The organism is Acrocarpospora macrocephala (genome assembly GCF_009687865.1).
GTDB lineage: Bacteria > Actinomycetota > Actinomycetes > Streptosporangiales > Streptosporangiaceae > Acrocarpospora > Acrocarpospora macrocephala.
The window spans coordinates 1-114,511 of record NZ_BLAE01000015.1; the positions used below are offsets into that span (position 1 = coordinate 1).

Sequence of the window (114,511 nt, forward strand, 5' to 3'; positions counted from 1 at the left end):
GCCCATTCCCGCGCCCATTCCCGCACGTGCACCAGCGGAGCCGGAGAGGTCAACCGGTTGGCCACCAGCGTCTCGATCACCTGTCCGTGGGTGAGTCCGGCCAGGTCACGCACCGGGCAGGCGGCATCGACCACATCACGGATCTTCAACCGGGAGCAGAAACCGGCCACCACCGGCAACGCCCCCAGCAGTTTCTCGACCGACGGGATACCGAACTGCGCGGGTTGTCTCACACGCCAGCAGGCTGCCGACTGCTGAGCCCACGACCAACCCGACACACCGAAGAATCCCAAAGATCCTCATGTGCGGAAAACGGGGCTAGACTGTGGACCCCTGGACCCGCAATCGCCCGGTGGCTTATCGGCTTGAGCCGATCAGTCGTGGACCTGGGCGCGTGGCCTGCCTGATGAGACGTGGGGGTCGCGGCTCTCGGCGATGTCGCTCAGCACCTCGGAGGCAGCGAGCTCGTCGCGCGCGGCGAGCTGGTCGAAACCGCTGACCGCGGGGTAGATGTAACGGCCCAGTGTCGCGATGAGGATGGCTCCGATGACGAGGATGCCCATCAGTACCGGTATGACCGGGTCGTAGGAGCCCAGCTCGTCGTACCCCAGCCCGAGGAGCAGCGGCCCGAAGGCGGAGCCGAGGAGGAACACGGCCTGGACCTGGCCGAGGATCCTGCCGAAGTTGCGGGTGCCGAGATACCGGGTGATGAGGAGGGCGAGCAGATCGCCCTCGATGCCGAACGCGATGCCGATGAAGGCGACCGCAACGGCGGCGCTGCTGAACGGCGGGTGCAGGAAGAACATGCCTGCGATGGGGGCGAGCATCACGATCGGACCGACGACGGAGCCGTGGACGCGGTCGATGATGAAGCCACCGACGACCCGGCCCACGAGCGACGCCAGGCCGAAGACGACCAGCAGTGAGCCCGCCTCGTCGTTGCTCAGCCCGCGGTCGGTCATCATCGGCACGAGGTGCACCTGAAGGCCGTAGACGACGACCCCGACCAGGCCCAGCCCGAGTGCGATGCCCCAGAACTGCCGGGTGCGGACCGCCTCGCGGAACGTCAGGCCCGGGAGCTCGAGGCTGACGTCACGGCCCTCCACCGTGGTCTCCTGGACGAGCCGTCCGCGGACGTGTCGTTCGGCCCGGGCCCGCACGAACAGGACCACCATGGTGACCGACACCACCGCGGAGACCAGCGCCATCGATCCGTAGGCCAGTCGCCATCCGACGCTCTCGATGAGCGCTCCGGCCAGCAGCGGAGCCAGCGCCGCGCCCAGGCCGATGATGCCCGTCACGATCCCGACAGCGAGGGCGCGATTGTTGTCGAACCAGCTCACCACCGCCCGGGCGGCGGGGACCGCCGTCCCGGCCCCGAAGAACCCCACGAAGAAGCACGGGACGAGATAGACCCACTCGATCGGCGGCACCAGCCCGATCAGCGCCATCGACACCGCGAACAGCACGAACCCCGGCACGAGGATGTAGCGCGCGGCGAAGCGGTCGACGAGCTGCGCGACGATGACCAGACCGATCGCCATCCCGACCCCCGCGACCGAGAACGCCCCTGTCACCGTCGTGCGGCTGAAGCCGGTCTCCTCGGCGATCGGCAGCACGAACAGGCTGATGGTGGCCAGGTACATCTGGGGGCCGACGGCACCGGCCGTGCCACCACCGACGACCACCCACCAGGGGCTTCGTCGCTTGGCGATGGGACGGGTGACAGAACTCATGTGACGGCTCCTGTGGCTCGCGGTTCTCGGGGCGGGAATGTCAGGCGGTCGGGAAGGAGGTCTTCGTCAGCGCCTCGGAGATTCGCCAGATGCGTGCGGCGTCGTCGCTGCTGCGCAGCGGTGGGTAGAGCCGCTGCTCGGCGGGCGGGCCGCCGAGGTTGCCGGGTCCGCTGGGGCCGTAGAAGGCGCCGGGCTTGGCGCCGGGGTCGGTCGCCGCCAGGAGGGCGGGCAGCTTGGCCGTCTCGACGGTGCCCAGCAGGATGCCGCGGGCCGAGAGCGTCCGGATCAGGCGGACCTGGGGCGTGTCCTGGCTGCGGCCGAGCTCGGGGCGGGCGGCCAGGAGGCTGGTGGGGGCGACTCCGGGGTGGGAGAGGTTGCTGGTGATGCCCCACCCATGGGCCTTGCTGCGCCGGTCCAGCTCCAGACCGAACAGCCCGAACGCGATCTTGGACTGGCTGTACGCACGCATCCCGTGGTAGCTGCGTTCCCAGTTCAGGTCGTCCCAGTTGATGGTGCCGCGACGGGCGGCGACACTGACCTGCGAGGTCACCCGGGCGCGGCCGTCGCGCAGCAGCGGCAGGACATGGCCGACCAGAGCGAAGTGGCCAAGGTGGTTGGTGCCGAACTGCAGCTCGAACCCGTCGGCCGTGGTCTGCCGGTTCGGCGGCCTCATGACGCCGGCGTTGTTGATCAGGAGGTGGATCGGGCGGCCCTCCTCGCGCAGGGCGTCGCCCAGGGCCGCGACGGACTCCAGCGAGGACAGGTCGAGGCTGCGCAGCGAGACCTTCGCGCCGGGCGCGGCCCGCCGGATCGTGGTGATCGCGGCCTCGCCCTTGCGCGGGTTGCGGACGGGCATGATCACCTCCGCGCCGGCCGCGGCCAGGCGCGTGGCCATGCCCAGGCCCATGCCGTCGCTCGCTCCAGTGATCACGGCGCGCTTTCCGGACAGGTCGGGGATGGTGATGTCGATCTGTGTGCGTGGCATTGGTTCTGCTCTTTCATGTTGTGGCCGTGGGTTTGTCGTCGAACTCTGGTCACGCCGCCAGCGTGGCCGCCCACCGCGTGAAGATCTCGGTGTACCGGGGCGGATCGAACTGGTGCATCACGTGCAAAGCGTCCGGCACCGACTCGTAGTCGACCTTCGACTCCATCAGCAGCCTGGCCCGAGCACCCTGCTCGTCAGAGAGCGCGCCGAGCAGGGTGCCGGTATCGGGGTCGATCGCACGCATGTGGTGTGTGAGGAGCACCGGTGCCTTGATCTCGGTCAGCAGGCGCTCGTGCGGGCAGTGCAGCGCGACGGTGCCCTCGTAGGTTGCCCGCGACGACGACGGGGCGCTTCACCACGAGGGGCGATGAAGCGGACCAGGTCGTTGCCGAAGTTGTCGAGGCTGTAGCGCTTCGGGGTCCAGCTGCTGCGCCCCTGTCCCCGCAGGTCGACGGCGTAGACGTGGAAGTCCTCGGCGAGGAGGGCCATCGTCTCCTCATACCCCCACCACGAGCCGGACTGCTCGGGGATCAGCAGCACGGGAGGCTTGTCCGGGTTGCCGGCCTCGGCGTAGTTCATCGTGATCTCACCGAGGTCAACCTGCTGCTCGGGATAAGCGTGCGGAACGTAGACGTCGCGCTGGGCAGGGTCAGTGGTGCTCACTGGATCGCTCCGCCCGCGACGAGCAGGGACTGGCCGCTGACCCAGCCAGCCAGTTCGCCGGCGAGGTACTGGGCGGCGTCGGCGACATCCTCAGGGGTGCCGCCGCGTCCCCCGAGGGGACGTATCTGGGCGTTCATTCGGTGAAACTCGTCCCCTTCAGTCACGTCGGTGAACACGCCGGCACCGGCGGTCGCGGTGGGCAGGATGGTGTTCACCGTGACGTTTCGCGGGCCCAGCTCCAGCGCGAGGATCCGCACCAGGTTCTCGGCGACCGTCTTCGACGACGAGTACAACCCCATGCCCGGGTACGGGCTGACGGTGGTGCTCGATCCGATGTAGATCAGCCGCCCCCCGTCGGAGACCAGCTGTGCCGCCTTCTGCAGCGTGAAGAACGCACCCTTGGCGTTGACCGCGAAGACACGATCGAACTGCTCCTCGGTGGCCTCTACCACCGGCTGGGCGATGACCTCGCGCCCGGCGTTGGCAACCACGATGTCAAGACCGCCGAACGCCTCGATCGCGGTCGCGTACAACCGGTCCAGGTCGGCCGGCGACGACGCATCGGCCCGCACCGCGATCCCTCGCCCCCCGGCCGCCTCTACCTCAGCCAGCGTGCGCCGCGCGTTGTCCTCGTCCGCAGAGTAGTTGATCACCACGCTCGCGCCCAACGACGCGTATCGCAGCGCGATCGCCTTCCCGATCCCGCGTGCCGAACCGGTCACGACAGCGACCTTCCCCGACAGATCAGTCATCTTCCGCTCCTTGCCTACTCGGGGCCTGCTCGGGCCATGGCATCGATCCTCAGCGGACCGCCCGGGCGTATCCAGGACCTTCCGATCACAGGCTCGCCAGGCCACCGCTCCGCTCCGGATGGGGGGATCGACGGGCCGTGGCTACCTCCGCCCGCAGGCGCTAGAAACGAGGCAGTACTCGAGAAGGAGGATCGTCGTGATCGATCGCACCGGGCTGGCGAAGTTCCTCCGCAATCGCCGAGAGGCACTGCAACCCGAGGACGTCGGCCTGCCGCGCGGGCCGCGTCGCAGGACCAACGGGCTACGGCGCGAGGAGGTCGCGTCGCTGTGCCACATGTCGGCCGACTACTACTCCCGCCTGGAGCGGGAACGCGGCCCGCAGCCGTCGCACATGATGCTCGCCTCGATCGCCCAGGGGCTGCACATGTCGCTCGACGAACGCGACCACCTGTTCCGCCTCGCCGGGCACAACCCACCGGCCAGGGGAGCGTCCACCGAGCACATCAGCCCCGGCCTCCTGCGGGTGTTCGACCGCCTGAACGACACACCCGCCGAGATCATCACCGAGCTCGGCGAGACCCTGCGGCAGAGCCCGATGGGCGTCGCACTCACCGGCGACACGACGCAATACACCGGGCCCGCCCGTAGCACGGGATACCGGTGGTTCACCGACCCCGCCACCCGGCAGATCTACGCGCCGGAAGAACATCCGTTCCTCACCCGGATGTGGGCCTCGGGACTGCGCGAGCTCGTCACCCTCCGCGGTCCCGGCTCCCGAGCCGCGCACCTGGCCGACCTGCTCCTGGACTGCAGCGAGGAGTTCCGACGCGTGTGGGACGACCACGAGATCGGGATACGCCCCCACGACGTCAAGCACTTCAACCACCCCGAGGTCGGCGCGCTGGAGCTGACCTGCCAGCGGCTGGTCGACCCGGGCCAGGCCCACTCGCTGCTCGTCTACACCGCCATACCCGGCAGCGAGAGCTATGAGAAGCTGCAGGTGCTGTCCGTCGTCGGAGCACAGACGTTCCGCTGAGACCCTGGGGACACCCACACCCGGCGCAGTACGGCTGCCCGCCGACAGCGTCGACGACTTCCTGCTGATCGGTCTGGTCGAGCGTCGTGGCCCAATTCGCGAGAAACTCACCGAGATCGGCAACCTCGACTGAGCCGCGCCCCGCGATCGCATGACCAAGGACCATGTCCCACCGGACCTGAGTCTTCGCACCCACCAACACCTCACCGCCTGCCGGATCACCGCGGCCGGATTCAGGGGCGGTTTGTCCGTGGATACCGGTGACCGGTCTTCGTCAGGCCAGGCACCCGCGCCCGGCCGAGAGGACTGGGTCGGCGCGTTCGCGCCGTTAGGCGGCCAGGACGTCGCGGTGGCGGGCATTGGCGTTGCGCCAGCACAGGTAGGTGTGCGGGGCCCGGGTCCCGGTTCGGGGACCGAGTACACCGCTGAGCGACTTCTGGCATGCGCCTGAGGTACGGCCACTCCGCTTGACCTGTACGAAACTGTATCGTACCGTTACGGGATGCAGCAGGACTCCCCACCCCGTTCCCGCATGTCGCCCGAGCGTCTCGCCGAGTTGTTCGAGGCCGTACGTGCGTTGCTGTTGGAAGCCGGCTACGAACGGTTCACCTTTGATGCGGTGGCGGCCCGTGCTCGAACGAGCAAGGCGACGCTGTACAGGCATTGGGGGGGCAGCAAGGCCGACCTGGTCATGGCCGCCCTCACATATCAAGGTCCGGCCCTGCCTGACTACGCTGCGGCGACCTCGCTCGACGAGGTGTTCGCGCAGATGGCTCGCGACGGCGCGTCGGCCAGCGACCTGCGCCTGGGATTCATGCTGCTGCACGCGGCAGCGACCGACCCTGACCTAGGCACCGCGCTGCGCAGGGAGATCATCGCGCCGATCGTGGACGCGCTGGCCGCCGGTTTCGAGGCTGCCGCCGACCGCGGCGAGGTCGTGCGCGACTCGCCACTGTTCCGGCGGCTGGCCCACCTGATCCTCGCCGACCTCGCCTTCTCCCCCCTGATCAGCGGCCGGGAGGAGAACGCGGCGTCTCGACAAGAGCTGTTCCGGACGATCGTCCGGCCAGCTCTCACCTTCACCGATCCCAGCAGAGGGTTGTCATGAAACTTCTTGTGTACGGCGCCGGGGTTGTCGGCAGCCTGTTCGCCGCCCGCCTGCATGAGGCCGGGCACGACGTCTCGCTCCTCGCACGGGGCGAGCGCCTGGCCTCTCTGCGGCGGCATGGCGTGCAGCTCGCCGAGGCGGACGGCCCGGCTGTCAGGCGGGTACCGGTGCCGGTGGTCGAGCACCCGGCCGGCGGGTATGACCTGATCGCCGTCTTCGTCCGCACCCATCAAGTCGACGCGGTGCTGGAGTCACTCGCCGGTGTCGAAGGCGACGTGCTGTTCATGCTCAACTGGGCGGCCGGTGCGCAGCCGCTGGGCGCGGTGATAGGCCACGAGCGGGTGCTGCTCGGCTTCCCCACGGCCGCCGGCACGATGGACGGCGACGTGGTGCGCTACCGCGCGACCAACTTCATGACCCGCCGGGTCGCGATGCCGTTCGGCGAACCCGACGGCCGTACCACCCCGCGACTGGAATGGATCGTGGAGGCGTTCCGCGCCGCCGGGATCAACGCCAAGGCCGAGCCGCGGATGGATGCCTGGCTCAAGACGCACGCCGCGTTCGTGGTGCCACTCGGGCAGGCGGTGCTGGCGGCGGGCGGCCCGGTGGCGCTGGCCGACGATCCGGACGCGGTCCGCGGCATGCTCCGCCTCATGCGGCAGAACCTGGCCGCCATGCCGACGCCGCCGGTTCCTCGCGGGTTCGCCGCGTTGCGGACTCTGCCGGAAGGGCTGCTCGTGGCCGTGCTGCGGCGCTTTCTGCGGAGCCCGACGGCCGCACACAGCGGACTCAGCAACGCCTCGCCCGCGGAGGCGGCCGAACTCGAGCGGCTGGCCGAACAGATGCGTGCCTATGCGAGGGTCCGGTAGGCGACAGGCGGCTGTGCCTGCTCGGCCGAATCGCACGTAAGTGCTGCTGGCCCACTCCGGGCACTCCTCCGTTCGCCAGCCTCGCCCTACACCCGCGTCTCGCCCCACGCCCTCATCCACTGGCAGGCCCGCCGACCCCCACCGCCGACGCTGATCGCTCTGTCAAACGCCCTAGTTGAACTGAGGAAACGTCACAGATGTCGGTCGGTGGTAGTTGTCTTACAGGCAACCCGACCACCGTTACTCGTCGATGGTGGCGTCCGGGTCGCGCAGGGGTCGCAGGCCGCCGGGCAGGTCCGGGAGCTGGAAGGAGTACCGGCCGCGTTGTCCGGCAGGCGGCCCGCCACCTCCCGGTAGGTACCGTCCAGCAACGCGGCCCGCGCCGCCAGGTGCTCGCCCGTCCGAACTGCTCCAGCACGCAGAACCCGTACTCCATGCCTCTCGGACATTGCCCACCAGCCGCGACAAGCGGCTCGACCCCGGAAGTAGCGCCCTGCGCTCGCGCAGCCACCCACACAGTTCGACCGAAGTCTCGACGAAGTCCCGCCAGCCCCCGGCCTCCTGGATCTCACCCGCGTGGGTGCGGGCGTCCCGTCCCGCTCGCCGTACTCCTTCAGTGACCTGCGCGCGGTCCGGCATCTGAAACAGTCGACCCTGCGCAACTACTCCGAGGCCATCCGGTCGTTCTGCGCCGTCCTCACCGATCCCGCCTACGGCTGGGCCGCCGAGTGCGAGCGCCGGTTTGGCATGCACCCCATCCAGGTCTGTCACGAGCGGAACACCGCCACCCACCTACAGGAGTCCGAAGCCGATCCGGCCAAGCGCGCCTTCACCCGCGATGAACTGCAAGCCTTCTTCGACCATGCCGACGAGCAAGTCGAGCGGATCAGCGGGGCCGGCCGCAAGGGATGGCTGCCCGCCTTCAGAGACGCCACCTTGTTCAAGACCGCCTACGCCTACGGACTGCGCCGACGGGAAACCCGGATGCTCGACTTGGCCGACTTCGGCCCCAACCCTCACGCCCGCGTGTTCGGCGACTTCGGCGTCTGTTACGTCCGCTTCGGCAAGGCCATGAAAGGCTCCCCGCCCAAGCGGCGCAGCGTGCTGACGGTCGGCCCGCGGGACGACGTCGGCGGGATGGACTGGATCGTGGAGATCCTCACCCAGTGGACACAAGAGGTCCGCCCGGCTTTCACCCACGCGGACTCGCCGGCGCTCTGGCCCTCCGAACGCAGCCCGCGGATCGGGTTCTCCCAGATGAACACCCGCTTCGCCGCCTACCGCGACGCATTAGGCCTCGACCCGGGCCTGGACCTTCACTCCTTCCGCCGCTTTCTCTCTGCTTAGTCGTCGTGTTGCGATTCGGGATGGACGGGCTGGTAGGGGCGGGTTTGGGGCTTGTCCTGGACCGTGTTGTGTTTCTACGGTCTGTCCCCATGATCTTGAGCTTCTTCTCGTCTCGGGGCTGGGAGTCCTGGGGCGGACGCCGGGACCGCCAAGGTTCAGCGCAGCGACCGGGAGGTGCTCAACTTGCTGACCAAACGTGCCAACACCCTGCACCTCGGCACGGCGAACTACTGCTGGTTCACCGACCCGTCCCGGGCCCTGTGCTTGAAACTCGCCGGCACTCCGAACGCCGACAAGCCACTGGCCGGGATGTGTGACTCGGCCCGCTGTCCGCAAGCCACCCACCACCCCGGTCACCGGCAGGTCTGGGCCGAGCACGCCGACAAGACCAAGACCTTCCTCGGCGACCTCGGCCCGACCCGAAAAACTGAGAAGGTTCGGCTCCAAACCGAGTACGACCGGGCCGTTCGTGTCCTGGCCGAGATCGACGCGGCCGCCGTCACGGGAGAGCAGACATGCGGCTGACCGCCCAGCAGCGCCATCACAACGAGACCCGGATCAGGGCTCCTTAACGCGATCGGCATCCCCGCGGCCGCCGCCCGGGGCGCCGCCATCCGGCAGCAACTCCTGGAGATCCCCGCTCCCGTTGTCGCCGATGCCCTCGGCTACCACGAAGCCACCGTCGCCCGCATCCTTCGAGAAAGCGGCGGAGTGTGGGACCGCTATGCCGCAGGAGACCACGAAAAGTCACCCTCAGGCCTTCGAGGATCGACAACTCGCGATAGTTGAATAGGCGAACCCACTAGTAAACGCCGTGGAGAACCCGGACGAACCCGATGTCATCCGGCCTGAGTTCGACGCGGAGGACGGGATGCATCCCAACAATGCCGGCGCCCGCGTCCTGGTCGCGACCGTGGACCTCGCCGACCTGGGGCTGTGAACCGAAACGTCGGTCGTGATGGATACCTTCACCTACCATGAGCACCCCATACGCGTGGTCCACCCTCTTCCCGGAGCGGGACCGGGTACCCGAAGGTTCTGACCCGTCACCGACGGACACGTACGCCCTGCGCCCCCCGGCCGGCGAGGCGGACGTCCGCCGGCTCGAAGAGCGGCTGGGCATGGAGCTGCCGCCGAGCTACCGGCAGTTCCTCCTGTTCGCCAACGGCTGGGGCAACGCCGACGACGAGTACTGCCTGCGGTCCGCCGCGACCGCCGGCTGGCTCCGCGACATCGAGTCCTGGTTCGTCGAATACTGCTTACCCGAGGGCCACACGCCCCGGAGCGTGCCTGACGAGCTCTACTTCGTCTATGGCGAGAAGCAGGACTGCATCAACCTCAGGGAAGAGTACTTGCCCGACCTCCTCATGGTCGGGCACTGGGACGACGGGTGGACCCTTCTCAATCCCCGCGTCAAGAGCGCCGAAGGCGAATGGGAGGCCTGGTTCCACGCGCCCTGGCTGCCCGGCGCGAACCGCTACAGGTCGTTTTGGGACCTCATGGAGTACGAGGACCGGGGTTGAGGAACGAGCGGAATCCGCAATCAGGCCCACTTCACGCTTCCGCGCGCACCTGCTGTTTGAGAGCGACCTACTGGCGCAGGGATCACAGAAAGTCACTACGGCGGCCCTCGGCATCGAGAACTCGCGATAGTTGAATACGTGACTCCACCAGTATTAAGTCGCTACGCGCAGCGGCGACGAGGCCGTGGGGTGCCCACGTCTCCACCGTACCGACCGATGTCCGGTTTGCCCGGATTTTCTGGAGTTCAACTTGCGGAACTCGTGTTCCCATGAGTTCGGAAGACGCCCGTTGATGAGGGCCTGAAATGGGAAAACGCTCTACTTTGCGGCTCACCGGAGTTTCGGGAGTGCTGGGCCGAATCGGCGGTCAACGCAGGGCTCGTCCCGGCGGTGGAACTGATCGGCAGCGGATGGCGCGCGAGCCTGACCAATATCAACGACGAGATCGAGCGGCAGGCCACCGCCATGGCCACCGCAGCCGCCGACGTACCGCTGCTTCTCTACCTGTTCCGCACCGCCCCCACCGGCGGAATGAGCGTCGGGACCGTGCTGAACAAGCTGGCCGAGACCGCCAAGCACGTGGGCGAGTTCGCCCGCGAGTTCGGCGAACAGAACTGGGTCGACATGGACGAGGACGAGACCGGACTGGCGCAAGGCGCACGTCCTGGTGGAATGCGGCGATCCAGGAGGGATAAGCGTGGTTAGGCTCGCGGCATGATTAACGGTGCGCATGTCATCCTCTACAGCCGCGATGCCGAAGCCGACCGGGCGTTCTTCCGGGACGTGCTCGGCTACCCGAACGTCGACGCGGGCGGCGGCTGGCTCATCTTCAAGCTGCCACCCGCCGAGGTCGCCGTGCACCCGGGCGACACCCAGGCGCACGAGTTGTACCTGATGTGCGACGACGTCGAGGCCACGGTCAGCGAGCTCACGGCCGAGGGGATCGAGTTCACCAAGCCAGTCACCGACGCCGGGTGGGGGCTGCTGACCGCGTTGCGGCTGCCCGGGGGCGGCGAGGTGGGCCTCTACCAGCCACGCCACCCGACCGCCTACGACCTTTAACTCACAACCCCATTCCGCAAAGAAGATCCTTTGTGAGCAATCGTCAAGTTCTGTGGATCAGGTTCTTCTAAGCAGCGGCGGATGATTCCTGGTCGTCGGGCCGTTCGAGGAGTTTTGCCGTTGACGAAGGTTGCCGGCGCGGACCAGGGCGACCAGGTGGGGTGCGTTGACCGCGCGCCAGGCAGACGATGATCACGGGATTGACATAGCCGGGCACGAGGTCGAAAACCTGATTGCACTGCCTCCTGAGCGGGAGGTAACTCGATTCGGCCTTCTCCGGTTCCCAAGGCTGGCCGTGCTTGAGCGAGCAGGCTTCTTCGATGTCCCACGCGGGTGTTCGGCTGGTGAGAAGATCGGGGGTGCTCCGAATAGCAAACGCCGTACTCGCAAGATTGCCGGAACCGCTGCACGCGCTTGCGCCGAAGCACCGTGAACTGCTGAAGTTCGTGGTGGTGGGTGGAACAGCGTTCTTAGTGGACAACGCGCTGTTCTATGGGCTGAAGCTGACCATTTTGGAACCGAAGCCGGTGACCGCGAAGATCATCGCGGTGCTCGTGGCGACGATCGTGTCCTACGTGTTGAACCGCGAATGGTCGTTCCGGACCAGGGGCGGCCGCGAGCGCCGTCACGAGGCGGCGCTGTTCTTCCTGGTCAGTGGCGTCGGTCTAGTGCTCAGCTCCGCGCCGCTATGGATTTCTCGGTACGTATTTCATCTGGAGACCCCGGATGTGAGCCTGGTGACCCAGGAGATCGCCGACTTCATGAGCGCGCAGATCATCGGCACGCTGATCGCCATGGTCTTCCGCTTCTGGGCGCTCCGGAAGTGGGTCTTCCCCGACGAGAAGGCCCAGTCCGGCAGCGTGCGACTGGCTCCCACTCCCGATTCCGCGGACGAGGCGGCTTGATGGCAGCGAATCCAGAAGCCGTTTCGGTGGCTGGACCGCTTCATGCCACTGCTGCGCCCCACGAGCCCGGCCCCGCAGATGACCGCCGAATAGATAGCGAACAAAAGTTCCGTAAGTCCGACATCACGGAGCGTTATCAAAACGCCGCTCGGCGGCGCCGGTTGGGCGCTGTCGGTCGGCGGTTGCGCGACGGCGGCCAGGTGCCGTTCCGTGGCCATCGGGACCCCGCTCCCCTCAGTTGTCAGATAACACGCATAAAGGGGTGTCGCCGCCGGAGCCGCTGACGCTGAACAGCAGGCCGCGGACTTCGTCGAGCGGGTGCGGGACCGGCCGGGCAAACACGCCACCGGACAACGACGCGAAGCTGTGGGGTACTACGGGGACCCCACCTCGACATCGAGGGTGTGCCCGACCCGGAGCACGTCCCCTGGATCGACCCGACCCACCCGGCCTGACGAACGGCCTGGTGTCAGCGGCTTCACCGATCAGAAATCCTCCGCCACGTCGTCAGTTCTGGTAGCCCCTCGCACCTGTGGAAGGATTGATGACCATGACCGACGCCAGACTGCTGGGCGCCGACGAGGCCACGTTCATCGCCGCGGTCCGCTCAGACGACACGGCGAGGTTCGCGCTCCTCACGGAGCGCCACCGCCGTGAGCTGCAGGTGCACTGCTACCGGATGCTCGCGAACTACGAGGACGCCCAGGACATGACGCAGGAGACGTTCCTGCGAGCGTGGAACAAGCGGGAGTCGTTCAAGGGCCATGCCGCGCTGCGGACCTGGCTGTACCGGATCGCGACGAACGCCTGCCTCGACTTCCTGGAGAAGCGCAACGACCGCACATCCGTACCATCCGAGCTGCCGGACCCCAGCTCCGAGGTGCTGTACCTGCAGCCGTACCCCGACCGGATGCTCCCCGAGGACCCGCAGGAATCGGTGGTGGCGCGGGAGACGATCGAGCTGGCGTTCATCGTCGCCGTCCAGCACCTGCCGCCGCGGCAGCGGGCGGTGTTCATCCTGCGCGACGTCCTAGGCTGGCCGGCGTCGAAGACCGCCGACGCACTCGAGCTGACCGTCGCATCGGTGACCAGCGCACTGCAGCGGGCGCGCGTGACGATGCGCGAGCAGCTACCCGACCGCCGCCTCGACTGGCGGAGACCCGCCACCCACGAGCTGTCGAATGACGAGCGCGGCGTGGTGAAGTCGTATATCGACGCCCATGAGCGCAACGACCTCGACGGGCTGATGTCCCTACTGCGCGACGACCTGCGCTTCGCGATGCTGCCCGAGCTGGGCACCTTGATCATGACGGCCAAAGACGCGGTGGACGGCTGGGTTTCCGGTGGGCTCTTCCAGCGCGGCTACGACGACTGGCGCTGTATCACCACGACGGTCAACCGCATGCCTGCCGCCGCGCTGTACCGCCGCACCCCCGACGACCCGGAGTACCGGCTATTTACCATCGCGGTCCTGCACATCGTCGACGGGAAGATCGCCGAGCTCACCGGATTCGACGCCACCGACAAACCATGGCTGGGCCTGCCCCCGACACTGTGATCAGACAAAAGCCCCATTGTCGACGAGTCCAGCGCACGGGCCGCCGTCACCGAAGTCACCGCGGAATGAGCACCCCGACCAGCTGAACACCAACGCGACAACTCGAACACCACCGCCCCGCCGGCGTTGCCGGCGGGGCATCTTTATGCCCCCGAAGAACATCGTCATGATCAACGACGCCGTCGTCCTCATCTCCAGCGAGTCGGTCAACAGCTCACTCGGAACGCAAGGAAGGGGCCGGGGAAGGTTCCCTCATAGCCGAGGGTCACGGTGAGCACACCAGGAAGGATTTCGACCCGGCCTCACGAGCCGAGCATTTGGCCCGTGCTCATCGCTTCGTCTCGTATCGAGTCAGCACCACGCCGCCGGGAAACGTCCGCGTCTCCACCAGGGTCAGGTTCACCCAGCTGTCCAGCGCCGTGAAGAACGGCGTGCCGCCGCCCACCAGGACCGGGTAGGTGGCCAGGGCGTACTCGTCGATCAGCCCGGCCCGCATGGCCGCCCCGGCGAGCGTTGCGCCGCAGATGCCCATCGGGGCGCCGTCCTCGGCCTTGAGCCGGGTGATCTCGGCGACCGCGTCGCCGGTGACCAGGCGGGTGTTCCAGTCGACCTTGTCGACCGTCGAGGAGAACACAACCTTCGGCGTGTCCCGCCAGTTCCGCGCGAACTCGATCTGCGCCGGGGTAGCGTTGGGCTGCTGGTCGCCGGTCGGCCAGTAGGAGCTCATCGTCTCCCACAGCTTGCGCCCGTACAGCGACAGGCCGCTCGCCCGCTCCCTGTCGAGCCACCACTGGAACAGCTCGTCGCTCGGCGGCCCGCCCCAGCCGATGTCGTCGCCGGGCGCGGCGATGTAGCCGTCCAGGGTCACGTTCATGCCGAAGATCAGTTTCCGCATCGTGCCAGCCTCTCGTGAGTCGATCTCACACGTACAGACGGGCGCGGCGCGGAAACCTAATCGGTGCGCGATCTGCGTCCGCAGATAGTCCCCCGGGTTCCGGACTCAGCACGGCGTACCCGGCGGGCTCGAGCACCACCCACCGGATCTCGATTTCACCCTCGCACGGGCAGCGGCGCACCCATGGCCAACTCTCCCCGACCGCTGCTGCCGTCGGACGGCCTTCCCCCGCCCCAACACCTCGGCCGGTACGCCGAGCCATCGCCAGGCCCTCGGCTCAGAACAGGGTGTCGCGCACCCGCAGCGGCCGGTATCCGGTCGGGCCGAGCTGCGCGAGTTCGCCTTCGATGTCGACCTCGATGGCGCCGATGGCGTTGAGTTCCCGCAGGATCTCCACCGCTTCCAGCAGTCCGGCCGCCGCGGTCCCGCCAGGAACCGGACGGCGGCCTGGAACCGGCGCCGCTCGGCCGGGAGCACCGACAGGTCCAGGGCATCGGCGCCCAGGCCGCGTAGGAACGCCAGCTTCGCGACCTCCGCCTTCATCGCGGCCGGGGACGCCTCGACCGGGCCGGTGGCCAGCCATCGCAGTCGTGTGGCCTTGACCTCGGGTCGGTGACCTGCAGCCCGTCCAGCGCGGCGCGCCGAACGTCGGTGAACTCGTGCGCCAGCCGGGCGAACGTCTCCCGCTGCGCTTCCTCGCGGGCGTGCGCGACCCGCTTGACCACGATCACCGGTCCAGGCCGGATCACCCGCGCGGAGATCAGGTACTCGCACGCCAGCCGGAACAGCAGCGTCGGCGAGTCGTGCTCCATCGCTCGCGCGAGCAGGAACTCGTCGAGCTCCTTGAGCTCCAGCGTCGACGGCGGGCGCCACCCCAGGTACTGCGCGACCAGAGGTGGGGCCAAATCTCGCTGAACAGTAACCACCCGGCTACACAGTGGGGCCATGAATCGCTCTTAGAACCAGGCGTTCGCCGGCCGCGCCCAGGCCCTGTATCCCTGGCAGGTGCGGGTAGCGCCTCAGCACCGAGGAGTTGGGTCAGGCGTTGACGTGACCCATAGCCATGCGGCAGGGCCGAAGCGCTCACCCGCTCGCCACCACAAGGACTGGGACAGTAGGTCATAATATGTTCACCTGTATAACCCTGCATCATCGCAGAGGACGCGGTGAGTCAGCGTGCGGTGAGCGTGGAGGGGTGAGAATGTCCGGTGCGGGTGCCGGTCCGAAGACCCGACCCTAGTCAGGTACCGAGCAATGGAGAAGACGGCATGGACACGAACGGGAAACACCCGATGACGCGTGGCCATCCCGCCATACCCGTGGCGGGTAGGTCGAGTCCCAGCGCACCCGGCCGTGCGGTGATCCGAAGCCCGGGTCGATGCGGCGACCATAGACTGCGTCATCGACGGCCGTGAACCGAGGAGATCGGAAGATGAGTGACGGCTTTGAAGGATTCTGGCATCAGGCTGACCCGGTACAGCTGGGCGCGAAGACCGCTACCTCGGGCGCTCCGGACAAAGCGGCCGAGGAAAGAATCCTCGAAGCCGCGGAACGCCTGATACAGCAGATCGGCGTCAGCAGAATGAGCATGGCCGACGTGGCGCGCAGTGCAAGGGTCGCCAGAGGGACGCTGTACCGATACTTCGAGTCGCGAGAGGTGCTCCTGGAGGCGCTGAGGCAGCGTACGACGGACCGGTTCTTCGCAGACGTCGCCAAGGCGATGGACGGCCGGTCACTTCTCTCCGAGCAGTTGGGAGAGTTCTCGGAAAGGATCATCCGATCGATCCATCCGGAAACCGAGGACCCGCGCAATAACCAGATCGCCATGGTCCATATGCTGGCCACGCAGAGCACGCAGGCCTTGCGCCGGACGGCCAAGTTCATCCGGCCCTATATCGAGGCGGCCCGCGAACGCGGAGAGGTCCGCAAGAACCTCGATGTGGGCGACGCGAGTGAATGGCTCGCGAGAATCCTGCTCTCGTTCACCATCTTCCAGGCTTCGATAGCGCACGCTGGCGACGATCCGCACTCGGTCGGCCTGTTCGTTCAGCGGTACGCCATCAGCGGCCTGACCTGAGATCGACGGCCGGGTTCCTTTCTTTCGCAGCGTCTTATGCCCAAGAACAGCGACGGCCGGGCACCCACACGTCCGAGGACGTGCGCGTCGTGGCGACGGCGTGCACGTCCCCGCGAAAAGCTGGCAGACGGCGTTGCTGTGACAGGTCGGCCGCGTTCACGTGGACGCCGTCGAGCCGGCCGTAGGCACGTGTTCCGCTGCTCGACCGAGACACCGGTCGCGGCATTTAGGACAGGGCGCGGGAGTTCGCGACGCCCCGGCCCGCAGGCTAGTCGGCCACGGGCGGCCGAGCTCTCATATCAGCCACACGGGCACCCCGGTCGCCTGCTGCGGAGGCATCCGGACAAGGCCGTCGGCGAGCGTGCACAGGGAGGAGACCGTGAGGTCGCCAGGGCCGAAGATCACGAAGCCGACGCCCTCGGTCGGAACCTGGGCCCACAGCCGCGTGCTTCCGGGGGTGGCGGCCGGACGGCGCACGAGAATGGAGCGGCCGTGTCCCCAGGTGGCGAAAAACCAGCCGTCCCCCTCCTCAGAGATGGTGCCGTGCAGCGCCTTCACCAGCAGGTCCTCGGCCCGCCCGAGGTCCGAGGCGGTGAGTCCGAACCACGCGACCTCGCGTGGTTCCACGCCGGCGGCCGGGAAGTCGGCCGGCCGCCCGACTTCCGCGTGACGGGCGATGGACTCCTCATCGCTTTCCACGATCTGCACCAGCGTGCCGATGCCAGAGTGCTTGGGATGTACGAAGGCCTCCCGCCAGACCGGGATGTCCGGCCGGCCGCCAAAGGCCTCGAAGCCGAGACGGGAGAGCTCCCGCCTGGTCGTGTCGAGCGAGGAGACCTTGAAGGTGACGTGGTGGGCGGACGGTCCATGGCGTTCCATGAACCGCCACATGAAGCCGTCAGGTGCGTGCGGCGAGATGAACTCCAGCCGCATGCCCGCGCCGAAGACGAGCTGGTAGGGGGCGAAGTCTCCCGCCGGTCCCCCGTAACCCCACCTGCCGCCCAGTTCCCGCACAAAGCGTTCGTAGGCGTCAGACCATTTCCTGACGCCGATCGCCAGATGATCCAGCACCGGCTGTTTGGCGGTGCGGGGGTGCGCGGTCGCCGCGGCGGCGGGGAGATCGTCGTCGGGCGCGTGATCCTTGATGAGCATGCGTGTCCTTCACTGGCTGCGGATGAGGGCGGCCACATGGGCTAGTGCCGCGCGTGGGACGAGCGTGCTGCCGAGGTCCACGTCTCGGCGAACACCGCCAGGTCCATGACAGTCCTGGCTCGCAGGGCACCCCCATCCGGCCGTACCCGCAGGTCGACCGGGACGGCGGCACGGGCGGCACGGGCGGCGAACGCCAGCGAGTCGTCCAGCAGGGGGTCGTTTCCCGCGGCGAGGAGCTGGATCGGGGGCAGGCCGTGCAGGTTCGCGTAGAGCGGGCTCAGCAGCGGGTCGGTCGGTGGCGTGCCACCCGCGTACCGCGTGACCTGCCGTTGTAGTTCGGCGACGTCGAAGGTGGAATCGGCGCCGGCGTTGAGCAGCAGGCTCGGCGCTCCCAGGGTCAGGTCGAGCAGTGCCGACACCAGCACCGCGCACCGGGGCGGCGCGACGCCCAGGTCGCGGAGCCGGATCAGCAGGGCGGCCGCGAGCCCGGCTCCCAACCGCTCGCCGACTACCACCACGGGAGCCATGGCCCGGCTGTGGTCGTAGGCGACGTGGACGTCGTCTAGAGCGGCGGGGAACTCCGGCCGGTAGCGGGGACAAAGCACGGCGGCTCCCGTCCGCAGGGCCAGCCGGCCGGCGAAATCGAGGCCCGGCTCCGGTGCGCCCGACATGTCCCGATTGCCGTGCAGATAGATGACGGTGAACTCGACGGGGCCGGGCCGGCGCACGATCGGGCCGACAGGGCTCTCCTCGACCAGCACGTCACTCGCCGCGGCGCTTCCTCGCTCGAAGGCCTGCGGCACCTCGGTTCGCGCTCCGGTCGGATCCTCGTACGCAGGGGTGATCATCATGTTTGTCCTCCGATCAACTGGGGCTGCCCACTACGGCCAAGGCGACCTGCCGAGGCAGCCACACCGGCAGTGCGAGCTCAAGGCGTTGGCGCGGTCTCAGGCGAGTCGGCCGTCTTCGGCTGCGGCCGCCAGAACGCCGCCAGCATTCCGGCCGTCGCGGCGAGAGCCACTCCGATGGCGATACCGCCCCCCGCCCAGCCGGTGACGGCGATGGCGGCGGCGTCGTCGATCGACCAGCGTCCGGGGCCCAGGATTGCCAGGGCGAGCGAGGTCACCGCGAGCACCAGCACGTACTCGTAGCCATCCCTGAAGACGAAGAATCCGTTGGGGCGGTGGGCGAGGAGCCCCGCGATCAGCATCACGGCGATGACCGCGGCGCAGGCCAGTGATGTGAGCAGGCCGACCAGCAGCAGCACGCCGGCGCCGATCTCGGTGATCACGCTCGCCCAGGCCTGCAGCCTCCCGTGGCGCAGGCCCAGGCCGGTGAACCAGTCGGCGGTGCCCTCGACGCGGCCGCCACCGCGCCAGTGGTTGACCCCGTGCGCGATCATCGTGACGCCCACAACCACGCGCACCAGGAATAACGCCAGAACATCGGCGTCGGTCATCTCGCTCTCCCATCCGCGCGGCCGTCTCCCGGCCGCGCCCGACGTGCGGGAACGGGACGTCCCGGCTGGCCGCGGTACCCCCGCGGCAGGCTCGGCACCCGTTCGCCGGCTGCTCTCCTCGCCCAGTTCCGCCGGTCGGCACCGCGCGGGCGGCTGCCGCCGGACACTGGACACTCATACACATAGTGTTCTACTGTCCTGGCAACGGCAAGGGCAATGAAGGCGAAAGGGCCGAAGGTCGGCCCCGACGAAGACGCCGGTATCGACCGCGGGCAAGCGCTCATGCCGATCCTGATGACCTTGACCGGGGACGCACCCGCCCGGCGGGCGTCGTGCGGATCCGACCGCCGAGTGACCCGCCCCAGCACGAGAGGGGATCCCATGACAACGGTGGACAGAGCCATCGACTGCCTGGTGAACGTCAGCATGGGAGACGCCGAGCCGCCCGACTGGCTCGTGCGGGTCAAGGAGGACTACTTCAAGGCCGGCACGGCCATGTTGCAGAACACCGACTTCGACGAGATGGTCGACGAGATGGACCGGCTCGGCGTGCGCCGCGCGATCCTCGTCAGCACCATCGGCTCCAAGCGGGCACTGGAGTTCGCGGAGCGGGCACCCGAGCGCTTCTCGCTCGCGATCGGCGGTCTGGACCTGCTGCGGCCGATGCCCACGCTCCGCACCCTGAGCTCGATCGTGGCGAGCGCGCCGGTCTCCTACGTCTCGGTCGGCCCCAGCTTCTGGGGCGATGGCAACTACCCCCCGAGCGACGCGGTTTACTACCCGCTCTACACCAAGGCGTGCGAGCTGGAGCTACCCGTCTGCATGAACGCGGGGCTGCCCGGACCGCCGCTTCCCGGTGAGGCGCAGAACCCGATCCACCTCGACCGGGTCTGCATGCGCTTCCCCGAACTGAAGGTGTCCATGATCCACGGAGCGGACCCGTGGTGGGACATCGCCATCCGCCTGATGATCAAGTACAAGAACCTGCACCTGATGACGTCGGCCTGGGCACCGAAGTACCTGCCGCAGTCGCTGTTGCACTACATGCGGACCCGCGGCAAGACCAAGATCATGTTCGCTTCTGACGCGCCGGTGCTGACCATGACGCGCACCGTCTCCGAGGCGGCGCAGCTGGATCTGGAGCCCGAGGTGCTCGACAACTACCTGTACCGAAACGCCGAGCGTTTCTTCTTCAACGGAGGAGAGCCGAAATGACGATCACCGCCCCCGAACAGCAGAGCAACGCGGCGACGTACGCCCTGCCCTTCGACTGCGACAACCACTACTACGAGAAGATCGACGCCTTCACCCGGCACCTGGACCGCGAATACCGGCACCGCGGCATCGAGGTGATCAAGCGGGGGACGCACACCGAGCTGCTGGCGGGAGGCCGCCTGTTCGAGTTCGTACCCAACCCGACCTTCGACCCCATCATCGTCCCGGGTTGCCTGGACCTGCTGTTCCGCGGTCAGATCCCCGACGGGGTGGACCCGCGCAGCCTCACCAAGGTGCAACCGCTCAACCCCGCCTTCCAAGACCGCGACTTGCGCGTAGAAGTGCTGGAGGCGCAAGGCCTGTCGGGCGCGCTGCTCCTCCCGACGATCGGCTGTGGCGTGGAGGAGGCGCTCAAGGACGACATCGGCGCCCTGATGGCCAGCGTCCAAGCCTTCAACCGCTGGCTGGAGGACGACTGGGGATATGCCTACAAGGGCCGGATCTTCGCCACCGCGATGTTGTCGCTGGCCGACCCGGACGAGGCCGTGAAGGAGGTCGACCGGCTCATCGGGCAGGGGGTGCGGATCGTGTCGGTGCGCCCGGCCCCGGTGCCGGCGCCCTACGGCCGCTCCAGCTCCCTCGGGAACCCGATGTACGACAAGGTGTGGGCCAAGCTGGCCGAGGCGGGCATCCCGGTCGCCTTCCACCTGAGCGACAGCGGCTACAACCGGTTCGCCGCCGCCTGGGGCGCACCCGACCGGTTCGTGCCCTTCCGCAACCCCAACGTGCTGGCCTCGCTGGTGGTCTCCGACCGGGCCATCCACGACACCATCGCCAGCCTGATCATCGACGGCGTCTTCACCCGCCACCCGGCGCTGCGGGTGGCCAGCATCGAGAACGGCTCGGACTGGGTGCACCTGCTCATCAAGCGGCTGCGCAAGCAGGCCAACCAGACGCCCTGGGCCTTCACCGAGGACCCGGCCGACACGATCCGCCGGCACGTGTGGGTCGCCCCCTACTACGAAGAAGACGTCCGCAAACTGGCCGACACCATCGGCGCCGACCGCGTCCTGTTCGGCTCGGACTGGCCGCACGGTGAGGGCTTGGTCAACCCGATCGACTTCCGCGACGAACTCGACGGCTTCACCGAGTCGGAGACCGACCAGGTCATGCGGACCAACGTGCTGGACCTCCTCGGCATCGACCACTGACCCACCGTCGGCCGGGACGCGGACCGGAGCGTCCCGGCCGCGATGGGCTGCCGACCGAGTCGCAGGCCGCGATCGCCGGTGGCGGCAGCCGGATCCAGCGCAATATCATCGCTGCACGTCTGCTGGGGCTGCTTCCCGACCGAGCGCCCCGGATCTGGAAGACAGCCGCTCACAGAGCAGCGCGCCCGCGCGGCGGCGCTGACGATGTTCCCCCAGTCAGCCATCGGAGTAGCCGGCGTCGCGTCGGCACCGCACCCGGCCAGAAGGGCAGCCGAACCAGAAGGACGCGACACACACCGGCCGACAACATCGTCCCTTCGTCTCACATCAAGGCTGTGTGCGCTCAAGGAGGAGCTCAGTCGTGGCCAACTTCAGTGTTCGTGCCGGCGACGGCGTATTCGTCAGTTCCTACGACACCGATCCGCGCCTGCGGGCTCTGCTCGGTCCGGGCGCATCCTTCGAAACCGAGGAGATCGAGGTCGACGGCGTCACCGTGCGGTCGTTCGTGCGGGCGCTGGACACGATCGTGGACGCCTTCCAGTCAGCCCAGGCACACGCGGATAAGGTGCACCTCGTCTTCGAGGACGAGCGGCTGACGTTCGCGGATGTCCGCCGGCAGGCGCTCAGCGTCGCGCAGCGGTTGAAGTCCGACTTCGGGATCGCCCAGGGCGATCGCGTCGCGATCGCGATGCGCAACTTCCCGGAGTTCGTGGCCGCCTTCTGGGGAGCGGCGGTGCTGGGTGCGATCGTGGTACCGCTCAACTCCTGGTGGACCGGGTCGGAGCTGCACTACGCGATCCGGGACTCCGGCGCCGAACTGGTGTTCGCCGACGAGGAGCGGATCGAACGCCTCTCCTGCGCCGAGGACGCCGCCACGGGCCTGGCCGTCGTCGGGGTGCGAACGCAGGCCGGTGACGTGGCCTTCGAGAACCTGGCGAACGGCCGCCGGCTCGGCGAAGCCGAGTTCGCGGTGCTCGGCCCCGACGACCCGGTGACGATCCTTTACACGTCGGGGACGACCGGGCGCCCCAAGGGTGCGCTGGGCACCAGCCGCGGCACCATCGTGAGCATCATGAACATGGGGTTCATGGCCGCCCGCGCCGCCCTCATCGGCGGGCACACCCCGGCCTCGGTCCAGCCGGCGTCGCTCGCCGTAGCGCCCTTGTTCCACGTGGGCGGCATCGCCTCGATCGTCGGCGGCGCGATGTCCGGGCTGAAAATCGTGCTCATGCGCAGGTGGAACGTCGAAGAAGGGCTGGCCCTGGCCGAGCGGGAGCAGGTGACCAGCCTCGGCGGAACCCCGACCATCGCACGCCAGATCCTGGAGCATCCGGACCTTGAGAAGTTCAAGCTCCAGGTCAACGCGTTCGCGATGGGCGGCGCCAGCGTGCCGCCCGACCTGCCGCAGCAGGCGCTGGAGGCCTTCGGCGCGTCCGTCCAGCTCCTCAACGGCTACGGCGCGACCGAGACGACGTCCGGCGTGGTGGGCAACGTGGGCTCTGAGTATGCCGAGCACCTGGACAGCGTCGGCAGGCCCAACCCGACCACCGACCTGCGCGTGGTGGACCCGCACGGGTGTCCCCTCAGCACCGGGGAGATCGGCGAGCTGTGTTTCCGGTCACCGCAGATCGTCAAGGGGTACTGGAACAATCCGGCCGCGACGCGGGCCGCCTTCGTCGACGGCTGGTACCACTCGGGCGACCTCGGCTACGTGGACGGCGACGGGTTCGTGTACGTCGTCGACCGGCTCAAGGACGTCGTCATCCGCGGCGGTGAGAACGTCTACTCCGCCGAGGTGGAGGCCGTGCTCTTCGAGCACCCGGAGGTCGCCGACGTCGCGGTCGTCGGCGTTCCCGAGCGCGCGATGGGAGAGCGGGTCTGCGCCGTCGTGGTGCCGCGCCCCGGCTTCCAGCCGCGACTCGACGAGCTGCGGTCGTTCACCGGCGCGCGCCTGGCCGCCTTCAAGTGCCCGGAGGCCCTGTACCTGACCGGGGACGTCCCGCGGACAGCCACGGGCAAGATCGCCAAGAAGGTTCTCCGGGAAGAGGTGGCGAACAACACCGCGAAGATCCAGCAGCTCTGGTGAAGCACCCGGGAGGGTAGCTGATGCGGCCGGTCCGCCGACGTCACGGCGGACCGGCCGAGCCCATGACCGATCAAGCGGACAGCGCGACCGGCGACGCGTCCTGCCCGTCTCCCGCGTCGCCCCGCGCCGCCCGGCGACGCTGCGCGCGACGCCGTCGCTGGGCCTGCGGATCCGGCAGTGGGACCGCGTCGAGGAGCGTACGGGTGTAGGGATGCTGCGGATCCCGGTACACCGTGGCGGTCTCCCCTCGTTCCACGATCTCCCCCGATCGCAGCACCACGACGTCATCGGCCAGGTTGCGCACGACGGACAGGTCATGGGTGATGAACAGGTATGTCATCCCCATGTCCGTCTGGAGGTCCCTGAGCAGGTTCAGCACCTGGCTCTGGGTCGACACGTCCAGCGCGCTCACGGCCTCGTCGAGGATCACCAGCTCGGGCTCGATCACGATCGCGCGGGCGATGGCGATGCGCTGGCGCTGCCCACCGGAGAACTCGTAGGGGTAACGGCCCAGGTGGTGGGTGCTGAGCCCGACCCGCTCGAAGGCACTGGCCACGAGCTCGCGACGGCCTGCGGCGTCCAGATCGCGACGATGCACCCGCAGCGGCTCGGCCACGCTGTCCCCGACGGTCGACGACGGGTCTAGTGAGGAGTAGGGGTCCTGCAGCACGATCTGCATGTCGCGCCGCCGGCGGCGCAGCTCCCGCCGGTCGAGGCTGAGGATGTCGGTGCCGTTGAGCAGCACCCGCCCGCCGCGCGCCTCGACGAGGCGGAGAATCGCACGGGCCGCGGTGGACTTGCCCGAGCCCGACTCCCCCACCACGGCGAGGGTCTTCCCCCGCTCCACCGAGAAGGAGACGTCAGCGAGCGCGTGCATGGACGTGGACCGCCTGCCCCGCCCCCCGTAGGTCACCGACAGCGACTGGACATCGAGCAAGGGCTGGTTCACAGGTGCGGTCCTTCCAGGTCAGCCGCGGTGGTCCGCAGACAGCGGCTGGCGGCGTCCGCGGCGCCGACGGGGATGAGCGGGATCGGCCCCTGGGTGCAGTCGGAGCCGGCCATGGAGCAACGCGGGGCGAATCGGCAGCCGGAGGGGAAGTCCCATGGCGCGGGAGGAGCGCCCGGGATGGCGAAGAACGTCTCGGTCGCCTCGTCCGCCCGCGGCATCGACCGCATCAGGCCGCGGGTGTAGGGGTGCGACGGGCGGGCGAACAGCTCGTCGGCCGAGGCGGTCTCGACCAGCTGCCCGGCGTACATCACCGCGACCCGGTCCGCGATGTCGGCGATGACGCCCAGGTCATGCGAGATGAAAAGCAGCGCCATGCCGAACTCGGCCCGCAGGTCGTGCAGCAGGTCCAGGATCTGGATCTGGGTCGTCACGTCCAGCGCGGTCGTGGGCTCGTCGGCGATCAGCATCCGCGGCGAGCAGGCCAGCGCCATGCCGATCATCACGCGCTGCCGCATACCGCCGGAGAACTCGTGCGGGTAGGCCCTGGCGCGTTCGCGTGCCCGGGGGATGCCGACGGTGTCCAGCATGTTCACCGCGCGTTCGGCGGCCTGCTTGCGGGACAGTCCGTCGTGACGCCGGACGACCTCGGCGATCTGCTCACCGACGGTGAAGCTGGGATTCAGGCTCGTCATCGGCTCCTGGAAGATCATGGCGATCTTCTTGCCGCGGACGTCCTCCATCTCCCGCCAGCTCAGCCTGTCCAGGCGGACGCCGTCGAGGGTCACATGCCCCCCGCTGACGCGCCCGGGGTGCTTGATGAGAGCCATGGCGGCGAGACTGGTCACGCTCTTGCCGGAGCCGGACTCGCCGACGAGGCCGACCGACTCCCCCTCACCGATGGTCAGCGACAGGGAGTCGATGACGGTCACCCAGCCGTGCTCGGTGAGGAACTCGACGCTGAGGTCCTCGATCTGCAGGACGGGTGGACGGGTGGACGCCGGCGTCCCCGCGAGGGCGGTGGACGGTGCGGTGGATGGTTGCATCACTCCGACCTCACTTCTCGGCCGATCGACTCGCGCAGCCCGTCACCGACGACGTTGCAGGCGAGCACGGTCAGCGCAATGGCCACGCCAGGGAAAACGATCATGGTGGGGCTCTGGCCGAGGCTGGAGAAACCTTGCGACAGCATGGAGCCCCAACTTGCCTGCGGAGGCTGCACCCCGAGGCCGAGGAAGCTCAGCGACGCCTCGGCGAGGATGGCGAAGCCCGTGGCCAGCGACACCTGCACGATCAGCGGCGGCAGCGCGTTGGGGATGATGTGCCGCACGATGATCGACGGCGCCGCGACACCGATGCTCCTCGCCGCCTCGATGTAGGGCTCTTCGCGCAGTGCGAGGACGACGCCGCGCACCAGCCGGATGAACCGCGGGGCGAACACCACGCCTAAGGCGAGCATGGCGTTGGTCAGGTTGGGGCCGAGGGCGGCGACGATGGCCAACATCATGACCAGCGGCGGGAAGCTCATGAGGGCGTCGGTGAACCGCATGACGATCATGTCGGTGACGCCGGAGAAGTATCCGGCGAGCAGCCCGAGCGGCAGGCCGATCGCCAGGCCGACGACCAGGGCCTGCACGGCGCCGAGCAGGGACACCCGTCCGCCGTCGAGCACGCGGCTGAACAGATCACGGCCCAGCTCGTCGGTTCCGAACCAGTACTCGGCGCTCGGGCCCTGCAGGACCGCCGCCAGATGCTGTTCGAGCGGGTCATAGGGTGAGATCAGCGGGGCGGCGACGACCGACAGGACGAGCAGGGCCAGGAAGCCGAGGGCGACCATCGGGGCCCGCTGGCGGCGGAACCGGCGCACCATGCGGCGGATGGCGCCGGCGTGCAGGCGGCGTTCCGGGCCTCCGCTTCGCGGTTCGGGCCCGGTGGCGGTGCCGGTGGCGGCGTTCTTGGTGGTCATGCCGGGCGCACCTTCGGGTTGAGCAGCGGATACAGGGTGTCGACGATGAGGTTCGTGACGATCACCACCACCGTGGCGACGATCACCACCCCTTGGATGACGGGGATGTCGCGTACGTACACCGCGCTGATCGCGAACTGGCCGAGGCCGGGGATCCCGAACATCCGCTCGATGATCACCGTCCCGCCGAACAGGTAGGCCACCTGCAGACCCGTGACCGTGATGGCCGGTACCGAGGCGTTCTTGGCGGCGTGCTTGAAGATCACCGCTCGCCGCCGCAACCCTTTGGCGGTGGCGGTTCGCGCGTAGTCCTGCTCAAGCTCCTGGATCATGGCGCTGCGGATCTGCCGGGTGATCTCCGCCCACCCGGCGACGCCGAGACACAGCGCCGGCAGGAGGAGGTGCAGGAACCAGTCGCCCGGGCTCTCGGTGAACGGCACGTATCCCACGGCCGGCAGCCAGCCCAGCCCGAAGGCGAACAGCAGGATCAGCAGCATCCCCAGGAAGTAGTTGGGGATGGCCACGCCGGCGGAGGACACCAGCGTGATGGCGCGGTCCCAGATCGACCCTCGTCGAGTCGCGCTGATGACCCCGGAGGGGATCGCCAGCGCGGCGGCGAAGAGGACGGCGAGCACGGCCAGGCCGAACGTGACCGGCACCCGCTCCAGGATGGAGTCGACGACGGGACGCTGGTCGTACAGGGACTCGCCGAGGTCGCCCTGCAGCGCGCCGCCGAGCCACCGGCCGTACTGGACGTAGATCGGGTCGTTGAGGCCGAGCCGCTCACGGGTCTGGTCGACCTGCTCGGGGGTGGCGTTCTCCCCGGCGAGGGTCACGGCCGGGTCGCCGGGGACCAGCAGCGTGACGCCGAAGGTGAGCAGCGACACGATGAACAGCACAGGCAGCGCGGCGAGGAGCCGCCGACCCACTAGGCGCGGCATTTCTTTACCTCCGGACTCGTGTCACTGCTCACCCTCATCGCGGTGTCAGCCCTTGGTGGTGAGGCCGAGATCGCGCAGATTGATGTAGCCCGAGATCCACGGCTCCATCCCGACGACCTTGCCGGTGTAGGCCAGCGGCGCGGTGTAGTAGTAGATCGGCACGTCGAGTGCCTGCTCCATCAGTTGCCTGGTGACGGCCTGGACGGCCTTGGCCTCGGCGTCCTGGCTCTCCTGCGGCTTGTTCGCCTCGGCCAGCAGCTTCTCCACCTCGGGGGTGGTGTGGCGGCCGGGGTTCCCGTAGCCCTGGGACGTGAACAACTGGGAGAACGTCTGGCGGGCTTCGGGGCGGCCGGTCCACTGGAGGATGCCGACCGGGATCGTCGTCTTGCCGCCGAAGAAGGTGGGGGCGAACTGCGTACCCTCGACCGTGTTGATGTTCACGGTGACGCCGATCGCGCCGAGCTGGCTCTTGACCGCCTCGGCGATCTTGACCGACCCGGGCGTCGCCGGGACGATGACGTCGAAGGCCAGGTTGCCGTTGAAACCGGCCTCGGCGAGCAGCGCCTTGGCCTTGCCGGGGTCATAGCCGTAGAGGTTCGCGGCCTCCTCGCTGTAGGCCCAGTAACCCGGCGGGAAGGGCTCGGTGGTCGGCCCGCCGAAGCCGAATCCGAGGGCGTTGAAGATGGCCTGGCGGTCGATCGCGAAGTTCATCGCCTGGCGGACCTTGACGTTGTCGAACGGCGGCAGGGATCGGTTGAGGTGCAGGTGGTAGTAGCCGAGGCCACCAGTCGCCTTGATGGTGAAGCCCAGGCTCTCGGCGTTCTTCGCCTCGTTCGGCAGGATGCTCGCGATGTCCAGCTGGCCGGACCGCAGGGCGTTGAACGTGGCCGTGCTGTCGCTGTTCAGCATGAGCTCGATCCGCGCGGCTTTGGCGGCCTTGGCGGAGTCCCAGTAGCCATCGAACCGCTCGAAGACCATCCGCCGGCCGGTCTCGTGCGTCGTCAGCTTGTACGGACCCGTGCCGACCATCGTGGTGTTCAGGTCCGCGCTCTTCAGGGCCGCCGGGCTGACCATCATGCCGGCGATGTTCGACAGGATCAGGGGCAGTGACGCACCCGGTTCCTTCAGGTTGAGCTGGACGGTGCGCTCGTCGATGGCGTTGACGCCTTCGATGGCGGCGAGGTCGCCCTTGACGGTCGACTCCGGCAGCGTCAGGGCACGGTCGAGGTTCGCCTTCACCGCCTCGGCGTTGAACGGCGATCCGTCGTGGAAGGTGACCCCGTCCTGCAGGTGGAAGGTCAGCGTCTTGCCGTCGGCGGAGAACTCCCACGACTTGGCCAGCCCGGGCACCGGTCGGCCGCCGGCGTCGCGCGCGACGAGCGTCTCGTAGACCGGTCCCAGGTGGACGATCTCGCAGGCGCAGGTGGTGCGGTGCGGGTCGATCGCGGCCGGCGGCAGCGTCGCGTAGCGAATCGTCGCGTTCGGATCCAGCTCGGTCGACGCGGCGGAACTGCTGCCTGCCTTCGGTTCGCTCGCGCCGCCCCCGCACGCCGCGAGGCTCACGCCGAGCAGAGCGACCAGCAGCAGGGGCAGCATTCGAGTCGGCTGACCCGTTCGGAGCCGTGGATATGTCTTCAACGGGATCTCCAGAGGTGAGGGGTGGCACACGCGGTGCGTGGCGGAGGCGGATCACCACCCGTCAGGTGGGCGGTGGTGAGAAGCCGTCAGGTGGTGCCGGGGGAACCGCCGGCCGTGGTGCTGACGGTGCTGATGGACGTGTCGGGTCGGCGGTGCGGGATGGCAGGGGCGCTGCTCAGGGAATCGGGCACCCGGGCTGCCGGATGACGCCGGAGATCTCGGCCGACTTCAGCCGCGAAATCTCGATCTCCTCCTCGCTCAGGCGGAACCGCTCCTCCCACCCGGGCGGGGTCTCCGCGCCGAGACCGCGGATGCAGAAGCGGATGAACCGCTCCTGCGCGAGAGGCGCGCCGCCGACCGCGCTCCCGAGGTAGCGGTCGTTCTGGAAAGCCAGGTAGCACCGCGTGATGGTGCCCGCCAGCTCCTCCGGATCGCCCGGCTCGATGCATTTCGCGTCGACCAGCGGCCGGATCAACGCCGCAAAGGCGGCGATCAGCGGCCGGCGCGCCCGCCCGACCGCCTCCCCGGCGTTGACGCTGACGCTCAGGATGAGCCGGGTCATGGCGGCGTTGTAGGACGCGTCGGTGTGCTGGCGCGCGTCCGTGGCGAAGAACAGGGCGGCACCGAGGCGGTCCAGCGGGTCGCTGAAGCGCTTGGCATGCTCGCGGACGAGCCGGGCCAGAACGAGGTTCGTCTCCTCCACCAAGGCGACGAGGAGGTCGTCCCGTCCGGTGAAGTGCCGGTACAGGATTCGTAGCGATACGCCGGCCTCGGTCGCGACATTCTGCACGCTGAAGTCGGCGCCGCCCGAACGCATGATCAGTCGGCTGGCCGCCGCGATCAGCGCCCGGCCGCGTTCCACCGCCTTGTCCGTCGCGTCGCCCAGGGAGTGACCCACCACGCGCGACCGCCAGTCCCCCGCCTCGGGGGATCGGCCGTCGCCGTACCAGGTCGCTGCCTCGGCCAGCAGCGGGTCGCGTTCAGTCATGGCTGGAAGGCCCGGTATCTGGGCGTAAGGAAGAGGTCATTGGATCCACCTCTCGTCGTGCCGGCATCGATGCCGGGTTCCTGCGTCACACTGCGGTGAAACAGGATTCTCGATAGAGAGTATGTTGGAACTATATTCACGTCAATGACGTGTGCGGGTTTGGACACATCCGGTTTACAACGGTAATACGGCAGAGGACGACGGCTTCTCCGCCGTCGTCCAGATCTGCCGTGTCGCTCAGCGGGCGACCGGCTCCACCCCGGCACTGTGGCGCGCACCCGGGACCTCCCGGCGGCCATGACGCGCGTCGAGGAGCGGGAGGCCCAGGACGTCGGAACCCGGCACGGGCGCCGCGCCGGCGATCTCCTGGAGCCTGGGCAGCGGCTCCTGCGGCTCCGAGAAGAGGACGTGGTCCACGCCCGGACTGCCGTCTCCGCGCCCGAGCGCCGCACCCGCGCCGCCGTCGAGCAGGAGCAGCCGACGGCCCGGCGCCCATTCGAGGAGCACGTGCCGGCCACGGCCCGAGTCGCCGCTCATCAGGACGGTTCCGCCGAGGACCCCGGTGAACAGGGCCATGGCCCGATCGAGTTCCGGCACGACGAGCGCGACCCACGCGACCCGCAGCGCGGGCCTGGAGGGGGCGGGAACCTCGGCGGGCCGCGGCGTCGTCACGCTGAACCGCTCGTGCTCCTCGATCGCCTGCAGCAGCGTCCCCATCCCGCTGGCCCGGGGGTGTACGAAGATCTCCGTGCGGCCGGGGACGTCGAGGTGGGCAGGCAGCAGGTCGTATCCGAGCTCGGCACATGCCGAGCTGAACTCGGCCATGCTGCGCACCTTGAAGGTGAGGTGGTGCGCCGCCGGGCCGCGCTCGGTGAGGAACCGGCTCACGAAGTTCTCACCGGCGGACCCCGGTTGCAGGACCTCCACCGTCATCTCCTCGGCGAACCGGAACTGGCCTGGCGAGAACGTCTCCGTGACCCCGCCGAGGCACCAGGCGCCGCCGAGTTCCTCGACGAGCGCCGGGTACGCGTCCGACCACCGGCGGACGGCGATCGCGACATGGTCGAAGTGGGTGTGGTCAGCCATGATTTCCTTCCGTGCTCCCCACACCCTGCGAAGGTGCGGCCAGCCCTCGTGCCGTCCCTCAGACGCGGTGATTCCAGGTGTGGGCCGCCCGCACGACCTCGGCGAACGGTTTCGCCTGATCGAAGCTCGGTTCACGGGGCAGTCCGAGCACCCGCTCGCCGATCCCGTTGCGCTGCATCTCGTTGGTGCCGGATGCGATCGCCACCATGCGGCCGTTGAGGTAGTTCATCGCCACGTCCGAGGTGTCCTCGTCGCCGGGCCAGAGGACCGCCGCCGCGCCGCCGATCTCCGCGGCGATCCGGGCCCGGACCGGCGCGAACGTCCCCGAGGCGAGCTTGGCGTACCCGGCCACGGCGGGGTTCGGGGTGTCCGAGCCGGCCAGGCGCGCCCTGATGCGTTCTCCCAGGCACGACAGCGCGACGTCGATGGTGTGCGCCCGGGCGATGAGCTGGCGCACCAGGGGGTCGCCGGTGCGGTCCACGGCGCGCGCGAGCGCGACCAGGTCAGGTGCCAGCTCAGGCCGGCCGGACGCCGTCAGCCCCGCCATCGGGGTGCCGCCGCCACGCTCGTAAACGAGCATCGTCTGGGCGACCGTCCACCCCTGGCCGAGTTCGCCGAGCATGTCGTCGTCGGTCACGATGACGTCGTCCAGGAACTCCTGGCAGAAGCCCGCGTTCCCGTCGATCTGGGTGATCTTCTGGATCGTGACGCCGGCCGCGTCCGTCGGGATGACGAACCAGGTCAGCCCTTGGTGCTTGGGGACGTTCCAGTCCGTTCGCGCCAGGCACATCGCCCAGTCGGAGTAGTAGGCCCCGGTCGTCCAGATCTTCGAGCCGTTGATGACCCACCGGTCGCCGTCGCGTTTCGCCGTCGTCCGGATTCCGGCCAGATCAGAACCAGCCTCGGGCTCGGAGTAGAACTGGCACCAGACCTCCTCACCGGACAGCATCTTCGGGATGTGCCGCCGCAGAAACGCCGGCGAGGCGTGCGCGAGCATCGACTGGGCGATCGCCGTCATGGTCATCGCGCCCGCGCCGCCGAGGTCCGGCAGCACGAACTCGGCGGCCTCCGCGCGGAACGCCCGCTCGTACGCCGGCGTCAGCCCCTGCCCGCCGTACTCCTTCGGGAAGGTGATGCCGGCGTAGCCGCCCTCGAACAGCACGCGCTGCAGAGCGCGGTTGCGGGCGATGTCCTCCGCGCTCCTGGTCTCGCTGCGGACGATGGGCGACCGGCCGCCGGTGGCGCGGCGCGCCAGGTTCCCGGTGAGCCAGGCGCGTGCGTTGCTCCGATACTCCCGCAGGTCAGGATCTTCTGAATCCATCGGGCCGACCTCCCGTCCGGCGCTCACAGCGGCCGTCCCTCGGCGTCGAGGTAGTCCTCGCTGAGGTGGCCTTCTCGGCGCAGCCGCTCGTATTCCTCATCCGTCACCTGAAGCACTTCCTTGTAGAGGTAGTCGTTGTCCTCACCGAGGCCGGGCGAGGCGCGCTCCCACCGGAAGGGCGGTCCCGACCAGCGCACCGCGTGGGCGGGGTACTCGTGCTCCCCGGTGTGCGGCGACGACATCGGCCGGAAGAACCGCCGGTGGCGCAGCGACGCGTCGGCGAACAGATCCGCCTCGTCGGTCACGGGAGCCGCCGCCACCCCCTCGGCCTGGCAGCGCTGGAACACCTCGTACCGGTCGAGCTCCCCCGTCCACGACGCGATCCGCTCGTCGAGCTCGTCGTGTGCCGCCATCCGGCCGCTGGCGGTGCCGAACCGCGGGTCCTCGGCCCACGCAGGCGCACCCATGGCACGTCGCAGGCCGTCCCACTGGTCGTCAGAACCGACGCTGATCGCCGCCCACCGGTCCTGCCCCGCGCATGGGTAGACACCCTGCGGCGCGTGCTGGGCATCGCGGTTGCCCAGCGGCCCGATGTCCTGTCCCCGGGCGGCGGCCAGCACGACCTCGCCGATGTGGTGCATGAGGTTCTCCAGCTGAGGCAGCTCGACCAGCCCCCCTGCGCCGGTTCGCCGCTTGCGCCGCAGCGCGAGCATCACGGCGTAGGCACCCGTGGTCCCCGCCGCGGCGTCCATGTGCAGGGACATCGGGCTCGCCTCCGGCGGCGTGCCCGGCTGGCCGCGGATCGAGCGGAGCCCGACGAGACCCTCGAAGCTGCTGCCGAACCCGATGAAGTCGCGATAGGGGCCGTCCAGGCCGCCGGAGGACATCCGGAGCATGACAAGCCCGGGATTGCGCTCGGCGAGGCGGTCGTAGCCGAGGCCGAGCCGGTCCAGGGTGTTCGGCGCGTTGTTCTCCACCAAGACGTCGCTGAGCTCGATCAGACGCAGGAACACCTCCTTGCCGTGCTCCTGGCGCAGGTCGAGCGTCATCGAGCGCTTGTTCCGCCCGTGCCAGTTGAAGATGGCGCTCCGGTTCCACGGCCGCTCCCCGGGGTCGAGGTCCGGGTAGCCCGACATGTTGAGGTTCGTCGCCGCGGCCACCGCCTGGGCGGATGGCCGCGGCATCACACCCCTCGTGCTGGTCGGGAAGATCCGCGGGTTCTCGACGCGGATCACCTCGGCGCCGAAGTCGGCGAGCAGCATCGTCACGTACGGCCCGCTCCACGCCACGGTCATGTCGAGCACGCGCACCCCGTCGAGAGGCAGCTTTCTCATCGAATCCCCTCAGATAACGCCGGCGGCGCGGTACGCGGCCAGTTCCGTCCGGCCCAGCCCCAGCTCGCCGTACACCTCGTCGTTGTGCTCACCGAGCCGGGGCGCGGGACGCCGGAGCTGCCAGCCGCCGGCCAGCCGGATCGGCGGGCCGAGCTGGGCGATGCGCCCTGCCTCCGGGTGCTCCGCCTGGAAGACGGCGCCGCGTGAGCTGAAGTGCGGGTCGTCGAGGAGCTCCGCGGGCGCCTGGATGGCGGTGACCGGCCACCCCAGAGCCTGCGCCTGGAGCATGGCCTCGCGCTTGGTGCGGCCTCGGAACCAGCGCGCGACGATGTCGTCGACCACGGCCGCGGTGCCGGGCTCGGCCAGCCGGGCGGGATCGGAGAAGATCTCCGCGAGGACCGGGTCGTCGACCACCTTGAGCATGCGGGGCACCCACTGGTGCACCGTCGAGACGGTCACCGTCCCGTCGGCGCACGCGAAGGCGCCGTTCGGGAGCGGTCCCAGCCCGGTCACCTGCGGGCCGGCCGAGGCAGGGGGCGGGGACGAGGTCCGGCCGTTGTAAGCGTGCGCCGTCAGGAACACCATCGTGCTGTCCGCCGAGGCGGCTTCGGCCGCCATGATCGATATATCCACGTGCTCGCCCTCGCCGTTCTCCTCGGCGGCGAGCAGGGCGCCCATCGTGGCCGCGGCCGCGAGGCAGCCGGCGTGGTACTGGCTCAGGTTGCCGCCGGGTGCGACCGGGCGGCGGTCGGCCCCCCGGGTCGCGTTCATGCCGCCCAGCGCGGCGTACACCAGCTCGCTGCCGCGATAGCCCGCGTAAGGACCGTCCTGGCCGAAGGGGGTCACGCTGGTGAGGACCAGCGAGGGGTTGATCTCCCGGAGCGCCTCGAAGCCCAGCCCCCACCCGGCGAGCGCGCCGGGCGCGAACGACTCCAGGCAGATGTCGGCGGAGGAGACGAGACGCCGGATCAGGTCCTGGCCGCCCGGCGTGCCGGCGGCGACCGTGACGGCGCGCTTGTTGGCGTTGAGGTGGAGGAACAGCGCACTCCACTCGCCATCGGGAGCCGAGTCTAGGAACGGGGCGCGGCCGCGTGACTCGTCTCCCTCGACGGGCTCTGCCTTGATGACCTCGGCGCCGTAGTCCGCGAGCAGCTTCCCCGCGTACGGGCCGGCGATCCCGGTGGCGAGTTCGAGGATCCGCACCCCCGCCAGGGGCCTTTCCATCGTTTCTCCAGTCACGGGAAGAGCGCGTCCCGCTCCTTGACGGCGGCACGCACGCCGTCCTGGCGCAGGCGCCCGTTGAACTCCGCCGCCTCGGGTGCGTTGTGGCCGAGCACGTCGTGGATGGCCGCGATGGCCTGCATCGTGCCGCGCCCCATGAGCTCGACGCCCAGGTTGACGATCCGCTTGTTGTGCACCAGAAGGTCGTGCCCGATGTGCGACATGCGCGTCGCCAGCGCGAGCACGTGGTCGTCGAGCTGCTCGGCGGGCACCGATTCGAGCACGAGGCCGATCTCAGCGGCCTTCGCCCCCGAGATGGTGTCGCCGGTGAGGAGGAGCCGCTTGGACCACTGCGGTCCGGCGTGGTACACCCACATGTGGGTGGGCGGCCCGCCCTGCGAGCGGACCGGCGGGAAGCCAAGCTTGGCGTCATCCGCGGCGATGACCATGTCGCAGTGCAATGCCAGGTCGGTCCCGCCTGCCACGCAGTACCCGTGCACCTGGGCGATGACCGGGACCCGGCAGTTCCACAGCTTGCCCCACTTCTCGCCGAAGGTCAGGCACAGCGCGACGTCTTCCTCCACGGTCATCGGCGGGGCGTATTCGCGGCCCTGACCGGCCTTGTTGGGGTTGATGTCGTAGCCCGCGCAGAAGGACGGGCCGGCACCGCGGATGATGATCGCCCGGATGTCCTTGTCGAGCTGGGCCACCCGGACGGCGTCGACGAGCTCGTCCTGTAGCTGCGGCGAGAGCGCGTTGCGGCGCTCCGGGCGGTTGAGCGTGAGCCGCCGCACCTTCCCGATGCGCTCGATCACGAGCGTCTCGTACGGCTGCGCGACCTCTTGGTCCTGCTGCGCGATCTCGGTCATAGCCCTCGTCCTGAGCAAATCGCGGTGCGCGAGCGGCCTGGGACGCCGCGCGAGACCGCTAATCGTATAATCTCGATGACCATATGTTAGAACGTCAATCTCGTCAATAAACAACTGAATTCTTGCTATGTGGATCGGCGTTTCCTATTGTTGCAGACCGGACACCCGGACAAGGTGCGACATATGGGGGCATAGCATGACCGACGCTGAGGCCGAGCACGCCGATCACCGCGCGGCAGCACCGATCGCCCCCAGTACTGAGACTCAGGTCGGCGTCACGCGGTGGGCGTGGTTTCTCACCTCACCCCGTGGCCGCGGCATCCGCGCGCTTGGCTACCGGCCGTTCCGCCGGGTGTGGGCGACGTTGTTCGTCGGGCAGCTCGGCTTCTGGATCGCGATGGTCTCCATGCAGACGTTCATGGCACGGCTGACCCACAGCGACCCTCGCTGGCTGGGACTGCTGTTCTTCATCAGCTTCATCCCGATGCTGGTGCTGACCTCGTTCGCCGGGGTGCTGGCGGACCGCGTGGATCGCAAGGTGATCCTGATGGCCGGGTTCGGCGCGACCACCGTCACCATGGGCACGCTCAGCGCGCTGCAGTTCGCGCGACTGATCACGCCAACGCTGCTGCTGCCGTTCGCCTTCATGGTCGGTACGGTGTTCGCGTTCAATGCGCCGGCTCAGCAGGCCATCATCGCCGCGACGGTGCCGGCGAAAGACCTGACGAGCGCCGTCTCGCTGATGTCCGTGGCCTCCAACCTCTCCCGCGTGGTCGGGCCGACGCTGGCGGCGCCGGTCATCGTGCTGGCCGGCGAAACAGTCGCGTTCACGCTGTACGCCCTGGCCGGCCTCGGCCAGCTGGCGATCCTAGCTCGGGTACGGGTATCCCCGTACGAACCGGAGCCGGCGGCCCCCTTTCTCCAGCAGCTCAGCGACGGAATCATGCACGCCCGGCGGCGGCCGCCCATGGGGGCGGCGCTGACCGTGGTCTGCCTGTCTTCCCTGTTCGCCGGTGCGTACACCGCGCTACTCCCGGTCGTCGCCGACCGCGCCTTCGGAAAGGGACCGGACGGGTTCACCGCCATGGTCGCCATCGCCGGGCTCGGCTCGATGGCCGGGGCGCTGTTCACCGGGTTCCGGGAGTCGGCCCCGACGCTGCGTACGGGGGCGCTGCTGACCGGAGGCTTCGGCGCGACGCTGGCCCTGTTCAGCCTGACCTCCAACTGGCCGCTGGCGCTGTTGCTGCTCGCCCTCAGCGGGGGCACCTACTTCGCCGCCATGACGACGCTGAACACCCTGATCCAGTTGCTCGCGGCCGAGAACAAGCGCGGGCGCGTCATGGCCCTGTTCATGATCGGATGGGGCGGGCTCGTGCCCTTGGGCGGCCTGTGGCAGGGCCAGGTGGCCACCGCGCTCGGCACGATGCAAACCCTGGGGCTGGCCGGCGCCGTCACCACGGTGGTCTCGGTGGGGATCGCCGTATTCTCCCGGCGCCGGACTCCCCTCGCCGACTGAGCACTCGCCCGGTGCCCGCGTGACACGAGGCGGCACGAAGCCGCATGGCCCTCGTGCCGCCCCGAGCGTGAACGGGTTCACCGGAGACCGGAACGGCTCACTGCGCCGGCTCGGCCCCGAGGTACTCGATGACGTTGTCACGCATGATCTTGCGGACGTCACCGGCCGAGAAGCCGGTCAACTCCTTGGTGAACGAGACCGGGTCCGACAACCCCTCGCCGTGCGGCCAGTCGGAGCCAAAAAGGATCTTGTTGGCCCCGATCGTCTGCGCCAGCATGGGCAGGTCCTCCTCGTAGTAGGGCGACACCCACACGTTGCGGCGAAGGACGTCCAGCGGGTCCTCCGGGAAGAAGGACGGCGCCTGGTTCGCCTTCTTGCGCAGCCGTTTGGCGAGGATGGCCACCCAGTCGGACCCGTTCTCGATGCTCGCGACCCGCAGTGTCGGGAACCGGTGGAAGACACCGTGCACGATCATCGACGCCATCGTGTCGTAGATGGCCCGGTCGTCGACTAGGACCTGGTCCAGCGCGTCGTGCTTGCGGCCGAAGGGGTCCATCTCGGACTCCCCGCCCCAGGCCGCCGAGTAGTGCATGTACCCGCTGTCGCCGAGGTGGAAGGCGACCGGGATGCCGGCCTCCGCCAGCCTGGCCCAGACCGGGTCGTGGGCGGGGTGGCCGAACGAGCGCGGGCCGGCGGCCGAGGGCACCGGGGCGGGTCGCAGGTGGATCAGCTTCGCGCCGCGCTCGATCAGCGAGTCCAGTTCCGCCAGGGCGGCGTCGGGGTCGGCCAGCGACAGCAGCGGTGCTGCGAAGATCCGGCCCTGGTAGGCGAACCCCCAGTCCTCCTCCAGCCACCGGTTGAACGAGGCGAGGCAGTGCGTCGCGGCTTCGGTGTCGCTGATCAGGGCCTGCTCCACCCCGACACCCAGAGTCGGGAACATGAGCACCGCGCCGAGCCCCTGCTCGTCCATGACCCGGATGCGGGCGTCACGGTCCTGGTACTCGGCGTGGATCGGCTCGACCTTTGACAGCGACGCCGGGTCCACCCCCTCGGGCACCTGCCCGCGGAACATCAGCTCGGTGCTCCCCGGCACGATGACCGGGTTGAAGGTCGGGTTCGCGATGAAGCGGAGGATCTTGCCTCCCACCAGGATGTACGCCCGCTTGCCCTCCCGCAGGACCTGCACCCCGCGGCGCGCCATCGCCTTGGCCTGGTACCGCGTGAACGCGTCCAGGCTTTCGTAGTAGTGGTTGTCGGCGTCGAACGGCTTGTAGTCCAGTTTCATGCTTACCTTCCGGATGTGTCCACACCGCCGCGCGTGTCCCCGCCGGCGGTGCCTGGATAACGGGATGTGCGTGCCCCGGTCCCCGCGGCTGCCGCTCCGAGGACCGGGGCCGCCGGTGGCTAGATCCGCTGGATGCGCTCCGGCTCGTCGGCCACGAGCTTGCGCAGCTCGTTCTTAGCGATCTTGCCGGTGGCGGTCTTCGGCACCTCGTCCGTCACGATCAGGGCCTCGGGCGCCTTGAAGTAGGCCAGGTACTGCGTGAGGTAATTCCGCAGGGCCGCGAACTCGATCTCGGCGCCGTCGCGCGGCACCACGACGGCGCAGACCCGCTCCCCCATGACCGGATCGGGCACGCCGAGGACGGCCGCGTCGGCGATGTCCGGGTGCTTGAAGAGGATGGCCTCGACCTCGGCGCAGTACACGTTCTCGCCGCCGCGGATGACCACGTCCTTGAGGCGGTCGACCACGTACACGAAGCCGTCCTCGTCGACGTAGCCCAGGTCACCGGTGTGGAACCAGCCGTCGACGATCGCTTCCCGCGTCGCCTCGGGGTTGTTCCAGTATTCCTTGACGATCTGCGGCGAGCGGAAGCAGAGCTCCCCGATCTGGCCGGGTCCGACGGGCAGGCCGTCCGGGTCCTCGACGCGCAGGTCGGCCGTCAGGTTGGGCCGGCCGATGCTCCGAGGGTGCTGGGCGTACTCGTCACCGACGTTGGCCACCACCGCGGAAGAGGTCTCCGTCGAGCCGTACCCGTTGAGCAGCTGCACGGAGCCGAAGGCCTCCAGGGCGCGGCCGGGAAGGTCCGGGGGCACCGCGGCGCCGCCCATGGTGAATCCGTTCAGCCGGAGCTTGTAGTCGGACAACCTCGGGTAGTCCAGGATCTGACGAGCCGTGGTCGGCACACCGCCGAAGCTGGTCACGCCTTCCTTCTCGGCCAGCGTCAGGGCCTCCACGAGATCCCACTTGCGCACGAGCACCGTCTTCGAACCGTGCAGCTGCCCGCCGAGCGCGATGGCGACACCACCGATGTGGAACAGCGGTGCTGAGCCGATGCTCGCCGGCTGCCTGGGCTCCCCGGTGGTGCGGCCGGTGATGATCATGTCGCGGGCGGCCATGAAGGACATGTTCAAGAAGCTCGCGATGTGGCCCCGGTTGGTACCGAGCGCCCCCTTGGGGTGACCCGTCGTCCCGGACGTGTAGAGGATCGTCACCGGGTCGTCCGGCCCCAGGTCGGCGAACTCGCTCTCAGCGAGCGGTTCGCCCGCCATCAGGTCGGCCGCGTGCACGAGCCCGTCCCCGGCGGACCGGTCGGTCCGGACGGCCACAACCGCGACGCCCGAGGTCTCGACGCCGGTCGAGGCCAGGCGCTCGATGCGCTCCTGGTCGGCGAAGACGACCTTCGCCCCGGCGTCCTTCAGCGCGTAGGCCAGCTCGAACCCGGTCCACCATGAGTTCAGCGGGACAATGACGGCTCCGAGCGCGGCGGTGGCCCAGAAGCCGATGAAGAACTCGGGGTAGTTGCGCATCGCGATGGCGACGCGGTCGCCGGGCCGCACGCCGTAGCGCGTCTTCAGTTCTCGCGCCGTGCTAAGCGCCCGGCGTCGCACGTCCGCGAACGTCCACCGCTCGTCGTAGTACACCAGGTGGACGAGGTCGGCGTGCGCCTTGCCCAGCTGGAAGATCTCCATGATCGTCCGGGGCGCGCGAACGAAGGACCGCACAGGGACGCCATCGAGGATGATCTCCTCCACCTCGAACGGCCCACCGGGACCGATCAAGGACTGGAGTCGAGGATCAGAGAAGTAGGGGTCGACTGCCATCGCGTCCTCGGCACCCGTTTGGGTCATCACTCCGACCTTTTCCCTTCGTGCACCTGCCTGGCGCAGTGTCACTTGTCGCTGAGGCGGCTAGCCGGCCGACACCGCACTCACGTAGAGGTGGACCGGGGTCCGGCGGCCAACTTGGGATGATTCGGAGGCTACCTGCTACTGCAAAGGATGTATACGGTTATAGAGAACATAGTTTCTGCAATGCCACCATCACATCGCCAGATTGCGCAAAGACGATCCTCTCAGCGCGGCGCGCAGGTGCCCTGCGATCGGGAACTCCACCAACACGCCCAGGCGCGTCGAAGGGCCCGGATCGCCATGCGGCACAGGGTGATCTCCCGAGCCATCGCCACATGGCATGACAGCCGTCCGCCCTGTGGACTTACGTTTCTTATTGATGAGAACGTGGTTATCAAGTAGCGTGCACGCAGCAGGACGTCAGTGCCGTTGGAGCCCGACGTCGCACCTACACCGCAGCCTCCAGCGTCTTTGCGACCCCCGCCATCACCGGAATGAGGGAAAGTTATGGATCGTGACGTGACCCAGGACCAGCGGTACCTGCTCGATGCCTCTGCCCGCTTCATCGAGCAGACGTACCCGCTGGAGCGGGTGCGGGAGAAGCCCTTCCGCGACGCGGACTGGGCAGCCGACTACCGCCGGCGGGCGGCCGAGCTCGGCTGGTTCTCGATGCTGGTCCCTGACGAGTTCGGTGGTGGCAGCGTGTCCGGCAACGGTGCCGTCGACGCGACGCTCGTCGCCTACCTGCGCGGCGGCATGCTGCAGCCGGGTGCCTTCGTCGCGACGAACGTGGTCGCCCACGCGCTCAGCGTCGCGGGGAACGAGGAGCAGCGGGAGAAGGTCCTGGCCGCCCTCATGTCCGGCGAGCAGTCGGCGGCCTGGGCGGTGGGCGCGCCTGCCGTACACGGCCCGGTCGGCGGCACGGTGCAGGCGAAGGCCACCGGCTCCGGATACGAGCTGACCGGGTCCACTAGCTTCATGGTGGACGCCGACACGGCGTCCTGGCTGCTCGTGACGGCGGAGGTCGAGGACGGCGTGTCGCAGTTCCTCCTGCCCGCGGGCCTGCCGGGCGTGTCCGTGACGTCGCTGGAGTCCCTCGACATCACGCGCGCGTTCACCGAGGTGCGCTTCGACCGCGTCCAGGTCAGCGCCTCTGATGTGGTCGGCGAGCCGGGGCGGGCAGCGGAGCCGGCCGCCCGGCAGCTGGCGATCGGGTGCGTGCTCACCGCCGCGGAGTCCGTGGGTGCCATGGATCACGACTTCTCGATGGCCGTCCAGTACGCCAAGGACCGCATCGCGTTCGGCCGGCCCATCGGGTCCTTCCAGGCGATCAAGCACCTCCTGGCGGACACCAGCCTCCTGCTGGAGATGAGCAAGGCGGTCACACTCAGCGCCGCCGAGAACCTCGGCACGGACGACGGCTACGCCCTGGAGTCGGCCAGCATCGCGAAGGCCTTCGTCGGCGAGCACGGCGTCGATCTGGCGCAGAACTGCTTCCAGGTGTTCGGCGGGATCGGCTTCACCTGGGAGCACAACCAGCACCTGTACCTGCGTCGTCTCACGACGGACGCGGCGCTGTACGGCGATCCGGCCTGGCACCGCGAGCGGCTGTGCCGACTGTCGGGTCTGTGACGAGGAATCGGAGATGACAAAGCATATGGTCGACCTCGATGAGTTCCGGGGTGAGGCCCGGACGTGGATTCGCGCCAACCTCGAACGCCGGCCGCAGTCCGACGCCCGAGCGGCCGGGTCCGACGACAGGACCCCCGAGGAGATCGCCGAGAGCCGGGTTCTCCAGCGCAAGTTCTTCGAGGCGGGATTCGCCGGAATCTCCTACCCCGCGGAGTACGGAGGACGCGGCCTCACTCCGGCGCACGAGCAGGTGTTCCGCGAGGAGGCCGCGGGCTATATCACCCCGGATTTCGGCGGCGCCGGCCACGTGATGTTCACCGCGATCGGCCGCTCCCTGCTCGCGCACTGCACCCCTGAGTTCCTGCGGCGCCACATCCCGAAGATGCTGGCCGGCGAGGAGCTATGGTGCCAGTTCTACTCCGAGCCCGACGCGGGATCCGACCTGGCGGGCATCCGGACCCGGGCCGGCCGCGAGAACGACCGCTGGGTGCTGAACGGCGCCAAGATCTGGAGCACCGGGGCCCACCACGCGGACTACGCCATGTGCCTGGCCCGCACCAACTGGGATGTCCCCAAGCACGTCGGTCTGACGTGGTTCGCCGTACCGACGAACGCTCCGGGAGTGCTCGTGCGGCCCATCAAACAGATCACCGGGAGCACGGGGTTCTGCGAGGAGTTCCTCGACAACGTCGTGCTGACCGACGACGACGTCATCGGCGAGGTCGACCAGGGGTGGACGGTCGCCCAGACCATGCTGGTCTACGAGCGAGGGGCCGGCTCGTCCGGATCCGCACCGATCGAACCCCGGATCCTCGCCTCCGACCTGGTCGCGGCCGCCCGCCAGGCCGGACGTGCCGACGATCCCGTCGCCCGGCAGGCCATCGCCCGCGCGCACGTCAACGACTACGCGCAATACCACCTCGGCAAGCGGATCTCCGCCCTCCTGCGGACGTCCAGCAAGCCGCAGCCGGCGATCGCCGCCTACGGCAAGCTGGCGTCGGGCACCCTCGGGCCGATCCGGGCCCGTCTCGCCGTGGAGATCGCCGGACCGCTCGGGCTGCTCTGGCGGGAGGACGACGAACTGGGCGCGGCGACATCGGCCGGCTACCTCAACGGCCGGGTGAGCTCCATCGCCGCGGGCACCAACGAGATGCAGCGCAACGGCATCGGTGAACGAGTCCTCGGCCTGCCCCGGGAGCCCAGTTTCGACTCGACCAAGCCCTTCTCCCAGGTAGTCCGGGACGCACGGAACTGGAGCCACCGGGTCGGCTGACGGCGGAGGACGGACGCGACGAGTGGTGTCGCGCCCGTCCTCACTGTCCGGAAGCTGCCTGCGGCGTTCTTGACGAACTCAGTCGGCCCGGCGTTTCCGAGGACGGCTCGTGTAGCGTTCGACCTTCTCCTTGTAGGGCACGATATCCTCCTCGCTCAGCCGGAACCGCTCGTTCCAGCCTTCCTCGACCTCGACGCCGAGCCCCGCCAGGCAGAAGCGGATCAAGCTCTCGCTGGAGGGCAACGGACCACCCATGAAGTTCCCGAGGTAGATGTTCGTCTGGTAGTTCACGTACGTCAGGAGGAGGTTGACCGCTGCGTTCTCGGGGTCATCGGCCCTGGCGAGGCCGGCTCGCATCACCTTGTCGATCAGCTCGGCGAAGAACTGGGTCACCGGACGCCGCGCCCGACCGAGCTGTTCGGGTGAGACGACGGCGGCCTGCATGGTGTAGGACGCCATCGCGCGGTTGAAGCCCTCGTCGGTGTGCAGCCGCTTGTCGGTCGCGAAGTAGAGCGCCGCGCCCAGCCGGTCGAGCGGCTCGGTGTACTGCTCGACGCGCTGCCTCATCAACTGCGTGAAGGTCCGTTCCGCTTCTTCTACGAGCGCCACCAGCAGGTCGTCCTTGCTAGCGAAGTGCTGGTACAGCACGCGCAGCGACAGACCCGCCTCGGCGGCCACCTTCTGCATCGTGAGGTCCTTGGCGTCGCCCCCGCGGATGAGCCGGCTCGCCGCGCTGATGAACGCCTGGCCGCGCTGCACGGCCTTGTCGGCGGCGAGGCCGAGAGATCGGTTGACAACCCGGGAACGCCAGTCCCTGGCGGCGTCCTCGGACGCGGCGGGCACAAGGGCGGCATCCGCCGAACCCTCAGGGGGCGACGACGACGGGGGCGATCGGCGGAAGGCGGTTCGATCGTCCCCACCCTGCGTGCGCGACTGTGTCACCGTGCGAGTTTCCTTTAGCTCGAGGTTGTAGAACCAGGATATCCGCTGGCGTGAGTCGCGTTGGTCGCAACCGGGAATCGGCTCGCATCCGCATGATGCTCCACGGCAGCCGGGGAGGCGGGCGCCGGCCGGGTGTTCGCGGCAGACGCCGGCCCCGGTCTGCGCCGCGAGATCCATGGCGGTCTCCAGGTCGTGGAGAAGTGGAACAGCGCGAACACTCCCACTCCCTGTTACTGCACTTCTGTCCCACTCCTCACAGGGATACCAGGAGAGGAGAGCAGTCTTTGGACGACGTACGCATGGCTCTGTTGGAGGGGCGTATCGACCTGCCCCCCATCGGCGAGGTTCGGGCAGGGGATCGTCCCTCCATGCCCTACCTGGTCGTCGACGCCAATGGCACCGAGGTTGACCCGATCAGTAAGTACCTGCGGGATCTCGTGCTCGGCGACGCGAGCCCACTGACGTGCCGGTCCTATGCGCAGTCCAGGGTGGACCACACGGGTCTTGGACTCCGACAGCCGCAACCCCAGCGGGGCGAGCACATCGGCGACCTCTTCCCACAGTGCGTCCGCGTGAGCTTTGGCACCACACACCATGATCGCGAGGAGAGTAGGCCGGGGGAATCGCACTAATAAATAACCTCTGAGTTCCCTGGGGTCGCTCCAGCCTGTCGAGCCCCTGGAGCAGGGGGTTCTTGTCCGAGTCATGCTGGTTTTGTCCTCTGAAGAGATCTCGGGATTCCTGAGGTCCTATCGTCTGGGTTGCCGGTCTTGCTGGATCGGTGAAGACGAGGGGGCCCGGTTGAGCCTGGCGGTCGTGCGGGATCTGCGTGAGGTGCGTGCCCCGGCAGGGCCGCAGGTGCTGGCGGCGTTCGAGACCGATGTGCTGGCCGGGTTCGTGCTGGCCCGGGCGGCGGCGGGCATGGCGGATACGACGATCCGCTCGGACGCGCTGCACCTAGAGCAGGTGAGGGCGTGGTTCGGTCGGCCGTTGTGGGAGATGGAGCCCGCTGACGCCGACCGATACTTCGGGAAGGTATTGCGGGCGACGGCCAAGGGCACCCGGCTGGCCCGTTCGCAGGCACTCCGCACGTACTTTCTGTTCTTGGAGATCCGCCACAAGATCGAGATCCATCAACTGACCGGCCGAGTCGTGCAATGCCCGATCGATGAGATGAACCGGCCTCGGGGTGCCGGCCGGGCGGCGTTACGGATCCCGCCCTCGGCGGCGCAGGTGGAGTTGCTGTTCGCCGGATGGCGCCAAGAGCTGGCGACCTGCCGGAAGTACGGGCCGGCGGCCCGTAATTACGCGGCGGCCCGGCTGATGGCCGAGGTCGGGCTGCGGGTCAACGAGGCCAGCCATCTCGACCTGAACGACGTGAAGTGGGAGCTGGGCCGGTTCGGGAAACTGCATGTCCGCAAGGGCAAAGGAGCCCGCGGGTCCGGGCCCCGTGAACGCATGGTGCCATTGATCAACAATGCGGGGGCGACGCTGCGCTGGTTCGTCCAGGACGTGTGGTCCTGCTTCGACGACGATCACGCCCGGCATGGCGCCCCGCTGTTTTGTTCCGAGCGTCGCGACGCTGACGGGAGCGCGGCCCGGGTCGGCAATGAGACATTGCGGGCCGCGCTGGCCGCGGCGGCGGTGAGGCATCTGCCGGACTGGCCGGACCGGGTGACGCCGCACGTCTTGCGGCATTTCTGCGCCTCGCAGCTCTATCTGGGCGGGATGGATCTGGTCGCGATCCAAGAGACCCTCGGCCATGCCTGGGTCGCCACGACCATGAATTACATCCACGTCCATGCCACGCATGTCGAGGACGCCTGGATCGCGGGGCAGCAGCGGGCGGCGACTCGTTTGAAAGGGCTCAGCCCGTGAAGTGGAACCTGCGGCTGGCCGCCGCTCAACGCGGCATCTGGAAGGCCAGCGAGTTGCAGCGAATGCTCGCCGAGGCGGGCCTGGTGATCAGTGCCGGGAAGATGTCCGGCCTGTGGTCGGGCAGCCCGGCCAGCATCAAACTCCAGGACCTGGACGTCATCTGCGCCGTGGTGGGCTGCGGGGTGCAGGAGCTACTGATCGCTGAACCGGTCCAGATCGCCCAGGCCGAAGACCGGCCCGGCCTGGGCGACGTCGGAGAACAGACGGGCTCCTCCCCATCTGCCGGCAGGCCTAGGCCACCGGTTACGCCGCAACGCCGTGACCGACGCTCCCTTCCGCCCGCCTGATGGCTGGACGGATCCGCGCCGACACTCCGATCGGCAGCTGCCCGGGCTGCTTTTCCTGGGGATTCTCCTATGGATCGCAGTCCTACTGCCGGGCCTGCTACGACTTCGTCCGCCGTTACCGCTCCCGCGAATGCGAAGGCTGCGATCGGATCATCGCGATCAAGAAGGGGTACTGCCGTCTGTGCTGGCTGCAGGCCGGCCTCACCGCGACCGGCGGACGCAGACTCGCCCTAGAGGACTTCAAGCCTGCCGGCTGCTGGCAGCTGTCCTTGGCCGGAATGAACCGCCTCGGCAACACCGGCCCGGCCCCCCAGATCTCGGCGGCCGAACCCGCTCTGATCCTCGACCCGGCTATCGGGACGCAGCTGGAGCTGCGTGCTCCCGGTGAGTCCCGGCATTTCGACGCACGGCATTGGGTCGCCGCCACCATCGTCAACGACGCCCTGTCGCAGACCAGGCGCATCGCAGCCGAACTCGCCGAGACCCGCGGCTGGAACAGCCGGATCGTCATCGAGACCGGCCGGGCGCTGGCCGTCGTGCTCGCCGACCACCAGGCCGGAGACCTGATCGCCTGGAGCGGGTTGTCGGCGACCTTGCACTCCCGGGACCTGAGCGTCACCCGCACCGCCCAGATCCTGGACCTTGCCGGGCTCCTGGACGACGACCGGATCTCTTCCTTCGCCGCCCTGAGGCGGGAACGGCTGCAACTCCTGCCCTCGCCGATGGCCGCCGATGTCGAGCACTGGCTGCTCACCCGCAGCAAGGGCGGACCTCGCAGCCGCCCCCGCAACGAACACACCGTCCGCATGAACCTCAACCGGGTCCACCCGCTGCTGCTGGACTGGGCCGGACAGGACTACCTGCACTTGCGTGAGGTCACCGCCACCGACGTGGTCGCGGCCACCGAGTTCCTGCCCTCGACCCGGCGCCGCCAGACCCTCACGGCCCTGCGATCGCTGTTCGGCCACTGCAAGAAGACCGGCAGGATCTTCCGCGATCCGACCCGAGGCGTCCACGACGGCCAGCGCCCCCTGATTCTCATCCAGCCGCTGCGACCCGAGGAGATCGACCAAGCCACGGCCGCCGCCCTCACCCCTGCGGCCCGTCTCGCTCTGGCCTTGGCCGCCGTCCACGCAGCCCGGCCCAAGACCATCCGGGAACTGCATCTTGATGACGTCGACCTCGGCAACCGGCGGCTGACCCTAACCGGTCGAGCCCGTCCGCTCGACGACCTGACCCGCACCCTGCTCCTGGCCTGGCTGCAGCACCGCAGTCTTCGCTGGCCCGGCACCGCCAACCCGCACCTGATCATCAACCAGCAGACCGCCATGGCCACCCGGGCCGTCAGCGAGAACTGGCTGACCGAGAGCTGCCGCGGTCTCACCGCCACCCTGGAAGCGCTCCGGGTCGACCGGCAACTCGAGGAAGCCCTCACCCACAACGGCGACCCCCTCCACCTGGCCGCCGTGTTCGGGATCGACGACACCACCGCCATCCGCTACGCAACCATCGCCCGACAGCTCCTGGAAACCACCGCCGAACAGCACGATCCCGCCGGTTCCCGCGAACCCAAGGGTCAGAACGGCCCATAGAGCATGAAGACCCTCGGGTTCATCCCGAGGAACCTTCAGTTCGCCCGAACTCTGGGGAAACCCCCGGCCTCTCGCAGAACCGGACGTAAACCTCTCGGCTTATCCGGCTCCCATCGCCCAGCCGTCAGGACGCGCGTCGAGTCGCCAGTGCGCGAACAGGCGGGGAGATCGCCGAGCGATCTCGGCCAGCCATACCATCGCGCGCCGTTCCCGGCGTTTGAGCCGCTTGTATTTCCGGCACGCCCAGCCCACCAGGAGGGTGTTGAGGTGCCGGAGGAAGGAGAGCAACCGGGACCGGTAGAAGCGCCCGTAATAGTTGATCCACCCCTGCACGATGCTGTTGAACATACGGGCAAGGTCGTCCAGAGACTTGTCACTGCGCCGGGACAGATGCCAGGAGCGGACCACCGCTCCCATCGCCTTCATCGCCTGCGTGCTGACCGCGGGCAAGAACGACACGAAGTGCTTGCCGTACTTGTTCTTGGCCAGCCGGGGCCGGAACTCATACCCCAGGAACGTGAACCGGATGTGCTCATACGAGCCCATCCGATCGGCGTCCTTGCAGTAGACGATGCGGCCGCATAGCGTTCGTCGCAGAGGTCATGCAGGGAGATGTGACAGGCGCTGACGCGCTGGTCGTCAGCGTGGGCAGTAGACGGAGTGGTAGATGCCGCGGACGGGGTTTTGGGCGTATTCCTCACCGGCGTGTGCGATCCATCCGGTAGATCGGGCGATTGCGAAGATCGCCTCGGCCGCGCCCGGCACCATCTGGCCGACGTTCGCCAGTACGGTCAGGACGAATCCGATGTTCGGGGGCGGCAGGCTCGAAAGCGGTGCGCGGTGCAACGCTGAGTTCACGGGGTCCAGAGCGTCGGGGTCGACGCCGGTGAGCAGGTTCAGGAGAATCCGGGCCCGTGGGTCGCCGTCCGGGTAGGACGCGTGACCGAAACCGGGGACAGGCTCCCCCGTGCGCGGGCGATAGGGGTCGGCCGCGGACCGGGCGCCGTCCAGCAGCGCCGACAGCCCCAGGACCGTCGCGCTCTTGACGGGGCCGCCGTTGATGTCGAGACCGAGGCGGACGATGCCGGAGATACCGACGCCGGCCCGGGCCGCCATACGGACGACCCGCGTCGACTCCGGAAGATCATGGTCGGCGAGCAGGATGAGGGCGGCGTCCAGGACTCCGACCACCGCCGGAGTCGGCTCGCGGGAGCTGAGGCGCGACCACAGCATGGACGCGAACCGGCTCTCGTCACCCGGCCCCTTGCCGGACGCATGAGGCAGCGCGCGTACGGCGGTGGTCAGGAACTCGGCCGCATAGCGGCGGCTGTCGGCGGACCAGCCTTCACCCCGAGGCGGCTTCAGCATCGAGCCCGCACAGGCGGCGGTCATCCGGAGACGATCGAGCGGAGTCGCGTCCGCCGGCAGCACGCGGGCCGCCGCGCGGCACTTTTCCACCAGATCGGCGTCCGCCTCCCAGGGCCCTGCGCTCTCGTTCTCCTCGTCGTCCCACAAGGTGAGCGCAACCTGTTCGAATGAGGAGTCGCGGACCAAGGTCGAGACCTCATGGCTGCGGTAGTAGAGGCAGCCGTTCTTGATCAGTGTGATCGCGGACTCCACCGGCCGGGGGATGTACGAGCGCCGCCAGGCCGTGAGGCTGGCGAGGTGCTCCACGTCGTCGGCGCGCACCTCGCTGCCCCGGCCACTGGTGGACCTGCGGCTGCGCAGGCGGCCACGGCTCACGTACGAATAGACCGTTTCTCGCTTGATGCCGAGCCGCTGGCACGTCTCCTCCATGGTCAGCCACTCACCGTCGATCGTCTTCGCCACTGCGACTCCCTCCTCCATATCGAGTCAGCGGGGCTGGCCGCGTTCCAATCGAACGGGAGGTCCGGGTCAGCTCGCCGCGGCGCGGGGGGCGATGAGGCCGCGGCGCTCAAGCAACTCGATGACGCCCCCGCCGAGCATGATCTCAAGGGGGGTGTCCGCCGCCGGAGTCACCGGAAGGACGTTGCCGTCACGATGGTTGGTCACGGTCCAGTCATCGATGTCCACGGTGATCGAGTCGCCTTCCTGGACCAGGCTGGAGATGCCAGGACACTCGAACGCGGGGAGGCCGAAGTTCATGGCGGTACGGTGAAAGAGCGTGTTGATCGATTCGGCGACGACCACGCCGATCCCGCACGTGCGGAGGGAGAGCGCGGCCGGGCGGGACGAGCCGATTCCGAAGTTGTGTCCCGCGACGAGCGCGTCGCCCTGCTTGACCTCGTCCACCCAGCCGGGGCGATTGGCGGAGAAGACCACTTTCGCGCGGTCCGCTGGGGACCGCCAGAGGTAGGGTCCCGGCAGCATCAGATCAGTGTCCATGTTGTCGCCGAACACCCAGGTGCGGGCGGTGAACTGAGCCCTGGCCATGTTTCAGTCCCTCTCGAAGTAGCCGGAGGCGCGCGCGATACGCCCCTCGATGGCCGACGCGGCGACGGTCGCCGGAGACGCCATGTAGATCTGCGCGCTCGACGCGCCCATCCGCCCCTTGAAGTTGCGGGTGCTGGCGGTGATGCAGACCTCGTCCGGGGCCAGGACGCCGAGGTTGCCACCGAAGCACGCGCCGCAGGTCGCCGGGGTCACAATCGCTCCGGCATCCATCAGAACCTCGACGATCCCCGAACGCACGGCCGCGAGGTAGACCGCCTGGCTCCCTGGAGTGACGATCAGGCGGGTGCCCGGCGCGACCTTGCGGCCACGCAGCACCTGCGCGGCGGCCTCGAGGTCGTCGAGCATGCCGTTGGCGCAGGACCCGATGAACGCCTGGTCGATCCTGCGGCCCTCGACCTCGGCGATCGCCACCGTCTGGTTGAGCACCCCGTCCGGCAGGGCGACGAGCGGTTCCACGGCGCCGAGGTCGATCTCACGGCGCGCCACGTAGCGGGCATCGGGGTCCGGCATCGTCGGACGGGGCACGGCCCCGGGATTCCGCTCGGCGAGGTAGCCGAGCATCAGGTCGTCCGGTTCGAAGACGCTGAAATTGGCCGAGAGCTCCGTGCCCATCGTCGCGATCGTCCTGCGGGCGTTCATGTTCAGTGACGCGATACCGGGCCCGCCGTATTCGATGTTCTGGCCGGTGTGCGCGCCCCAGCGGCCCGCGATCATCAAGAAGACGTCCTTGGCGGAGACTCCGGGGCGGAGGCTGCCGTGCAGGTCATAGCGTACGGTTTCACCGGCGACGAACCAGGTCTGTCCCGTCACCGCGGTGTAGACCATGTCAGGTCGCCCGACCGCGATCGCGGCGCAGTTGAACGCGCCGAGAGCGCAGGCGTGGGAGTCACTGTTGACCAGCACGGTTCCCGGGATGGCGTAGCCGTTCTCGGCGACGATGACATGGGAGATGCCCTGGTCCGCGCCGACGTCGTGTAGTCGTGTGATTCCGAAGCGGGCGGCGAACTGCCTGGCGAGACGGTGGGCTTGCGCCGTCATCTCGGTGTTCGCGGGTACCAGATGATCGAGGACGATGGCGATCCGCTCGGGATGCCGGACACTGATCACGTCGTCCCAGCGCTCTTCGGAAAGCCTGGCCGGCTGGAACGTGGAGTCGAGCATCACGATGGTCTCCACGTCCACCGTCACCGTGTCGCCGGCTCTGACTTCCTGCACCCCCGCGGAACTCGCGAGGATCTTCTCGGTCATCGTCATGCCCATTGGCGTCACTTCCTGTCAGTAAATCGAAGTCGATCTCAATTTACTTGTCATGACGACAAGTAAATTTAGCATGCTTATGCCACCGTTGACCAGCATGTTCTCGCCGGTGAGCGGGGCTTAGATCTCGCCGTACGCCTTGACGCGGTCGACGAATTCGCGAAGAGTCTCGTGGAGGAGTCTGCGCCGGTCGCCCGGCATGTCGGCGGCGGCTCGCTCGATTACCGTGCCCTGAAGCACGCGCATCGTCGCGAACAGCGACTGGCCCTTGGGAGTGACGCGGACCAGGATCTGACGGGCGTCGCCGCCGCTTCTCCCGCGAACGACCAGACCCTCGGCGACGAGCCGGTCGACCAGCCTGCTGACGGAGGACGGCGAAAGGCCCATACCCTGGCCGAGCTGGGTCTGAGTCCGGGGGCCGTGCCGAAGTCGGCGCAGCATCCGAGCCTGAACCAAGGTGATGTTGGCGCGCTGCTCCAATTCGTACTGGAACGGCTCGATCAGAGTTACCGCGTCCAGATAGACCCGGAGCAGGTCCCTGCTGGTGAGCTCGCCCTCGGCCGGCTCCGACATGACCGAATCATACGTCGTCACGCCTCGACCCCCATCGCAGGCTCAGGCCGGTGTGGCACGGCCGAGCCTGAGCAGGTTGCGGGCTCGCTCCGCGACGGGCGCGTCGACGAAGTCACCGGCGGGCGTCCGGGTGGCCGCCTGACCGGCCGCGTCGAAGGCCCGTACGATCTCGCGGGCGTGCGCGAGTTGCGACTCGGACGGGGTGAAGACCTCGTTGATGACGTCGACCTGACCGGGGTGGACGGCCACCTTGCCGAAGAACCCCAGTTCGCGGGCCGCGACGGCCTCCCGGCGCAGCGCGTCCAGATCCCGGATGGCCGCGAAGGCGCTGTCGACGGGGGGCACGGCCCCGGCCGCGCTCGACGCCATGACGACCTGGCTTCGCGCCAGGAGCATGGACTCCCAGCCCGTTCCCGACCTCAGATCCCTGCTCAGGTCCTGGATACCCATCGAGAGCCCCGCGACGCCGGGCGCCGCCGCGATCTCCCGAGCGGCCAGCACGCCACGTGCGCTCTCCAGGATCGGGTGGAGCCGAGCGTCCGGCGCGCGGGCGGCGACCCAGGCCAGATCCTCGGCCGACTCGACCTTGGGGACCTTGATGTCCGCGCAGAGACCACCAATGGCTTCGAGGTCCCGCTCGGCCTGCTCGGTCCGCACCGCGTTGATGCGGACGTACGCGGGGCGGCGCCCGAGCACCTCGGCGACGAGCTTGCGCGCCTCGGCCTTGCGCTCCGGCGGGACCGCGTCCTCCAGGTCGAGGATGACCGCGTCCGCGCCGCAGTCGAAGACCTTCCCGAGCAGCTTCGCCGAATGTCCCGGCGCGTAGAGATAACTTCGATGCACGGCCAACGCTCCCGTCTCAGAGCACGTCGACGGAGGCCGTGCCGGCCATGACGACGGTGCCCTCCCCCGTCACGCAGCTGACCGCGAGCTGGACCCGGCTGCCGGGCGCGCTCTTCGCCAGCCCCGTGACCTCGACGCGTCCGGTGATCGTGGCACCCGGCCTGACCGGGGCGAGGTAGGCGACGGAAAGAGCGCCGCTGGTCAGCCAGGAGCGGGGAAAATGGCGAAGCAACAGATCGTCGACAAGGGCCAGGGCGAAGGGGCCGGAGGCGATCGGCCCGCCGTACTCGCTCTTTCCGGCGAAGTCGCCGCTGTAGTGGATCGGGTTCCGGAAACCCAGCGTGTCGGTGTACTCGACCATCAGGTCCTGGGTGATCTCGCGGGACGTTCCCTCGATCACGGTCTCGGCCTCGCTCTCGTTCGTCGTTGTGTCTGCGGTGACGGCCATAGTGAAATCCTTCAGCTCGGCCAGATACGGGTCCGGCGTCCCCAGATGACCGGGCTCCCGACGTTCCTGGTGGTCTGCGAGTCCATGACCACGTACAGGCGCCCGCGCTTCTCGTACTTGGCGTGCACGGTGGTCCGGGTGGTCAGGGTGTCGCCGACGTAGCACGGTCCCTGCATCCGGAGCTCCTGCTTGGCGTACACCCCGCCGGGAGGCAGCAGCACGCCAGGGACCGCCGCGACGAACTGGTAGGCGGCGGCATACGCCGGCGGCATCACCGCCTGCTCGTGCCCGCTCGCCCGGGCGGCCTCGGAGTCGACGGCGACCGGTGCGGTGTAGGCGAGAATGCGAATGACGTCGCGGTAGCGCTCTGGGGTGAGCTCGAACTCGGCCACGAACTCCTGGCCGATCGTGAAGTCGTCGTAGTGGTGGACCTTGCTTTCGGCCGGAATGGCCGTCGGGGTGTTCACAGGTGGGGATCCTTCCTGCTCGTCTCTTGTCGTTTGTTCGCGGAGCTCAGTCCGCCGCGTGGACGGTGCCGTCGGCGATCAGCTGATCGATCTCCTTCGCGCCCAGACCGAGAGAGCCGAGGATCGCCCTCGAGTGCTGGCCCAGGTCAGGAGCGCCGACGCGGACCCGAGCCGGGGTCCGGTCCATGGTGAACGGTGGGGCGAGTTGCCGGATCGGGCCGGCAACCGGGTGGTCGGCATGCGTGGTGAGCTTCGAGTGGATGGCCTGCGGATCCTCCAGGGCCTCGGCGATGGTGTTCACCGGACCGCAGGGGCAACCCGCACGGTTCAGCGCGTCGATCCACTCCGCCGCGCTCTTCGTGATCAGCACGTCCTCAAGAGCGGAGATCAGCTCGCGGCGGTGCGCGACCCTGCCCCCGTTGTCGCGGAAACGCTCGTCCGCGATCAGCTCGGGCTTGCCGATCGTCGTGCACAGGCGGGCGAAGGAGCGGTCGTTGCCGCACGCGAGCAACATCGGGCCGTCGCCAGCTCTGACCAGCTGGTACGGGGCCAGCACACGGTGCGCGGAGCCGTTCGGGTTGGCCACTTGCCCAGTCGCCCACAGGTATGCGGTCTCGGTGACGGTGAAGGCGAGCCCGGCACGCAGGAGCGACGTCGCCACCCGTTGGCCCAGGCCGGTACGGGTCCGCTCATGCAGGGCGGAGAGGATGGCGATACAGGCCAGCATCCCGGCACCGAGATCGGTCAGCGGGACTCCGATCTTGGCCAGTTCGCCGTCCTCGGAGCCGGTCATGCTCATCAGTCCTGTGGCGCCCTGGGCCACGAGGTCGAAGCCGGGGCGGTCGCTCGACGGGCCGTCCTCGCCGAACCCGGTGATCGAGCAGTAGATGATTCCCGGGTTCCGTGCCTTCAGCGCGTTGTAGCCCAGGCCGAGCCTGTCCATCACCCCAGGCCGGAAGTTCTCCAGGACCACGTCCGCCCCCGCGACAAGGTCGAGGAACAGGGTACGGCCGTCGCCGGTGCGGATGTCCAGTGCCAGACTGCGCTTGTTCCGGTTCACCGCGTGGAACTGCGGAGAGGATCCCGCGATGGAGACGGTGCCGGCGCTGCGCACGTCATCGCCGCCGCGGGGGCGCTCGACCTTGATCACATCTGCCCCAAGGTCGCCCAGCAGGGCTCCGGCGTACGGACCGGACAGGATCTGGGTGCAGTCGAGGACGCGGACCCCGCTGAGGGCCCCGTCCGGGAAAGCCGCTGTGTTCAAGGTGAAGTCGTCTCCTTCGGACGCATCGGTGCCGGTGAACTCGGCTGCCATCACGAGGCCCGCAGGTCGCGAAGCTCCGACAGCCGGGCGGCCGGCGTGATCAGGTCGGGGTCGAGGACGGCGTCGATGATCGTGACCCCGCCCTCGTGGTGGCCGAGCCGCAACGCGTCAGCGAGCGCGCCGCCGTCGTCCACGCGGATGCCTCTGGCCCCGAAGGCGCGGGCGTACTGCGACAGATCGACGTCGCCGATCGCGGTCGCTGCGGGCTTGACGCCCCGCAGCGCCTGATGCATGGCGATGGTCCCGTGGAGGCCGTTTCGCATCACGAGCACGGTGAGCGACAGGTTCTCACGGACCGCTGTTTCGATCTCCTGGCCGGTCATCAGAAAACCACCGTCGCCCACGACGCTGATCACGTGCCGGCCGGTCGTCGCCAGCGCACCGGCGACGCCGGCCGGCACCGCGTACCCCATCGCGCCGTTCGTCGGCGCGAGCTGGCTGCGCGGGTGATCGAAGGTCCAGAAGCGATGCAGAGATGCGGCGAAATTGCCCGCGTCGCTGGCCACAATGGTGTCGCGTGGCAACACCGCCGTCATGGTCGCGACGACCTCCACCGGATCCAGACCCACCGACGCCCGGCTCGGCGCGGGGCGGGTGGACGCCACGAACGCCGACCGCTCCACGTCCCAGTCGCGCGGCGTCGCCGGTCCGCCGAGGCGCCGGAGCGCCCGCACCGTCTGCCCGACGTCCGCGACCACGGCGAGATCGAGCGCGGCATGGGCGGCCAGCGTGGCCGGCTCGGTGTCGACCTGGCAGACGTAGCTGGTCGGCGCTGGGAGCGTGAACCGCTGGCTGGTCACCTCGGTCAGCCGGGTTCCTAGCACGAGGACGACATCGGCGCTCCGCAGGGCCGCCAAGGTGCTGGGGACCGGCGCCAGACCGAGGTGGCCCAGGTAGTTGGGGTGGTTGTTGGGAAAGGCATCTTGACGCCGGAACCCGGTGTAAACCCCTACCCCGAACTCCGCGGCGAACCCGACGAGGTCGTCGCGGCAGGCCACGGCGCCTTCGCCCACGATGGCCACCGGCGCGTGCGCCTGCCGGAGCCTGGCGGCCAGTGCGGACATGGATTCCGGATCCGGGGCACCCGGGGATGTGGCCGGCACGGGCAGCGAGCTGATCGTCGCGAATTCGGCGTCCAACACGTCCTGCGGGACGGTGATCGCCACCGGCCCCGGGCAGCCGGACGTCGCGACGCGAAGCGCGTACGAGGTCAGCTCGTCGAGCCGGTCCCCCCGGGTGGCCCGCAGGGCCATCTTGGTGATCGGAGCGTACATCGTGGCGAGATCGACCTCTTGGAACGCGCCGCGATAGCTCAGGTCGGTCTCGACGTCGCCAAGGACCACCAGCATCGCGGTGGAACCCTCGTGCGCGGTGTGCACGCCGATCGACAGGTTGCAGGCACCGGGCCCGCGGGTCGCCATCGCGACCGCGGGTGCCCCGGTGAGTCTTGCGTCCGCCTCCGCCATGAACGACGCCCCCGACTCGTGCCGGGTGGAGATCAGCTGGATCTCGTCATGATTGTCCGCTGCCTCCAGGAGCGGCAGAAAACTCTCGCCGGGCACTGTGTAACAACGCCGCACCCCGTGTGCGGCCATGGCTTCCACCATGGCGGCACCGGCATTCTTCTTCGTCAATTCATCTCCAGAAAGTCCGTTGCCGACTGCGCGACGGCTAGTTGGCCGACATCACGATGGGTTGTTCCGCCGGTCCCGCCGGTCCGTCGTCAGAGGTGCGGTGGCGTCGCCTGCGCAGTGCGGGCATGATCAACTGGAGGACCAGGATGGCGAGCACGACGATCACCACGATGAGACTGAAGGGCCGTTCGACAAAGATCAGCAGGGATCCGCTGGAGATGAGCAGGGACTGGCGGATCGCCGACTCCGCCAGCGGGCCGAGCACCATGGCGATCACCGTAAGAGCCGGCGAGTAGCCGTTGACACGCATGAAGAAGCCGATGACGCCGAACACGTACATGATCAAGACGTCGGCCACGCTGGTATGCGAAAGGTAGGCGCCGACGGTGGCGATGACGACGACGATCGGCCCGATGTACTTGAAGTGCACCCGGACCACCCGGGCAAGCAGCGGAATACCGGCGATACAGATGATCAGCAGGACCACGTTGCCCAGGTACATGCTCGCGATCACCCCCCAGGCGAACTCGGGGTTCTCTCGCATCAGCAGCGGGCCAGGCTGTAGCCCAACCACCAGGAACGCGCTGAGCAGGACCGCGGTCGCGGCCGAACCTGGAATCCCGAGGCTCAGCAGCGGCATCATCGCGCCTGACGTCGCGGCGTTATGCGCTGCCTCCGGCGCGGCGAGCCCCTCGACCGCACCCTTTCCGAAGCGCTCCGGACGCTTCGATACGGACTTCTCGATCGAGTAGGCGCTCAACGACGCGACGGTCGCGCCGGCCCCGGGCATGGCGCCGAGCGCGAAGCCGATGAGCGTCCCGCGCAGGGTGGCGAACCGCGAGGATTCGACCTCCTCCCTGCTTGGGCGGAAGGTCAGCTTCGGAAGCGCGGCTGCCGCCTCAGGCCCTTTGCGGTGCTGGCCGGTGTAGATCGAGTAGAGCACCTCGCCGATGGCGAAAAGGCCGACCGTCACCGGGACCATGTCGATTCCGCCGAGCAGGAGCGGGTTACCGAAGGTGAAGCGCGACTGCCCGGTGACGAGGTCGATCCCGACGGTGGCGATGGCGAAGCCGAAGAGCGCCGAGAGCAGGCCTTTGATCTTGTCGTCCCCCACGATTCCGGTCATCAGCGCGAGTGCCAGGATCACCAGCATGAAGAACTCGGGCGGTCCGAGTGAGCCGGCCAGACGCGACCCGATCGGCGCGAGGAGGCACAGCAGTACGAGGCCGAGCGTGCCGCCGAGGAACGAGGTCACGGCGTGGATGACCAGTGCCTGCCCTGCGCGGCCGCGTGCGGCCATCGGGTAGCCGTCGAAGGAGGATGCCACCGCGTTGTCGTGGCCGGGCATGTTGATGAGAATGGCGCTGACGCTGCCGCCGTACATCGCCCCGTAGTAGACGGCCGCCAGCATGGCGATGGCCGGGAGCGGGTCAAGTGTGAACGCCAGCGGAAAGAGCAGGACCATTCCGGCGATCGAGCCGAGGCCCGGGATCAGCCCGATCATCATGCCCACCATCACACCGATGGCGAGGTAGCCGAGATTGGCCCAGGTCAGCACGTCGGAGAAGCCGTGCAGAAGGTTAGACATGTGGATCCTAAGGAACCGCGCGGGCGGTGGAATCGAAGTTCGGCTCGGTGCGGCGGCCGCGAGCCTAGAAGGAGATCAAGGCGCCGTTCGTCAGGGCGTTGAGCCCGAACACGATCACGATCGGGATCGGCAGGACGATCAGTATCGACCTGATCCGTCGTTCGCTGACCAGGAACATCACCGCGGCGACGCAGAACAGGATCGTGGCGATGAGAACGCCGGCGGTGAAGAACAGGACGATATAGCCGAGGGCGAGCGCGGCCAGTACGGCGCAGTCCCTGGCGTGGACGCGCGCCGTGCCGGAAGCTTCCTGCCCGGCGGACTGGTCCGAGCGGGCTCGGAGCAGTTCCTTGACCAGGCCGGCCAGCGCGAAAGCCGAGAAGAGCACACCGAGAATGAGCGGGAAGAAACCCGCGCCAGGCTGGTCGTCAGCCCAGAAAACAAGCGTCGTACTGAGCAGCGTGTAGGTCACCGCGACGGCAAGGACCACCCCGGGGAAGATCGCCCGCAGACGGCGGCGTGACGGCCCTATCCGCCGCACCGGGTCCGTTTCCGGCGCCGCCATCTCAGAGCACCCCCGCCTTTGTGAGAACGGTCTGGTAGGTCGTCTTCAACTCGGTGATTCGGGTGCCGAAGTCAGCGGCGTAGGCCTGTTCCGATGTCACAAATCTGGCCGACAGGTATTCCTTCCATTCCGGCGTCTGCGCGATGAATTTCATCATGTCGACCCAATAGGTCTGCACCTTCGGGTCAGTCTTCGGCGGCAGCACGATTCCGCGGGGAGCGTAGGCGTCGACGGCACCATAGCCGGCTTCGGTGACGGTGGGGACGTCCGGGATTTGAGGTAGGCGACGTGGTCCGCCGAAGACAAGCGCCCGGATATCACCGGATCGCAATTGCCCGCTGATTTCACCGGGGTTTGTCACTATCGCTTCGAGGCTGTCCGACAGCAAGCCGGTGGTCAGCGTTCCTGACGTTTCGAAGGGGACGAAGTTGGTCTTGCATCCGGCCGCGCCGCACAACTCCTGGGTAAAAATGAATGCTGCGGAGACCTTACTCGTGCCACCCACGGAAAGGGCTGACTTACGGGCCGCGGAGAGGAAGTCGTCAAGCGTCTTGTAGGGGGAGTCACGTTTGACCGCAAGGACGTAGTCGTCCCGTCCCATCAGTGCGACCGGCGTGAAGTCGGTGATGCTCCACACGGTGTCGGCCTGCAGTGGAACCGTGATCGTGCTGCTTACGGTCGGGCTGAGCACGTACGGATTTCCCGCGCTCTGGTAGAGCTTCGTGTAGCCGGTCGCACCGCTTCCGCCCTCGACGTTGTCGACCTCCATGGGCTGCGGATATTTGCCGTACTTGTTGATGATATTGACCATCGTCCGGACCATGAGGTCGGCGCCGCTGCTGGAGCCGTATGGGACGAGCCACTGAAGTTTCTTGGAGGGGTAATTGTCCGGATTGGCAGCTGTGCTGTCGGGTACGCCGCAGGAGGTCACCGCCACGATTCCGAGAAGAACAACCGGAAGCGCCTTCGAAGATCGGGACACGACGCTATTTTTGATGCGATTGATTGATGACTTCATATAACTGATCTTTCCTTCCAGTGCTCAGCCAATTTGCGGCCGCATTCCGGTGAGCGGCATAAAATCCGCCTGGACGGCCTCGTTTGAATTCGGGCCTTAGTGCCACTCACCGGGCCTGGAAACATATGGTGTTACCAACAAGTGAACGGGTCAAGATTGATCGGCGCAATCAATGTTTCGCCACTCTAACACCACGCCTAGACGAATGGTGATCAACGATGTGGGGCTTCGCGGTGGCCCGGGGTCATCCCTGCCTCCCCGCGAGACGGCGGGTCCGCCGTGACAACGCCTCAGCTACGTGCGGCCAGGGCCGTCGCGGAGCCGGTCGGCCAACCTGGAATTTCCGGTTACTCGGTCCGGCCTAGCGATCACGGACCGCCCACACGATGCCGGCGCACGCGTTCGAACGGGACTGGTGCGCCGTCGTTTCGTTCGGACTTGGGACGAGCGCGATGCTCTCGTCGGCGAGCAGTGGCGTTCAGCGCGTTCCAGGTCGAGGTCCCGCGGCGAGAAGTCCCTCGCGATCTTCCAAGACGCGAGGGACCTCCGCCCAGACATACGCGGGTACAAACCCCCGGATGGTGTTATTCAAAAGTTCGCCCCTGATGGCGTACGGCGCGTCACGGCAATGAAGGCAGTCCGCCACCTGTCTGGAGCGACCGAGATGGCAGCATCGGTAGGTTGAGCCGAGAGTCGAACACCACATTATGCTGCACGTCGTACACGCCATTTTCCAGCGTGCTCAGCTGTGGCTCGTTCGGGAAGGCGCAGGTGGAGACACCCGGATCCCGACAAGTGTTCAGGTCCGACTGAGTTGTCAGAACCAGTCGCAGCCGGTGTCCGGGCTTCAGCGCAAACATCCGGGCATTGAACTGGATGTCGTACCGGGTGACTTTTCCAGGTACGACGGGCACCGCTTGCGTGTAGGTCTGGAATGGCCTGATGCTATCGCCATTCGCGTCGAACCACGATCTGGTGTGGTCGACCGTGCGCATCGAGCCGATCATCGCACCCATGGTGAGCCGCGCCGTGGTTCCGTCTGGAGCGACGTCGAATAGTTCCGCGATAAGTTCCAGATTCGCGTTGCTCGAACTGGCGTAGATGGTCGCGACAGGCGATCCGACGAGGGTGACGCCATGAGTCAGCGGGTCGCTCGTGTATTGAAGGACGGCACCGGTCTGTGGTGCAGCCCAAGCGATACGGTCACTTCCCGCCGCAGGCCTTGGCTTGGACTTGGTCAGCCTGCCATCTGAGTTAAGATACAAAGGTTTGTAGTCGGTAACCGTCGGATAGCGAGATGGCGCATCGACCCACCGATCTGTGCCCATCTCGTAGAGGTGGACAGGTGTCGCAGTCTCACTGAGACCGTCGCCAATGCCCTTCAGCCAGAAATCGAACCACGCGAGGACCGCCGGGTCGTTCGCGAATGCGCAATGGCGCTCGGGACCCATAATCAACTGGTACCGCGGTGTCGCCTGCCGGCCAGGACGCATCGGGGCCCAGACATCCCTGCCCGCCGCAGCGTTCTGGAGCATCGAATATGTCTCGACTGAGCTCGAACTGTAGTACTCGTCGTACCAGGACGACCTGATCAATACGGGAATTCCGCTCCTCACGACGTCTTCGATGACATAGGCAGGCTCGCGCTCCTGCCACCATTGCCGGTTGAATGAGCGATCTCCGCCGGTGTCGAGTTCCGCACCGACTTGCAGTCCCAACTCGGCGGCCGAGGCACTGCCGGCAAGTGCCCCCCAACCTGCGATCAGCGTCCGCACGGTGCCGTTTGGCATCCCCCCGAAGAACTCCGCCTGGCGATACAGGAACCCGCCGGCGCCGGTCGGCACCATGGCCTTCACCGGCGAGCCGGGGCCGAGCCTCGCAGCGGTGAAGTACTGGTTCAAGCCCATGTATGAGCAACCGGCGAGCCCGACCGAGCCATTGGACTCGGCGAGGCGGGAGGCCCAGTAAACGAAGTCAACGCCGTCTTGCTTCTCTCGATCACAGAGGAAGCAGTTCACACCGCCGGCCCCCCACGAGCCGCGGGCCTGCCCGACGACGTATATGTAACCGCGGGATACCAGAAAGCGTTGGTACGCGACTGGATCCGGCGCCCGGCGGGCTGCGGGGTTATACGGGGTTACCTCGACCAGCACCGGAAACTTTCCCTGCGCCCGCTGCCCGGTGCTCGAGTTCGTCGGGTACCAGATATCCGCATAGAGAACGACCCCGTCGCTCATCTCTACTGGAACGTCGGTTTGGTACCCAACCCCGTACTGCTCTGGACGCGGCTGGGGATCACCTGCCACCCGAGAGTCGGCCGCGCGAGTGGCCGCCCCGTTCTCGGGAGCAAGAGCGCTCCCCATGGCGTTGGCCGGGACCGCCATGATGGCGGACATCGTCAGCAGAAGGGCTACGAGGCATAACCTCGTGCGGCGCCCACGCCGAGCCGCCCGTCTCGGCCGTTTCGCGTTGTTTCCTATGACCTCGAACTCGATCATTGGCACATCCCGTTCCTGTGCAAAGATTGTAATCTATGTAATCATCTAACAGATAGGAGAAGACAGGTCAAGATACCTGCTGAGCGAACAGGGCTGTCGACCGCGTCGGGATCACAGGGTTCGCTCAGAGCGGCTAACGCGAGCTGGTCAGGCGATTCTCCGGAACCGCGCCCAGCGCCTGGACAGGCTGCCGAGCGGCACCGCCACCGGGCCGGTCACCATCGCCCGCTGCCCAACTCCACCCGGCGGAGGCCGCATCCTATAGCTGATTAGTACTCTGTCCGATCAGGAGGTGAAGATCGCCACAGCAGCGGCCACTCCCGGTACGCGAACTGGAGCTCTGTCCGGCCGCCAAGAGATCTCTGAGTCGACAGTTCGAGGATCGCCAACCTCGTGAAGCGTGCCCCTACACGGCCATCTCCCCGGGCTCGCTCGAGCGGATCGGCGGGAGGCGGCAACCCGCCGCGCGGCGCGACCCGCACTCGCCCTGGCAACGCGGATCGAACGAGAACACCAACGGCCAGTACTTCCCCAAGGGCACCGACCTATCCGTCCACAGTCCCGAGCACCTCGCCGCCGTTGCCGCACGCCTCAACGGCCGACCACGCAAAACGCTCGGCTGGGAGAATCCCGCCGAGCGTCTCGCTAAGCTTCTGGCGACAACCAGTTGATCACTTGTGTTGCAACGACCCCTTGAAACCGCCGAGGAGCGTTCGGGCCGAGATCGCGGCCCGAACGCTCTCCCTTCCTGACGCTCAGAGCGTCGAGGGTCTCACCGCGCTGCTGACTTCGGCGGGGAAGCGCTGAGGTCGAGACGGTTACCGCTCCCGGACTTCGTAGGTCAGGTGGGTCACCCGCTGCGTCGGCTCCGCGCGGACCGGCTCCAGGGCCACGCGGCCCGCGTCCACGCCCTCGAACAGGCGGATTCCGGAGCCGAACAGCACGGGTGAGAGCGCGATCGAGAACTCGTCGATCAGGCCGGCGTTCACGTACTCCAGGATCGTCGCGCCGCCGCCCGCGATGCGGACGTCTCGGTCGCCGGCGGCCTCGCGGGCCTGGTCGAGCGCGGTCTCGATGCCGTCGTTGACGAAGTGGAAGGTGGTCCCACCCGGCCGCTCCCAGGGGTCACGCTTCTCGTGCGTCACGACGAAGACCGGCGTGTGGAACGGCGCCTCCTCCGGCCACATCTGCTCGCCGGCGTCGAACATGCGCTTGCCCATCACGCTCGCGCCGGTGCGCTCGAACGTCTCCCGCACGATGTCGTTGTCGCGGCCCTCCTCGCCGCCCTCGCCCAGCTTCAGGTTCTCCCGGATGAACCGCAGCGGGAACATCCACTGCTGCAGCGCTATCCATTGCCGCCCCATCAAATCCTCGAGGGACTCGGGTGCGATGAAACCGTCCAGCGACATCGACACGCTGAAGAACACTTTTTTGGCCATTAGTTTTCAACTTCCTTTCGAACGATCTCGGTGACGTAGGCAGCCAGGTTGCTCAGGGTCTGCTGGCCGCCCTCGATCGCGTGGTACTTCTCGACCGCCTCGTCGCGCAGCTCCTTGGTGGGGAACACCGTGCGCATCTCGATCCGGGTCGCCGCGCCGTCGGGCGCGAACGTGAGGACCGACTCGAAGGCGTTCGGGTCGCCGCGGGACTCACCGTGCAGCAGCGCGATCCGCTCCGGCGGGGCGATCTCGGTCCAGGTGATCCACTCCTGGTAGTCCGTCCCGTCCGGTCCGTGCATCACGAAGTCCCACTCCCCGCCGACCCGGAACTCGAACGCCCGCGTGGTGGTGGTGAACCCCTCCGGTCCCCACCATCGCGACAGGTGCCGGACTTCGGTGAACGCCTCGAACACCAGCTCTCGTGGGGCGTCGATGACCCGGGAGATCACGATCTCGCGGTCGGCTGTCGCTGACTGCGCCGGCGCGTCCCGTCCTGTCGCTGCCATCGGTTACTCCTCCTGCCTTGCCTGCTTGAGGTCCTGCACGTACGCGTCCAGCCGGTCGAAGCTCTCGTTCCAGAACCGCTCGAACCCGCCGGTCCACTCGTGGATCGGTCGCAGCCCGCGGGCGTCAAGGCCGTACAGGCGCTGCTTGCCTGCCTTGCGGTCCCGCACCAGCCCCACCTCCCGGAGCACCCGCAGGTGTTTGGACGCGCCCGGCTGGGTCATCCCCAGCTCCTGGGCCAACTCGGTCACCGGCCGCTCACCCGCCCGCAGCAGTGCCAGGATCTCCCGGCGCTGCGGCTCGGCGATCGCGTTGAAGACGTCCGACGTCGTCGCTGCTCGTGCCATGGGCAGCATCATATGCCGATATCGGCATGCGTCAAGCCGGAGGAATCAGGCGGGTCTTGTCCGATGACGATCGTGACCCTTGTCAGCGGGCTGCGGAAACGCGCATCCCGGAGACGGCACGCGCGACGGCGGCGGACAGGGAGGTCGAGGGGAAGTTAGGAGAGCTCCAGCGAACTCAACTCAGGAACTGTTGCGCACCCAACTCCGCCACGCCCACGCCACCGAACTCATCAACAACGGCATCTCCATCGAAGCCGACGCAGTGCGCGGTCTGACGCCCGCATCCAGCGCTTCGGCGGCTACGCCACCGACGAGGTTGCCCACGCGCCCGAGCCGTTCGACGCCCGCCACCACTGGTCAGGATCTTCGCGATCGACCTGGTCCACGAGCTTGTCCGCGCTGGGCGCGCTTGAGGAGGTGGAGCGCAGTCGCTGCGACACTGTCGTGCTATCGGATCGATGACGACCGGCGTCCGGAAATTCTTCAAAGAAGTCCGGGAGGAGGTGTCGGATCGGGGCGGTGGTGTTCGTAGCAGGGGTGAAGCCGCCCGCAAGGGGCGGCGCCAAGGCTAAGGAACCGCGATCATGAAGCTGACGACCGTGACTCAGGTCACCATCGATGGAGTGATGCAGGGAAACGGCGGTGCGTCGGATGAGGACCGCAGGAACGGATTCGAGCGCGGCGGATGGGCCCTGGGGGCGGGTGACGACGAGACCAGGACGTTCATCACGCAGACCTACCAGCGCGCCGAGGCGTTCCTGTTCGGCCGGCGCACCTACGAGTTGTTCGCCGGCTCCTGGGGATCAATCGACCAGATGCGCGCACATCCCATCGGCGTGGCCTTGAACGAGGCCCCCAAGTACGTTGCCTCGACCACGCTCACCGCGCCGCGTTGGGAGGACACGACCGTTCTCCGCGGTGACCTCGCGGCGGCCATCAGCGAGCTGAAGGCCAAGCCCGGGGGTGAGCTGCAGGTGCACGGAAGTGGCGCCCTGACCCGGTGGCTGCTGGAGAACGATCTGGTCGACGAGATGATTCTGATCGTGATCCCGGTGATCCTCGGCCAGGGCGCGAGACTGTTCCCGGAGACCGGTCCGGATCTTGCGCTCGATCTGGTCGAGTCGCGGGTCGACTCGAAGGGCGTGACGATCCAGATCTACCGGCCGGCCGGGCGCCCTCGGTATGCAAGGGCCTGAAGTCCCTACCACCGAACCACGCTGTCTTGACACCACAGGAGATGATCTTCAGATGCAGTATCTGGTTTCCGTGATCGATGACAAGAGCAATCCCGGCAGCACGGACAGGCGGCCTGCCATCAGCGCGTTCAACGAACGACTGATCGCCGAGGGCTACTGGGTTTTCGCGGGCGGACTCGCGGACACCGACGCGGCCACGGTCATCGACAACCGGGGCGAGCAGGCGGTGTTCAGCGACGGGCCTTTCGTGGAGTCGAAGGAGTACCTCGCCGGCGTCTGGGTGTGGGAGGCCCCCGATCTGGATGTGGCGCTCAAGCTCGCCGCCGAGGCGTCGAAGGTCTGCGATCGGAAGATCGAGGTGCGGCCGTTCCAGTGAGCGACGTCGAGGAGGCGATCACTCGGGCCCACCACGCCGAGTGGGCGCGGGTGGTGGCCGCCCTGACCAGGCGCTTCGGCGACCTCGGCAGCGCCGAGGAGGCAGCGGCCGAGGCGTTCACGACCGCCGTCGAGCGGTGGCGGGCCGACGGCCTGCCCCCCAACCCGGGCGCGTGGCTGACCACCACCGCCAACCGCAAGGCCATCGACCGGATCCGGCGCGAGAACAAACGCGACGACAAGCACAAGGAGGCTCAGGTGCTGCACGACCACACCCCACCCGAGCCGCTGGGCGCCATCGACGACGACCGGCTCCGGCTGATCTTCACCTGCTGTCACCCGGCGCTGGCGGTGGAAGCGCGCGTGGCGTTGACGCTGCGCATGGTCGGCGGTCTGACCGTGCCCGAGATCGCCCGTGCCTTCCTGGTGCAGGGGACCACCATGGAGCAGCGCATCACCCGCGCGAAGGCCAAGATCAAGGCGGCGCGCATCCCCTATCGGATGCCGTCCGCCGACGATCTGCCGGCTCGTGTCTCCGGCGTCCTGGCCGTCCTGTTCCTCGTCTTCAACGAGGGCTACCTGGCCAGCGGCCCCGACACCGATCCCGTACGACACGACCTGACCGCCGAGGCGATCCGGCTCACCCGCCTGATCCGCGCGCTCCTGCCGCAGGACGGAGAAGTGGCCGGCCTGCTGGCGCTGATGCTGCTCATCGAGGCCCGCCGTCCCGCCCGGGTCTCGGCCAGCGGCGAACTGGTCGCGCTCGACGAGCAGGACCGCGGCGCCTGGGACGCGGAACTGATCGCCGAAGGTCATCGGCTGGTGCGCGAGCGCCTGGCTGCTGCCGCTGCCGGGGTGGCTCCGGGTCGCTATCAGATCCTCGCCGCGATCAACGCGGTGCACACCTCCGCCCGCGACATCCGCGACACCGACTGGTCGCAGGTCCTCGCCCTCTACGACCAGCTCGTCCGCCTCGACCCCTCGCCGATCATCGCCCTCAACCGGGCCATCGCCGTGGCCGAGCTCGACGGGCCGGAGGTGGCACTGGCCATCGTTGACCGCCTCGCCGAGGCGTTGGCCGGCTATCACGCCTACCACGCCACCCGCGCCGACCTGCTGCGCCGGCTGGGCCAAAGTCAGCAGTCACGCGCGGCCTACGACCGGGCCATCGAGCTGGCCGGCAACACCGGTGAGACCGCCTACCTCACCCGCCGCCGCGACCAACTGCAGGAGCGCCCGCGACCGTCAGAACCCCACCAGTGAACAACCGGCCATCCTCGCCGCGTGGCTGACACCCCCATTGAGTGGATCTTGAAAGGCGTTCCTGCTAAGCAGGGTCGGGCTTGGTGAATGCTTGTCGGCTGTGCACGAGCAACTCACGCACTGCGGGGCTGCGCGTGCTCTTCCAGATCAGGGCGAGCAGGGCCGGTGTTTCGACGTCGTCGATGGCGAGGGCGGTGAGCCGGTCGCGGTAGCGCGCGGCCATCGAGTCGCTGAGGATGGCGACGGCGAGTCCGCGGGTGGCGAGGTCGGCGATGGCATCCGCGGCGCTGGCCTGCAGCGCGATCACCGGTTGGAGGCTCTGTGCGGCGCAGGCCTGGTCGAATACCGTGCGCAGGCCGGTGCCGGGTGGCATGCAGACGATCGGGTAGGCGCCCAGGTCGCGCAGGGTGATCCGCCGCTGTTTCGCCAAGGGGTGTCCGGCCGGGACTGCCGCGACGAGCCGTTCGCTGATGATTGTCAGCGCGTTCAGCCCGTCGGGGGTGGCGGTTGCGGTCCCGACGAGGGCCAGGTCGATGGTGCGAGCGCGCACCCCCTCGACGAGCCGGTCGGAGTTGTCCTCCAGCAGCGAGATCTCCACACCGGGATGCGCCCGGTGGAACGCGGCGAGGGCGTCGAACAGCGGCGTGACGGTGCAGCCGATAACCATCCCGACCGTGAGCCGACCCCGGATCAGGTCGGTCACCTCACCGACCGCCTGGCTGATCGCCCCAGCGGCGGCGAGCGCGGCGCGGGCGTGTTCGAGCGCGGCTTTTCCCGCGACGGTAAGGGTGGCGGCGCGCGCCGACCGATCGAACAGCTCGGCACCGAGTTCACGTTCCAGCTGGCGGATCTGGGCGCTGACGCCGGACTGGCTGATGTGCACCCGCTCGGCCGCCCGGGTGAAGTTCTGCTCCTCGGCGACCGCGACGAAGTATTCCAGCTGCCTCAGGTCCATGACTGGAGATTCTAGCTTCTAGCAGATCCATCTGTTGGACTTCTGATCAATGGGCGATCACGCTGGGAAGTGCTGAAGCCCAACGCCAGGAGGAATCAATGCCGGAGTACGAGAAAGCCATGCGGCCCGAAGACATCACCCGCTTGTTCGTCGAACGATCCAACGCCGGTGACGCGGCCGGGGTCGCCGCACTCTACGAACAGGACGCGGTGCTGGCCTACCCGCCGGGCGGCCAGACGGTGGGCCGGGATGCGATCCGCGCGCTGTGGGAAAAGGTGCTGGCTAACCGTCCCCGCTTCGAGCCGGAACAACCATTGCCGACGCTGATAAGCGGCGACATCGCCCTCACCTCGACTCCGCCGAAGGACGGGACCGGCGCCCGCGCGCAGGTCGTCCGGCGCCAGCCTGACGGAAGCTGGCTACGCCTGCTCGACCAGCCCGAGTTCGTCCCTCCCACCCGCTGACCCACCCGCCACCACCGCGAGAAACGAAGGTATCGACATGCGCAAGTGGCTGCCGCTGATGACGGTCTGCCTGGGCACGTTCATACTGCTGATCGACGTCACGGCTCGGCGGTGACCTGCCGCGACCCGGTCACCGCGTCGCCAGAGCGGGTGAATGGTGATGGGCGAGCCCGACAGCCGGTGCATTGGCGGGCTACGAAAACGGGCGTCGAGCTGTGATTCCGATAACTCGAAATACATCCGATCTGTAGTCCACCTTATCGGGATCAACCGGTCAGAAATCAGCTCCCACTCCTGGAAACATCGGATGCAAAGCCTTGTTTCGGGGGTGTTTCGATGCTATTTCCTTGATTGACCCCTCACCTGACCGGAGGACCCCGTGCGCCGAAGATTAGGCATTGCCGGACTGGCCGCGTTGGTCATGCTCACGGGCATGACCGCGATCACCCAAAGCCAGGCGGCGGCGCTGGCGCTTCCCCCGACCGACGACCTGACGTTGTGGTACAACTCGCCGGCGACGAGCTGGGAGACCCAGGCGCTGCCGATCGGCAACGGCCCGCTGGGCGCCAAGTTGTTCGGCGGGGTGGCCTCCGAGCAGATCCAGTTCAACGAGAAGACCCTGTGGACCGGCGGCCCCGGCGCCTCCGGCGGCTACAACCACGGGAACTGGACCTCCCCCCGCCCGGGGGCCATCGACAACATCCAGGCCCAGATCGACCAGAGCCAGCGGATCGCCCCGCAGACCGTCGCGAACGCCCTCGGCCAGGGCAAGACCAACTTCGGCTCCTACCAGACCTTCGGCGACCTGTTCCTCGACTTCGCCAACCCGCCGTCGAGCACCACGGAGTATCGCCGGGAGCTCCGCCTGCGCGAGGCGGTCGCCCGGGTCGGCTACACGGCCGGCGGTGTCGAATACACCCGCGAGTACTTCGCCAGCAACCCCGGCAACGTGATCGTGGCCCGCATCTCGGCCAACCAGACCGGCCGCGTCTCCTTCACACTGCGGCACACCTCACCGCGTACCGACAAGACCGTGACCGCCTCGAACGGCCGGTTGACCATCAAGGGCGCGCTGGCCGGCAACGGCCTGAAGTTCGAGGCCCAGGTCCAGGTCGTCAACCAGGGCGGCACCCGCACCGACTCCGGCGACCGGGTCACCGTCACCGGCGCCAACAGCGTGATGCTGGTGCTGTCGGCGGGCACCAACTACTCCGATCAGTACCCGACCTACCGGGGCACCGACCCGGCGGCGGGCGTCACCTCGCGGGTCACCACGGCGGCGGCCCGGAGCTACGACGACCTGAAGGCCGCCCACCTGGCCGACTACAAGAACCTGTTCGACCGGGTGACGCTGAACATCGGCCAGACGAACCCGACCGTGCCGACGAACACGCTGCGGAGCAACTACGCGGGCGGCTCGTCGACCCAGGACCGGGCGCTGGAGGCGATGTTCTTCGCGTACGGCCGCTATCTGCTGATCTCCTCGTCCCGGGAGAACGACATCCTCCCGGCCAACCTGCAGGGCGTGTGGAACAACGTGGTGAACCCACCCTGGGACGCCGACTACCACGTCAACATCAACCTGCAGATGAACTACTGGCCGGCCGAGCAGACCAACCTCCGCGAGACCACCCGCCCCTACGACCGCTACGTCACCAGCATGATCGCCCCCGGCCGGGTCACCGCCACGAACATGTACGGCGCCCGCGGCTGGGTGGTCAACAACGAGACCAACCCCTACGGCTTCACCGGCGTGCACAACTACCCGCAGTCGTTCTGGTTCCCCGAGGCGGCCGCCTGGACGACCCAGCACCTCTACGACAGCTACCGCTTCAACGGCGACCTCAACTACCTGCGCACCACCGCCTACCCGGCGATCAAGGGCGCGGCCGAGTTCTGGCTGGACTTCCTGCACACCGACCCGCGCGACAACCGCCTCGTGGTCTCGCCCAGCTACTCGCCGGAGAACGGCGACTTCTCGGCCGGCGCGTCCATGTCGCAGCAGATCGTGAAGGAGGTGTTCACCAATGCCCTGAACTCCGCCCGCGCGCTGAACGTGGACACCACGCTGCAGAGCGAGCTCACCACCGCTCTGTCCCGCCTGGACCCGGGCCTGCGCATCGGCCGCTGGGGCCAGCTCCAGGAGTGGAAGACCGACTGGGACTCCCAGACCGACACCCACCGCCACGTGTCGCACCTGTTCGCCCTGCACCCGAGCAACCAGATCCTCCCGGGTACGGCCGAGGCGAACGCGGCCCGGGTCTCGCTGAACGCGCGCGGCGACGGCGGCACCGGCTGGTCGAAGGCCTGGAAGATCAACTTCTGGGCGCGGCTGCTCGACGGCAACCGCGCCCACAAGCTCCTGTCCGAGCAGCTCAAGTCGTCCACGCTCGACAACCTGTGGGACACCCACCCGCCGTTCCAGATCGACGGCAACTTCGGCGCGACCTCCGGTGTCGCCGAGATGCTCGTCCAGAGCCAGCACGACACCGTGCACGTGCTGCCCGCCCTGCCCGGCACGTGGGCGAACGGCTCGGTGACGGGTCTCAAGGCGCGTGGCGACATCACCATCGACACCACGTGGAAGTCGGGCGCGGCCGAGACGGTCACGCTGCGGACCGCGAAGACCGCCCCGGTCAAGGTCCGCACCGCCGCCGCCACCGGCACCTACCTGGTCAAGGACGAGACCGGCGCGACCGTCACCGCCTCCCGGACCGGTGACACGCTGAGCTGGGGGGCGACCGCGGGGAAGACGTACACGATCAGCTTCACCACCGCCGGCGGGGGGAACAGCCAGACCGTCGAGGGTGAGGCCTTCACCTCGCAGTCCGGCGTCCAGAGCGCGGGCCACGCCACCGCCAGCGGTGGCCAGACCGTCGGCTACATCGACAACGGCGACTGGGCGGCCTACTCGCAGGTCAGCACCGCGGGCCTGCGCACCTTCAGCGCCCGGGTGTCCTCGGGCGGACCCGGCGGCACCATCCAGATCCGTTCGGGGTCGCAGACCGGCACCCTGCTCGGCTCGGTGGCAGTCGCGCCGACCGGAGGCTGGGACACGTTCACGACGGTGTCGACGACGTTGACCGGCTCGGGCTCGGGCCCGCTGTACCTGGTCTTCACCGGTGGCTCGGGGAGTCTGCTCGACGTGGACACCATCACCGTGTCCACCTCCGGCGGCGGTCCGCAGCCGCAGACCGTCCAGGGTGAGGCCTACACCTCGCAGAGCGGGGTGCAGCCCGCCGACCACCCGAACGCGCAGGGCGGCTACTCGATCGGTTACATCGAGAACGGCGACTGGGCGGCGTACTCGGGGGTGAACACCTCGGGCCTGCGCAGCTTCAGCGCCCGGGTGTCCTCGGCCGGATCCGGCGGCAGCATCCAGGTGCGGTCGGGATCGGCCACGGGCACGTTGCTGGGCTCGGTCGCGGTGAGCCCGACGGGCGGCTGGGACACCCACGCGACCGTCTCCACGACGTTGACCGGCTCGGCCTCCGGGCCGTTGTACCTGGTCTTCACCGGAGGCTCGGGCTTCCTGTTCGACCTGGACTCGTTCACCGTCTCCGCCTGAATGGAAAAGGGGGCGCCCTGGTGGGGCGCCCTTTCTTCTTACTTCTCGGTACGAGCGACCCGGGGCGGATGTGGAGACGTCCTATCGTTAGAGCCGTTGAGTGTCCGCGCCGGTGCCAAGGTGGTCGAGTCGCGGCGAAGTAGCGCATCGGTCGCCAGTAAGGAATCACGCCATGACCGCCCCGCTGGAGCCCACCCCGATCCATGTGCCCGACAAGGTTCTCGATGACCTGCGCGCCCGTCTCACCTTGACCCGGCCGCCGCTGGACGAGGGGAACGGGGACTGGTTCTACGGCGTCCCGGACAGCTATCTCCGTGAGCTGGTCGCCTACTGGCGGGACGCCTACGACTGGCGCAAGGCCGAGGCCGCCATCAACGCTTACGAGCACTACCAGGTGAGCGTCGCCGGTGTCCCGATGCACTTCATGCGCAAGCTTGGCCGCGGCCCTCGCCCGATCCCGTTGATCCTCACCCACGGCTGGCCGTGGACGTTCTGGCACTGGTCGAAGGTGATCGACCCGCTCGCCGACCCGGCCGCGTCCGGCGGTGACCCCGCCGACGCGTTCGACGTCATCGTGCCGTCCCTGCCCGGCTTCGGTTTCCGCGGGCCGCTCACCGGCTTTTCTGACGTCAACTTCTGGAAGGTCTCCGACCTCTGGCACACCCTGATGACCGAGACCCTGGGATACGAGAAGTACGCCGCTGGGGGCTGCGACATCGGCGGGATCGTCTCCAGCCAACTCGGCCACAAGTACGCCGACGAGCTGTACGGCATCCACATCGGCTCCGGGCTGCCGCTCGACTTCTTCACCGGCCACCGCGCCTGGGACTTCGCCCGGAATCGGCCCCTCACCGACGACCAGCCCGCCGACGTCCGCGCCCGCATCATCGAGCTGGACCACCGCTGGGCGTCCCACCTCGCCGTGCACATGCTCGACGGCGCCACCCTGGCCCACGGGCTGAGCGACTCACCCGCCGGATTGCTCGCCTGGCTGCTGGAGCGCTGGAACGCCTGGAGCGACAACGGCGGCGACATCGAGTCCGTCTTCACCAAGGACGACCTGCTCACCCACGCCACGATCTACTGGGTGAACAACTCCATCGCCACGTCGATGCGTTACTACGCCAATGCCAACCGCTACCCCTGGACCCCCGCCCACGACCGCACCCCGGTCGTGCAGGCCCCGGTCGGCCTCACCTTCGTCACGTACGAGAACCCGCCCGGCATCCACACCGCCAGCGAGCGCGTCCGGGCATTCAAGACCGGCCCGCAAGCCGATTGGTTCAACCACGTCAACGTCAACGCCCACGACCACGGCGGCCACTTCATCCCCTGGGAGAACCCCGACGCCTGGGTGAGCGACCTGCGCCGCACCTTCCACGGCCGCAGGCCCTGAACGACCCTGCGGACGGGGACGCCAGGGCGGGGAGTCCGGCGGTGACGGTCTTGGCGCATCATGGTGTCCAGGGCCGCCGTGACTCGGGCGGACCGCAGGGGAAGGACCGATGCGATGCCCCGGTTAGCGCGGACGCTGGGTGCGCTCGTCCTCTTGGCCGGCGCGGCGGCCTGCGTACCCGCCGAGGCCGGAGAGGCCATCCCCGCCGGCCGGTCGGACCACACGATCGTGGTCGGCGGCCAGACCCGCACGTTCCACCTGTACCGCCCTGACAGCCTGCCCGCCGCGGCGCCCCTGGTGGTGATGCTGCACGGCGGGTTCGGCAGCGGCGCGCAAGCCGAGCAGGACTACGGCTGGGACACGATGGCCGACACCGGGCGTTTCGTGGTCGCCTACCCCGACGGGTTCGGCCGCGCCTGGAACGCCGGCGCGGGCTGCTGCGGCCGGCCCGGCACCCAGGACGTGGACGACGTCGCATTCATCGCCGCGGTCGTCACCCGGATCCGGCGCGACCTGCCCGTCGACCCCTCCCGCGTGTACGCCGCCGGCATGTCCAACGGCGCCATGCTCGCCTACCGCCTGGCCTGCGACACCGACCTGTTCGCCGCGATCGCCCCGGTCGCCGGCACCCTGCTCGGGCCGTGCCCACGGCCGAGACCGGTCTCGCTGCTCCACATCCACGGCACCGCCGACCGGCGCGTCCCGTACGACGGCAGCCGCGGCAGCGGTCACGTCGCGATCGACGGTCCGCCCGTACCCGACCTGATCACTCGCTGGCGTACGGCCGGAAGCTGCGGCGCGGCCACCGTACGCACCGAGGGTCCGAGCACGATCTCCACCGCCACCTGCGCGAACGGCCGCGCCATCGAACTGATCACGGTGGCCGGAGCAGGCCACCAATGGCCGGGCGGCGCCGGCGACCGGGTGCTCCTCGACAAGCCCTCGGACGCGTTCGACGCCACCGCGACCATCTGGTCCTTCTTCGCCACCCACCCCCGAGCCGCCTAAGGCTTCGGTGGATAATGCCCGCAGACGCCCCACTATGAGGGACCGCGCAGACCCTGTGGGGGATGATGTTCCGTACGCTGATGAAGTCGAAGATCCACCGCGCCACCGTCACGCACGCGGACCTGCACTACGTCGGGTCGGTGACGATCAGTGCGGACCTGATGGCCGCGGCCAACCTGGTCGAGGGCGAGAAGGTCGACATCGTCGACATCGACAACGGCAACCGTCTGTCCACGTACGTGATCGAGGGCCCGGCGGGCTCCGGAGTGATCGGGATCAACGGGGCCGCGGCCCGGCTCATCGACGTGGGCGACCTCGTGATCATCATCGCGTACGCGCTGGTGGCCGAGGAGGAGATCGGTGCGCTGAAGCCGAGCGTCGTCTTCGTCGACCAGCGCAACCGGCCGGTCCACGTCGGCAGCGATCCGGCGGCCGTGCCGGACGGCGTGGGCCTGATCCGGGGCGACCTGGCTCCCGGGACGCGCTGAACCAGCTTCAACGCTGCGGGAGCGCCAATAGCGTTCGTGGCCGATCAGCGTCTGGTCGTCGCGGGCGACCGAGGCCACGCCCACGGCGAGGTCGGCCTCGCGGAGGATCTCCGACAGCACCAGCGGCGGCAGATCGGCCATCTACCGCCCTCGAGAAGATGGTCGCTCCGCGCGCAGATCCTTCGGCATGCAAACTTTTCCGCTGAAAGGCGCGTCTCACCCTTGTGGGAATATTGTTTCGCGGCACCGCTGCAGCCGTCGCCTTTTTCGTCGCTGCGGGGCCGGCCGCCGCCCACGCCGTGGCGTCGGCCGGTCAGTGGAGTGTCGTCCATGACGACCGCCGTGACTCCTACGACGCGGTGACGGTGACGCCGGGTGGGGCGGTCTGGGTCGCCGGGACGAGGCGCCTATCGAGCGGCACCGAGTCGCTCCTGCTCAAGGGCGGCCGCTCCACCTTCAAGCGTGTCACCGGGCCGGGCTTCCGGGTGAAGCGGCTGGCGTCGGCGTCCGACACCAGGGTCTGGGCGTTCGGCGCGTCGCGGTACGCCCGGTGGGATGGCAAGCGCTGGCAGGTCAAGCGATGGCGCTATGGCCGAGTGGATCGGGCGTACTCCATCGGCAGGAACCTGTGGGTCATCGAGAACTCAAATGCGTTTCCCGCGGCCGGTGACGCCGGGTGGAAGGCGCGGTCCACGCTGCGGCGCCTGGTCGGGTCGGTGTGGCGCAAGGTCCACACGCCGATCGTGGTCAAAGGACTCGACGGCAAGTGGGCGGCGGGCTCGGTGCGGGGTACGGCGGCGCTGGCCCGCTGGACCGGCACGGCCTGGCGCGCGGTCGCGCTTCCAGCGATTCCGTCCGCACGCTCGGGCCAGATCTCGGAGCTGACGGATGTCGCGGTCGACGGTGAGACCGGCCGGGTGATGGCCGTCGGCTGGGTCGCCTGGCCGTGCGGCAGTGCGAAGTCCTCCTTCTGCGGGGAGACATTGCTGCTGTCCGGCTATCTGGGCGGCTTGAACTTCGAGGTCCGTGGTGAACCGGGTATCCAGCCGCGCGCCCAGGCGGAGCCCGACGGCAGAGGCGGGGCCTGGGTCGTCTACGACGCCAAGGGCGGAGGCAGCGGGTTCCTGCACATCGGCGCCGATAGCGTCGAGCCGGGCGCCTTTCCGGCTCCGCCGAACCAGAACGCGTCCGTCCGTGACCTCGCCATCCAGCCGGAGAGCGGTTCCGCCTGGGCGGTCGGCGCGGCACCTTCTGGCCGCGGCGGTTTGATCTGGGCCCACGGCCGCTGAGCCGGCTGGGCATCGGGGCCGCCGCTCACGGCTTCAGCTTCAGCCTCTTCCTCGACGCACCCGGGAACACGACGACCAGGTGCTCCTCCCCTGCGTCGCCGATCCGCACGTAGACACGGAGCCGGTAGCGGCCCTTCCCCGCGATCGCCAGGTTCGGCATCGGGGCACCCGCGCCCACGTCTCCGCCCTCGCCCATCTCCGGCACGGTGAGCCGGCCGCTGCGGCTGACGATCGGCACCTCGTTGACTTGATCCCACCCGGCCGTCCGCGGTGGCGGCGCGGTGCGGAAGGCCTTCACTGTGAGGCACAGATCGACGACGTCGTCGATGTGCCCGATGAGCGCCGCGCTGCCGGCCACCCCGATGAGGGCGCTGTCGTCGTACATCTTGTCCGTCGCCTGCTCCGCCGCCTCGTCGGCCGCTTCGTCTTCGGGGTCGTGGACCAGATAGCCGGGATCGCCGTCGACGAACAGGAAGTAGTTGGCCGTGGCCTGGACGACACCCTTCGTCCGGGGCCACGGGTCGCGGCACTTCGCGTTCTGCTCGGCGATGTAGGCGGTGTTCGCCGCCTCCGTCTCCGTGGTCGACCGCAGCAGCTCGGGATGGGTTGCGCCGACGATCTCCGGGCAGATGTAGACGAGGTCCCACAGGTCCGCGCCCCAGGCGGGCCGCTCGCTCCCGGCCCGCGTCAGAATCGCCTTCTGCTCGTCGCCGTCCTTGGTACGGCACAGCGCCCGCCCGTACGCGAGGATCTCCTGGTCCGACAGGCTGTCCGGGAACATGGGCGGGACCCCGCTATCGGTGCTCCGCGCCCGGCACAGGAACGCGGCGTCGCGTTCCTCCGGTTTCAGGTCGCCGAAGCTGGGCCGGTCATAGCAGTCCATCGACCAGCCGGTGTAGGTGAGGTGCGGGGTCTGCTCCGGGTGGAGCAGTGGGATGATCAGCAGTACGGCCACGGCCGCCACCGCGACACGGATCATGCGCCGCCGCGCGGGCGGAAGGTCCGCCGGGCGACCCTCAGCGGGCAGTTCACGGGCGGTCGCCGCGATCCACACAGTGCTGACGAGCCCCACCGCGTCGATCATGACCGGCATTGCCAGACCGTCGCTGAAGATCATTCCGAGGAGAATGTTGAGCGGGCTCACCAGCACGTAGAAGCCCACCGACAACCACCCGGCGACCTGCGTGCCGCGGCTCCACCGGCCATCGCGCCGCTGCCCGACGACCGTGATGATGATCGCCGCCATTCCACCCAGCATCAAGCCCAGTCCGACGATGCCGCCCGATCCGAGCTCTGGGAGGTCGAGTTCGTCGAGCAGCTCGTTGGCCATCCCGGCCAGCTCGACCGCGAACAGCACTCCGGCCGCCGCACGCAGCATGCGGGACCGCCAGCGGATGACGAGCAGGTAGAGGACGTCGATCGCGGTCCACAGCGCGAGCAGGAATGCCGCGTCGACCGCGTCGGGGAGCAGCGCGATCGGGAACCACAGCACGAGGATGTACGCCACCGCCAGATACAGCAGTCGGCGCAGCGCCTTCGCCCGGCGGTCCAGCGGTCCCGGCGCGGGGGCACGCAGGATCAGCCACAGGAACGCGGCCTTCACCAGGGCGGCCACGAGCAGCGCCACAGTCGTCCAGGTGTCAAACCCGCCGCGCGTGTAGAACCCCGCAAAGGCCGGCGGCGACCATTCGACGGCCACCCAGAGCCAGGCGTCGCCGAGCACCAGGCCCGCGACCGCCGCCGCAAGGACCAGACCTACTAATCCAATCCTGATAATCCGCCAGAAGCCATCCGAAAGCACGGGACGCGATCTTAGCGCGGCACCGCCGTACCGGCGGACACAGCGGAACGAGCGGTCCCACCCCGCCAAGAACGCACCCGACAGGGTTCGGGCTCACCAGGGGATGACGCCGTCGTCCTCAAAGAACGAACCGGTCGGGCCGTCGTCGGGCAGCGTGGCGAGCCGGATCGCCGTGGCTGCGCCCTGTTCAGGAGTGCGGGGCCCGTGGAAGCCGGTGAAGTCGGTCGCGACCAGGCCCGGGCAGGCGGCGTTGATCAGGATGTTCGTACCGGCGAACTGCCGGGCGTACTGCACGGTGACGGCATTGAGGAACGACTTCGACGGCGAGTAGGCCGCCATGATCGGGCCGATCTCGATGTCCGGGTCCGCCTGCCGGGTCAGGGAGGCGACGCTACTGGAGACGTTGACGATGCGGGGCGACGTCGAGCGCCGCAGCAGCGGCAGCATCGCGTTGGTCACCCGGATGACACCGATGACGTTGGTCTCCACGACCGCGCGGACCACGTCGAGGTCGAGCGTGGTCGGGTCCTGCACCCACCCGGGACCCATCTCTCCTGAGATGCCGGCGTTGTTGACCAGGACGTCCAGGCGCCCGGCCTGCCGTTCGATCAGTTCCGCGGCATCGGTGACGCTCTGGTCGCTGATCACGTCAAGGGGCACTCCGAATGCGTCCACCCCGGCGGCGCGCAGCTTCTCAACGGCGGTCTCGCGCCGGGCCTCGTCACGGGCTCCCACGCCCACGCGGTACCCGAGGGCGCCAAGGCCGGCCGCGATTTCGTACCCGATTCCCTTGTTCGCGCCGGTCACCAGCGCGATCTTCGTTTCGCTCATGCCGTTGATGTTCGCTCGCGGACGAGCGGTGCATCCAACACCGATACGGTGTCCTGTCATACCCGGTAGGTATCACCGGGGTAGGCTGTGGTCGTGGACGCCTTGGAGACCCGCGAGTTGAGGTACTTCGTGGCCGTCGCCGAGGAGCTGCACTTCGGCCGCGCCGCCGAGCGCCTCGGCATGGCCCAGCCGCCGCTGTCCCGGGCGATCCAGCAGCTCGAGCGGCGCCTCGGCGTCTCCCTGCTGGAACGTAACCGCCGCGGCGTCTCCCTGACCGGCGCCGGAGAGGTGCTGCTGCACGAGGGCCGCGCAGCCCTCGACGCGACCACCGCCGCCGCTCGCCGCACCCGTCGCGCCGGTGGCGCCGACAGTCCGGGTGGCCCCCGCAATCGCCTGGTGCTGGCGGTGAAGGCCGCCGGGTCGCATGAGCTGCTGCAGAAGCTTCTCGACGCTTACGCGGCCGAGCACGATGCCGCCGAGATCGAGGTGCTGCTGTGCGGCATTTGCGAGCAGGAAGGGCTGCTGCGCGATGGCCGCGCTGATGTGGCGCTCATGCACACGCCGTTCAACTCCCTCGCCGGGTTCGACAGCGAGGAACTGCTGACCGAGGGGCAGATCGCTATCCTGCCCGCCGGGCACCCCCTCGCCGCGCGCAAGACTCTGTCCCTGGCCGACGTCAGCGACGTCCCCGATCTTCCGCTCGCCCGCTGGCCCCGCTACGGCACGTACGCACCCGGCCCTGGTCCCGAGATCCACGACCAGACGCAGCTGGCCCAGCTGATCGCCCTCGGACGCACCGTGGCCGTCGTTCCCGACTCCGCCCGCGCCTGGCTATGGGCCGAGCACACCGCCGTCCCCTTGACCGACGCGCCCCCCGTCGTCACCCACATCGCCTGGCCCGCGCACAGCCGCTCCCTCGCCCTCGCCAGGCTGGTCCGCACGGCCACATGCCTTTAGGCCACGTCGGGGAGTTTGACGATGTTGAGTTGGCGGAGCATGCCGAGGATGTCCTCGCCGAACCAGGCTTCGGTGATCTTTCCGTTGGCCACCGTGTAGATGCCGATGCCAAGCCATTCGGCTGGTAGGCCGCTGGCGGGCGCGCCCATGAACGGCCCGGTATGAGTCCCGCTGTTGGTGAAGCGGACGACGACCTTGTCACCGGTGGCGACGATGTCCTGCTCCCGGAGGCGCATTCCGGTGAAAGCGCCAGAAATGCTGGCACCCAGGTACTGCTTGTAGGCGGCCAGGCCATGGATGTCGCCCAGGCTTCCGCCGTGCCAGCGCAGGTCCTCCGACCACAGGTCGTCGAGCACGTCCAGGTCACCCCCGTTGACGACCTCGCTCAGGAATCGCCGGACGACCGACACCGGGTCCGTGGCGGCCTGGCCGAGCGGGTCGCGCTGGCGGGGCGTGGCGTCGTCGCGGTCGGTCGAGCGGCTGAGTTCCTGCCAGGCCTGGTCGCGGGCGGCGAGCGTCCTGGCGGCGGCGCTGGCGCTGGCGAGGGCATCGGAGCCGAGGAGCAGCCGCAGCGGCGGCTCGTCCATGTCGGCGAGGCGGGTCACCACGTCGGCGACCTTCGCCGGGTCGCCCAGGGCTGCGTCGGTGCCGTCCTTGAACAGGTCGCTGAGGAAGCCGATCGTGCCGGCGTACGGAGGTGAGGGCGGGGGGATGGTCATGGAGGACCCCGCCCAATCGGTCCGCATCCCGCCCGGCTCGATCGCCGTCACCTTGATGCCGAGCGGACCGACCTCGGCCGCCAGCACCTCGGTGAAGCCGTTCACCGCCCATTTGGCCGTCTGGTATGCCGACAGCCCGGGGGTGGCGACGCGTCCGCCAACCGAGGTGACGGTGATGATGTGCCCACTGCCCTGCCCGCGCAGGACCGGAAGGGCGGCCTTGGTGACGTTGACGACGCCGAACAGGTTCGTCTCGATCTGTGCCCGGAAGCTGTCGAGGGTGGTGTCCTCGACCGAGGCCAGGTCGGCGTAACCGGCGTTGTTGACGATCACGTCCAGGCGGCCGAACTCCGCCACGGCCGTCTGGACGGCCGCTGCGGCCTCATCGGCGTCGGTCACGTCCAGCGGCAGGGCCAGCAGGCGACCGGGGTGGGCCGCGGACAGATCGTCCAGCCGTCGCGGGTTCCTGGCGGTGGCCGCGACCCGGTCACCACGCTCCAGCGCGGCGGCCACGATCTCGCGGCCGAGACCACGGGCACTGCCCGTCACGAACCAGATTTTCTGGGTCATCGCAGATTCATCCTTTCCGGGTGCTTCAAACAGGGGATCAGGCGTACGCCTTGCGGAGCAGGTCACCGATCATGGTGATCGCCTCACGGGCGACCTCGACCGGCTTGACGTGGGTGAAACCGTGGTCGACGCCGTCGAACTGGCGGTGGGTGACCTGGACGCCCTTGGCCGCCAGGTCGGCCGCCAGGTCGTTCATCTCATGCCGCAGCGTGTCGTACTCGGCGGTCATGATGAGGGTGGGCGGGAACTCCGCAAGCCGCTCGTAGCGCGCCGGGGAGGCCAGCGGCGAGGTGAGGTCGGCGCCGACGAAGTAGGTGCGACGGACCAGATCCATCATCTGCGGGGGGACGACCGGGTTCGGCTTGGCCGAGGTGCGCGTGGAGTCCGGACGGGAGATGTCCGCGGCGCCGAACTCGGCACTGATCGCGACCGGCACGTATCCGCCTTCGTCGATCGCCTGCTGCGCGACGCTGAGCGCGAACTTGCCGCCCGCGCTCGGACCCCCGACGGAGACACGTTCACCGTCCCAGCCGCGGGCCTCGCCGTTGCCGTGGATCCAGCGGAAGACGTCGTAGGTCTGCTCCTCCGACACCGGGAAGCGGACCTTGGGCGCGGTGTCGTAGTCGGGGATCACGACGTAGCAGCCGATCTCGGAGGCGAGGTAGCGGGCCACGTTGTCCTCCTGCTGGGGCACCCGGACGATGAACGCGCCGCCGTGGACGATCAGGTGGACCGGGGGCCGGCGGCCGGAAGCGTGCCACGCGGCGATGTGCTGCGGCGTGGGGGCGTAGACCAAAGCCTTGAGCGTGCCGTGCCGGGTTGGGATCGTGATCCGCGCAGGCTTGGCGATCTTCTTCGTCGCGAACTGCAACTCCGGTGAGGAGTACCGCAGCCGGAACATCGGGCGGAACAGAAGCTGGAAGGTGCGGGCCGACAGGGCCGCCCGCCAGTGGATCTGAGGATCGTTGCCGAGCATGGGGGGTCCCCTCATTCACCTATCTTCTAACTGGTTAGTTAGAACGTAGGCCGGTATGGCCAGCTTGTCAACTAACCGGTTAGAAAAATATGATGAGGGCATGCAAAGGGATGCCGAAGCCACCCGCAAGCGCCTGCTGGAGGCAGCGATCAAGGAGTTCGCCGCCTACGGGATCGCGGGGGCCCGCGTGGACCGGATCGCCGCGGCGGCCGACTCGAACAAGGCGCAGATCTACCACTACTACGGCAGCAAGGATCAGCTCTTCGATGCCGCCTTCGAAGCCATCGTCACCCAGGTCGTCACCCGGACGCCGCTCGACGTGCACGACCTGCCTGGATACGCCGCGCTGCTCGCCGCCCTCTACGACGAGCACCCGGAGATCATGCGCATGTCCGACTGGCAGCGGCTGGAGCGGAGCGGGGACGCTCCCGTTCCGCTCGCCGCCGCCAGTGTCCAAAGCAAAATCGACGAAATCGCCCGAGCGCAGGCGGAAGGGATACTGCCCGGCCACTACCCGGCCGGAGTTCTGCTCGTTCTCGTCCTGCAGCTCGCGGCCACATGGGTCTCGATCGGTCCGGAGTTCGCCGCTGCCAAAGGCAGCGAACGAGGCACGTATGTCGCCGACGCCGTCCATCGCCTGCTCGGAGGACGCTAGAGGCCCCGACCATCCCACAACAAAGATCGTCCGGATCAGGCTCGCCTAACGACTCCTTTTGAAGATCTCGCGACGAAATCAGCCGCGGGTCGCCTCCGCACGGTCGGGAGCCGGCAGCTCGCCCGGCTCCTGCGGGACGGCGGAAGGCAGGAAGCGGCCGATCAGCAGTTGGTAGAGGCCGGCGCCGGCGAGTCCGCCGATGATCGGGATCCAGAAGTACGGATACCCCGTCTGATCGCGGAACGCGCCTTCGTAGCCGGTGAGGAAGCTGGCGAGCCGCGGCCCGAAGTCACGTGCCGGGTTGGTCGCGTATCCGGCGTTCGTGCCCCACGCCATGCCGATGCCGACGACGAGCAGGCCGATGACGAACGGCACCAGGTGGGCGGCCGGGGTAGTGCCCGTGGCGTCGGTGATGGCGATGATCAGGAACAGCAGGATGGCCGTGCCGATCACCTGGTCGCGGAAGGCGCCCCACTAGCCGACCGGCAGCGTGCCGTTGCCGGGCAGAGTGGAGAAGACGCCCTGGGTCTTGATGGTGAGACCGGGGTCCGCGGCGTGCAGGACCTCGGTGTAGTTCCAGCGCACCAGCAGCGCGGCGACGAACGCGCCGAGGAACTGGGCGATCGAGTAGGGAGCCACCTTGCGCCACTCGAAGCCCTTGAAGGCCGCGAGCGCGATGGTGACGGCGGGATTGAGATGTGCGCCGCTGATCCGTCCGGCCACGTAGATGCCGAGCATCACGCCCAGGCCCCAGGACCAGGCGATGCTGTCGTGGTCACCGATACCGCCGCCGGCCACCTGGGCCACCACGCCGAGACCGAACAGGATGAGAATCATCGTGCCGGCGAACTCGGCCGCGAGCTCGCCGATCAGACCCGGGGCTTTCCCTCGTTCTGCCATGGGCCCTCCCTGAGCCACCGCACGCGCGAACCTCGGGTACGCCCTCCGTTCCCGAACGTGTCCCCAGCCGCCAGGTAGCTGAGTGAGTGATCACGATTGCGGTTCGTGGTCGTTACGGGCGGGTGAATGCGGCTGGTTGGTGGGGGTTCCTGCTTGATCGTGTTCGTGTTGGAGACGGTCGGGTCGGGTGTGGAGGGTGGGGGTTCGGGTGCGTCGGGAGTGGGAGCCGGAAGAGCTGATCGCGGCGTGGACTCTGCTGGACGGCGACTGGGAGCTGGTGGGGAACAAGACGGGGGCGACGCGCCTGGGCTTCAGCCTCTTGCTCAAGTTTTTCGAGCAGGAGGCCCGGTTCCCGCGGCATGTGGGTGAGCTGCCGAAGGCTGCGGTGGACTACGTCGCCGGTCAGGTACAGGTCGATCCGGCGCTGCTGGCGGAGTACGACTGGTCGGGCCGGTCGATCGAGCGGCACCGGGCGCAGATCCGGGAGGCGTTGGGGTTCCGGGAACCGACGCGGGCGGACGAGGACGCGCTCATCGTGTGGCTGGCCACGGAAATCTGCCCGATGGTCCTGACGGATGAGGGGGTTGCGGGCGGCGTTGCTGGCCCGCTGCCGGAAGTCGGGGATCGAACCGCCGGGCCGGGTCGAGCGGATCATGGGGGCGTGCCCTCAAGGACCCCGCCTGGCAGCAGCGCCTGACCGACGCCGACAAGCGCGGCCTGTCGCCGCTGTTCTGGTCCAACGCCAACCTGTACGGCACGATCGACATCGACATGGGCCGCCGCCTCGACCTGGGCCTCGCGGCCTGACCATCAGGGTCGGGTTCTTCGGCCAGGTCGCCGTCGTCCTGTTCGCTTGATCATCCCGTCCGAGCGGGCGGGGTGCTCTGGTCGGGCAGCAGGCCGTTCAGCGCGGTCCGTACGGCCACTCGGCTCACCCCGTGCCTGCGGGCGAGGGCGGCGATCGAGGCACCCTCGTCGCGGAAGGCGGCGCGGACTTCCTCAAGCTTGTCGCCGGACAGGGCGGGCGGCCGGCCCCGGTACCGGCCTTCGGCTTCGGCAGCGGCGATCCCCTCGTCGGTCAGCTCGTTCTGCAGGTCTCGCTGGAACTGGCCCACGGCCGTGATGACGTTGATGAGCAGGTCCCTGGTCGCGTCCTTCGCCGCGAGGTCGGCGAAGTTCGACAACGGTCCCGACAACACCCGCAGGGCGACTCCGCGGGCCAGGCACCAGGCCCGCACGTGGTGGATGTCGACCAGGTCCCGGCACAGGCGGAACAGCTCCGAGACCGTCATGGTGTCGCCCGGGTTCGCGGCCGCGGCCAGCCTGGCGAACGCGGGCCGCTCCAACGCAGGGATCTTGGAGGTGGTCGCGGCGTCTTCGAACAGCAGCACGCCAGGGGCCGAGTGGAACCCCTCGGTGACGCCTTCGGTCCGGACCAGCAGACCGGCCTCGGTCAGGATGTGCCGCTGCCGTAGGAGGGACTGGGTCGCGGTCGACGACCGGGAGTACACGATCTGCACGGGCGCTCCTTGAGCGTCAGGCCAGGCGGAGGCCGGTCAGCCGATGAGGTTGACGGTGCGGCGGAAGGTGGTGGCGGCGGCCTCCAGGTCCGCGACGACCTTGCGCCAGTCCGCGGCCTCGTCCTCGTCCTCGTCCATGTCGACCCAGTTCTGGGTGCCGAACTCGCGGGCGAACTCGCCGACGTGCGCGGCGGTCTCGGCCAGCTTGCTCAGGACCGTCCCGACGCTCATCCCGCCGGTGGGGGCAGCGCGGAACCGGTAGAGGTAGCTGCGGGCGGGCCCGAGGGACTGCTCCCGCTCGGTGTCGGTCAGCTCCTCCCAAGCTGGAACGTAGCCGGTCCCATCGTGGGCGAGCTGCTGGCGGGCTTTGGCCAGGGCCAGGACGCGCAGGTCATCGAGCGGGATCTGAGCCAACGGCACGGCGCACTCCTCCAAGAGGGTTCGGGGCCCCTATTTGATGTCGTTAAACCATGTCGTCAATCAAGATGCGAATCCGGCACCCAAGGACAGCTTTTCATCCACTGGTGTCCGATTTTCCGGGTGTCAGCGAAGGCCTGTCGAGAAACCTTCGTTTGCCGACAGGGAGGCCGCCCGTATTGCGGCGCGGTGCACCAGGCCGTCCAAGATAAGGGTCAGGCCGGCCTCGAACGCCGACTCGTGGTCGATCACAGGCATGTCCGCCGGTGGATCCGAGCCGTCGCCGGAGTCGGCGTCCGCCTGTTCCTCCAGGACGCTGCCGACCGTGAAACGGCCGGCGGCCAGCATCGCCATCTGGGCGTCCCGCTCAGGCACTCCGGAGGTGACCAGGAAGTCCATCTTGCGGCGGATCCGGTCGAGGTCGTTGGCAGGAGTGCTGCCTGCGTGGAGGCGTGCGCCGTCCCGGCGCATCAGCAGGGTGCGCCGGAAGCTTCGCATGTTATCCAGGAACCAGTCGCGCCAGTCGTCGTCGGGCGTCGGCAGCGGGGCGGCCGCATGCGGTGCCATCGCCGCCTCCGCCATGGCGGCGAGGAGGTCCTTCTTGGTGCGGAAGTACCAGTAGAGCGAGGGCTGTTCGACGCCCAGCCGCTTCGCCAGCCGCCGCGTACTGACCGTGTCCAGCCCGACCTCGTCGAGCAGGTCGAGCGCTTCGGAGACGACGATCTCACGGTTCACCTTGGTCACGTTGACAAATCTATCACTGATAGGTGACTCTGGAAAGGAATCATTCACTGATAGATTTTTGGGGTGATGGGCATGGCAAACGGATCGGGAGCGCACCCCCTGCGGGTCCTTGTTGCCGGCGGCGGGATAGCAGGCCAAGCGCTGGCTTTCTGGCTCACGCGGGGCGGCCACAGGGTGACCGTCGTCGAACGCTTTCCGGCGCTGCGGGCCACCGGGGCGCAGGTCGACCTCCGGGGGCAGGGCATCGAGGCCGTCGAGCGGATGGGGCTTCTTGACGCCGTCCGCGGCAAGCTGGTGGACGAGGCGGGTGTCGCCTTCGTCGACGCGCGCGGCAGGGCCAAGGCGACGATCATGGCCAACACCTCCGGCCGTGGCCGGCAGACTCTCACCTCCGAGTACGAGATCATGCGCGGTGACCTGGTACGCATCCTGCACGACGCGTCGAAGGACGACACCGAGTACGTCTTCGGCGTGAGCGTGGACGGCTTCGAGCAGGACGAACAGAAGGTCATCGCGCACTTCTCCGACGGCTCCTCCGGCGAGTTCGACCTCCTGGTCGGCGCGGACGGGCAGGGATCGCGCATCCGGCAGGCGATCCTCCCCGCGGGCTTCGACCCGTACTGGCGGGTCGGCATCCACATGGCCTACTGGTTCATCCCGCGCATCGCGTCCGACAGCAACATCCGGGACACCTACATGGTCCCGGGTGGCCGTCAGATCATGCGCCGCAGCCACAACCCGACCGAGACCCAGGTGTACTTCGTGATGCGGGAGGAGTCCGAGGAGGCCTCGGCGATCCACCGGAAACCCGTCGAGCGCCAGCGGGAGTTCTGGGCGAGTAGGTTCCGCGACGCGGGCTGGCAGACAGAGCGCTTCATCGACGGCATGCAGACGAGCCCCTTCTTCTACTCCCAGGAGATCGTCCAGGTCCGAATCGACACCTGGTCCAAGGGCCGCGTGGTCCTGGCCGGCGACGCCGCCCACTGTGCCTCCCCTTACAGCGGCATGGGCATCTCCGGCGGCCTGGTGGGCGCCTACGTCCTGGCCGGCGAGATCAACCGGCACCCTGGCGACCTGCCGACCGCACTGGCGAACTACGACAGCGTGCTGCGGCCCTTCGTCGATGAGATTCAGGGCGAAGTGAATCCGCGTCTCCTGCGCCTGGGCATGCCGATGACCCAGCGTGCGATCGACGCCTTCCAGGCCGCCACCGCACTGGCCTGCTTCCTGCGCGTTCCCGATCTCGCCGCGCGCTTTTCGAAGGAGGACCGCGGCGGCAGCTGGCAGCTCCCCGAGAGCCCGGCGCCGATCAGCGCCGTCTGAAAGCGGCCGGACATCGGGGACCGATGGCCGTCGCGAGTAGCACCGCAAGGATGAAGGCGCTGGCCCGCAGAGTGATCAGCGCCCTGTCGCCTAATCCCGGCACCCTTGATCGGCTACTTGGCGGCTGGGGACACGTTCGGGAGCGGAGGGCCGGGTAGAGCTGGTAGATGGCGGCGTTGCGCCACCAGTCGCGATTGTCGACGGTCACGGGACCTGCTTTCGGTGTGAGTGAGGGTCCCGGCCGGGGACCCGTGGTGGGGTGGGGGTCCCAGGCTGAGACCCCCACCGGGTGGGTCAGAATCCGCTGTTTCCGGGGCCACGGATGATCGTGTAGCCGGACGGGTTATTGAGGCCGCCCGAGGCCGCGCCGGTCACCGTCACGTACGTGAAGGTGGCGCTGCCCGCCGCGTTGAGGTCGATGCCGTAGCTGCCCGCACCGTTGAACGTCACGTGGTCGAGGGTCAGGTTGCTGATGGTCTTCTGCCAGCTCAGCAGCAGACCCTGGTAGGTGCTGTCGGTGACCGTCAGGTCCTTGAGCAGGACGGGCGCGGTGATGTCGCGCCCCTCGGCGTAGATCCATACGGCGCCCTGGCTGCTGTTCCAGTCGTTGTTCCAGCCCCCGGTACGGGTCAGCGTGTTGCGCTGGACCACGGTGGTCCCGCTGAAGGGCAGGGCCCCGTGCCACGTGCTGACGGTGACGCCCGCGGCGGTGTAGACCGTGTCGGAGAAGAGGTTGTCCTCGATACGGTTGCCGTTGCCGCCGTAGATGGCCGAGGTGTTGGCCAGCATCGGGAGGGTGGCGGTGTTGAAGGTGAACGCGGAGTTGCTCACCGAGGCGTTCTTCGACCACATGGCCAGCGCGTCGTCGCCGGTGTTGCGGAGCACGCTCTGTTCGACGCGGGTGTTGCTGAGCGGGTCGTTGCGGTTGGCCTCCTCGGACGCGGTGTTGAGGTTGACGCCGTAGGCGAAGGTGTTGCGGATGCGTACGCCCGCCACGTAGAGGCCGTCGGTTCCGTTGTTCGCCCACAAGCCGACCTTGGAGTGTTCGACCCAGACGTTGTGGATGAGCGATCCTGACCCGAAGTTGCCCTCCATGGCGGCGTCCGTGGTGACGACGCCGTCGGGGTCCCGGTAGCGTACGTCGCCGGCGAAGGTGAAGTCGGCCAGCTGGACGTTGCCGCCGACCGCGTAGAAGCCGCCCCGGCCGTTGTTGCCGCGGACGGTGGTGTGCCACATGCCGGCGCTCCTGATGGTGACTCCCGCCACCTCGACCCGCGAGGTGAGGTCGAACGTGCCCGCGGGGATCCACACGCTCCTGCCCTGCGACTTCGCGGCGGCGATGGCCGCGTTGATCGCCGCCGTGTCGTCACCGGATCCGGACGTGGCGCCGTACGCGGTGATGTCCACGGAGTTGGCGAGTGCGGTGAACGTCGGCGGCACGATCTCGGTGTCGGCGAGGTCGATGCGGAGAGATCGCCAGATGTGGCGTTTTGACACCTCTCACGGGTAACCGCTATCTATTGGCCAACCGTTAGGGGATGGGATGCAGGACGCAGTGCTGGCGATGCTGGCCAAGGAGCCGTCGCACGGGTACCACTTACACGCCCGGCTGCGGCGGAGTCTGGGTCCGCTGGGCGAGTCGATGAACCGTGGGCAGATCTATGTGACGTTGGCCCGGTTGGAGCGAGCGGGGCTCGTTGTCGGTGAGCGGGAGGACGGCCTGCCCGAGCGGCCGGAGCGCAAGGTCTATGCGCTGACGCCGGCCGGGCAGCAACGGGTGGCCGCCTGGCTGGCCGAGGTGGGCTGGCCGAAACCGGACCTGGCGGAGTTCCATCTCAAGCTCGCCGCTGCCGCCGCGGCCCGGCTGGCCGACCCGGTGGAGCTGGTGGCGGCGCAGCGCCGTGAGTTGCTGCGCCGCTTGCGTGAGGCGCAGCAGGCGGCGCTGGCCGAGCCGGCGGGGTCGGGCGCCGGCCTGCTGCTGGAAGGGGTCGCGCTGCGGTTGCGGGCGGACCTGCGCTGGCTGGACGCCTGCGAGCGGGCCTGGTCCAAGGCCGATGACGAAATCGAGGGTGGATGAACGTGTCAAGCGCCGCAGTCCAGGCCTGCGGCCTGGTGAAGACGCATGGTCAGGGGCAGAGCCGGGTCCACGCGGTGGACGAGGTCGACCTGGAGGTGCCGCAGGGGCAGATGCTGGCGGTGATGGGGCCCAGCGGCTGCGGAAAATCCACGCTGCTGCACCTGCTGGGTGGCCTGGAGCGGCCAACCGATGGAGAGGTGTGGGTGGCCGGGCGGCGCATCGACACGCTGAGCGAGCGAGCTCTGGCGCGCATGCGGCGCCGGTCGGTGGGGTTCGTCTTCCAGGCCTTCCATCTGGTGGAGGAGCTGTCGGCGGCCGAGAACGTGGAGCTGCCCGCGCTGCTGGCCGGGCGCTCGCGCCGCCAGGCCAGGCGGCGCGCGAGCCTGCTGCTGGACCGGGTCGGGCTCGCCGCGCGCGCCCGGCACCTGCCGTCGCAACTGTCGGGCGGGCAGCGCCAGCGGGTCGCCATCGCCCGCGCGCTGGTCAACGACCCGCTGGTCGTCCTGGCCGACGAGCCGACCGGCAACCTCGACACCGCGGCGACCCTCGAGGTGCTGAGGATCTTCGAGGAGCTGCGTTCCGCGGGGCAGACCTTCGTGATCGTCACTCATGACGAGCGGGTGGCGGCCACGGCGGATCGGCTGGTCTCGATGCGCGACGGGATGTTCGTCGACGACACCCGGCTGGCCGGCTCCCACCCGCGCGGGCTCGGCGGGCTGATCGGGCTGGAGGGCTGACCGTCATGGGCTCCATCGTGCTCGTCGTGCGTCTGGTGCTGGCTGACGTGCGCCGGCACAAGGTCCAGGTCGCGATCCTCCTGCTCGCGGTGACCGTGGCCACCGCCACGATGGCCCTGGGCGTGTCCCTGCGCGGCGCGAGCGACACCCTGTACGAGCAGACCCGCGCGGCCACCGCCGGGCCGGACGTGGTGGCACTCTCCGGCGACCGAGGCCCCGCCGTGACCTCGGCCCTGGCCGCGCTGGCGAACGATCCCGACGTGGTCGCCCACCACGGCCCCTATCGCATCGTCTACGCCGACCTCACCACGCGCGATTCCACGTCGTCCCCCGTGGTGGTGCACGGCTTCGCCGAGACGCCCGGCGCGGTCAACCGGCCGCTGGTGACCTCGGGCCAGTGGGTACGCCCCGGCGGCATGGTCCTCGAACGCGGCTTCGCCACCGCGCTGGGCGTCGGCGTCGGCGACCACGTCACCATCGCCAGCCGGTCGTACCCCGTCGTCGGGATCGCCGTCACCGCGGCCACCTCCATCTACCCCTGGGCGGCGCAGATCGGCCCGGGCGGCGGCCCCAGCGACTACAGCGGCCTGGCCTGGATGACCCGATCGGATGCCCGGACGCTGGCCTCGTCCCACGATCTCCCGGTGACCTTGGCCATGGACCTCAAGCTGCGCGACCCCGCCGCCACCGAGGCCTTCCGCGAGGGCCACCGCGTCTCCATCATCAGGATCAACTTCCACTCCTGGCAGTTCACAGCCGTCCAGGACATGGTCATCCTCCGGGACAGCCAGCCGATCCTGGTCGTCGGCAGCTGGCTGCTCAGCTTCCTGGCCAGCACCGGAGTGACCGCGCTGGCCGTGGGACGCGCCGCCGAGCAGACGCGCCGGGCCGGGCTGCTCAAGGCCGTCGGCGCAGCCCCGGGGCTGATCGCCACCGTCCTGCTCACCGAGTACCTGGCGCTGGCGCTGGTCGGCGACGCGCTGGGGCTGGTGATCGCCCGCCTGACCGTGCCCGCCATCGCCAGCCCCACCGCCAGCCGGATCGGCGACGCCGCCGGGCTGACCGGCGCCACCGTTGCCACGGCGACCGTGCTCGCCGTGGCGGTGGCGGTGCTGTCCACGCTGCGTCCGACGCTGCGGGCCATGCGTACGGCGACCGTCACGGCGCAGTCCGCCACCGCGTACCAGCCCCGGCACCGCCCCTGGCTCACCGCGCTGTCCGCGCTGCTGCCCACGCCGCTCCTGCTCGGGGTGCGGCTGACCGCCCGCCGGCCGGGCCGCGTCGTGCTGCAGGCGTGCTCCACCGCCACCATAGTGATCGCGATCGTCGCCCTGCTGATCCGCTTTGCCCAGCCGGAGCGGGGCTACGGCCTGGATGGCTCCGCCGCCCTGCCCAACCTGCGGGGCGAGCACGACCGCCAGCTGATGCTCGCCGTCGCCATCCTGCTGATCGCACTCGCCCTCGTGAACACCATCACGCTCACCTGGACCACTGCCATCGAGGCCCGGCCGAGCATGGCCATCGCACGTACGCTCGGCGCCACCCCGGGGCAGATCTCCGCGGGGCTGTCCACCGCCCAGCTCCTGTCCAGCCTGCCCGGCGCCATCCTCGGGATTCCCCTGGGCCTCGGCCTGTTCTCGATATTCGCTCTCGGGAACTGGACCGTGCCCCCCTTCTCCTGGCTGCTCGGTGCCGCGCTCGCGACTCTCCTGGCGACGGCGGCACTCACCGCCCTGCCCGCCCGCCTGGCGGCGCGCCAGCCCGTGGCGCAGGCCCTCAGCGCTGAAACGGCTTGATCGACGGCGGGGTGGCGCGTCCACGCTAACTGTTATAGAACTCTTGGATAGAGTTATAGAACGATCGGAGCGTGGTATGCGAGACGTGTTGCAGTGGCGTGAGCCGGTCCCGCTGGGCGGGACGATGGGCGAGCCTCGAGCGCGGGGCCGATTCGGCGAGTACGGCGGGCGGTACGCGCCGGAGTCCCTGGTGGAGGCGTGCCGCGAGGTGGACGAGGAGTTCCGGGAGGCCTGGGCGGATCCGGGGTTCCGCGGCGCGCTGGCGCGGCTGCTCGCCGTGCACGCCGGGCGGCCGACCCCGCTCACCCCTGCCGGCCGGCTGTCGGAGGCGCTGGGCGTGCGGCTGTACCTCAAGCGCGAGGATCTCACCCACACCGGATCCCACAAGATCAACAACGTGCTGGGCCAGGCCCTGCTGGCCACCCGGATGGGGCGGCGCAGGCTGATCGCCGAGACGGGAGCGGGCCAGCACGGGGTGGCCACCGCGACCGCCGCCGCGCTGCTCGGGCTGGAGGCCACGGTGTTCATGGGCGAGCGCGACATCGAGCGGCAGGCGCTGAACGTCTTCCGGATGCGCATGCTGGGTGCCGAGGTGGTCCCGGTGACCACGGGCAGCCGTACCCTCAAGGACGCGACCAGCGAGGCCATGCGGCACTGGGTGGGCGCGACCGGCGACTCCCACTACTGCATCGGCTCGGTCATCGGGCCGGATCCGTACCCATGGATGGTCAGGGAGTTCCAGCGGGTCATCGGCGACGAGGCCCGCGGGCAGTGCGCCGCCGAACTGCGGACCGGCGTCCCGGACTACGTGGTCGCGTGCGTCGGCGGCGGCTCCAACGCGGCCGGGACGTTCGCCGGATTCGCCGACACCCCGGCGCGCCTGGTCGGTGTCGAGGCGGCGGGCGGCGCCGGGGCGGCCCGCGGCCGGCTCGGCGTCCTGCACGGCTGCCGGTCGCTGTTCCTGCAGGACGACGACGGGCAGATCACCCAGGCGCACTCCATCGCCGCCGGGCTCGACTACCCGGGAGTCGGCCCGGAGCACGCCCACCTGCGCGACCTGGGCCGGGCCCGCTACGTCACAGTGACCGACGACGAGGCGGTCGGCGCGGCGGTACGGCTGGCGCGTGCCGAGGGCATCGTCCCGGCGCTCGAATCGGCGCACGCCCTCGCCTGGGTGATCCGCGCGGCGGGCGACGGCGACCTGCCCGCGGGATCGACGGTGCTGATGACGTTGTCCGGCCGGGGCGACAAGGACGTCTCAACCCTGAAGGAGCTGCTGTGACGAGCCCTGCCCTGGCCGCGGGCGCGGTCGAACGCCACCTGCGTGCCCGCCGGGACACCGGCCGCGGCCTGCTCATGCCGTACGTCACCGGGGGGATCACGCCCGGCTGGACGGACTACCTGCGGGCGTTCGCCGCCGCCGGGGCGGACGCGATCGAGGTCGGCCTGCCCTTCTCCGACCCCACGCTGGACGGTGTCACCATCCAGCAGGCCAGCGAAACGGCGCTGGCCTGGGGGGCGAGCACCCGCCGGATCCTCGCCGACCTGGCGGGTGCTCGCCCCCCGGGCCAGCCGGACCTGGGCGTGCCGCTGGTCGCCAGCACCTACTACAACCTGGTGCTGCACGACGGCCCCGAGGCGTTCTGCGCCGCGCTGCGCCGGGCCGGCGTCGGCGGCCTGATCGTGCCCGACCTGCCGGTGCACGAGGCGGACGAGCTGACGGACGTGGCCGCCGCCGCCGGGATCGAGCTGGTCCTGCTGGCGTCGCCGGCGACGCCGCAGCCGCGGCTGGCGGAGATCTCGGGCCGCAGCCGCGGCTTCGTCTACGCGGTGTCGCTGATGGGCACCACCGGTGAGCGGGCCGCCCTCGCCGCTTCGGCGGCGGAGCTCACCGGGCGGATCAGGCGCGTCACCGACCGGCCGGTCTTGCTAGGATTTGGCATTTCCACCCCGGACCAGGCACGCGAAGCCCGCCGGCACGCCGACGGCGTGGTGGTCGGCGCCGCGGTCATGCGGCGGGTGCTCGACGGGGCCGGGCCGGAGGACCTGCGGGCCTTCCTCGCGACCCTGCGGCAAGCCCTCGACCAGGAATGTGACCGACCACGATGACCACCGACGCCGGGCACGAGGCGAGATACCGCGCCATCGCCGCCGACCTCGCCGCGAAGATCCGGTCGGGACACTACGCCCCCGGTGCGGCCCTGCCGCCGCAACGGGAGCTGAGCGCCTCCTACGGGGTGACCCTCATGACGCTGCGCCAGGCGTTGCGGGAGCTCAGCGACGCGAAGCTGATCGTGCAGCAGCCCGGCAGCGGCACGTTCGTCGCCCCGCCCCACCTGGCGTACCAGCTTGACTCGCTCCGCAGCCTGGTCGACGACCTGCGTAAACAGGGCCACGACGTGCGCACCGCGGTGGCCGGGCGGGCGGTGCGCCGGGCCCCCGCCCGGATCGCCGCGGAGCTGCGGCTGCGTCCCGGCGACACCGCCCTGCGGCTGGAGCGGGTCCGCGAGTTCGCGGGGCGTCCCGCCGTACACCAGGTGTCCTGGGTCCGCCGGCCGGTGGCCGACCAGATCCGCGACCGCGACTTCACCGCCGTCTCCCTCTACACGGCCCTCGCCGACGCGGGAGTGACGGTCGCGCGGGCGTCCGAGGTGGTCCGGCCCGGTTTGCTCGACCCCGCCGCCGCCCGCCACCTCCACGAGCCGCAGGGCAGCCCGGTGCTTGTCAGCACCCGGATCACCTACACGCTCGACGCCACGCCCGTGGTGTCCGACCATGCCACCATCCTCGGCAGCATGATGGAGATCCGCACCGAACGCGCCGCCACCGGCCTCTCTCTCACCTGGGTCGCCACCTGACTGCAATCGCCCGCCCACCCAGGCTGCGGCCGGGCGACCGGGTGGCCGTGGTCGCACCCAGCGGACCGGTCTCGCCGGAACGGCTGGCGTACGGGTGCGCCCGCCTCCGCGCCGCCGGCCTGGACGTGGTCACCGGCGAGCACGTCCTCGCGCGGCACGGCCTCTTCGCCGGCACCGACCAGGAGCGGGCCGCCGACCTCACCGCCGCTTGGTGCGACGAGCGGGTCCGCGCGGTGCTGTGCGCTCGTGGCGGGTGAGCGGAAACCCGTGGCCGATCAGGGCTGGCTGAAGCAACTGCGAGACCCAGATGCCTGACACGGGCCGGTACGTGCGCCGGTACGTGCTCGGCTCGTCGGTGTCGGCGTTCGGCAATCAGATGGCAGCGGTCGCCCTGCCGGTGGCGCTGGTCTGGCACGGCGCGAGTGCCGCCTCCCTCGGGGTGGTGCTCGGTGCGGCGATCCTGCCCAAGACGGTGTTCCTGCTGGCCGGTGGGGTGATCAGCGACCGCCTCGACCGCCGGGGCGTGCTGATCCTCGGTGATCTGCTGATGGCGGCCACCCAGGTCGCGACCGCACTGCTGCTGTGGCACAGCGGCACCCGGCAGCTGCACCTGCTGGTAATCCTCCAGATCCTGTACGGCTGTGCGAACGCCCTCGCCGTGCCCGCCCTCATCGGCGTACTCCCGCAGTTGGTGCCGCTGGAGGGCCTGCAGCGGGCGAACGCCGTGCTGCGCACCGCCATGAACACGGCAGCGGTGCTAGGCCCCCCGGCCGCCGCCGGTTTCGCGGCCGTGCTGAGACCGGAGTGGGCGCTGCTCGCGAACGCGGTGACGTTCATGGTGTCCGCGGTGGCGGTGTCCCGGCTGCCGAAACTGTCCGCACCGTCCGAACGCGCATCGCTCAGGCAGGAACTGGCCGCCGGGTGGTCGGTGTTCCGTCGCACGACCTGGGTCTGGCTGATGGTCGGGTCGTTCGCGATCTACCAGGCCACCGTGCTGCCGGTGGTCTTCGTCATCGGACCTCTGGTCACCCAGGACGACGTCGGCGCGAGCGGGTGGGCCGCGGTGCTGACGGCACGCAGCGTCGGCGCCATCCTCGGCGGCGCGCTGCTCCTGCGCTGGCGGCCGCGCCGGCCGGTTGCCCTGGCCTGCGCCCTGCTCCTGCTCGACCTGCCGTTCCTGCTCGGACTGAGCACCGGGCTCGGCGTGGTGGCGTTGGTGCTCGCTTCGGCCGTGGCGACCGTGGGGCTGCTCGCGGCGGACACGCTCTGGGAATCGGCGCTGCAGGAGAACGTCGACCCCGCGTTCATCTCGAGGATCAGCTCCTACGACTGGATGGGTTCGGTGTTCTTCGCCCCACTCGGGTACCTGGCGATCGGGGCCGTCGCGGCCGCGGCCGGGACCTCGGCGACCGTCGTCACGATCACCGTCCTGCACGGCGTCATTCATCTGCTGCTCCCGCTGGCCCGCCCGATCCGGGCCGTCCAGCGGAAGCCCGAACCGGCATCGTTGTGACGAGAGGACGATCGAACATGGACGAGTACCTGCGTGCTCGATGGCGACAGATCTCGCCCGGGGCGAGTGCCGATTTCCTGGCCGGCCGGAGCGGCGTGGCAGCGATGGTCGCTCTGGTGGTCCAGCTGCAGCAATCCGGCTTCCCGGTCAGCATGCGCGACCTGCTCCGGTCCCCGACCGTACCGTCGCTGGCCGGCGCGCTGCGGGAACGGGTCATCGGCGCGGCCGGGGAATATCCCGCTTTTGCCGATCTGTGGGCCGAGAGCACGTCGGTGTGGTCGTCCGCGGTCCGCACTCTGGTACCGCTGGCCGCCGGTACCGGTCTCCCGCTGTTCTTCGTCCATACCGGCCTTGGGCAGGTGCGATTCATCAAACGGGCCGTGGACCAGTTCCGGCGCGGACGGCCGGTGTACGGGATCGAGGCGATCGGGCTACGTGACCGGACGCGGCCCCCGCTGTCGATGGTCGAGATCGCCGACCAGTACATCGCTCAGCTGCGCCGGGTGCAGCGGCACGGCCCGTACTCGATCGGCGGATTCTGCATGGGCAGTCATGTGGCGTTCGAGATGGCGCACCGGCTCACCGCGGCGGGTGAAGAGGTGGCCGTGCTCGCCCTGATGCCCTCCGCGTTCTCGCTGGACGCGGGGCTGAACTCGATCCGGCCGGGCATTCGGCAGCGACCGCCCGGAATCGGGCTGTCGGAGCTCTACCTCGAACGGCTCGCTTACGTGCAGCTCATGTTCGGCGACCTGGACCTGGACGCGAACCGTTCGGACGTGCTCGACGCCTTCGAGCGGACCTTCTGGCTCGACGGGGTGAAGCCCGAGGACTTCTTCTGGCATGCGGCGGTGGCCGCAGTGGCCGCCTTCGCCCAGGAGAACTACGACCCGCGGCCGTATCCGGGGCCGGCTCTGGTCTTCCAGACGGCGCAGACCGCGACCGGGGAGGCCGCGGACTGGTCACCGGTGGCCCCGAACGTCCGGAATTACGTCTTCGACGAGCCTGACAGCTTGGCCATCATGCGGACCCCGGAATTCAGCGACGCCGTGGCTCTGCCATGATCAGCCGTTTGGGTCGATCCATAGCTGGATCGCCAGGCCAATGCCGATCAGGGCTACCAGCCGGCGCAGCAGAGTGGCCGGTAGGCGGCGTGCGATGCGAGGGCCGAGCGTGGAGCCAACGAACATGCCCAGTCCAAGAGGCGCAACGGCCGTCCAGTCGACCGGGCCGAAAACGGCGAAGGCGGCGGCGGAGATGAGCGTCCCGGCGCCGATGACCATGTTCTTCAGGGCATTGGCGGTGGCCAGACGGGACTCGGCGGTGATCAGGAGGAGGGCGAGGATCATCACGCCGGACCCGGCACCGAAGTAGCCGTTGTACACCGACATCGCGATCAGCCCCAGCGGAAGGACCACACCGCCCGCTCCTGACGGACGGCCGCCCCGGTGCCGCTGGTGGCGGGCGGCAAGCCAGGGCTGGGCGAGCAGGGCCAGCGAACCGGCGGCCACCAGGAACGGCACGACGCGGCCGAAGACGCCCGGCGGTGTGGACAGGAGCAGCAGCGAGCCCGCCGCCCCGCCCAGAGCCGACAGCGGCACCCACCGGCGCAGCCACACTCCATGGCCGACCAGCTCGGGCTGAGAGGCGAGGGCCGATCCAGGCCAGCAGGCGACGAGCGCGACGATGTTGGCCACGTTCGCCGACAGCGCGGGCAGACCCACCGCGAGCAGGGCCGGATAGGAGATCAAGGAGGTGATGCCACCCGCGGTGCCGACCACCCCGGCGAGCAGCCCCGCACCGGCCAGCAGCGCGATCTCGCCAAGGCCGGTCATGACCGGACCGCCTGGGCTACGGATATGGGCTTGACGGCCATGACGAGATGCACGGAAGAACCTCCCTGTGGTCCGGCACCGCGCATCTGCTGCTCCGGTCAGGCTTCCCCGTGAGCGATGTTCCCACGGGTTCGGCGTCGAGGATCCGAGGGGGACGGCGTGGTGCACAGCGATGGCGCGTCCCGATGTGCGGCGCGCCCAGGGAGGTGCCGGGCCGGTTTCTACAGTTTCTGCCACGTCGTAGGGGGCGGCGGGCAGCGACCGTTCCATCTGCTCGGAGGCTTCACGTGATCCGCAGTGTTCTCTACCTCAAGCCACTCCCCGGCAAGGACGGCGGCCTGGAGGAGTTCTTCGCTCGCCACGGCGTGCTCGACCGGGCGCTGTCGCTCCCCGGCTGCCTCGGGGCCGCGTTGCATCGCCCGCCACGGCCGGGCGACCCGTACCTGGTCACCGCCACCTGGATCGGCGAGTCCGACTACCAGGCCTGGCTCGACGACCCCTGGCGGCAGCAGGTCACCGGAGAGCTGGGCGCCCTGCTCGACTCCGGGCCCGGCGCGGGCGAGGGCGGCGCGCTCTACACGATCGTGGCGTCCGCCGGCGGCGAAACTCTGGCTCACTGAGGAGCGAATTGACATGAAGATCAAGAAAAAGGCACTGGCCCTCGGCGTCGTGGCCGGAGTGCTCGGGCTGAGCGCCGCGTGTGTCGCGCCGGAATCGGGGACCACGGCGACGGGCACGGCCCCCGAGGGTTCGTCGGCCGCGTCGAGCGCGGCGGGGCACAAGAGGATCGCCTTCTTCGGGTTCGCCCGGGCGAACTCGTTCGCCTCGGCCACCTGGTCGGGGATCGAGGAGTACGCCAAGGCCAACGACGCCGAGGCCGAGTTCTTCGACCCCAACTTCGACGCGCAGACCCAGGTCCAGCAGATCCAGGACGCGGTGACCTCCAAGCGCTTCGACGTGTTCATCGTGCAGGCCAACGACGGCGCGGCCGTGGTGCCCGCGGTGAAGCAGGCGCTCGCGGCGGGGATCACGGTGGTGGCCGAGTTCACCCCGGTGGGCACCCGCTACGACACCGCCGAGTCGCAGGTGCCCGGCATGATCACGCTGATAGACGTGCCGGTGGACAACGGCCGCGTGCTCGGCGAGCTCGGCGTGGCCGCCTGCGAGAGCAAGAAGCTCGACCCCTGCGAGGTCGCCTACCTGGAGGGCTTCAAGTCCCTGCCGCTGGACAACGCGCGCACCGACGCCGTGGTCCAGGCGCTTTCCGCCGGGACGGGTGTGACGGTGGCCGCCCAGGTCGAGGGCGGCTACACCAAGGAGAGCGGGCGCAAGGCTATGCAGGACGTGCTCCAGTCCCACCCCGGCGTCGACGTCGTCATCGGCTCCTCGCAGGCCATCGCGGGCGCCGAGGCCGTACTCAAAGGCAAGGACGTGCTGCTGATCGGCAACGGCAGCTCCCGCCAAGCGGTGCGGGCGGTGCAGGAGGGCCGCTGGTTCGCCACCTACTACCTGCCGGAGAAGACCGCCGGCGCCAAGGCGGCCGAACTCGGCCTCGCCAAGGCTCGCGGCCAGAACGTCGCGGCGAGCACCAGCTCGACCGCCCTCGGCCCCAACGGCGGCAAGGGCACCAAGGACGCGCTCGCCGGTGTCCAGGGCGAGTACGACGAATAGGGGTCACCCGATGTCCCAGCCGGTCAGGATCGACCTGGAAGGTTTCGGCAAGGCCTACGGCGGCGTGCCCGTGCTCCGTGACGTGTCCTTCACCCTGTACGGGGGACGGGTGCACGGCCTGCTGGGCGAGAACGGCGCGGGCAAGTCGACGTTGCTCAAGGCGGTGTGCGGGGCGGTGGCCCCGGACACCGGCCGGATACTGCTGGACGGCAGGCCGATCTCGGTCGGCTCGCCGAGGGACGCGCTGCGGCACGGATTCGCGCTGATCTCCCAGGAGCTCGCCCTGGTGCCGGCGATGACCGTGCTGGACAACGTCTACCTCGGCCGCTGGCGGAACCGGCTGGGCTGGCGGACCGCCGGGGCGGACGGCCGGAGCTTCGCCCGGCTGCTGGAGCGCACCGGATTCGAGCTGGACCCGGCGGTCCTGGTCCGGGACCTGCCACTCGCGGCACAGCAGCAGGTGGAGATCCTCCGCGCGCTGGCGTCCGGCGCCTCGGTGATCGGCATGGACGAACCCACCGCGCTGCTCACCAAGACCGAGACCGACCGGCTGCTGGCCGTGGTCCGGCAGCTCGCGGCCGACGGCGCGGCGGTCATGCTCATCTCGCACTTCCTGGACGAGCTGCTGTCCGTCTGCGACGACATCACCGTGCTCCGCGACGGCCGGCACGTGACCACCGGACCGGCCGCCGAGCAGACGCCCGACAGCCTGGTCCGGCACATGGTCGGCCGGCCGCTCGACCTGTTCTACCCGGAACCGGCCCCGGTGCCGGCGACCGCTCCGGTGCTGCTCAGCGCCCGTGACCTGCGCGGCGGCTCGGCGGTGCGCGGCGTGTCGATGGAGATCCGGGCCGGGGAGATCGTCGGCGTGGCGGGGCTGGTCGGCAGCGGCCGGTCGGAGACGCTGCGCGCGATCTTCGGCGCCGACCCGCGGGACGGCGGGGTCGTCGAAGTGGCCGGTCACCCGGTGCCGTCCGGCTCCCCGTCGCGGGCCATGCGCGCCGGCCTGGCGATGGTCCCGGAGTCTCGCAAGGAGCAGGGGCTGGTGCTCGAGCGTTCGGTCCGCGAGAACATCGCGCTGGCCAGCCTGGGCGAACGGCAGCTCGCCGGCTTCGTCCGGGGCGGCCCCGAGCGGGCGGCGGCCGGATCCATGCTCCACGACCTGGACGTACGCGGCTCCGACCTGAGCGGCCCCGTCTGGACGCTGTCGGGCGGCAACCAGCAGAAGGTGCTGTTCGGCAAGTGGCTGCTGGAACGGCCCAAGGTGCTGCTGGTCGACGAGCCGACCCGGGGCGTGGACGTGGCGGCCAAGAGCCAGATCCACCGGCTCCTCGTCGATCTCGCCGCGAAGGGAATGGCCGTGCTCATGGTCTCCTCGGAGGTCGAGGAGGTGCTGGGTCTGGCGCACCGGGTGCTGGTGATGCGGCACGGCCGGCTCGTCGCCGAGTTCCCCCGGGGTGAGGCGACCCGAGAACAGGTGCTCGCCCTGGCGTTCGCCGACGAGGACGCCAGGCCTGACCCGATATCCAGCCGTACCGGCAAGGAGGAGCGACAATGACCACCACCGCTGACGCGGAGGCCGCACTCGACGCGGCCGGACGAGCCGGTGGCCGGGCCGCCGCCAGCAGGTTCACCAGGCTGCACGACTTCGGCATCGTGCTGACCGTGGTGGTGATCGTGGTCGCGCTGTCGCTGACCACCCAGACCTTCCTGACCACCGGCAACCTGGTCAACCTGCTCGACCAGGCGGCGGTGGTCGGGCTGCTGGCCTGCGCCGCCACCATCGTCATCATCTCGGGCGCGTTCGACCTGTCGATCACCGCCGTGCTGGCCGTGTCCGCGATCATCGCGGTGGTGGTCACCACGCACGCCGGGGTGCCGGCCGGGATGATCGCCGCGGTGCTGGCCGGTGGCGCGCTCGGCGCCATCAACGGCCTGGTCGTGGTCACCGTCAAGGTGCACTCGTTCATCGCCACGCTCGCGCTCAGCATCATGTACCGAGGGCTCGCCGTGATCCTCACGGCGGGCGCCATCGTGTACCCGCAGGAGAGCCGGCTCCAGGCCTTCCAGGCGCTCAGCTGGCCGACCGTGCTCGGCGGGATCACCGCTTCCTCGCTGCTGTTCCTGCTGGTCGCCGGGGTCTGCTGGGTGGTGCTCGCGCGCACCACGTTCGGCCGCCGGGTCTACGCCGTCGGCGGCAGCGAGGAGGCCGCCCGGCTGTCCGGCATCCGGGTCGGCACGATCAGGGTCGCGGTCTTCGCCATCAGCGGGGTGTGCGCCGCCCTGGCCGGGCTGATCCTCGCCGCTCGCGGCGGCTCCGCACAGGCCAGCATGGGCACGGGCATGGAGCTGACCGCGATCGCGGCGGCGGTGGTGGGCGGCACCAGCGTGCTCGGCGGCGAGGGCGCGATCTGGCGCGGGCTGATCGGGGTGGTGCTCATCACCTTGATCGGCAACGGATTCAACCTGCTGGGCTGGGATACCATATATCAGCAGGTCGTCCAGGGTGCGCTGATTCTCGGCGCGGTGAGCTTCGACCGGTTGCTCCGAGGTCGAAGGAGTTAGGTGGAGGGTGCGCGGATCGGGGTCCGGCTGGCCGCCGGACACGCCCACGCGGCCCTCGTCGCCGGCGGTGAGGTCCGCCAGGCCGCCGGCCGCTCCGCCGACGACCGCGCGCTTTCCCGCCTGCTGCGCGGCCTCGCCCAGGGGACGCCGGTCCAGTCGGTGACCTGGGACGTCTCCGCCGAGCTCGATCCCGCGAGCGCCGGTTCCCCGGTGGCCGCCGTACGGATCCTGCCCCGGATGCCGTTTCGCGGTCTCGGCAGCGGGCACCCCTCCCCCTTGCTCCGGGCGCTCGTCGGGCGGCAGGCCGCGGTGATCGGCGGGCATGATCTGTTCGGAGTGGAGCTGGCCATGCTGGACATCTACGCGCTGCTTCGCGACGCGGCGGAGGCCGAGGCGCAGGGCCTGACCGCGCTGGCGCTGACGGCCACGGGGGCGCCTGGGTGTCACGACCACGAGCTGGTCGCGGGCGAGCTCATCCGCGACGCGCTCCCCCAGCTCAGGGTCTCGCTCTCGCACCAGGTCGGCGGCCTCGGCCTGCTGGACCGCGAGGCGGCGACGGTGATCAACGCCGCGCTGCTGGGCCGGGCCGAGCAGGTGGTGGAACGCTGCGGGCGCGTCGCCGGCGGGCTCGGACCGCTGACGTCGTCCTGGTTCGTGGCCGGCGACGGCGGCCGGATCTCCGCCGAGCGGCTGCGGCTGCTGCCGGTGCTGGGGCTGTCGGCCACCGGAGCCGCCGCCCTGACCGGCGCCGCGCGGCTCGCCGGAGTGGACGACGCGGTCGTGGGTCTCGCCCGGCCGGACGGGCTCGCCGTGGGCCACGTCCGCGACGGCCTCCCGCACGTGGCGACGGACCTGCCCGGCCCCGGCGGGGTGCGGATGGCCGTGCCGCAGGCGGCACTGACCCCGATCTCCGGCTCCGCCGCGGCCTCGGCCTCGGCGTTCGCCCTGCTGGCCGAGCACGACCAGCACCCCGCGGTCGTCGCCGTCGCCGGGGAGGCTGCCGGCGGCGGCGACCACAACAGAGCCGCGACCGACCGGGCCCGGGCCGTCGCCGCCCGGCTGCCGTCCGCGACCGTGCTGGTGGAGCCCCCCGCCGAGCTGGCCGCCATCGGCGCGGCCGGCACCGAGCCGAGCGCCTGGCTGGATACCGTGCTGTACGCCGAGACCGCCGAGGAACTCGCCCGCAAGCGGGCCGTGGTGGAGCAACGGGCGCTCACCCTGGTGGCGGAGAGCGGCGCCCGGCTCGGCAGCGAGCGCGTGGTGAGCTCCCGCGCCCTGTCGGTGTCGTTCCTCCGCAGCGGGTCCTACCGGCTGGTGGTACGCGCCGGCGGGCGAGCCGAGGACGACGCGTGACCGCCCGCTCCATCACCGTGGCGGACGTCCCGGCCCTGCTGGCGGGCGCGGAGTTCTTCTCGACCAGCGCCGCGGGCGAGGGGATCGAGTTCGCGGGCGTCTGGCTGGAGGACATCCTCGCGCACACCGGTCCGGTGGAGCTCGTCGCGGCCGACGATCTCGACCCGGACACGCCGTGCGCGGCGGTCGGCGCGATGGGTTCGACGGTCGCCATGGCCGAGTTGCCGCCCTCAGGGGACGAACCCGTGGTCCTCGCCCGCAGCCTGGCCGGCCGGTTCGGCGCCCCGCTGGGCGCGGTGATGCCGCTGAACGCGGCCAGCGTCAACGCGCTGCACCCCGTGGCCGCGGCCGCGGTCCTCGGGCTGCCGCTGATCGACTGCGACGGCATGGGCCGGGTGTTCCCGCTGATCCACCAGACCACCTACGAGCTGGCGGGGGTGTCGCTGAGCCCGCTGGCCGTCGTCAGCGCCGGGCATGATTCGCTGCTGCTCGACACCGGCTCGGCCCGGGCCGAGCAGATCGCCAGGTCGATGGCGCAGGCGGCCGGCGGGTGGCTGCTGTGCGGGATGTATCCGGCCCGGGTGGCCCGATTGCGGGAGGCCGCGATCCACGGTTCCGTGAGCCGCGTGCTCGAGGTGGGCCGGGTGCTGTGCGAGCACGCCTCGGGCGACGACCGGTCAGGGCACGGGACCGCGCGGCACGAGCGGCTGCTCCGCGAGCTGACGGCGGCCACCGGAGCGGCGGTTCTGGGCGGCGGCCGGGTGGTGGAGATCGGCCCGTCGGTCCGGCAGGCGGGCACCGTCTATCCGGGCAACCCGGTGGGCATGGTGGTGCACGATCACGACAGCGGTCGCCTGATCCGGCTGGAGGCGCACAACGAGCTGGTGCTCGCCCTGTCCGACGGCGCGCTCGCCGCCGCCGTACCGGACCTGCTCTGCCTGCTGGACCGGAGCACGCTGCGGATGACCGGGCCGGAACGGCTGACCGCAGGGGATCAGGTGGACGTGCTCTGCGTGCCGGCCGCTCCCGTCTGGCACAGCGTCGCCGGGCTCGCCCTCGGCGGTCCTGGGGCTTTCGGATTCCCCCTGCGCCATCCCCGCGAAGAGGGCCGATGAAGCGCGCCGGCCGTCCCGCGGAACAGCTGACCGTGGACGAGCTCGTCAGGTACGGCCCGCTCGGCCACGCGGAGATGCTGGTCGGGGAGAACCTGGCCCGGCCGGTGTCGCGGGTGGCGCTGGTCTCCGACCTGGACCAGGTCCGCCGCTGCGGGCCCGGCACCGCGGTGGTGCTCACGGGCGGGCTCGCGCTCGGGGCTTGGGCGGTCGAGTCGGCGCTCCGCCTGGCCTGGGAGCGCAGCGCCGCCTGCCTGGTGTGTCCTGCCGTCACCGGACTGACCCAGGCCTCCGCCCAGCTCGCCCGGCGGATGCGGCTTCCCGTCTTCGTCGTGACCGGGGACACGGCCGCCTGCGCGCTGGAACTGGCCGCGGCGATCGCCAGCCCCGAGGCGGCCCGGGCCCGGCTGGCGGCGCGCTGCGCGGAGCTCTTCGCCGAGCGGAGCAACGTCCGCGGCATCGTCGGGGTGATCAATTCGGAGGTTCCCGGGGTGCTGGTCGCGCTGGTCGCTCCGGACGGTCATGTGCTCGCCGGGCAGGCCTCCGCCGACCGGGCCGAGCATCGGATCCGGGTGGACGTGCCGGGCCCGGACGGCCGTCGCTGGGCCGAGCTGGTGGCGGCCGTGGCCGGCCCGCCGTCGCCGACCTGGGGCGAGACCGTGCGGCTCATCCTCCGGCTGGCCCGGGCGCCGCTGGCCGCCTCGGTGGCCAGGGAACGGGTCGACGCGGTGCACGACGCCGAGCGCGGCCGGGTGGCCCTGATCGCCCTCTTCGCGGCGGCCAGGGCAGCTGCCGAGCCGGCCGGTCAGGACAGTCCGGGCAACGGCGGCCGGTCCATGCCCGAGGAGGTGCTCGGGTGGCGTGTCGAGGGACGTCACGTGGCGGTCTTCCTGCGGTCGGACACCACGCTCGACAGCGTGACCGCCAGCCCTGGCGTGGTTTCCGCCTGGCAGGAAGCCGTCCAGGAGCTGCCTCTGGTGCCCTGGGACCGGGGCTGGGCGAGCTGGTGGACAGGCGACGACATCACCGTGGAGCAGGTGGTGGGGACGCTGCGGCGCAACCTGGCGCGGATGCGCTCGCCCATCCCGCTGAGCGGTGGCGTCGGCCGGGTCGCGGCGGGAGCCGAGGGACTGCGGGAGTCGTTGTCCCAGGCCGTGCTGGCGGCCGGGGTCACGGTCAGGGACGGCCACGGGACGGTGCGCTCCTTTGACGAGCTCGGCTATCGGGTGCTGCTCGCCTCGCTGTCGCAGCCGGAGCTGGCCGACTCCGCCCGGGTGGTGCTCGCCGACCTGCTCTCCGCGCCGGACGGGCCGGTGCTGGTGACCACGCTGGCCGCGCTGCTCGACTGCTCGGGCTCGACCAGCCAGGCCGCCGCCCAGCTCGGCGTGCATCGCAACACGGTGCTCGGCCGGGTGGAGCGAATCCGGGCGCGCGGCGTCGACCTGGACCGCCCCGACCAGCGGCTCGCCCTGCACCTGGCGTGCTACGCCCTGCTCCCCGAGCTGAGCTGACCCGGTACGGCGGCAGCCGTACCGGGTGCGCGATGGCTCAGGCGGGCGCCGGGTAGAGCTCGGCCGCGCGGGCGGCGGAGACGTGGCCGTCGAGCACGTCCACCCGGACCGCGCCGGGGTCGCGCTCGGCCGGGTCGCCGAAGCCACCGCCGCCACCGGTCATGCAGCGGATCACATCGCCGGCGGCCAGGCGCAGGCCGTTGCACTTGAGGATGCGCCGCTCGTCGGGACGGCCCGGGTTGAGGACGATCTCCGGTGGGATCGCGTCGTGCCCGCCGAACAGGCCCCACGCGGGGGTGAACGACCGCTCGAACCAGAGCGACACCGTGCAGTCGTGCAGCGCCGTGTACTCGCGGAGCACGCCGTTCCCGCCGCGGAAGCGGCCGGCGCCGCCGGAGTCGGGCCGGATCTCGTACCGGCTGATCCGGAACGGGTAGCGGGTCTCGAACACCTCGATCGGGATGTCCTTGAGCGAGCCGTTCACGTTGTTGATCAGAGCGGTCTCGCCGTCCGATCCGTCCCAGGCGCCCCAGCCGCCGAGGGTGGCCTCCAGGCTGACGTAGTCGCGCCTGGTCCGCGGATCGGTTCCGGCCAGCAGCACGATCATGGAGTCGCCGTGGCTCGCGCCGGCCACCTTGTCCGGCATCGCCGGGGCGAGCGCCCTGGCCACCATGTCGATGAGCAGCCCGAGGTGGGAGAAGTACCACTGGCAGGCGGCCGGGGCCACCGCGCCGAACACCGACCCCTCGCGCACCTGGACCGTCATCGGGCGGAACGAGCCCCCGTTGCCGGGCACGTCCGGGCTGACGAGCAACTTGTAGCCGACCCGGCACGCCGACACCGTCTGGGAGGTGCCGCAGTTGATCGGCCCGGTCGCCTGGTCGGCCGACTTCGTGACGTCGAAGTCGATGTCGGAACCGCTGACCGTGATGGTGAGCCTGACCGGGATGCGGGTGTCCAGGTCGATCCCGTCGTTGTCGAGGAAGCCCTCCGCGGCGTACACCCCGTCCGGGATGGCGGCGATGACCTCCCGCTCCAGCGCCTCGGTCTGAGCGAAGATCTCGTCACGGGCGGCCCGCAGCGTGTCGAGGCCGAAGCGCCGGACGAGCTCCTCCAGGCGCGCCTGCCCCATCTTGATGGTGGCGATCATCGCGTGCATGTCGCCACTGGTCTGGTAGGGAAAGCGCACATTCGTGGCGATCGTGCTCATCACCCCGGGGACGTCGCGGCCCCCCTCGACCAGCTTCTGCGGACCCAGCCGGAGGCCCTCCTGGTAGATGTTCACCGAGTCCATGGACCCGCCGGGGTCCTTGGAGCCCACGTCGATCCAGTGGGCCCGGGTGGCGGTGAAGCCGACCAGCTCCGCGTCGACGAAGACCGGACCGAAGATGGTGACGTCGTTGAGGTGGGTGCCGCCGAGATAGCTGTCGTTGAGTATCCAGACGTCGCCCGGCTGCCACGCCTCCCGGCCGAACTGCTCTTCGGTGGCCTTCGTGCAGGTCTCCAGGTTGCCCAGGAAGATCGGCAGACCGGCGGACTGGCCCAGCACCTGATGCTGGTCGTCCAGGAGCGCGACGACGCAGTCGCCGCACTCGTAGATGATCGGGGTGTAGGCCGATCTGATCAGGGTGGCGTTCATGTCGTCGGCGGCCGCGGAGAGCGCGTTGCGGATGATCTCCACGACGACCGGGTCGACGGTCCTGGCTTCGGTCACGACTGCTCCTGTCTCACTCACAGCGTCCCGCCCGCGGCCGGTACGGCGCGGACCACGAGGGAGCCGATGGGGTCCACCGACACCGAGAAGCCGGGCGGGACCACGGTGGTGGCGGTGCTCTCCACGATGATCGCCGGGCCCTCGAAGGCATGCCCGGCCGCGAGCTCCTCGCGGCGGACCAGCGGCGTCGGGCGGCGCACGCCGTCGAACACGACCTCGCGCACCTCGTGCGGGAACTCCGTCCCGACGGCACGCTCGACCCGCTCGGCGGCGCCCCGGCCGAGGTCGCCGAACGCGGTGGCGCGCAACGTGACGAACTCGATCGGCGCGCCGAGGTTCGCGTGGCCGTACCGCGAATGGTGCTGCTGCCCGAACCGCTTGGCGATGATCTCCACGAAGTCGTCCCTGGCCGGCTCGCCCGCGTCGAGGAGCGGCACGGTCAGGGTGTACTCCTGGGCGGCGTAACGGATGTCGACCGCGTGCTCCACCCGGCGGTTCTCCTCGGGGACGCCCTCGTCGGCCAGCGAGGTCCGGGCGGCGTCCGCCATCGCCGCGAGCCTGGCGGCCATGTCGGCGGTGTCCAGGTCGGCGTCGAGGGAGAAGTAGGTGTCGGAGAAGTCCTTGCGGATGTCGGTCTGCAGCATGCCCCACGCGGAGAACGCGCCAGGGAAGCGCGGCACCACGATCTCGGAGATGCCGAGTTCCTGAGCGAGGAAGACCGCGTGCATCGGACCGGCCCCGCCGAACGCGACGAGGGTGAACTCGCGCGGCTCGATGCCCCGCGAGACGGTGATGGTCCTGATGGCCTGGGCCATCTTCGCGTTCGCCACATCGCAGACGCCTTCGGCCATCGCCACGGTGTCCAGGCCGAGCCCCTCGGCCAGGCCTGCGAGCGCGGTCCTCGCCGCGCCGGTGTCCAGCGTCAGCGAGCCACCGGCGAACCACTCCGGGTCGATGCGGCCCAGGACGAGGTTGGCGTCCGTCACCGTCGGCTCGGTACCGCCGCGGCGGTAACTGGCGGGGCCCGGGTTCGCGCCCGCGGACCGGGGGCCGACCCGCAGGCCGCCCGCCTCCAGCCACGCGACCGAACCGCCACCGGCGCCGATCGTGTGGATGTTCACGACGCTCATCAGCATCGGCAGGCCCTCGATCTTGGCCTCCGGTGAGATGTCCGGCTGCCCGTCGATGACCAGCGACACGTCGAAGGAGGTGCCGCCCATGTCCACGCAGATGAGGTTCGGCCGGCCGATCGCGCGGGCCAGTTCGACCCCGCCCATGGTGCCGCCGACTGGGCCGGACAGCAGGGTCTGCAGGGGACGGCGGCGGGCCGACTCGGCGGTGAGGATGCCCCCGGACGACTGCATGACGTGCAGCGGCACGGCGAGGCCCCGCTCCGTCAGGTTCGTCTCCAGCCGCTCCAGGTAGCGCCGCACCACCGGCCCGGTGTACGCCTCGACGACCGCCGACGAGGTGCGCTCGTACTCCCGCCACTCCTTGGCGGCCTCGTGCGAGAGCGAGATCGTGAGAGCCTCGCCGAGCTCCTCGAACAGGATCTCGCGGGTGCGCAGCTCGTGGGCCGGGTCGAGGTAGCTGAAGAGATAGGCGACGGCGATCGCGCCGAACCCGCCGTCGCGGTAGCGCTGGGCGGCCTGCCGCACGGCCTGCTCGTCCAGCGGCGCGAGCTCGGCCCCCGCGGCGTCGAACCGGCCACCGATCTCGATGATGTCGCGCAGCGGGACCAGCGGTTCCGGCTTGCGGAAGTGCAGGTCGTACAGGCGGGTGCGGGGACCTCGGGCGATGTGGTAAGTGTCCCCGGAACCCGCGGAGGACAGCAGCAGCACCTTCACGCCGCGCCGCTCCAGGAAGGCGTTGAGCCCCTGCGTGGTGCCGTGCACCGTGAACGAGATGTCGCCTGGGGAGTCCACCAGGGACGCGAGCGCGGTCAGCACACCCTTGGTCAGGTCCTCCGGCGTCGTGGACGACTTGCCGACCTCGTACCGGCCGGTGGCTTCGTCGTAGCCGATGACGTCGGTGAATGTGCCGCCGATGTCCATGGAGACCCGGATTCGGCTCATCAACGAGCTCCTCTCTGCAAGGTGTAGCGGTGACCGTAGTTCCCGCGAAGCCGCCCGCGATGTGCGCAGCGTCCACCAGGTCGGCGGGTCACCGTGCTGGACGCCCTGCGGAGCCTGGGCGTACGGCGGGAGACTGGCCCGTAACACGGGGAGGTGGGCGATGGACGTCGTGATCGGGCCCGGCCGGGCGGACGTGCCAGAGGTGCGCGGGGTGTTCACCGAAGAGGTGGAGAGCCTGCGCGCGGCGGGTCTGCTGGCGTGGACGGGGTTCACGGCCGAGCCCGGTTCCACCGCGACGGTCCACGACGGCGGCCCGGTGCTGCTGGCCGGGCTCGGGCCGCGGGACGGCTGCGACGCCGAACGGCTGCGCACGGCCTCGGCGGCCTCGGCCGGCCTGCTGTCCGGCGACGCGGTACGGGTCGATCTGGCCGGCCGCGCCGCCGCCCGGCTCGGCGCCGGCGAGGCCGTCCGCGCGGTCGTCGCCGGTCTGGCGCTCGCGGCCGGGCGCCCGATCGGCGTGACGCTCACCGGGCTGGCCCAACCCGAGGGCGATCCCATCACGGCGGGACTGCTCGACGCGGAGGCCGTACTGCTGGCACGGGACCTGACCAACCGCCCGCCGAGCGAACTCGTGCCCGCGGACCTCGCCGCCGCGGCGCGGGACATCGCCGCGGAAAACGGGCTGGCCGCCCACGTCCTGGACGAGCGGGACCTGCGCGAACTCGGCATGGGCGCGTTGCTCGGCATGGGCGCGGGATCGCCGCACCCGCCGCGCCTGGTGGACCTCCGCTATGAGCCCCCGGGCGCCCGGCGCAGCATCGCGCTGGTGGGCAAGGGCATCACCTTCGACTCCGGCGGCCTGTCACTCAAGTCGCCGGCGGCGATGATGAACATGCGGTCCGACATGGCGGGCGCGGCGGTCGTGCTCGCCGTGATGTCGGTGCTGGCCAGGCGCGGGCTCCCGGTCGCGGTCCGTGGCCTGCTCCCGCTCGCGGAGAACATGATCGGCCCGAACGGCGTCCGCCCGGGCGACGTGCTGCGCGCCTGTGACGGCCGGCGGATCCAGGTGCTCGACACCGACTTCGAGGGCCGGGTGGTGCTGGCCGACGCGCTCGCCCTGGCCGCGCGGGAGCGCCCGGACGCCATCGTGGACATCGCCACGCTGACCTACCAGGTGGTGGCGGCGCTCGGACCTGACATCGGCGGGGTGCTCGGCCGCGACCGCGAGCTCACCCGGCGGGTGCTCGGGGCGGGCGCTCTGGCCGGCGAGCCGCTGTGGGCGCTGCCCTGGGCGCGGCGCTATCGGCACCAGATCACATCCGGCTACGCGGACGTACGGAACTTCCCCGAGACCGATACGGGACGCGCCATCACGGCCGCCCTGCTGCTCGGCGAGTTCGTCCCTGAGGAGATCCCGTTCGCTCATCTGGACATCACCGGACCGGCCTGGCGCGGTCCCGCCTCCGGCCATGGTGCGACCGGTTTCGGGGTGCTCACCCTCGGCCGGCTGCTGGAGTCCCTGGCCGTACAGGAGTTCGCGTGACGGCGCCGCCGCCGTACGTGACGGGTGAGCAGATTCGGCGGGTGCTGCCGATGGAGCATGCGGTGATGGCGCTCGAGCAGGCCTTCCGCGCCGAGGCGGGCCGGTCGGACCCGCTCCGCACGGCCGTTCCGTGGAGCCGCGGCGAGTTGCTGGTGATGCCCAGCGAGCACGGCGAGTGGGCGGGCGCCAAGCTGGTCACCGTCGCCCCCGGCAACCTCGCCCGCGGGCTGGACCGGATCAACGGCGTGTACGTGCTGTTCGAGGCCGCGACCCTCGTCCCCCGGCTGGTTCTGGACGCGGCCGGACTGACCACGCTGCGGACCGCCGCGGTCAGCGCGCTCGCCACCCGCTACCTGGCCCGCACCGACGCCAGGACCCTGGTGGTCTTCGGGACAGGACCGCAGGCCCGAGCGCACGTGCGGGCCATGCTCGGCGTCCGGCAACTGGCCGAGGTGCGCATCGTCTCCCGGGACCCCGAGCGGGCCGGGAGACTGGCCGCCGAACTCGCCGTGGCGCACGGGCTGCCGGTCATCGCCGGCACCCCGGCCGACGTGGCGGCGGCCGACATCGTCTGCACCTGCACGGATTCGTCCTCCCCCGTGTTCGACGGCCACCTCCTGTCCGACACGGCACACGTCAACGCCATCGGCAGTCACCGCCCGGAGGCTCGCGAGGTCGACGACGAGACCGTACGGCGGGCCTTCGTGGTGACCGAACACGCGGGCGCGGCCCGCCGGGAGGCCGGTGACCTGATCCTGGCGGTGAAATCCGGCGCCGCGGACGAGTCCGTCTTCCAGGCCGACCTCCACCACATCGTCACCGAACCGTGGAGCCGCCCGCACGGCCCCACGCTCTTCAAGTCGGTCGGCCTCGCCGTGGAGGACCTCGTCGTCGCCGCCGAGATCGCCGCCAAGGTGCTCGCGAGTCCCTGACCCTGGTCAGCCGGAGGGAAGGTTGACCAGCTCGGCCAGGTGGGTGAGATGCGCGGCGGCGTTGCCCAGGGCGAGCTGGTCGGCCTTGGCGCGCTTGAGGTACAGGTGGGCGGGATATTCCCAGGTCATGCCGATGCCGCCGTGCAGCTGGACGCATTCCTCGGCCGCGAGTACCGCGACCTCGGAGCAGTACGCCTGAGCCAGGGACGCCGCCACGGGCAGGTCCGGGTCGCCGGCCGCGGCTGCCGCGTACCGCGCCACCGCACGGGCGGACTCCACCTGCGCCCAGAGATCCGCGAGCCGGTGCTTGACCGCCTGGAAGCCCGCGACCACGCGGCCGAACTGCCGACGCTGGCGCAGGTAGTCCACGGTCAGTTGCAGGCAGCTGTCCGCGACGCCCACCTGTTCCGAGGCCAGGAGCGCCGCGCCGAGCCGCAGGGCGCCGCGTACGGCGGTCTCGCCCGTGCTGGAGTCCAGCAGGCGGCGCGACGCCGCACCGGACAGCTCGAGGTCGGCGACCTGGCGGGTCATGTCCAGCGAGACCACCGGTGTGATCCGGATGCCGGGATCGTCGGCCATGACCAGGTGCAGCTCCGTGCCCGCCG

The 114,511-nt window shown here is 69.4% G+C and carries 107 protein-coding genes and 2 pseudogenes (1 of these 109 cut by a window edge); 53 read left to right on the forward strand and 56 right to left on the reverse strand.

Translation table 11 applies throughout. The features are described from left to right. The 6 genes from Amac_RS14470 to Amac_RS14490 all read right to left on the reverse strand — a co-directional run. Positions 1-233 (reverse strand): DUF4277 domain-containing protein (locus Amac_RS14470; RefSeq protein WP_155354893.1); only part of this gene is annotated, 233 nt, incomplete at its 3' end. A 141-nt stretch (positions 234-374) separates the two neighbouring features. Then, positions 375-1,736 (reverse strand): MFS transporter, encoded by a 1,362-nt coding sequence (locus Amac_RS14475; protein WP_246268348.1) that lies wholly within the window; start codon positions 1,734-1,736, stop codon positions 375-377. A gap of 40 nt (positions 1,737-1,776) precedes the next feature. Then, positions 1,777-2,721 (reverse strand): SDR family oxidoreductase, encoded by a 945-nt coding sequence (locus tag Amac_RS14480; protein ID WP_155354894.1) that lies wholly within the window; start codon positions 2,719-2,721, stop codon positions 1,777-1,779. A gap of 49 nt (positions 2,722-2,770) precedes the next feature. After that, entirely contained in the window at positions 2,771-2,965 is a 195-nt protein-coding gene (locus Amac_RS54865; protein ID WP_218041070.1) for a hypothetical protein, read from the reverse strand. Positions 2,966-3,000: 35 nt separating this feature from the next. Beyond that, positions 3,001-3,384: an alpha/beta fold hydrolase gene (locus Amac_RS54870; RefSeq protein WP_218041071.1), complete on the reverse strand. Its 384-nt coding sequence runs from the start codon at positions 3,382-3,384 to the stop codon at positions 3,001-3,003. Further along, entirely contained in the window at positions 3,381-4,136 is a 756-nt protein-coding gene (locus tag Amac_RS14490) for an SDR family oxidoreductase (RefSeq protein WP_155354895.1), read from the reverse strand. Before Amac_RS14490 ends, Amac_RS54870 begins: the two co-directional genes overlap by 4 nt. A 196-nt stretch (positions 4,137-4,332) precedes the next feature. Here Amac_RS14490 and Amac_RS14495 point away from each other — a divergent pair, with 196 nt between their 5' ends. The 11 genes from Amac_RS14495 (at position 4,333) to Amac_RS14545 (ending at position 13,544) form a co-directional block, all read left to right on the forward strand. Beyond that, a complete protein-coding gene (locus Amac_RS14495) occupies positions 4,333-5,172 on the forward strand; it encodes a helix-turn-helix transcriptional regulator (RefSeq protein WP_155354896.1) in 840 nt (279 codons plus the stop codon). A 532-nt stretch (positions 5,173-5,704) separates the two neighbouring features. Beyond that, a complete protein-coding gene (locus Amac_RS14505) occupies positions 5,705-6,280 on the forward strand; it encodes a TetR/AcrR family transcriptional regulator (protein ID WP_218041072.1) in 576 nt (191 codons plus the stop codon). Continuing rightward, on the forward strand, positions 6,277-7,149 hold the full coding sequence (locus Amac_RS14510) for a ketopantoate reductase family protein (protein WP_155354898.1): 873 nt from the start codon (positions 6,277-6,279) through the stop codon (positions 7,147-7,149). Before Amac_RS14505 ends, Amac_RS14510 begins: the two co-directional genes overlap by 4 nt. A 576-nt stretch (positions 7,150-7,725) precedes the next feature. Then, entirely contained in the window at positions 7,726-8,496 is a 771-nt protein-coding gene (locus Amac_RS14515) for a site-specific integrase (RefSeq protein ID WP_218041073.1), read from the forward strand. Positions 8,497-8,679: 183 nt separating this feature from the next. After that, positions 8,680-9,021 carry a hypothetical protein gene (locus Amac_RS14520; RefSeq protein ID WP_218041074.1) on the forward strand — a complete coding sequence of 114 codons (342 nt, stop codon included), beginning with the start codon at positions 8,680-8,682 and terminating at the stop codon, positions 9,019-9,021. Positions 9,022-9,310: 289 nt separating this feature from the next. Then, positions 9,311-9,436 (forward strand): hypothetical protein, encoded by a 126-nt coding sequence (locus Amac_RS57320; RefSeq protein ID WP_281356286.1) that lies wholly within the window; start codon positions 9,311-9,313, stop codon positions 9,434-9,436. A 37-nt stretch (positions 9,437-9,473) separates the two neighbouring features. After that, a complete protein-coding gene (locus Amac_RS14525; RefSeq protein ID WP_155354899.1) occupies positions 9,474-10,019 on the forward strand; it encodes an SMI1/KNR4 family protein in 546 nt (181 codons plus the stop codon). 390 nt (positions 10,020-10,409) lie between these two features. Next, on the forward strand, positions 10,410-10,724 hold the full coding sequence (locus tag Amac_RS14530; RefSeq protein WP_155354900.1) for a hypothetical protein: 315 nt from the start codon (positions 10,410-10,412) through the stop codon (positions 10,722-10,724). A gap of 9 nt (positions 10,725-10,733) precedes the next feature. Next, positions 10,734-11,081, forward strand: a complete 348-nt coding sequence (locus Amac_RS14535; protein WP_155354901.1) for a VOC family protein — start codon at positions 10,734-10,736, stop codon at positions 11,079-11,081. A 392-nt stretch (positions 11,082-11,473) separates the two neighbouring features. Next, on the forward strand, positions 11,474-11,986 hold the full coding sequence (locus Amac_RS14540; protein WP_246268349.1) for a GtrA family protein: 513 nt from the start codon (positions 11,474-11,476) through the stop codon (positions 11,984-11,986). 550 nt (positions 11,987-12,536) lie between these two features. Then, positions 12,537-13,544, forward strand: coding sequence for an RNA polymerase subunit sigma-70 (locus tag Amac_RS14545; protein ID WP_155354902.1), 1,008 nt, complete (start codon positions 12,537-12,539; stop codon positions 13,542-13,544). 328 nt (positions 13,545-13,872) lie between these two features. On the opposite strand, the gene Amac_RS14550 is transcribed toward Amac_RS14545, so the two are convergent. Continuing rightward, on the reverse strand, positions 13,873-14,439 hold the full coding sequence (locus tag Amac_RS14550; RefSeq protein ID WP_155354903.1) for a dihydrofolate reductase family protein: 567 nt from the start codon (positions 14,437-14,439) through the stop codon (positions 13,873-13,875). A 539-nt stretch (positions 14,440-14,978) separates the two neighbouring features. Further along, positions 14,979-15,344 carry a DUF4158 domain-containing protein gene (locus Amac_RS14555; protein WP_218041076.1) on the reverse strand — a complete coding sequence of 122 codons (366 nt, stop codon included), beginning with the start codon at positions 15,342-15,344 and terminating at the stop codon, positions 14,979-14,981. A 527-nt stretch (positions 15,345-15,871) separates the two neighbouring features. On the opposite strand from Amac_RS14555, the gene Amac_RS14560 reads away from it, so the two are divergent. Further along, the gene (locus Amac_RS14560) at positions 15,872-16,516 is read left to right on the forward strand and encodes a TetR/AcrR family transcriptional regulator (RefSeq protein WP_155354904.1); all 645 of its coding nucleotides are present in this window, start codon (positions 15,872-15,874) and stop codon (positions 16,514-16,516) included. 294 nt (positions 16,517-16,810) lie between these two features. On the opposite strand, the gene Amac_RS14565 is transcribed toward Amac_RS14560, so the two are convergent. The 3 genes from Amac_RS14565 to Amac_RS14575 form a co-directional block, all read right to left on the reverse strand. After that, positions 16,811-17,668 carry a VOC family protein gene (locus Amac_RS14565; protein WP_155354905.1) on the reverse strand — a complete coding sequence of 286 codons (858 nt, stop codon included), beginning with the start codon at positions 17,666-17,668 and terminating at the stop codon, positions 16,811-16,813. Positions 17,669-17,709: 41 nt separating this feature from the next. Continuing rightward, on the reverse strand, positions 17,710-18,519 hold the full coding sequence (locus tag Amac_RS14570; RefSeq protein WP_246268351.1) for an alpha/beta hydrolase fold domain-containing protein: 810 nt from the start codon (positions 18,517-18,519) through the stop codon (positions 17,710-17,712). A 77-nt stretch (positions 18,520-18,596) separates the two neighbouring features. Then, positions 18,597-19,127, reverse strand: coding sequence for a DoxX family protein (locus Amac_RS14575; RefSeq protein ID WP_155354906.1), 531 nt, complete (start codon positions 19,125-19,127; stop codon positions 18,597-18,599). 381 nt (positions 19,128-19,508) lie between these two features. On the opposite strand from Amac_RS14575, the gene Amac_RS14580 reads away from it, so the two are divergent. From Amac_RS14580 to Amac_RS14590, 3 genes are all read left to right on the forward strand, one after another. After that, positions 19,509-20,342 (forward strand): amidohydrolase family protein, encoded by an 834-nt coding sequence (locus Amac_RS14580; RefSeq protein WP_155354907.1) that lies wholly within the window; start codon positions 19,509-19,511, stop codon positions 20,340-20,342. Further along, on the forward strand, positions 20,339-21,553 hold the full coding sequence (locus Amac_RS14585; RefSeq protein WP_155354908.1) for an amidohydrolase family protein: 1,215 nt from the start codon (positions 20,339-20,341) through the stop codon (positions 21,551-21,553). Before Amac_RS14580 ends, Amac_RS14585 begins: the two co-directional genes overlap by 4 nt. A gap of 361 nt (positions 21,554-21,914) precedes the next feature. Then, the gene (locus tag Amac_RS14590; protein ID WP_155354909.1) at positions 21,915-23,639 is read left to right on the forward strand and encodes a class I adenylate-forming enzyme family protein; all 1,725 of its coding nucleotides are present in this window, start codon (positions 21,915-21,917) and stop codon (positions 23,637-23,639) included. A 70-nt stretch (positions 23,640-23,709) separates the two neighbouring features. Here the strand turns inward: Amac_RS14590 and Amac_RS14595 are convergent, their stop codons facing one another. From Amac_RS14595 to Amac_RS14645, 11 genes are all read right to left on the reverse strand, one after another. After that, entirely contained in the window at positions 23,710-24,588 is an 879-nt protein-coding gene (locus tag Amac_RS14595; RefSeq protein ID WP_218041077.1) for an ATP-binding cassette domain-containing protein, read from the reverse strand. Beyond that, complete coding sequence (locus tag Amac_RS14600) at positions 24,585-25,631, reverse strand: ABC transporter ATP-binding protein (protein WP_155354910.1); 1,047 nt, start codon at positions 25,629-25,631, stop codon at positions 24,585-24,587. The genes Amac_RS14595 and Amac_RS14600 overlap by 4 nt, the downstream gene beginning before the upstream one ends. After that, on the reverse strand, positions 25,631-26,551 hold the full coding sequence (locus Amac_RS14605) for an ABC transporter permease (protein WP_155354911.1): 921 nt from the start codon (positions 26,549-26,551) through the stop codon (positions 25,631-25,633). Before Amac_RS14605 ends, Amac_RS14600 begins: the two co-directional genes overlap by 1 nt. Further along, positions 26,548-27,492, reverse strand: a complete 945-nt coding sequence (locus Amac_RS14610; protein WP_155354912.1) for an ABC transporter permease — start codon at positions 27,490-27,492, stop codon at positions 26,548-26,550. Before Amac_RS14610 ends, Amac_RS14605 begins: the two co-directional genes overlap by 4 nt. A gap of 45 nt (positions 27,493-27,537) precedes the next feature. Further along, complete coding sequence (locus Amac_RS14615) at positions 27,538-29,088, reverse strand: ABC transporter substrate-binding protein (protein ID WP_155354913.1); 1,551 nt, start codon at positions 29,086-29,088, stop codon at positions 27,538-27,540. 217 nt (positions 29,089-29,305) lie between these two features. Then, entirely contained in the window at positions 29,306-30,118 is an 813-nt protein-coding gene (locus tag Amac_RS14620; RefSeq protein WP_155354914.1) for a TetR/AcrR family transcriptional regulator, read from the reverse strand. A gap of 237 nt (positions 30,119-30,355) precedes the next feature. Then, entirely contained in the window at positions 30,356-31,204 is an 849-nt protein-coding gene (locus Amac_RS14625; RefSeq protein WP_155354915.1) for a VOC family protein, read from the reverse strand. A 58-nt stretch (positions 31,205-31,262) separates the two neighbouring features. Further along, positions 31,263-32,525, reverse strand: coding sequence for an acyl-CoA dehydrogenase family protein (locus Amac_RS14630; RefSeq protein WP_155354916.1), 1,263 nt, complete (start codon positions 32,523-32,525; stop codon positions 31,263-31,265). A 23-nt stretch (positions 32,526-32,548) separates the two neighbouring features. After that, complete coding sequence (locus Amac_RS14635; RefSeq protein WP_155354917.1) at positions 32,549-33,859, reverse strand: CaiB/BaiF CoA transferase family protein; 1,311 nt, start codon at positions 33,857-33,859, stop codon at positions 32,549-32,551. Between the two features lie 9 nt (positions 33,860-33,868). Then, positions 33,869-35,083 (reverse strand): CaiB/BaiF CoA transferase family protein, encoded by a 1,215-nt coding sequence (locus Amac_RS14640; protein WP_155354918.1) that lies wholly within the window; start codon positions 35,081-35,083, stop codon positions 33,869-33,871. A gap of 11 nt (positions 35,084-35,094) precedes the next feature. After that, positions 35,095-35,949: an enoyl-CoA hydratase-related protein gene (locus tag Amac_RS14645; protein WP_155354919.1), complete on the reverse strand. Its 855-nt coding sequence runs from the start codon at positions 35,947-35,949 to the stop codon at positions 35,095-35,097. Positions 35,950-36,145: 196 nt separating this feature from the next. Here Amac_RS14645 and Amac_RS14650 point away from each other — a divergent pair, with 196 nt between their 5' ends. Further along, positions 36,146-37,465 (forward strand): MFS transporter, encoded by a 1,320-nt coding sequence (locus tag Amac_RS14650; RefSeq protein WP_170322481.1) that lies wholly within the window; start codon positions 36,146-36,148, stop codon positions 37,463-37,465. Positions 37,466-37,562: 97 nt separating this feature from the next. On the opposite strand, the gene Amac_RS14655 is transcribed toward Amac_RS14650, so the two are convergent. Further along, complete coding sequence (locus Amac_RS14655; protein ID WP_155354921.1) at positions 37,563-38,750, reverse strand: amidohydrolase family protein; 1,188 nt, start codon at positions 38,748-38,750, stop codon at positions 37,563-37,565. A gap of 119 nt (positions 38,751-38,869) precedes the next feature. Next, on the reverse strand, positions 38,870-40,597 hold the full coding sequence (locus tag Amac_RS14660; protein ID WP_218041078.1) for a class I adenylate-forming enzyme family protein: 1,728 nt from the start codon (positions 40,595-40,597) through the stop codon (positions 38,870-38,872). A gap of 507 nt (positions 40,598-41,104) precedes the next feature. On the opposite strand from Amac_RS14660, the gene Amac_RS14665 reads away from it, so the two are divergent. Both Amac_RS14665 and Amac_RS14670 read left to right on the forward strand, forming a co-directional pair. Continuing rightward, positions 41,105-42,229, forward strand: coding sequence for an acyl-CoA dehydrogenase family protein (locus Amac_RS14665; RefSeq protein ID WP_155354922.1), 1,125 nt, complete (start codon positions 41,105-41,107; stop codon positions 42,227-42,229). A gap of 13 nt (positions 42,230-42,242) precedes the next feature. Next, complete coding sequence (locus Amac_RS14670) at positions 42,243-43,502, forward strand: acyl-CoA dehydrogenase family protein (RefSeq protein ID WP_218041079.1); 1,260 nt, start codon at positions 42,243-42,245, stop codon at positions 43,500-43,502. A gap of 78 nt (positions 43,503-43,580) precedes the next feature. Here the strand turns inward: Amac_RS14670 and Amac_RS14675 are convergent, their stop codons facing one another. Continuing rightward, a complete protein-coding gene (locus Amac_RS14675; protein ID WP_155354923.1) occupies positions 43,581-44,621 on the reverse strand; it encodes a TetR/AcrR family transcriptional regulator in 1,041 nt (346 codons plus the stop codon). Between the two features lie 639 nt (positions 44,622-45,260). On the opposite strand from Amac_RS14675, the gene Amac_RS14680 reads away from it, so the two are divergent. The 3 genes from Amac_RS14680 to Amac_RS14690 are packed head-to-tail and all read left to right on the forward strand — an operon-like array spanning position 45,261 to position 48,261. Next, complete coding sequence (locus Amac_RS14680; RefSeq protein WP_218041080.1) at positions 45,261-46,322, forward strand: tyrosine-type recombinase/integrase; 1,062 nt, start codon at positions 45,261-45,263, stop codon at positions 46,320-46,322. Further along, positions 46,319-46,669, forward strand: coding sequence for a helix-turn-helix domain-containing protein (locus Amac_RS14685; RefSeq protein WP_155354925.1), 351 nt, complete (start codon positions 46,319-46,321; stop codon positions 46,667-46,669). The genes Amac_RS14680 and Amac_RS14685 overlap by 4 nt, the downstream gene beginning before the upstream one ends. Continuing rightward, complete coding sequence (locus Amac_RS14690; protein ID WP_155354926.1) at positions 46,669-48,261, forward strand: site-specific integrase; 1,593 nt, start codon at positions 46,669-46,671, stop codon at positions 48,259-48,261. Before Amac_RS14685 ends, Amac_RS14690 begins: the two co-directional genes overlap by 1 nt. Positions 48,262-48,360: 99 nt before the next feature. Here Amac_RS14690 and Amac_RS14695 read toward each other — a convergent pair whose 3' ends face one another. The 14 genes from Amac_RS14695 to Amac_RS14760 all read right to left on the reverse strand — a co-directional run bounded on the left by Amac_RS14695 (position 48,361) and on the right by Amac_RS14760 (position 62,651). Then, positions 48,361-48,807, reverse strand: coding sequence for a group II intron maturase-specific domain-containing protein (locus Amac_RS14695; protein ID WP_218041081.1), 447 nt, complete (start codon positions 48,805-48,807; stop codon positions 48,361-48,363). A gap of 93 nt (positions 48,808-48,900) precedes the next feature. Then, positions 48,901-50,091 (reverse strand): citrate/2-methylcitrate synthase, encoded by a 1,191-nt coding sequence (locus Amac_RS14700; RefSeq protein WP_170322482.1) that lies wholly within the window; start codon positions 50,089-50,091, stop codon positions 48,901-48,903. A 66-nt stretch (positions 50,092-50,157) separates the two neighbouring features. Continuing rightward, complete coding sequence (locus Amac_RS14705) at positions 50,158-50,676, reverse strand: LeuD/DmdB family oxidoreductase small subunit (protein WP_155354928.1); 519 nt, start codon at positions 50,674-50,676, stop codon at positions 50,158-50,160. 3 nt (positions 50,677-50,679) lie between these two features. Beyond that, positions 50,680-51,951, reverse strand: coding sequence for a 3-isopropylmalate dehydratase large subunit (locus Amac_RS14710; RefSeq protein WP_218041082.1), 1,272 nt, complete (start codon positions 51,949-51,951; stop codon positions 50,680-50,682). A gap of 123 nt (positions 51,952-52,074) precedes the next feature. Continuing rightward, entirely contained in the window at positions 52,075-52,527 is a 453-nt protein-coding gene (locus Amac_RS14715; RefSeq protein WP_155354930.1) for a MarR family winged helix-turn-helix transcriptional regulator, read from the reverse strand. A 42-nt stretch (positions 52,528-52,569) separates the two neighbouring features. Further along, positions 52,570-53,370: an HpcH/HpaI aldolase/citrate lyase family protein gene (locus tag Amac_RS14720; protein ID WP_155354931.1), complete on the reverse strand. Its 801-nt coding sequence runs from the start codon at positions 53,368-53,370 to the stop codon at positions 52,570-52,572. A 16-nt stretch (positions 53,371-53,386) separates the two neighbouring features. After that, positions 53,387-53,818: a MaoC family dehydratase gene (locus tag Amac_RS14725; protein WP_155354932.1), complete on the reverse strand. Its 432-nt coding sequence runs from the start codon at positions 53,816-53,818 to the stop codon at positions 53,387-53,389. Between the two features lie 11 nt (positions 53,819-53,829). After that, positions 53,830-54,285: a MaoC family dehydratase gene (locus tag Amac_RS14730; RefSeq protein ID WP_155354933.1), complete on the reverse strand. Its 456-nt coding sequence runs from the start codon at positions 54,283-54,285 to the stop codon at positions 53,830-53,832. Between the two features lie 46 nt (positions 54,286-54,331). Continuing rightward, positions 54,332-55,600, reverse strand: coding sequence for a CaiB/BaiF CoA transferase family protein (locus tag Amac_RS14735; protein ID WP_155354934.1), 1,269 nt, complete (start codon positions 55,598-55,600; stop codon positions 54,332-54,334). Then, on the reverse strand, positions 55,600-57,243 hold the full coding sequence (locus Amac_RS14740) for a thiamine pyrophosphate-binding protein (protein ID WP_281356287.1): 1,644 nt from the start codon (positions 57,241-57,243) through the stop codon (positions 55,600-55,602). The genes Amac_RS14735 and Amac_RS14740 overlap by 1 nt, the downstream gene beginning before the upstream one ends. A 37-nt stretch (positions 57,244-57,280) precedes the next feature. After that, positions 57,281-58,831, reverse strand: coding sequence for a tripartite tricarboxylate transporter permease (locus tag Amac_RS14745; protein WP_155354935.1), 1,551 nt, complete (start codon positions 58,829-58,831; stop codon positions 57,281-57,283). Positions 58,832-58,895: 64 nt separating this feature from the next. Continuing rightward, positions 58,896-59,396 carry a tripartite tricarboxylate transporter TctB family protein gene (locus Amac_RS14750; protein ID WP_155354936.1) on the reverse strand — a complete coding sequence of 167 codons (501 nt, stop codon included), beginning with the start codon at positions 59,394-59,396 and terminating at the stop codon, positions 58,896-58,898. A gap of 1 nt (position 59,397) precedes the next feature. Next, positions 59,398-60,414: a Bug family tripartite tricarboxylate transporter substrate binding protein gene (locus tag Amac_RS14755; protein WP_155354937.1), complete on the reverse strand. Its 1,017-nt coding sequence runs from the start codon at positions 60,412-60,414 to the stop codon at positions 59,398-59,400. A gap of 620 nt (positions 60,415-61,034) precedes the next feature. Continuing rightward, positions 61,035-62,651: a CocE/NonD family hydrolase gene (locus Amac_RS14760; RefSeq protein ID WP_170322484.1), complete on the reverse strand. Its 1,617-nt coding sequence runs from the start codon at positions 62,649-62,651 to the stop codon at positions 61,035-61,037. A 734-nt stretch (positions 62,652-63,385) separates the two neighbouring features. Between Amac_RS14760 and Amac_RS14765 the strand changes: the two are divergent. After that, a pseudogene (locus Amac_RS14765) lies at positions 63,386-63,583 on the forward strand (transposase); the annotation flags it as partial. Positions 63,584-63,730: 147 nt separating this feature from the next. Here the strand turns inward: Amac_RS14765 and Amac_RS14770 are convergent. Genes Amac_RS14770 through Amac_RS14780 form a run of 3 tightly spaced genes read right to left on the reverse strand, consistent with a single transcriptional unit; the run spans position 63,731 to position 65,202 of the window. Then, the gene (locus Amac_RS14770; protein WP_155354939.1) at positions 63,731-64,351 is read right to left on the reverse strand and encodes a dihydrofolate reductase family protein; all 621 of its coding nucleotides are present in this window, start codon (positions 64,349-64,351) and stop codon (positions 63,731-63,733) included. Next, a complete protein-coding gene (locus Amac_RS14775; protein WP_155354940.1) occupies positions 64,351-64,857 on the reverse strand; it encodes an SRPBCC family protein in 507 nt (168 codons plus the stop codon). Before Amac_RS14775 ends, Amac_RS14770 begins: the two co-directional genes overlap by 1 nt. Positions 64,858-64,860: 3 nt before the next feature. Further along, positions 64,861-65,202 carry an ArsR/SmtB family transcription factor gene (locus tag Amac_RS14780; RefSeq protein WP_155354941.1) on the reverse strand — a complete coding sequence of 114 codons (342 nt, stop codon included), beginning with the start codon at positions 65,200-65,202 and terminating at the stop codon, positions 64,861-64,863. A 584-nt stretch (positions 65,203-65,786) separates the two neighbouring features. Here Amac_RS14780 and Amac_RS14785 point away from each other — a divergent pair. The 3 genes from Amac_RS14785 to Amac_RS14795 are packed head-to-tail and all read left to right on the forward strand — an operon-like array spanning position 65,787 to position 68,036. Beyond that, complete coding sequence (locus tag Amac_RS14785; protein ID WP_155354942.1) at positions 65,787-66,398, forward strand: dihydrofolate reductase family protein; 612 nt, start codon at positions 65,787-65,789, stop codon at positions 66,396-66,398. A gap of 52 nt (positions 66,399-66,450) precedes the next feature. Then, on the forward strand, positions 66,451-66,774 hold the full coding sequence (locus Amac_RS14790) for a YciI family protein (protein ID WP_091093081.1): 324 nt from the start codon (positions 66,451-66,453) through the stop codon (positions 66,772-66,774). Further along, complete coding sequence (locus tag Amac_RS14795; RefSeq protein ID WP_155354943.1) at positions 66,771-68,036, forward strand: RNA polymerase sigma factor; 1,266 nt, start codon at positions 66,771-66,773, stop codon at positions 68,034-68,036. Before Amac_RS14790 ends, Amac_RS14795 begins: the two co-directional genes overlap by 4 nt. 64 nt (positions 68,037-68,100) lie before the next feature. Here the strand turns inward: Amac_RS14795 and Amac_RS14800 are convergent, their stop codons facing one another. Then, a complete protein-coding gene (locus Amac_RS14800) occupies positions 68,101-68,991 on the reverse strand; it encodes a LysR family transcriptional regulator (protein ID WP_155354944.1) in 891 nt (296 codons plus the stop codon). Positions 68,992-69,089: 98 nt separating this feature from the next. Between Amac_RS14800 and Amac_RS14805 the strand changes: the two genes are divergently transcribed. The 6 genes from Amac_RS14805 (at position 69,090) to Amac_RS14830 (ending at position 77,204) form a co-directional block, all read left to right on the forward strand. Further along, complete coding sequence (locus Amac_RS14805) at positions 69,090-69,455, forward strand: YybH family protein (protein ID WP_155354945.1); 366 nt, start codon at positions 69,090-69,092, stop codon at positions 69,453-69,455. 433 nt (positions 69,456-69,888) lie between these two features. Continuing rightward, the gene (locus Amac_RS14810; protein WP_155354946.1) at positions 69,889-73,023 is read left to right on the forward strand and encodes a glycosyl hydrolase family 95 catalytic domain-containing protein; all 3,135 of its coding nucleotides are present in this window, start codon (positions 69,889-69,891) and stop codon (positions 73,021-73,023) included. A gap of 172 nt (positions 73,024-73,195) precedes the next feature. Beyond that, positions 73,196-74,419: an epoxide hydrolase family protein gene (locus tag Amac_RS14815; protein ID WP_155354947.1), complete on the forward strand. Its 1,224-nt coding sequence runs from the start codon at positions 73,196-73,198 to the stop codon at positions 74,417-74,419. Between the two features lie 114 nt (positions 74,420-74,533). Continuing rightward, a complete protein-coding gene (locus tag Amac_RS14820; protein WP_155354948.1) occupies positions 74,534-75,427 on the forward strand; it encodes an extracellular catalytic domain type 1 short-chain-length polyhydroxyalkanoate depolymerase in 894 nt (297 codons plus the stop codon). A 65-nt stretch (positions 75,428-75,492) separates the two neighbouring features. Then, positions 75,493-75,915 (forward strand): aspartate 1-decarboxylase, encoded by a 423-nt coding sequence (gene panD, locus Amac_RS14825; RefSeq protein ID WP_155355058.1) that lies wholly within the window; start codon positions 75,493-75,495, stop codon positions 75,913-75,915. Between the two features lie 224 nt (positions 75,916-76,139). Continuing rightward, positions 76,140-77,204 (forward strand): hypothetical protein, encoded by a 1,065-nt coding sequence (locus tag Amac_RS14830; protein ID WP_155354949.1) that lies wholly within the window; start codon positions 76,140-76,142, stop codon positions 77,202-77,204. Positions 77,205-77,229: 25 nt separating this feature from the next. Here Amac_RS14830 and Amac_RS14835 read toward each other — a convergent pair whose 3' ends face one another. Both Amac_RS14835 and Amac_RS14840 read right to left on the reverse strand, forming a co-directional pair. Continuing rightward, positions 77,230-79,005: a hypothetical protein gene (locus Amac_RS14835; RefSeq protein ID WP_155354950.1), complete on the reverse strand. Its 1,776-nt coding sequence runs from the start codon at positions 79,003-79,005 to the stop codon at positions 77,230-77,232. A gap of 93 nt (positions 79,006-79,098) precedes the next feature. Continuing rightward, on the reverse strand, positions 79,099-79,836 hold the full coding sequence (locus Amac_RS14840) for an SDR family oxidoreductase (RefSeq protein WP_155354951.1): 738 nt from the start codon (positions 79,834-79,836) through the stop codon (positions 79,099-79,101). A gap of 93 nt (positions 79,837-79,929) precedes the next feature. Here Amac_RS14840 and Amac_RS14845 point away from each other — a divergent pair, with 93 nt between their 5' ends. Beyond that, entirely contained in the window at positions 79,930-80,793 is an 864-nt protein-coding gene (locus Amac_RS14845) for a LysR family transcriptional regulator (RefSeq protein WP_155354952.1), read from the forward strand. Here the strand turns inward: Amac_RS14845 and Amac_RS14850 are convergent. Both Amac_RS14850 and Amac_RS14855 read right to left on the reverse strand, forming a co-directional pair. Beyond that, positions 80,790-82,082, reverse strand: a complete 1,293-nt coding sequence (locus Amac_RS14850; RefSeq protein WP_155354953.1) for an SDR family NAD(P)-dependent oxidoreductase — start codon at positions 82,080-82,082, stop codon at positions 80,790-80,792. The genes Amac_RS14845 and Amac_RS14850 overlap by 4 nt on opposite strands. Positions 82,083-82,119: 37 nt before the next feature. After that, positions 82,120-83,073 carry an alpha/beta hydrolase gene (locus Amac_RS14855; RefSeq protein WP_155354954.1) on the reverse strand — a complete coding sequence of 318 codons (954 nt, stop codon included), beginning with the start codon at positions 83,071-83,073 and terminating at the stop codon, positions 82,120-82,122. A gap of 85 nt (positions 83,074-83,158) precedes the next feature. On the opposite strand from Amac_RS14855, the gene Amac_RS14860 reads away from it, so the two are divergent. Then, a complete protein-coding gene (locus Amac_RS14860; RefSeq protein ID WP_170322485.1) occupies positions 83,159-83,713 on the forward strand; it encodes a TetR/AcrR family transcriptional regulator in 555 nt (184 codons plus the stop codon). Positions 83,714-83,791: 78 nt separating this feature from the next. Here Amac_RS14860 and Amac_RS14865 read toward each other — a convergent pair. Continuing rightward, a pseudogene (locus Amac_RS14865) lies at positions 83,792-84,613 on the reverse strand (MIP/aquaporin family protein). A gap of 208 nt (positions 84,614-84,821) precedes the next feature. Between Amac_RS14865 and Amac_RS14870 the strand changes: the two are divergent. Next, complete coding sequence (locus Amac_RS14870) at positions 84,822-85,310, forward strand: DUF4158 domain-containing protein (protein WP_170322486.1); 489 nt, start codon at positions 84,822-84,824, stop codon at positions 85,308-85,310. A gap of 160 nt (positions 85,311-85,470) precedes the next feature. Here the strand turns inward: Amac_RS14870 and Amac_RS14875 are convergent, their stop codons facing one another. The 3 genes from Amac_RS14875 to Amac_RS14885 form a co-directional block, all read right to left on the reverse strand. Next, a complete protein-coding gene (locus tag Amac_RS14875) occupies positions 85,471-86,133 on the reverse strand; it encodes a recombinase family protein (RefSeq protein ID WP_155354957.1) in 663 nt (220 codons plus the stop codon). A 36-nt stretch (positions 86,134-86,169) separates the two neighbouring features. Then, complete coding sequence (locus Amac_RS14880) at positions 86,170-86,553, reverse strand: hypothetical protein (protein WP_155354958.1); 384 nt, start codon at positions 86,551-86,553, stop codon at positions 86,170-86,172. A 123-nt stretch (positions 86,554-86,676) separates the two neighbouring features. Continuing rightward, the gene (locus tag Amac_RS14885; protein ID WP_155354959.1) at positions 86,677-87,294 is read right to left on the reverse strand and encodes a TetR/AcrR family transcriptional regulator C-terminal domain-containing protein; all 618 of its coding nucleotides are present in this window, start codon (positions 87,292-87,294) and stop codon (positions 86,677-86,679) included. Between the two features lie 72 nt (positions 87,295-87,366). On the opposite strand from Amac_RS14885, the gene Amac_RS14890 reads away from it, so the two are divergent. Further along, positions 87,367-88,617 (forward strand): FAD-dependent monooxygenase, encoded by a 1,251-nt coding sequence (locus Amac_RS14890; protein ID WP_155354960.1) that lies wholly within the window; start codon positions 87,367-87,369, stop codon positions 88,615-88,617. Between the two features lie 294 nt (positions 88,618-88,911). Here the strand turns inward: Amac_RS14890 and Amac_RS14895 are convergent, their stop codons facing one another. Then, a complete protein-coding gene (locus Amac_RS14895; RefSeq protein ID WP_155354961.1) occupies positions 88,912-90,114 on the reverse strand; it encodes a glycosyl hydrolase family 28-related protein in 1,203 nt (400 codons plus the stop codon). Positions 90,115-90,160: 46 nt separating this feature from the next. Between Amac_RS14895 and Amac_RS57325 the strand changes: the two genes are divergently transcribed. The 9 genes from Amac_RS57325 (at position 90,161) to Amac_RS14940 (ending at position 98,659) form a co-directional block, all read left to right on the forward strand. Next, positions 90,161-90,694, forward strand: a complete 534-nt coding sequence (locus Amac_RS57325) for a PadR family transcriptional regulator (protein ID WP_155354962.1) — start codon at positions 90,161-90,163, stop codon at positions 90,692-90,694. After that, positions 90,691-91,431, forward strand: coding sequence for an ABC transporter ATP-binding protein (locus tag Amac_RS14905; protein ID WP_155354963.1), 741 nt, complete (start codon positions 90,691-90,693; stop codon positions 91,429-91,431). The genes Amac_RS57325 and Amac_RS14905 overlap by 4 nt, the downstream gene beginning before the upstream one ends. A 5-nt stretch (positions 91,432-91,436) precedes the next feature. Next, positions 91,437-93,227: an ABC transporter permease gene (locus Amac_RS14910; RefSeq protein WP_155354964.1), complete on the forward strand. Its 1,791-nt coding sequence runs from the start codon at positions 91,437-91,439 to the stop codon at positions 93,225-93,227. 76 nt (positions 93,228-93,303) lie between these two features. Continuing rightward, positions 93,304-94,509, forward strand: a complete 1,206-nt coding sequence (trpB, locus tag Amac_RS14915) for a tryptophan synthase subunit beta (protein ID WP_246268353.1) — start codon at positions 93,304-93,306, stop codon at positions 94,507-94,509. Beyond that, positions 94,506-95,336, forward strand: a complete 831-nt coding sequence (trpA, locus tag Amac_RS14920) for a tryptophan synthase subunit alpha (protein ID WP_155354965.1) — start codon at positions 94,506-94,508, stop codon at positions 95,334-95,336. The genes trpB and trpA overlap by 4 nt, the downstream gene beginning before the upstream one ends. Further along, entirely contained in the window at positions 95,333-96,085 is a 753-nt protein-coding gene (locus Amac_RS14925; protein WP_155354966.1) for a GntR family transcriptional regulator, read from the forward strand. Before trpA ends, Amac_RS14925 begins: the two co-directional genes overlap by 4 nt. A gap of 41 nt (positions 96,086-96,126) precedes the next feature. Beyond that, positions 96,127-96,342, forward strand: coding sequence for an LD-carboxypeptidase (locus Amac_RS14930; RefSeq protein ID WP_246268354.1), 216 nt, complete (start codon positions 96,127-96,129; stop codon positions 96,340-96,342). 50 nt (positions 96,343-96,392) lie between these two features. Next, the gene (locus Amac_RS14935) at positions 96,393-97,598 is read left to right on the forward strand and encodes an MFS transporter (RefSeq protein WP_155354968.1); all 1,206 of its coding nucleotides are present in this window, start codon (positions 96,393-96,395) and stop codon (positions 97,596-97,598) included. Between the two features lie 17 nt (positions 97,599-97,615). Further along, positions 97,616-98,659 carry a thioesterase domain-containing protein gene (locus tag Amac_RS14940; RefSeq protein WP_155354969.1) on the forward strand — a complete coding sequence of 348 codons (1,044 nt, stop codon included), beginning with the start codon at positions 97,616-97,618 and terminating at the stop codon, positions 98,657-98,659. On the opposite strand, the gene Amac_RS14945 is transcribed toward Amac_RS14940, so the two are convergent. Then, positions 98,660-99,430, reverse strand: coding sequence for a sulfite exporter TauE/SafE family protein (locus Amac_RS14945; protein ID WP_155354970.1), 771 nt, complete (start codon positions 99,428-99,430; stop codon positions 98,660-98,662). A gap of 287 nt (positions 99,431-99,717) precedes the next feature. Between Amac_RS14945 and Amac_RS53640 the strand changes: the two genes are divergently transcribed. From Amac_RS53640 to Amac_RS14980, 7 genes are read left to right on the forward strand one after another with little or no spacing between them, the layout of a single operon-like run. After that, positions 99,718-100,050 carry an antibiotic biosynthesis monooxygenase family protein gene (locus tag Amac_RS53640; protein WP_170322487.1) on the forward strand — a complete coding sequence of 111 codons (333 nt, stop codon included), beginning with the start codon at positions 99,718-99,720 and terminating at the stop codon, positions 100,048-100,050. Positions 100,051-100,063: 13 nt separating this feature from the next. Further along, positions 100,064-101,101: a sugar ABC transporter substrate-binding protein gene (locus tag Amac_RS14955; RefSeq protein ID WP_155354972.1), complete on the forward strand. Its 1,038-nt coding sequence runs from the start codon at positions 100,064-100,066 to the stop codon at positions 101,099-101,101. 10 nt (positions 101,102-101,111) lie between these two features. Beyond that, positions 101,112-102,659 carry a sugar ABC transporter ATP-binding protein gene (locus tag Amac_RS14960; RefSeq protein WP_155354973.1) on the forward strand — a complete coding sequence of 516 codons (1,548 nt, stop codon included), beginning with the start codon at positions 101,112-101,114 and terminating at the stop codon, positions 102,657-102,659. Beyond that, positions 102,656-103,666, forward strand: coding sequence for an ABC transporter permease (locus Amac_RS14965; protein ID WP_155354974.1), 1,011 nt, complete (start codon positions 102,656-102,658; stop codon positions 103,664-103,666). Before Amac_RS14960 ends, Amac_RS14965 begins: the two co-directional genes overlap by 4 nt. After that, the gene (locus Amac_RS14970) at positions 103,667-105,019 is read left to right on the forward strand and encodes a hypothetical protein (RefSeq protein ID WP_155354975.1); all 1,353 of its coding nucleotides are present in this window, start codon (positions 103,667-103,669) and stop codon (positions 105,017-105,019) included. Then, positions 105,016-106,134 carry an S-methyl thiohydantoin desulfurase family protein gene (locus tag Amac_RS14975; protein WP_155354976.1) on the forward strand — a complete coding sequence of 373 codons (1,119 nt, stop codon included), beginning with the start codon at positions 105,016-105,018 and terminating at the stop codon, positions 106,132-106,134. Before Amac_RS14970 ends, Amac_RS14975 begins: the two co-directional genes overlap by 4 nt. Beyond that, positions 106,131-107,642 (forward strand): PucR family transcriptional regulator, encoded by a 1,512-nt coding sequence (locus Amac_RS14980; protein ID WP_155354977.1) that lies wholly within the window; start codon positions 106,131-106,133, stop codon positions 107,640-107,642. Before Amac_RS14975 ends, Amac_RS14980 begins: the two co-directional genes overlap by 4 nt. A 37-nt stretch (positions 107,643-107,679) precedes the next feature. Here Amac_RS14980 and Amac_RS14985 read toward each other — a convergent pair whose 3' ends face one another. After that, a complete protein-coding gene (locus Amac_RS14985; protein WP_155354978.1) occupies positions 107,680-109,356 on the reverse strand; it encodes a hydantoinase B/oxoprolinase family protein in 1,677 nt (558 codons plus the stop codon). Between the two features lie 17 nt (positions 109,357-109,373). Then, entirely contained in the window at positions 109,374-111,431 is a 2,058-nt protein-coding gene (locus Amac_RS14990) for a hydantoinase/oxoprolinase family protein (RefSeq protein ID WP_155354979.1), read from the reverse strand. Positions 111,432-111,591: 160 nt separating this feature from the next. Between Amac_RS14990 and Amac_RS14995 the strand changes: the two genes are divergently transcribed. Next, complete coding sequence (locus Amac_RS14995) at positions 111,592-112,974, forward strand: M17 family metallopeptidase (RefSeq protein ID WP_155354980.1); 1,383 nt, start codon at positions 111,592-111,594, stop codon at positions 112,972-112,974. Beyond that, the gene (locus Amac_RS15000) at positions 112,971-113,906 is read left to right on the forward strand and encodes an ornithine cyclodeaminase family protein (RefSeq protein WP_155354981.1); all 936 of its coding nucleotides are present in this window, start codon (positions 112,971-112,973) and stop codon (positions 113,904-113,906) included. Before Amac_RS14995 ends, Amac_RS15000 begins: the two co-directional genes overlap by 4 nt. A 6-nt stretch (positions 113,907-113,912) precedes the next feature. Here the strand turns inward: Amac_RS15000 and Amac_RS15005 are convergent, their stop codons facing one another. Further along, a protein-coding gene (locus Amac_RS15005; RefSeq protein WP_155354982.1) for an acyl-CoA dehydrogenase family protein crosses the window boundary here: on the reverse strand, positions 113,913-114,511 show its 3' portion. The gene runs 520 nt beyond the window's last position; the window shows 599 of its 1,119 coding nt (coding positions 521-1,119); the start codon falls outside the window, past its right edge; the stop codon is at positions 113,913-113,915.

Excerpts from the sequence above, each read along its gene's own strand:
- Amac_RS14475 (WP_246268348.1), bottom strand. The coding sequence starts at position 1,736 with ATGAGTTCTGTCACCCGTCCCATCGCCAAGCGACGAAGCCCCTGGTGG.
- Amac_RS14480 (WP_155354894.1), bottom strand. The coding sequence starts at position 2,721 with ATGCCACGCACACAGATCGACATCACCATCCCCGACCTGTCCGGAAAG.
- Amac_RS54865 (WP_218041070.1), bottom strand. The coding sequence starts at position 2,965 with ATGCGTGCGATCGACCCCGATACCGGCACCCTGCTCGGCGCGCTCTCT.
- Amac_RS14490 (WP_155354895.1), bottom strand. The coding sequence starts at position 4,136 with ATGACTGATCTGTCGGGGAAGGTCGCTGTCGTGACCGGTTCGGCACGC.
- Amac_RS14505 (WP_218041072.1), top strand. The coding sequence starts at position 5,705 with ATGTCGCCCGAGCGTCTCGCCGAGTTGTTCGAGGCCGTACGTGCGTTG.
- Amac_RS14510 (WP_155354898.1), top strand. The coding sequence starts at position 6,277 with ATGAAACTTCTTGTGTACGGCGCCGGGGTTGTCGGCAGCCTGTTCGCC.
- Amac_RS14525 (WP_155354899.1), top strand. The coding sequence starts at position 9,474 with ATGAGCACCCCATACGCGTGGTCCACCCTCTTCCCGGAGCGGGACCGG.
- Amac_RS14535 (WP_155354901.1), top strand. The coding sequence starts at position 10,734 with ATGATTAACGGTGCGCATGTCATCCTCTACAGCCGCGATGCCGAAGCC.
- Amac_RS14545 (WP_155354902.1), top strand. The coding sequence starts at position 12,537 with ATGACCGACGCCAGACTGCTGGGCGCCGACGAGGCCACGTTCATCGCC.
- Amac_RS14550 (WP_155354903.1), bottom strand. The coding sequence starts at position 14,439 with ATGCGGAAACTGATCTTCGGCATGAACGTGACCCTGGACGGCTACATC.
- Amac_RS14560 (WP_155354904.1), top strand. The coding sequence starts at position 15,872 with ATGAGTGACGGCTTTGAAGGATTCTGGCATCAGGCTGACCCGGTACAG.
- Amac_RS14565 (WP_155354905.1), bottom strand. The coding sequence starts at position 17,668 with ATGCTCATCAAGGATCACGCGCCCGACGACGATCTCCCCGCCGCCGCG.
- Amac_RS14570 (WP_246268351.1), bottom strand. The coding sequence starts at position 18,519 with ATGATGATCACCCCTGCGTACGAGGATCCGACCGGAGCGCGAACCGAG.
- Amac_RS14575 (WP_155354906.1), bottom strand. The coding sequence starts at position 19,127 with ATGACCGACGCCGATGTTCTGGCGTTATTCCTGGTGCGCGTGGTTGTG.
- Amac_RS14580 (WP_155354907.1), top strand. The coding sequence starts at position 19,509 with ATGACAACGGTGGACAGAGCCATCGACTGCCTGGTGAACGTCAGCATG.
- Amac_RS14585 (WP_155354908.1), top strand. The coding sequence starts at position 20,339 with ATGACGATCACCGCCCCCGAACAGCAGAGCAACGCGGCGACGTACGCC.
- Amac_RS14600 (WP_155354910.1), bottom strand. The coding sequence starts at position 25,631 with ATGCAACCATCCACCGCACCGTCCACCGCCCTCGCGGGGACGCCGGCG.
- Amac_RS14605 (WP_155354911.1), bottom strand. The coding sequence starts at position 26,551 with ATGACCACCAAGAACGCCGCCACCGGCACCGCCACCGGGCCCGAACCG.
- Amac_RS14610 (WP_155354912.1), bottom strand. The coding sequence starts at position 27,492 with ATGCCGCGCCTAGTGGGTCGGCGGCTCCTCGCCGCGCTGCCTGTGCTG.
- Amac_RS14615 (WP_155354913.1), bottom strand. The coding sequence starts at position 29,088 with ATGCTGCCCCTGCTGCTGGTCGCTCTGCTCGGCGTGAGCCTCGCGGCG.
- Amac_RS14620 (WP_155354914.1), bottom strand. The coding sequence starts at position 30,118 with ATGACTGAACGCGACCCGCTGCTGGCCGAGGCAGCGACCTGGTACGGC.
- Amac_RS14625 (WP_155354915.1), bottom strand. The coding sequence starts at position 31,204 with ATGGCTGACCACACCCACTTCGACCATGTCGCGATCGCCGTCCGCCGG.
- Amac_RS14630 (WP_155354916.1), bottom strand. The coding sequence starts at position 32,525 with ATGGATTCAGAAGATCCTGACCTGCGGGAGTATCGGAGCAACGCACGC.
- Amac_RS14635 (WP_155354917.1), bottom strand. The coding sequence starts at position 33,859 with ATGAGAAAGCTGCCTCTCGACGGGGTGCGCGTGCTCGACATGACCGTG.
- Amac_RS14640 (WP_155354918.1), bottom strand. The coding sequence starts at position 35,083 with ATGGAAAGGCCCCTGGCGGGGGTGCGGATCCTCGAACTCGCCACCGGG.
- Amac_RS14645 (WP_155354919.1), bottom strand. The coding sequence starts at position 35,949 with ATGACCGAGATCGCGCAGCAGGACCAAGAGGTCGCGCAGCCGTACGAG.
- Amac_RS14650 (WP_170322481.1), top strand. The coding sequence starts at position 36,146 with ATGACCGACGCTGAGGCCGAGCACGCCGATCACCGCGCGGCAGCACCG.
- Amac_RS14655 (WP_155354921.1), bottom strand. The coding sequence starts at position 38,750 with ATGAAACTGGACTACAAGCCGTTCGACGCCGACAACCACTACTACGAA.
- Amac_RS14660 (WP_218041078.1), bottom strand. The coding sequence starts at position 40,597 with ATGACCCAAACGGGTGCCGAGGACGCGATGGCAGTCGACCCCTACTTC.
- Amac_RS14665 (WP_155354922.1), top strand. The coding sequence starts at position 41,105 with ATGGATCGTGACGTGACCCAGGACCAGCGGTACCTGCTCGATGCCTCT.
- Amac_RS14670 (WP_218041079.1), top strand. The coding sequence starts at position 42,243 with ATGACAAAGCATATGGTCGACCTCGATGAGTTCCGGGGTGAGGCCCGG.
- Amac_RS14675 (WP_155354923.1), bottom strand. The coding sequence starts at position 44,621 with ATGGATCTCGCGGCGCAGACCGGGGCCGGCGTCTGCCGCGAACACCCG.
- Amac_RS14690 (WP_155354926.1), top strand. The coding sequence starts at position 46,669 with ATGGCTGGACGGATCCGCGCCGACACTCCGATCGGCAGCTGCCCGGGC.
- Amac_RS14695 (WP_218041081.1), bottom strand. The coding sequence starts at position 48,807 with ATGGGCTCGTATGAGCACATCCGGTTCACGTTCCTGGGGTATGAGTTC.
- Amac_RS14705 (WP_155354928.1), bottom strand. The coding sequence starts at position 50,676 with ATGGCCAGGGCTCAGTTCACCGCCCGCACCTGGGTGTTCGGCGACAAC.
- Amac_RS14710 (WP_218041082.1), bottom strand. The coding sequence starts at position 51,951 with ATGACGATGACCGAGAAGATCCTCGCGAGTTCCGCGGGGGTGCAGGAA.
- Amac_RS14715 (WP_155354930.1), bottom strand. The coding sequence starts at position 52,527 with ATGTCGGAGCCGGCCGAGGGCGAGCTCACCAGCAGGGACCTGCTCCGG.
- Amac_RS14725 (WP_155354932.1), bottom strand. The coding sequence starts at position 53,818 with ATGGCCGTCACCGCAGACACAACGACGAACGAGAGCGAGGCCGAGACC.
- Amac_RS14735 (WP_155354934.1), bottom strand. The coding sequence starts at position 55,600 with ATGGCAGCCGAGTTCACCGGCACCGATGCGTCCGAAGGAGACGACTTC.
- Amac_RS14745 (WP_155354935.1), bottom strand. The coding sequence starts at position 58,831 with ATGTCTAACCTTCTGCACGGCTTCTCCGACGTGCTGACCTGGGCCAAT.
- Amac_RS14750 (WP_155354936.1), bottom strand. The coding sequence starts at position 59,396 with ATGGCGGCGCCGGAAACGGACCCGGTGCGGCGGATAGGGCCGTCACGC.
- Amac_RS14755 (WP_155354937.1), bottom strand. The coding sequence starts at position 60,414 with ATGAAGTCATCAATCAATCGCATCAAAAATAGCGTCGTGTCCCGATCT.
- Amac_RS14760 (WP_170322484.1), bottom strand. The coding sequence starts at position 62,651 with ATGAGCGACGGGGTCGTTCTCTATGCGGATATCTGGTACCCGACGAAC.
- Amac_RS14770 (WP_155354939.1), bottom strand. The coding sequence starts at position 64,351 with ATGGCCAAAAAAGTGTTCTTCAGCGTGTCGATGTCGCTGGACGGTTTC.
- Amac_RS14775 (WP_155354940.1), bottom strand. The coding sequence starts at position 64,857 with ATGGCAGCGACAGGACGGGACGCGCCGGCGCAGTCAGCGACAGCCGAC.
- Amac_RS14780 (WP_155354941.1), bottom strand. The coding sequence starts at position 65,202 with ATGGCACGAGCAGCGACGACGTCGGACGTCTTCAACGCGATCGCCGAG.
- Amac_RS14785 (WP_155354942.1), top strand. The coding sequence starts at position 65,787 with ATGAAGCTGACGACCGTGACTCAGGTCACCATCGATGGAGTGATGCAG.
- Amac_RS14790 (WP_091093081.1), top strand. The coding sequence starts at position 66,451 with ATGCAGTATCTGGTTTCCGTGATCGATGACAAGAGCAATCCCGGCAGC.
- Amac_RS14800 (WP_155354944.1), bottom strand. The coding sequence starts at position 68,991 with ATGGACCTGAGGCAGCTGGAATACTTCGTCGCGGTCGCCGAGGAGCAG.
- Amac_RS14805 (WP_155354945.1), top strand. The coding sequence starts at position 69,090 with ATGCCGGAGTACGAGAAAGCCATGCGGCCCGAAGACATCACCCGCTTG.
- Amac_RS14810 (WP_155354946.1), top strand. The coding sequence starts at position 69,889 with ATGACCGCGATCACCCAAAGCCAGGCGGCGGCGCTGGCGCTTCCCCCG.
- Amac_RS14815 (WP_155354947.1), top strand. The coding sequence starts at position 73,196 with ATGACCGCCCCGCTGGAGCCCACCCCGATCCATGTGCCCGACAAGGTT.
- Amac_RS14820 (WP_155354948.1), top strand. The coding sequence starts at position 74,534 with ATGCCCCGGTTAGCGCGGACGCTGGGTGCGCTCGTCCTCTTGGCCGGC.
- panD (WP_155355058.1), top strand. The coding sequence starts at position 75,493 with ATGTTCCGTACGCTGATGAAGTCGAAGATCCACCGCGCCACCGTCACG.
- Amac_RS14840 (WP_155354951.1), bottom strand. The coding sequence starts at position 79,836 with ATGAGCGAAACGAAGATCGCGCTGGTGACCGGCGCGAACAAGGGAATC.
- Amac_RS14850 (WP_155354953.1), bottom strand. The coding sequence starts at position 82,082 with ATGACCCAGAAAATCTGGTTCGTGACGGGCAGTGCCCGTGGTCTCGGC.
- Amac_RS14855 (WP_155354954.1), bottom strand. The coding sequence starts at position 83,073 with ATGAGGGGACCCCCCATGCTCGGCAACGATCCTCAGATCCACTGGCGG.
- Amac_RS14860 (WP_170322485.1), top strand. The coding sequence starts at position 83,159 with ATGCAAAGGGATGCCGAAGCCACCCGCAAGCGCCTGCTGGAGGCAGCG.
- Amac_RS14890 (WP_155354960.1), top strand. The coding sequence starts at position 87,367 with ATGGCAAACGGATCGGGAGCGCACCCCCTGCGGGTCCTTGTTGCCGGC.
- Amac_RS57325 (WP_155354962.1), top strand. The coding sequence starts at position 90,161 with ATGCAGGACGCAGTGCTGGCGATGCTGGCCAAGGAGCCGTCGCACGGG.
- Amac_RS14905 (WP_155354963.1), top strand. The coding sequence starts at position 90,691 with ATGAACGTGTCAAGCGCCGCAGTCCAGGCCTGCGGCCTGGTGAAGACG.
- Amac_RS14910 (WP_155354964.1), top strand. The coding sequence starts at position 91,437 with ATGGGCTCCATCGTGCTCGTCGTGCGTCTGGTGCTGGCTGACGTGCGC.
- trpB (WP_246268353.1), top strand. The coding sequence starts at position 93,304 with ATGCGAGACGTGTTGCAGTGGCGTGAGCCGGTCCCGCTGGGCGGGACG.
- Amac_RS14925 (WP_155354966.1), top strand. The coding sequence starts at position 95,333 with ATGACCACCGACGCCGGGCACGAGGCGAGATACCGCGCCATCGCCGCC.
- Amac_RS14935 (WP_155354968.1), top strand. The coding sequence starts at position 96,393 with ATGCCTGACACGGGCCGGTACGTGCGCCGGTACGTGCTCGGCTCGTCG.
- Amac_RS14940 (WP_155354969.1), top strand. The coding sequence starts at position 97,616 with ATGGACGAGTACCTGCGTGCTCGATGGCGACAGATCTCGCCCGGGGCG.
- Amac_RS14945 (WP_155354970.1), bottom strand. The coding sequence starts at position 99,430 with ATGACCGGCCTTGGCGAGATCGCGCTGCTGGCCGGTGCGGGGCTGCTC.
- Amac_RS14955 (WP_155354972.1), top strand. The coding sequence starts at position 100,064 with ATGAAGATCAAGAAAAAGGCACTGGCCCTCGGCGTCGTGGCCGGAGTG.
- Amac_RS14960 (WP_155354973.1), top strand. The coding sequence starts at position 101,112 with ATGTCCCAGCCGGTCAGGATCGACCTGGAAGGTTTCGGCAAGGCCTAC.
- Amac_RS14965 (WP_155354974.1), top strand. The coding sequence starts at position 102,656 with ATGACCACCACCGCTGACGCGGAGGCCGCACTCGACGCGGCCGGACGA.
- Amac_RS14980 (WP_155354977.1), top strand. The coding sequence starts at position 106,131 with ATGAAGCGCGCCGGCCGTCCCGCGGAACAGCTGACCGTGGACGAGCTC.
- Amac_RS14990 (WP_155354979.1), bottom strand. The coding sequence starts at position 111,431 with ATGAGCCGAATCCGGGTCTCCATGGACATCGGCGGCACATTCACCGAC.
- Amac_RS14995 (WP_155354980.1), top strand. The coding sequence starts at position 111,592 with ATGGACGTCGTGATCGGGCCCGGCCGGGCGGACGTGCCAGAGGTGCGC.